The organism is uncultured Draconibacterium sp. (assembly GCF_913060805.1).
Taxonomy (GTDB): domain Bacteria; phylum Bacteroidota; class Bacteroidia; order Bacteroidales; family Prolixibacteraceae; genus Draconibacterium.
In genome coordinates, this window is the sequence record NZ_CAJXTC010000016.1 from 1 (window position 1) to 115,343 (window position 115,343).

Here is a 115,343-nt window from a genome sequence, read left to right on the forward strand (position 1 = left end):
TCGTTTGTGTACCTGCTTTTTTTGCCTGGTTATACCGGCTCAACCGTATCCAGAGAGACTACGGGCACCGGGGCTGGCATAAGAAGCGGATTGCCCGCCAGCTCCCTGAGTTTATCACCATCAAACAACGCATTTATCAGTAGTAACATGAGAGTAAAACCAATACAAATCAGTCTGCCTGTACTGGGATTTGACGGAGATATCCTGATCTCCAATAACCTGGATATGGGATTCGGACTGCGACTATTTTTACCGGAGTTGTTGTCTTGCAGCACGGAAAAATTATACATGCTTCACGATACCTTTCAGCGGGTAGTAAACATCCTACCGGAAAATACCCTGCTTCACAAGCAGGACTTCTTTTTCCCCGAAGATTTTTCCGCAAATCACGATACGGCATTAAAGAACCAACAAAGCTTAACGGGAAACTATCTTGATCATTTTCAGGGAAGAAGCTACCTGAAACATGAATGCTACCTCTATGTGAGTTTGTTGAATACCGGCCTCTTAAAAAACTACCTGGGCTCTTCGCTGATTTTTTCACGCAAAGCACGGCTGGAAGAAGCCCGGCTACAGGAAAAGATCCGGGAACTGCAGACCAACCTGGCCTCGATCTTCCGTCAGGCAGGAATAGAAAGTATACTGATAACCAGAGAACAAGCCATGGGGACAGAATCTGAAATTGGCCTGATTGAGCGCTATCTGACTTTGAATTTCATTGAAGGACAGCCTCTGTTGGGAGGAATTGATTTCCGGGACAGGTTACGGGTGATGGACCGCTTTGTGGAGATTCTCAGTTTGAGTGACCATTCGCACTTGCCATCAGAAGTACGCCCCACAAGCGGCCATCCCCGCACCGGGCTGCCCGTGTCGCTGGTGTATCCGCTGAGCTGGCACCTGCCGTATTCACATATTACCAACCAGTTTATCTATGTGCCGGGACAACAGGAAGTAAAAGCAGGACTGGAAGGCGATTACAAAAAGATCTACAGCCTGTCAAAATTTTCCTCGGAGAACAAGGTCAATGCCAGTTTAATTGAAAATTTTCTGGACACCGTGCAAACCTCGGGAGAGAAGATCGTTAAAACCCACTTTAATGTGACACTACTTGATACTTCGATCTCAAATTTGAAGAAAATCAAAAGTGAAGCGGCCACGGCTTTTTCCCTGATGAACTGTTTCCCTTACCAGCATACTTTTGATCTGCCGTTTTTGTTTTTTGCCGGATTGCCCTTCAGTACTCAGCTGCCCGAAACAGAACTGTTTTTGACCCAGGTGCCGCAAGCCTGCTGCCTGACCAATTTTGAAGGCGCGGTCAAGAACTCTGGTTCAACATTTACTATTCACCTGTCGGATCGGATGGAAGGCTGCCCGGTAAAAATTGACCTGTCGGACGAGCCCATGAAAAAGCACCTGATCCATAACCGCAACAAAATCATTATCGGCGGATCGGGATCCGGAAAATCCTTTTTTACCAATCACCTGCTGCGGCAGTATGCCGAAAGTAAAAACTGCCATGTTGTATTGCTGGATGTGGGGCGTAGCTATGAGATCCTGACCCGCTACCTTGATGAACGACTAAAGGAAAAAGGCGGGGCGAAAATGATTGAGTTCTCAGAGACGAATCCCATTTCCTTTAATCCTTTTGTGGTGGATGGAACCCCGGACCTGGAACGCCGGCAAACCATTCTGTCGGTTATTTACACTATCTACAAAGAACAGCTTACCGAAATGGAAAAGGATGTAATTGCTTTTTCGGTTAACCGCTATTTTGAGACAAAACGTAAAAAGAAACGTTCGTTTAACGATTACTACGAGTTTTGCAAGGACATCATTCCACGGCTTGCCAGGGAAGAATCCATAGAGTTTAACAGCAACGAATTTTTCTTTATCCTCAGTAAATACTACAAGGGAGGAGAATACGATTACCTGCTGAATAAGCCCATGCAAACCGATGAGTTTTTCTCGTGCCCATTTCTTGTTTTTGAACTGGATGCCATCAAAGACCATCCGGTAATTTTTCCGGTGGCCACGCTGATTATCATGGATATTTTCCTGCAGAAGATGCGAAAGCTGAAACGCACGCGAAAAGTGATCTGTCTGGAAGAAGCCTGGAAAGCCATTGCCACGCCACAAATGGCCGATTACCTGAAGTATTTTTTCAAAACCATCCGAAAATTTTTTGGTGAAGCCATGGTTGTAACACAGGAAGTGGATGATGTGATCTCATCACCCATAATCCGTGATGCTATTATCAACAATGCCGATACAAGGATTTTGCTGGACATGGGCAAGTTCAAAAACAAGTTCGATGAGATCAGCCGCTTCCTGGGATTAAATGCTTTTCAAAAAGAACAAATCCTGTCGATCAATAAAAATCTTCCATCCAACCGAAAATTTAAGGAGGTATTTATCTCGCTTGGAGAATATTCCCGTGTATTTGCCCTGGAAGTTAGCCGGGCTGAATACTATTGTTACACCACCGAACAAACCGAAAAGGAACAAGTGCTGGAACAACTGATTGCAGACCAATCTATTCTTGAGATCTTAAAACAAATGTAAAACCATAAAAACAAAAAGAACATGAAAAATCTAATCGTCTTCATTTTAATTGTCATTCTTGCAGTAGCTGCAAGTACAAGCAAAGCTCAGACTCCGGTAACGGATGTCGGAGCCGGAATACAACGCGAAGCCCTCTGGACACAGGAAGAAGGAATCCTTTCCAAAATCAACCTGTACAATGTGCTGATCAAAGCCCTGAACGGTGATATCAAAGGACTTACCGGAGAAATATTAGGCATCGATCAGAAAATGCTGGAAAGCCTGGAGAAAGTTTCCCTGCTGATCAAAGACTACAAACGTATAAAGGAGACCAAAGATATCCTGCAGCAGATCATCGCTATCTATACCGACAAAGTGCCTCTATTAGTACAGGACGGAAATTTTACCACCCAACAGGCGGCTGCCATTGTGCAGAGTTTTGACCTGATTCTGGATGATAGTAAAGCATTGGTCACATCGATTTTAAATATCATCGTTAAAGACAACCTGTTTATGATGGATGATAAACAGCGCTACGATGCCATTAACGGAATCTACCTGAGTGTAAAACAACACTACGGAACCATCTGCTACCTGCACAACAAATTGATGTATGCTTCCTACCTGAAAAGCTATGACAGCGGCGACCTGGAAGGTTTTGCCATGTATTACAGTCTGTATCACTAATCAACTTAGACACAATGAAACGAATAACAATACTGCTTATGATGGTTCTATTGCTTTTTGCGGCAGCAGAACAGTCAAAAGCACAGCTGATTGAGATTAAACCCTGGCACGGTTACTATCCTGAAATGGAAGGAACTTATCCGCTGACTTTTATTGCCTTTACCGGCTGGTTGATACCTATACCTCATGTTTTTGTACGTACCTGGCCAACGCATTATTATGTGGAAGTAGGAGCACTTCCGGTTACCGATGGAGGAGAAATTGCGGGAGAGCTCAAAACAGGTCTTTTACGAATTGTCGCCAAGGCCATCGAACGCAGCCAGATGAAAGGCAGGCAGGAAGAAACAGAAGGAATAAAAGTCAATACGGACTTTACCCAACAGATAAGTGATAAATTATTTGATGCCCGCTCGGACGAACTGAGTGATATCTACAAGCTGGCAGCACAGTTTCTCAAACTCTATCAAAAAGTGAATAAGCTGGGAAGCCTTAAGAACTCAGCAGAAATTCACTCAATCTATGAGGAGGAAGCTGATCAGCTATTAATGCAGTTTATAATGGTCAACCTGTTTCAGACCGAACATGGAAGCAAACTGGATGCTTTTACCAGCATCAGCAGGGAGATGTGGAACCTGCTGGGAGAGCTGGATTATACCCACGGCAAACTGCTCTTTTTTAACAGCTACAACAGCCAGCCGCTGAGCTATTCTTTTTTGAGCAAATAAATATTAACCGATTAACAAAAAAGTATGCTATTACAAGTACTGACAACCAATGATTTTTTTGCTTTTACCGATACACTGGTGGACTCCGGTGTTAACCATGCCCGTATACTGGTAGATATGGCACGAGCCATTGGCGGGATCGCAGCTTTCTTTTACATCTCTAAACGGATTTATGAGCAACTGATCGCAGATAATCCGGTATCTATTCTTCCATTGCTACGACCTTTTGCGCTGGTGCTGGTGATCACCTTTTGGGGACCTTTTGTGAATATGCTACTGGCACCCACAAAAGGATTGACCCATTTATCGGAAGCCGTTTATGCCGATAAAAAGCACATTGTAAAAGAGCGGCTGGAGGACAAACAGCAGGCTATTCTAAGCACTGATCTTCCCCTGTTTTATGAGAACGAAGAGAAGGAAGCCGATCTCTGGGACAAAGGGGTGAACCTGATCCTGACCACTTACAACATATTTAGCGGAAGGGCGATTCAAAACCAAATCAACTTTTATATCATGGATGCCACCCGGCAACTGCTGGAATCCTTTTTTGAAGTGCTGGTTTACCTGATTGCTTTTTTGCGAACGGTGTTTTGCGTGTTACTGGTGATCTTTGGACCGCTGGTATTTGCCCTGTCCATTTTTGATGGTTTTCAGGACAACTACCTGCAATGGATTGCCAGGTTTATCAATGTCAACCTTTATTTGCCCATTGCTTTGCTGATCCTTTCTATCGTGCAGGAGATCCTGATCTTTGTACTGGAAATGGAAATTGCCCAGATCAACGCCATGCTGATTTATGAGCCCAAACTGTTTTTTGTTTCCAACCTGATTGTTCCCGTTTGCGGAATCATCGGAATGGCCATGGTACCCAAGATCTCATCATGGATCATCCATGCTTCAGGAACCAATTCCGGTGGAGGCAGACTGGTGCGAACAGCAGCGGTGATGGCTATTACCAAAGGTGCCATGAAGTAGCAGGCAATGCCTGTGATATTTAATGAGGGACATTTGAGTTTCAATCACGGCAGGAAACAAACAGGAAAACATTAATCAATATTAAAAAATGCATAAACAATTTGATATACAACGTAAGTTCCGCTTTATCGTTTACGTGCTGGTTTTAATCAGCTTCTCGCTGATCGGTGTAAGCAGTTACATTTTTTATGAATCTGTACAACTGGTGGAGCTTTCCAAAGAAAAAATCTATGTGCTGGATAACGGTAAATCGCTATTGGTAGCCCTTCGCGAAGATATCAGTGAGAACCGTGATGCCGAAGCCCGGGATCATGTAAAACGATTCCATGAACTGTTTTTTACCCTGGAACCCGATAAAACCTACATCGAAAACAATGTTCGCGAAGCATTGTATCTGGCCGACCGGAGTGCGATGGAGCAATATCAGGCTTTTAAGGAGAACAACCTGTATAACCAGGTGATCGCTTCTGATATCAGCATGACCTTACAGACGGATTCCATTCGGCTGGATTTTTCAGCATATCCCTATCGCTTTACGTTTATCGGAAAACAAAAGATCGTTCGTAAATCCAACATCACCATTCGCAGCTTAAAGACCTCCGGTTACCTGAGAAACATCTCCCGTACGGACAATAATCCGCATGGCTTTCTGATGGAAAACTGGCGGATCGATGAAAACAAAGACCTGGAAAGCATACGCAGAAAATCTTTCTAAAAACTTCAACAATGAATAATCAAAACAACATTCCAAATCCGAAAGATCACAGCCGTTTTACCCGCTGGGTAAACGATCTGGACGATAAAGACAAAAACCTTGATCCTCTGAAACGAAAAAGCAAATGGATTTTGATTACTGCTTTTCTGTTCGCCCTGTTCGCCATCTCTTTTATCTGGTTCCCGACAGGAAAGGTAAAACCACAGAAAGTGGAAGCACCAATAGCCGGACCGTTAACCGATGCACCAACAAACGGTGGCCATTCTGCTTTTGAACTGCCCGTTGATTCATTTGAAAACCAATTAAAATCGTACATCAATGAAAAAAATTTTGATAAAGAATAAAGCGCTGTTTATCCTTCCTCTGGCATTATTGCCCTTTGTGATTTTGATCTTCTGGGTATTGGGTGGAGGAGGAGCTTCAGAGGAAAAAAAGAAGCTTGCACAGTCACCGAATAAAGGAATAAACTATGACCTGCCGGATGCCGATAATTCCATTGAAATCTATGATAAAATGGAAGCTTATCAGAAGGATGAATCACAATTGGCACAGGTGCCTGAAGTTGACGTAAATGATACAACGAAGCAGGACGAAGTCAGTAATCAGGATACAATGAAGCAGGACAACACCATGTTGGATGAAAATGCCAATCAGAATGAAATTCTTGCTCATATCCGAAATAAAGAAAAGCAGGTGCAACAGGAACTGCAAGGAAAACCGGAAGTTCGAAAGAGTGGGAAAAAACCATCTCCCCAATACCAGAATAAGCCTATTAAACCTGTAGTTAAGAAACAGGCTGAAACAACAAAATCAGTTACGTCGACAGAACCAACAACAGGCATTGAAGAACTGGATGAGATCATCGATGAAAACATCGTGCTTAACCGAAGAAATGATTCTCTAGAATATACGCTTCAACAAGCGCAGGGACGCTTGCAACGGATCGAGGCCATACAAAACCGGTCCTTTACCCTGGAGAAGAAAAGGTCATCCGGATTTAATCCAAAGGAGACGCCGAAGCAAGAGCTGATCAAAGCAGAGATTTATGAAACCGCAACGGTGTTGAATGGTAACCGGGTAAAACTTCGTCTGCTGGAAGACACCTGGATCAATGCTCAGAAAATACCACGTAACACATTTCTATACGGGATCTGCAAGATCAAAAACGAACGGCTTCTGATCGAAATCACCCAAATGCCTGTTCAGGAAATCTTTGTCCCGGTAAAACTCACGATCTGTGATCTGGATGGACTGGAAGGGGTGTATGTGCCGGATAATGCTGCCCGCAAAGTCTACCAGGAGGTGGGAGCTTCTACCAATACTTCTTCACTGATGGGAGTTACAAACAATCCGCTGACCTATACAGGAATCCGTGCAGCCGACCGGGCTGCCCAAACCATGCTCAAACGGGTACGCCTGAAAAAAGTAACCGTCAAGAAAAACACACTTGTTTATATCATCAATCAAAAATAATCGTCATGAAACAGTCACTATTAATTATCGTATATTTTTTCTTTTCACTGGCAATAAATGCCCAGAACCAAATAGAAATCTGCCAAAACAAAACAACACACCTGATTGCAAAGGAGAAGATCACCTATGTACAGGTTGGAGATCCTGATAAACTAATTGCGGAAGTCGTTCCCGAACAACCGAATATGGTCCGGGTAAAAGCTGTGGATGATTTTGAGGGAGAATCCTCGATAACGGTAGTGAGTGCCAATCGCTCGTATTCCTTGTTTGTAAAATATTCTGATGCGAATAAGATTTCTTATCAACTGGAAGATTTTATCGGACAGATTGCCGGAAATATAAATATAGGACCGGTACCGGAATATCTGCTAAAAGAATTGTGTGGCCAGATTCTCAATGATTGTACGCAAAAACCGATTCAGACAAAAAGCAAAAAAGACGGTATTATTTTTCGTTTGAGAAATCTTTATCTAAAACAAGACCTGCTATTCTTTGAGCTGGAAATCACCAACACCACTAATATCGTTCTGGATATGGAGGCCATTCACTGGTGGATCGATGACAGGAAGCAGGTAAAAGCCACTAATGCGCAGGAATACCAGGTGAAAGAATTGTACCGGCATTACAAATGGGAGCGCATCCCTGCTAAAACCACACTTCGGGAGGTTGTAGTATTACCCAAGTTTATTGTTCCCGATAAACGCATCTTAAAGATCGAACTTCTAGAAAAAGCATTGGGAAACACCGGACGCAAACTAACGTTGGAGGTGAAAAACAAAGCCATCCTAAAAGCCAACTCATTCTAATCAGGAAAAATGCAAAACGAATCCAGGGAATTACAACGTCTGCACGAGGGCTTCAGGTTCTTTTCTTACCTGCTGCTCTTTGTGGCACTTTATATCAGTCAGCTTCCTTTTTTTATTGAGAAAGGATTGTATATCCCTGAATTCTCTCCGATAACCGAAAAGCTATTACGCATCCGCTTTTTAGGAGACACAGTGCTGGCAAAGACGGTGTGCCTTGTTTTTCTGGTAACAACCTGTATTGGAACCAAAGCTAAAAAAGACCGCGATCTGAAAGTTTCCAGTATCGTGATTCAGATTTTGATCGGACTGGCAATGTATTGGGGAAGTTTACTGATTTTAAAAACACCACTTATGTATCTGTTACTTTCCTTCTTTGGCTTTGTACTGCTGAACATCGGTTTTGACAACATCTCCAAACTGATCAATGTGAATTTGATGAAAGACCGCTTTAACCTCGAAAATGAAAGTTTTCCGCAGGAGCAGGCCTATGAGGGCAATGAGTATTCTGTCAACCTGGAAACTCTTTATCAATACCAAAACAAACAATACGAAGGCTGGATTAATGTGGTCAATCCTTTTCGGGGAACCATTGTCATCGGTACGCCGGGATCCGGAAAATCCTATTCCGTAGTGATTCCTTTTATCAAACAACATTTGGAGAAAGGCTTTGCCATGTGCGTGTATGATTTTAAATATCCCGATCTGTCGCAGGTAACCTATAACTATTTTCTTAAAGCCAAAAAGGGAAAAGCCTTACCGGAATCTGCCGGATTTTATGTGATTAATTTTGAGAACATCCGCAAATCCTTTCGTTGCAATCCGCTGGCACCGGAGCTGATGGAAAGCCCTATTGATGCTTTTGAATCTTCACGAACCATACTCTATAACCTGAACCGCGAATGGATCCGCAAGCAGGGAGAGTTTTTTGCCGAATCAGCCATTTCTTTTTTTGCAGCGGTAATCTGGTTTCTGAAAAAGTATAAGAAAGGGGAATATTGTACCCTGCCTCATGCCATGGAGCTGCTTCAGTTGGATTACGACGATCTGTTTACCATTCTGGCCAGGGAAAAGGACGTGGAAAACATCGTCAATCCATTCGTGAACGCACATAAACGAGGAGCGATCAAGCAGCTGGAAGGTCAGTTGGGAAGCCTTAAAATAGCCATCTCCAAGATTATCAGTAAAGAAATTTACTGGATCTGTTCAGGCAATGATTTTTCACTCGACATCAATAATCTCAAACATCCCAAAGTCGTATGTCTGGCCAATAATCCCCTTCGCATTGAAATGTATGGAGCCGTACTGTCACTGTTTATCACACGGATGATGAAAGTAATCAATCAGAAAGGGCAGCATAAGTCATCCTTGATCTTTGATGAGCTTCCGACGATTTATTTTCGGGGACTGGACACTATGATAGCTACAGCGCGCAGCAACAGAATATCCACACTGGCAGGGCTACAAACTATTGACCAGTTGATCCGGGATTATGGAAAGGAGCAGGCCAACGCCATGCTCACCAATATCGGGAATGTTTTTGCGGGGCAATCCATTGGCGAAACAGCAAAATTTATACAAAACCGGATGGGGAAGATCCTGCAGGAACGTCAAACCATCAATATTAACCGGGAACTCCAAACTTCAACCTTTACAACCCAGATGGATTTTCTGGTACCGGAAGGAAAGATTGCCACACTACCGCAAGGATATATGGTGGGGCAGGTGGCCGATAACTTTGGTCAGCAGGTGAGCCAGCGCAATTTTAACTGCCTGATTGATGTGGATACCCAGGCCATCGAAAAGGAAGAGCAACAATTTAAAGATATCCCGGACATCTACAGTTTCGACAATATTGGCAAGGTGCTGGAAAACAACCGCAACAAGATCTGCAACGATATAATGGAAATACTCCGGGATGAAACCTGGTAACACCAGAGACAGCCAATTTATTAATCATTTAAAAATTTAATTATGGAACAAAGTACCCGTATTAAAAAAGAAGAAATCCCCTTTGACAAACTGGAAAAGGTAGGTGTAAACAAAGATTTTGTGAATCGCATGGATGAGAATGAGCTCAAGGATTTTCTGAACGGATTCCGTTCTCAAAAACTTTATACCATTAATGCCACCATTAATGATGAACAGAAGCGTATTCCAGCCAAACTTCGCTTAAAAAAAGAGGAGGACGGAACCATCAAAGTAAAAGTACATCCGATTCAGCGTTTGAGTATTCCCGAGAAATACATGGGACATAAATTTACCGATGAAGAACGGAACAAACTGGTGGCGGAGCGTAACCTGGGGAAAACCATCGAGCTCACCGGCAAGAATGGTAAAAAGGACAGTTATTACCTGGCACTCGATCCGAAAACCAATGAGCTGATTCCACTGCGTACAAAAAACATCAAGGTGCCGGACAAGATCAAAGGAGCAACACTGTCGGCCGAACAAAAGCAAAAACTGGCCAGGGGAGAAAAAGTTTATCTCGATAAAATGACCGGAAGAAACGGAAAGCAATTTGGAGCTGCGTTACAGGTGGATGCCGCGAACCGAACCATTAATTTTTCGGAATTCAAACAGGAAAAAGCCCAGGATAAGAAGCTGGCAAAAAGCAAAGGCGTACAACAGGAGATGGGGTAATTCCACGACCTGAAATGACCCCGGAATCCACTAATGAATAACTACGGGGGAGGGGAATGCAAGATGTGCATTTGTATATACAAATGCCTTGTCATCTTGCCCGGCAGGGGCCGGACGGTTTTTCCAAAACCGACAAGGATTCCCCTCCCCCTAAAACAATAATTGTAGCTACGAATGCCAACAAAATCGACTGAAAAAGACAAACGGGATCAGATGCTGCTCGTAAGGGTAAGCAGGGATGAAAAGCTTCGGATAAAGGCCTTGACCCGATCCGAAGGTTATCCCTGTATGAGCGATTATGTACGATCCCGGATCTTCAGACGATTGGACAAGAAGGTTATTTCGTTGAATGAAAATACCAGTCAGCAACTGCAGGAATTGGATTTTGAACTCAATAAAATCGGTGTCAACCTAAACCAGCTTTCCAAAAAAATGAATTCTTTTTCCGGCTATAATGTTGGCGATAACGACCGGCAATTGCTAAAACAAGCTTTTCAGATGATGATGAAATGCCTTGCTTTTCTGCAAGAGCAACTTAACTAATCCTTGCTATGGTTATCGTAATCCATCAGTCGTCCAGTACACAAAATGCTTTGTCCTACAATGAAAAGAAAGTGGAACAAAAGAAAGCTGTATTTTATAAAAGTGCCAATACGCCAACCATCAATCCTTTTGCCGGAACCAAACAGAACCGCTTGAATACCCTTAAAAAGATTGAGGATATGAATACCCGTGTAAAATGTAAAGGACTGCATATTTCTGTAAATCCGACGGTGACAGATCTGGTAAAACTGGGAGACACTGGCATCCGTACCGAAATCGGAAACCTGATGGAACACCTGGGCTATGGTAACCAACCTTACTTTGTATATAAACACACCGATTTGGACCGGACACACTTTCATATTGTTTCCACGCGTATTGACAAAACAACGTTCCGAAAGATCAGGGATGATTACGAGAAACAGAAGACGCAGCGGTTTATCAAATCGCTGGAACAAAAATACGATCTGACGAAAGAACAAAGCCAGGTTCAATCCAATCTGAAATTTTCTGCAGGAAGCAGAAACCTGAAACAAAACCTGGAGAGTTTGTTTTACCAGCTGAATCAGATTGATTCTATAAGTACTAAACAACTTTACAACAAATCTCTGGAGCTTTTTAATGTGGAAGTCCGGAAATCGGGAAGAGGACACGTTGTTTTTATTACCGATGAAAACGGAAGCCCGATTCGTTATCCCATTCGGCTTTCTGAATTTGAAGAAAGGCCACGATTTCATATTTCACAAAGTGCTGAACAGGAGCAGCAAATTGCTTCGCCCATGATTGACGAATTTCAGTTGGCGCAATGGGCAAGGGATGTGAACCGGCTGATAGAGCGGAGTAACCGGCGTAAAAAGGAACCAACTATGAAATATAAGGTGAAGAATAGGGATAAGGGTATGAGCCGGTGATGATTTATGTTGATGAGATTTTGAGTATTGAGTAAGCCTCTTAATTCTCATCTATTTAACTACTTAGATAGCCTAGTTTTAATTCAATTTGAGACTTCCTTTCCTGTGGAACTTTTAGCCAATACAGTGCTGGTTCTAATGCCGAAAAGACTTGGTACTTTGAAGAATGTTTATAGCTCCTAACATACTGTACGGCTTTGTTGAGCAATGATTCGGAAGTAAGAATGGCAAATTTATTCAATCCCGTATCATCAATATTATCAAATACAATATGGCTAAGATCTTCAATTTCTTTAAAATTTAACTCGGTACTTGCGTTTCGAATATCAATTAAGATAGAATATTCCTTCTGAAAAAATGGATTACTTTTTAAATTGTTAATTACTCTTTCAACACTTTGCTGATCGAGTAAATTGTTATGAGAAACAATTATTAATCCTAGACTTTCAACGATATGAAGATTCTCACTTGAAGACAACATTATTTCTTAATTGGTGATATCGGGGTTAAAGTAAGCGATTTTTTATAATTGAATCACTGTAAAAAGTAATAATAGGTGGAATATTGCCACTAAATCCTGTCAAAGTTATTTCACCGTCCGGGAAAGTCAATGGCGGCTGAGATACCTCATTTTTAGCCAGCCGCCCTTCGGGTGCGTTCAGTTTTTTGTTGCGTTAACTTCACAAAAAACAGACATGCACCATTGACAAGAATCCATCCGGCTCAATGGCATGCGCCAAAATTTAATGGCGTGCCAGAAGCTGAAATAAATCCGCAGGGCAGCGGTGGATTCAATGAGTAAATTTGATATTTATGAAACAGTAACTAATTTGATTGTAGAACGTCTTGAAGCAGGTGTAGTACCATGGCACATGCCTTGGAAAACTGCCAGTGCCATTCCTCGTAACCTGGTTTCCAAAAAGCCTTACCGGGGATTTAATTTCTGGTACCTGCTTAGCTTTGGTTTCGAGAGGCCTTATTTTCTTACTTTCAAACAGGTTCAGAATCTTGGTGGAAAGATCAAAAAAGGATCTTCATCATTTATGATTGTATTCTGGAAAATGGTGGAATACGAAAAAGATGATGAAACCAAAGAAATTCCTATGCTTCGTTATTACCGGGTATTCCATGTTGACGATGTGGAAGGCCTCGATCCTGACAAGATTCCTGAGAATACAGCTCACGATCACGAGTTTGATCCGATTGCTTCATGTGAGCAGTTGATTGAATTTTGGTACGATTCTCCGGTTATTAAAACTGGAATGCAAAAGGCCTGTTATATTCCAGCTTTGGACGAAGTTCACATGCCTGATCCTCGTACATTTTTCAAGGATGAAGAGTATTACAGTACGATTTTCCACGAACTATGCCATGCAACAGGAGCTCGCAAGCGTCTAAATCGCCACGAACGGTTCTCAAGTCTGAACTTCGCGGACTCTGGATATTCTCAAGAAGAGATGGTTGCCGAGATGGGAGCAGCTTACCTCTGCGGTATTTGTGGCATTGAAAATTTCACTATCGATAACAGTGCAGCTTATATTCAAGGCTGGTTGAAGAAGCTGAAAAGCGATAAGAAGTTTATCGTAATGGCTTCTGGATTAGCTCAAAAGGCTGTTGATTATATTCTGGATCATCAGGATTCGAATTCTAAACCGGTTCTTCCTAAGCCTAAAAAGAAGAAAAGTAAATCAGCTTCTCTTTCCATGAATTTCTGATTATAAGCTAATGTTACCCTCCAATTTTTAATTTCTTCTAAGCTTATATGTGTAAATAATAGAGTGTGTTAGATTGTCATCTTGCAGGTTTTACTAATATTAGCACAACAGAAAAAACTAATCATGGTACGTGTATTAAAAAAATCAAAATAGGATTTTAGAAAAAGAAATAATCGGAAGTTACCATATGGGGTAACTTTTTTTGTATCTTTGCAATAATGAGAATTATTAAAGAAAGAACTCTAACGGATTATTGCAAATCAAGTAAATACAAAAGTGCGGAAGAATCTTTGAAGGCATGGATTTACGAGGTTAAATTTTCTGTTTGGGATAATGCAAATGGGCTAAAGGCAAAATATCGGAACGCCAGCATTATAAGTTCTAAGCGGGTTGTGTTTAATATAAAAGGAAATGATTATAGGTTGATTGTGGATATTGAATATAAACTCAAGATTGTTTTTATTGTGTGGTTTGGCACACATAAAGAATATGATAAAATTGATGCAAAAACAGTAAGTTATGAAAACTAAAATATTAAAAACAGAGGAAGAATATAATAAAGCATGTGAAAGAATTTATTCACTTATTAATGCTTCAGAGGATGCAGTTGAACCAAACAGCCCGGAAGGTGAAGAAATGGAGTTGCTTTCATTGTTGGTTGAGAAATACGAGCTGGAAAATTATCAGATGGACGCTCCATCGCCAATAGAAGCTATTAAGTTCAGAATGGAGCAAATGAACTTGAAACAAATGGATGTGGCTCCACTTTTTGGAGGGAAAACAAGAGTTTCTGAAGTATTAAATGGAAAACGAAATCTAACCCTGAAGATGATAACCTTATTAAACAGATACCTGGGTATTCCATTGGAATCTTTAATGAGTGGGAATAGAGAAATAAAGTTGGATGATGATAAGAAAGAGAAGTTACTTCATATATCTTCCATTAGGGAGTATTTAAGCTCAGGAAGAGCGGCAGTAATTTAATTTTTAATATTTAAGTGAAATATAAAATGAGATAGTAACGAATATTCAGAGAGAGACCCATTGGAGACCTAAAGATTTATGTGTTTTTAAAATATTGGTAATCAGTTCAGTACGGAGGAGGTTCTGCCCCCAGCTGAGTCACACCACTAAAAAGCTTCGAAGAAATTCGGAGCTTTTTTTGTTTCCCAAAATTTTAAATTGAATTAAAACAAGCATCTCAACCAGTACTTGTTTAAAAAGAAACAGGAAATAAGAATGCAAATGCAAGCATCCGATTCATTATTTCCTGTATCCGATTTATTTAGTTTTTACCTGAATAATTGAGAACGGGCCATTGCCATCTTTTTAAAACAACTCCGAATAGTGTCTCAGAAACACTTCCATTTTTTAAGGTAACCTGGTATTCTCCTTCATTAGCTCTGAAGGTAGGCCAATATATTTTGCTGATTCCCGATTCTTGTGGTAAGCTTTTTTCGAAAACCACTTCCCCGGTTTTGTCTTTAATCTCAATTTTAGTTTCCCCTTTCAATGTTTCTCCAATCTGGTACCAAATTTCTAAACCATTGGGTTCGTTGGGGGAGTTTAGATGATTGCTTCCGGTCATTTGATAATTTCCCCAGGTTGCCTGCTGCGAGAAGTTCATTTGAGGTTTTGGTTCAATGTCGAATAAATGCAACTCTTTCTTTTCAACGTCGGAAGTAAGCTGTTGTAGCGGACTGATATCGGTGATCCACGCCGCCCGGCCGTAGGTGCCAACAATCAAGTCGTTTTCCCGCGGGTGAATCAACATGTCTTTTACAACCACATTGGGCATATTGGCGTTAAACGACGACCAGTTTTCGCCTTTATCTGTCGAGACATAAACGCCCAAATCATTTCCTGCAAAAAGAAGATTTGGATTTTTCGCATCTTCAATGATAACATTAACCGGAGCATCAGGCAGTCCATTCGTGATCTTCTTCCATGATTTTCCATAATCGTAGGTTACATAAATGTGTGCGTCAAAAATATCATCAGTAAAACCACATTTCGAAATGTAAGTTGTACCCGCGTCGTGGTTAGATGGAAACACTTTGCTGACCCACATTTTGGCAGGAGCTCCTGCTTTTTCAAGATTTGAAGTCAGATCTGTCCAGGTGTGTCCAAAATCAGTTGTCAACTGAACATGGCCATCGTCGGTGCCCACCCAGATTACGCCTGCTTTTAGGGGAGATTCATCCAGAGTGGTGATAGTGCAATATTGAATATGTCCTTTGCCGTGAATTTTTTCCGGATCATTGTCGGTCAAGTCCGGACTGATTTCTTCCCAGTTTTCGCCGCGATCCAGAGATCGTAATACTTTTTGTGCTCCGGTGTAAATTATTGCGCTGTTGTGCGGCGAAATCGCCAGTGGGGTGGTCCAGGTGTAACGATAGCGTTCGCCTTCTTCTGGCTGCGGAAGAATTGACTTTCTTTCGCCTTTTTCCTGGTTAATTCTAATATGAGAGCCAAACTGCGTTGTTGAATAGATCGTTTTATTGTTTTCCGGATCAACTTTCGAGTACATACCGTCCCACATGCCAGTGATAACCCAATCGGCCGGCGTAATTTGCCCCGACCAGCCATTCGATGGCGCTTTCCATGTTTCATGATCTTGCAGGCCAATATAAATGTTGTAAGGCGTTTCATTATCCGCTTCAACCGTATAAACTTCGCCGAGTGGCAGGTGGTAGTAGTGATTCATAGTTTTACCGCCATCGAAAGTGGAATAAATCCCACCGTCAGATCCGAGCATCATGTGACGCGGGTCTTTTGGATCGATCCAGAAAATGCGGTTGTCACCAAAGTTGGTTTGAAACAATTCCTGTTCGCGGTATTCAGGCCATGTTTTGCCGCCGTCGAGCGTGTAAAACATATTTACTCCGATTACATATATTTTGTCGGGATCAACAGGATCGATGGTGATTCTGTTAAAACTGTATGCTGCTTTTCCACTCACATCGTTTGTCTCCGGATCGTTAATCCGTTCCCAGCTATCACCGCCATTTTTTGTAATGTAAACTTCACCTCCAATCAAATTGTCGAACGAGTGGTCGGTGTATTCGTCAAATTCTGTTGCAGCATTTGGATCAATTCCTGGTTTTACATTCAGGTTTTGAATAACAGCGACAACTATATCTGGATTGGCGCGATGAATATCGAGTCCAATTCGTCCGAGCGGACCGTTTGGTAAGCCGCCTTCAAGGATTTTCCAGCTTGTACCACCGTCGATTGATTTATAAATTCTGCTTTTCTCACCACCGGGTTCGTAAGTCCATGCCGTACGTGTTTTCTCGTAGGTCGCAGCATATAAAATGTCAGGATTCGAAGGATTGATCACCAAATCTGTAACACCGGTTTCGTCGTCAACATACAAAACTTTATCCCAGCTTTTTCCGCCGTCGGTAGTTTTAAATACTCCTCTTTCTTCGTTTTTCGAAAACAGGTGTCCCATTGACGCCACCCAAACAATATCGGGATTTTTCGGATGGATTACCACTTTTGCAATGTGATGCGAATCGTGTAAACCCATATTTTTCCAGGTCTCGCCGGCGTCAGTCGATTTCCAAATTCCATTTCCGTAATAAGATGAGCGTGCATTAAAAGCTTCGCCGGTTCCTGCCCAAATAACTTCGGGATCGGAAGGGGCAACAGCAAAATCGCCAATGGAAGAGGTTTCAAACGAGTTGGAAACACATTCAAAGGTGGTTCCGTTGTTCACCGTTTTCCAGATTCCGCCACTTCGCGGGCCAACATACCACGTGTATTTGTGTTTCTCTCCCGGGTTTTCGGGAACAGCCAGCGAACCCACCCAGGCGCTTATTCTGAAGGCACCGAGATTTCGGTATTGGAATGCATCATATTTTTTCGAAGAAGAGTCCTGTCCTAAAACTTTTGTAATTGGAGAGGCAAGAAGAAAAAGGACAATTAGTAATTTGAAGAAATCCTTCATGATAAAATGCTATTTATGATATTGGATAATTATACTTTATGGTTCAGGTTCATATCTTCTGCGGCGTGTGAACTTTTCTTTTTCGTTGATTGGATTTGCATCCATAACAAAAACACCGCGGCCATGTGTGGCAATAATAAGCATGTTATCGCGTGGGTGAATTTGAAGGTCGTGCACATAGGCAAATGGCAGGTCGCCCAATACATTCCAGCTTTCACCTTTGTTTTTGCTGATGTAAACTGATGCGTCGGTGCCGAGGTACAAAACGTCAGGATTGAACGGATCTTCGCGAATAACATTTACCGGCCCCACAGGAATTTCTCCCGAGATGTCTTTCCATGTTTCTCCAAAGTCGGTCGATTTCCATACATAAACCTGAAAGTCGTCATCGCGTCTGCCGGTTTGTGTCATGTAAACCGTTCCCAACTCGTATTTCGATGCAATTATTCTGGATACCCAGCGATGAGGCACAGCTCCGCTTCTGATTTCATCCCAGTTTTTACCTCCGTCTTTGGTTCTCCAAATCCGGCCATCATCAGTTCCTGCGTAAAGCAGGCCAGCCAGTAGTGGCGATTCGTCCAAGGCCTGAATTGTCTGGTAGTTAATGTCGCCAAATTTATCAGGATCGTTAAAGGTTAAGTCGGGGCTGATTTTTTCCCAGGTACTTCCTTTGTCGATTGATTTCATAACGTATTGGGTCCCGAAATAAATAATGTCGTTGTTGTGTGCTGACATAACTATTGGCGAAACCCATTGTCCGCGTAAAGCCGGCTCATCGGGGTAATTCGGTGGAAGTACCTGTTTGGTGCTTGCAGGATAACTATTCACTTCGGCACGGGCCAGATTTCCGTAATAAACACTGGCGTAAACGGTGTTGTTATCGCGCGGATCAATTACGTGTGTACTTCCTTCGGCTCCCAATGTATGTTCAAATTCAACTTGCCGGGCTCTGTCTCTTCCGTATGAAAGATCTACTGTTCCGTAATAACTGTGATGATCCTGTATCGATCCTAAAACGCGAAATGGAGTGCTGTAATCGAAAGCTACATTATAAAATTGTGCCAGTGGCAGTGGTTCAATCGGGTGTTTCCACGTTTCGCCTGCGTCGTACGAAATGGAAATACCTCCGTCTTGTGCATCAATAATGTAATTCGGATTGTTCGGATCGATCCAAAGTCCGTGATGGTCGGCATGTGGATCGCGAATAGGAGTGAATGTTTTTCCTCCGTCAGTCGATTTATTTAGCCAGATTCCTAAAGTATAAATGGTATTCTCATCTTTCGGGTCAACCCTGATTTGTCCGAAAACCCAACCATAAGTTCCCGAGTGGTTTTCCATATATACTTTTGTTTCAGGAGTTAAACCGCTGGTTTGTTGCCATGTTTCGCCGGCGTCGGTCGATTTGTAAACGGTGGCACCTTTTATTACGTCTTGTTTCTGTCGGTTGTACGAATCCAGTTCTCCTTTTTTTGCCTGGTAGGCAATTTCGTAATTGTCGAGTAAAGCGTAAAGAACATTCGGATTGGTTGGTGAAACATCAATTCCAATGCGGCCACGATCTTTCGCTTCGGGCAAACCTGTGTTGATTTGTTTCCAGTTTTCTCCTCCGTCGGTTGATTTCCAAATGCCGCAATTTCTTGTTTTTTCGAATGTTCTTGGATCGTTCCATTTCAAACGCATTCTTTCCCAACTTGTAGCGTAAATCGTCTCCGGATCGGTAGGATCGAGCACAATATCGAAAACCCCGGTGTTTTCATCTATTTCAAGAATTTTATCCCATGTTGCTCCTCCGTCTGTGGTTTTGTATAAACCACGCTCTTCATTTGGTGTCCATTCGTGGCCGGTTGCTGCCACATAAACGATATCCGAATTTTCAGGATGAACTCTGATTCTTCCGATAGTGTGAGTATTCTCCAAACCCATCACTTTCCACGATTTTCCACCGTCGGTAGTTTTGAATACTCCGCATCCTGCATTTGAGCTTCTGAAAATGTTGGCTTCTCCGGTTCCTACCCAAACCACGTCCTTGTTTTGAGGATCGATGGCAATGTCGCCAATCGAAGCTGTTGGCATTTCGTCAAAAACGGGCTCAAAAGTCGTTCCCTCGTTTACCGATTTCCAAACGCCGCCTGTTGCCGATCCAACCCAAATGGTGTATTGGTTTCCTCTTGGTGAAATCGCTTCAACATCAGTGCATCTTCCGCTAATGTTTATAGGGCCAATGTATTGCCAGTGATTGTCTTTGTAAGGCGATGTTTCAGCTAATTCCTTTTGCTTGCTGAACATTTTAATACGCTCTTTTCCTGATAAAACGGGCTTCTTCTCCTGTGAATAGCCGGCAAAGGAGGCAAGGAGAAAAAGGATTGTAAGTCCTTTTGTAAAGTTGGTTTTTAGATTGTTTCTCATTGATGATATGCTTTTTATTTTGGAAATACGTCTATTGAAAACACATAAAGATAATATCTCGAACATGAATTCGTCATAGTTTTAGTTGATGTGAAAATGACAAGGTATACAATATTTATATAACATTTGGTCGGTGCATCAAGATATTGAGCATCATTATGACAAATGTTATAAAGATGATAACCTTTATTCTGCCGGAGGAGATAGTAAATAGTATTTCGAGTTGTTCTGAAGCCCTGCGTAGAATTGACTCGCAATGAAAGTCAAACCACTTTTAAATGGTTAGAGTAGCAGATGCAATAGGTGAAAATTAGGCATAAAAAATGCCCTCCCGGGCAAAAAGGAAGGGGAAAGCTCTATGGACGCTTTTTGAAGATGATTGATAATTTACAAACCCCTAAACACAAAACCAATCATAAATACAGAAGTCGCTTTCCCCTTTTAAGTTTTACTTATTGAAAATAAAACCAACCATTAAATCAATAGCAAATATAAGGAAATGATTAATTCATAAAAGCCTTATCGAACATAAAATCACTTTTGTGCATATAAAAAAGGTTGGTTTTCCCATATTGGGAAAATCTATTTTTATTTGGGAAATGACACTGTAAACAAAGATGATGCAGTAATGAATATTGAATTATATTTGCGCAAAATTAGATAGCTGTGGGAAGAAGAAAAAGAAATAAGCCGTTTTACGAGAATGTAAGAATTGAAGATATTGGTGCCGAAGGAAAAGCCCTTGCACGAGTTGGCGACGTAGTTGTTTTTACCAAACTAGCCATTCCCGGCGACGTTGTAGACTTACAGGTAACAAAGAAAAGAAAACGTTACCAGGAAGCCATTATTAAAGAATTTAAAGCATACAGCGAAGACCACGCTGAAGCTTTCTGCGAGCATTTTGGTGTTTGCGGAGGATGTAAATGGCAAATTCTTCCTTACGAAAAACAATTGTACTACAAACAAAAACAGGTTCAGGATCAGCTTTCAAGGATAGGGAAAGTGGAAATGCCTGAAATGATGCCTATTCTTGGTTCGGAGAAGAACACTTTCTACAGAAATAAAATGGAATTCACTTTCTCGAACAAACGTTGGTTGAGTTACGATGAAATTGAACGCGATGAAGAAATAAAAGATCCGAATGCGCTTGGTTTTCATGTACCCGGCTTGTTTGATAAGGTGGTGAATATTGATAAATGCTGGTTGCAGGACGATCCGTCGAACCAAATTCGCAACTTTATTTACGATTATGCTATCAAAGAAAAACTATCATTCTTTGACATTCGCGAACAAAAAGGATTTTTAAGAACGCTGATAATCAGAACTACATCAACAGGCGAGTTAATGGTAATTGTAAGTTTCTTTTACGAGGATGAGCCGGCCCGCGAACAGTTGTTAAAGGCGGTAAAAAATGAGTTTCCGGGAATTACTTCGCTGATGTATGTAATTAATACAAAAGGAAACGATACGATTACCGATCAGGATATAGAAGTGTTTTCGGGGCGCGATTATGTGCTGGAAGAAATGGAGGGCCTGAAATTTAAGATCGGCCCAAAAAGCTTTTATCAAACCAACTCTGAACAGGCTTACGAGTTGTATAAAGTTGCCCGCGACTTTGCCGAACTAACCGGAGATGAGACAGTTTACGACCTGTACACCGGAACCGGAACGATCGCCAATTTTGTGGCTAAAAAGGCGAAAAAGGTGGTTGGTATTGAATATGTTCCTGAGGCGATTGAGGATGCTAAAATAAACTCGGAACTGAATAACATCGAAAATACATCGTTTTTTGCCGGCGATATGAAAGATGTACTTAACGAAACATTTATTAATGAACACGGCACGCCGGAAGTGGTGATTACCGATCCGCCAAGGGCCGGAATGCACGCTGATGTTGTGGACACCATTTTAAAAATGGAGCCCAATAAAATTGTTTATGTTAGCTGTAATCCTGCTACGCAGGCACGCGACCTTGCAATGTTCGATTCGTTGTACCAAATTGAGAAAATTCAGCCCGTAGATATGTTTCCCCACACACATCACGTGGAAAATGTGGTAATGCTCAGAAAAAGACTTGATTAATTACGTAAAATAGCCTAACTTGTTGTGGCAAATTGCAATTAAAAGTTGCAAAAAATAAGGGTCGTATTAAGAAGCAGGATGCTTTCTTAATATTGTTATATGTATAATGTTAAACAAGTTTTCTGAAAATCCTAAATTCAAATAATTATGAAAAGAGTATTACTTTTTCTATTTGCATTTGTTCCAATGTTGGCATTTGCTCAACAAGAATGTGTCTATTTTAAAAAAATGGTCAAACTCGAGACTGAGAAGACCGACCTCAATACAACTCAAAGTGATTTTGGCCCCGGATTCGTGGGCGACGAGCTTTGGTACTCGGCATATACCGATGAGGAGATTGAAAAGTTAAATAGTGGTTCTGATAAGGATATTTATTATAATCTGTATGCTACTCCTACCGACTCAAAAGGAAACGTAAAGTCGGGCAAAAGTGTTAAGCTGGCTTCGGCAAGCGAAGGTTATCACGCAGGGCCGGTATCGTATTGCGAAGCCACCGGAGAGCTCTTTGTTACCTTAAGTAACTTCGAAAATCCGGAGGTGCGCAACAAGGTTTATCAGAAGGCTGATATCCGCCTGAAAATTATCATTGCCAAAAAGGTAAATGGCGAGTGGCAGAAAACCGGCGAATTACCATTTAATGATCCAACATATTCTGTTGGTCACCCAAGTGTTACTGTTACTGGCGATACCTTGTATTTTGTTTCAGATATTCCTGAAAAGGGATTAGGAGGAACTGATATATACATGTCGGTTCGTTCAAGTGGAACCTGGGGCGAAATGCAAAACCTGGGCGACGCTGTAAATACGGAGAAAAACGAAATGTTTCCGTTTATTCATAAAGGCAAATTCCTGATTTTCGCATCAAACGGAAGAGGGTCGGGTGATGATCTGGACCTTTATAATGTTGGGTTATTTGGTGATAACATTACCGGAGTTGCTGAACTAACTGAGTTAAATTCTGATGGTGATGATTTTGGTTTTGTAATTCACCCCGATGAGGAAGTGGGGTATTATTGCTCGAATAAATCAGGCGGAATGGGAAGCGACGACATTTATAAAGTGTTGCTCGAAAAACAAGGATCATATGATCTTGAGCTGGTTGTTATGAATAAGAAAACAATGGAGCCGGTAAATGATGCTAAAATTACTTTCGGCGGTGTTGTTGAGTTTATAGCTGGAATTCTGTTTAAGAAAGAATTGGAAAAAGATAAATCGTATTCTGTGGCTACCAATATTGATGGTTTCATGAACGATTCGAAAACTATTTCTACCGTTGGAAAACCTTTTGGCGTAATTCGCGACACTTTGTGGGTTGAGAAAGTAGAAGTAGGACAGAAGTTTGTTATGGAGAATATTTATTACGACTTTGACAAATGGGATATTTTACCGGCATCGGAAGTTGAACTGGATAAGTTGGTAAAAGTAATGAATGACAACCCTGACTGGAAAGTTGAATTGGGATCACACACCGACAGCCGTGGTAGCGATGCATACAACAAAATACTTAGTCAGAAACGTTCGGATTCAGCGGTTAGTTATATTGTGAGTAAAGGAATTGATGCCGACAGAATTACAGCCATGGGATACGGCGAATCGCAGTTGGTAAACCAATGCGACGACGGTGTTCCTTGTTCAAAAGAAGAACATCGTAAAAACCGTAGAACTGAATTTAAGATACTTGAAATGAATGGAAATTAGTATTAAGTAATTTATATACCAATCATCTGAAAGCTGTTCTTTTTAAAAGAGCAGCTTTTTTTTGCCCAGAAGTTTGGACTTGTAGTCTAATTTTTAATGGATAACGGGTTATTACAGCGAAATAAGCTGATTTTTAAACGCATAAATAACCAGGTTTACGGTGTTAAAAGTTTCGGTTTTTTGGAAGAGGTTGCTTTTGTGTTTTTCCACTGTTTTAGGGCTTAAATGAATGAGTTCGGCAATTTGCTCATTGTTTAGCCCTTTGCAAATCAGGTTAAGGATTTCTTTCTCGCGCGAAGTGAATTTATCGAGAATTTGTTCGCCCGATTTGCGTTCTTTGTCTTTATACAAATTGCGCGAAATTACTTTTATAATTTCCGAAGAGAAGTAACTGCCTCCGTCGGCTACTTTTTTAATGGCTTTTTCAAAGTCTTCAATGTCCGAGCGTTTTAGCATATAACCTTCCACACCGGCCGAAATCATTTGCTCAATATATTCATCGTCGGCAAACGATGTCAGTGCAATAACTTTTAGCTCAGGATATTTTTTGAGTGCTTGTTTTGTGGCTCCAATGCCGTTCATTTTCGGCATATTAATATCCATTAAAACGATGTCGGGTTGCACATCCTCAATAAGTTCCAGAAACGCTTCACCATTTGCTGCTTCGCCAGCAACCGTCACAAAATCGAAATTGTTTAACAGCATTATTAAACCATCTCTAAAAATTTTGTGGTCGTCAACGATTATAATGTTTGTGTTCTCCATGTTCGTGAATTATATCGTGAAACTTAGCTTAATTTCTACTCCTTTTCCTTCGCCGGTGTTAATTTCGTATATGCCACCAAACGACTCAATACGGTTGATAATATTTCGCAGTCCCATTTTCTCTTCGTCCGATGTGTGAATAAGCTCAGGATTAAATCCTTTACCATTATCACGATACAATATAACTACTGTCTTTTTAATTTGTTGAATGTCGATGAATAATTTCGATGCTTCGGCGTGTTTAAGCGTGTTGTTGATCAACTCGTTACAAATGCGGTAAACGTTTAGTTCCATGTTGGGGTCTAACTTTATTTCAGGATTTGTTGAGTTAACAACGCAGGTAACTTGTCCTGTGTCATTTATCCTGTCGCACAGAATTTCCAGCGATTTTAGTAATCCGTATTTGTTTAAAATTGATGGATTAAGGTTGTTTATCGTGGCTTCCAGATTTTCTAAAGCTATTCCCGATAGTTCTTTAACCTGAACCAGACTTTTGTTTTCTGAGTTATTCGAACAATCTTTTTCAATGAGTTTAATGAAAAGTGCAATGCTCGACAGAATGGAGCCCAGCCCGTCGTGCAGATCGGCTGCAATTCTTTTGCGTTCTTTATATTCAACTTCAAGCGCCCGGAGTGCCTGTTGTTTTTCAATGGTGTTATACGAATTGATGATTCGGTAAATTAAAAATATACAAACCAATAACAGAAAAAAGGTTAACAGCACGAGCGTAAATACCCGTTGTCTGAACCCTGTATTTTCGCGCAAAATATAATCATGAATCGTTTTGTCCAATTCCTGGTAAGCCAGTTGAAATTCACGATATTCATTTAAAATACCCACGTTAAAATCTTCGGCATTATTTTGAAGCGATGTCGCCACCTTGTTTTGCAACTGCTTAACCTGTCGGTCAACTTCTTCCAATGTATTTTGAAGGTATTCTTCGCGGCTTCCTTTATATTTCTCAGAAATAAGTGAATCGAGAGAATTGGTGTAGCTGTTGGTTTTTGTAAAACAATTTAAGATCGTTTCTTTTTTAAGGGAGTCGTTTAACAAAAAATAGTCGTCCAGAAAGATTCGGCTGTGTGAGATTTCGAGGTCGATGTTTTTCGAAAGTTCCAGTAATGAAAGGTGTTCACGATCGAGACGCAAACTTTTTATGGAGGTGTAAATAATTCCGGTACAGGTAATTGTAGTGAAGATAATAATGGCCAGTAAGACCCTTCCGCGAAATAGTATTTTTAAACTCATCTAGTAAATTCAACGATTTCTTTTGATAAAGATATTCAATTGTATTTACATATATAAAATAAAAATCCCCCGCCGAAAAACAGCGGGGGAATATTTTTTTGTCATGTTTTGCGTATTAAGCTCCCGGAATGCCTCCCATACCAAATACCATGGCAAGCAGTGCCACCGTTTCGATGATACCCATGGCTCCAATGTACATACCCGCTCCTTGTTTCGAATCAACAGCTAAATTGGCACAAGCAGCTGCGCCAACACGTCCCTGCATAATTGCCGAGGCTGCAATAGCGATACCGATGAAAAATGCCCAAATCATTTGGTTAGAGTAGCTGTCGGGACTAAGGTTTGCCCCGATCATTGAGTTCATAAAAATCATACCATAAATTACCTGGCTCAATGGCATACCTACCATTGCCAATGCCAGCGACGGAAGTTTCTTTTTGTCTCTGATTGATTGTTTCCAAAGCCCTAAAGCTCCCATGCCTGCAATACCGGTTCCAATTGCCGAACCTACACCTGCAATACCCAGAGCAATAGCGTGTCCGCCAAAGCCTGTAACTGTTGTTGCTAAAATTGTTGTTAAAGTCATTTTTATACTATTTTAAAAATTTTATTGTTTGTTGTCCTTCAAATTGAAGGGTTTATATTCATTTCCTGAAAACTCAACTTCGGCGTGGCCGGCGTACTCAAGCATATTCAATCGTACTCCGTGTACCAGCACAGCCATTGCCGCCAGAATCATATTTAGTCCGTGGCCGAGTATTAAAACCAGCACTGCTCCAATTCCGGAAGCCACAGTAGTTATACCGTCGCCAATGGCCATTTGATTAAAACTTGCCGCCATTAACACCGTTGCCAGACCAACTGCATACAATCGGATGTACGAAATAATGTCGGAAAAGCCATTGATTATACTGAGTGGTAAACTACCTATTGACGAAATCATACCTTTAAAAAAGCTCGTTCCCGGTTTTGAAAACAGGGCCACCAGCACAGCACCTCCAATAAATAGCCAAACCATAAATGCCGGAGCTTCAATCCCTAGTACCATCTGATTTACAATGAGGTACAATCCCCAGATAATTGCAATCCAACCAAACTGTGCAAAAGCTCTTACGCTGTTACTAAATTTCCATGCAACCTGCAGGTGTCCAACGGTAAGGTGAATTGCACCAACCAGAAACATGATTTTTTGTATAATAAGGCTGTCTCCACCAAAACTGGCCAGCGCGTCAATTTTTAAGCTGCGCAGTACCGGCCATTCGGCAATTGCTTCTGACCCGAAATAGGTTCCGGTTAATACACCCCAAAACATAATCGATACCGAAAGTGTATAGATCAAACCAAACTCAATTTGTTTGGCAAACTTTTTCTTTCGGTGTGCCAGAAATGTGATCAGCAAGAATACCAGTCCGTATCCGGCATCTCCTACCAAAATTCCGGTAAAAAAGGTAAAGAATACCATAAATACCCGTGAAACATCCATTTCCTTGTAGCCGGGGACCAGTCCCATAAAATCCATAACCGGCTGAATACGTTGTGCCCATTTTGGCGTTCGTACAAGGGTAGGGACCTCTTCCTCTTCTTCCGGTAAAGGATCTTCGATCACATATCCCCAATGACGTGCTTCAGCTGTTTCAATGAATTCATCGACATGTTCCAACGGAATAAAACCTTTCCAAAATCGAACATGTTTATCCACTGCAATACCACCAAATTGCACATTACGAACATCGTAACGACGCAAGCGTTCTTTCAATCCGTCCACCAATACGGCTTTCTGTTCGTGCAACTGAAGTAAAAACTCCTTGTTACTTTCCAGGTCGTTGTTGGTTGCAGCTAATAACTCTTTTGCATTTTCAAGCTCGTTTTGCGGAAATGGAAGTTCTTCCATATCCAGCAATCGTTCGTTGGCATCTTTGGTCAATAAAATTACCTGATTCAGATCTGAAAATTTGCCTACTACCTGAATATCGTCCCGGTCAGCGACTTGTTTTAACTCTTTGTCGCCAAGAAGGTAGGTTTTTATCCAAATCCCTTTTTCGTTGAGGTCTTTAATATCCTTTAGTGTAATATTTCCCCAATTCTCAAACCATCTTATGTCGCTGGTTAAGTTGAGCTTAATATTTTCCAGTTCCTGCCGATGGTGTGCTGCATCCAGCACCTTTTCCATAAGAAAAACTGCTCCTCGTTCAAGTTCAGAGTAATTCGGAATTTCATCATTTTTAGCACCGGAGTATTGCTCATCATCATACTGACTGAGAACCGAAATGGCTTGTTGCAGTTGTTTTATACGTGCATCAACCCGTTCAATCGATTCGTGTTTTGCCAGTTGCAGCGGAGCAATGTGTATTACTCCAAGCTCTCCCAAAGCCGTAAGTTCGGCATCAATATCATCGGCAGATTCGGGCATAAACAGCATTAATTTCTTCATTTCTGCTATCATAGGCTGCCCTCCTTTTGTTTGCTTGTTTTTACCACTTTTGCTGTTGCAATTGTCAGGCGCTCGTCGTCCTGCAATTTTTGCCCGATTTTACGAATGGCCAGTTTTGCATTCGGAATGCGGCGATTCTCAAACAGTTTTACACGTGCACGTACATCCAGTAACTCTTCTTCCAAAAGATCAATTTGTTCTTTCAAAACTTCGATTTCGGCCAGCAGTTGCAATTGTACCTGCATCAGTTCAATAGCATCGTCAACCCACAAAGGCGTTTCATCGTTTGTGGGCATTACGTTAAAGTCAACCTTAACGAACTGTTGAACACGAACACCGGCCACATCAACGGTTTTGGTAACTATTTTATTCACCGAAATAAATTCATCGATGTTCACCCACGAATCGCTCATTACGGCCGTCCAGGATTCTGCTGCCTTTCGGTTCTTTTCAATCTCTTCACGGATTTGCTCAATCCTTTCAGCGATGGTATTTATGGTTGCCATCAACGATTTTTCCATCGCTTCAAACAAGGGCAGCATCCTTTCCGAAACCTTCAGAATTTTCTTCTGCCGGGCCCGTTCCGTTTTTGTATATTTTATTTTTATACCTGCCATTATTTACCCTCCTTGTTTTTTCCCGGATTTACCACCGATGCTAATACTTCAGCACCTTTAATTTCGTCGAAGGAATACAATCTTTCTACCAGCTGAAGTTTTAGTTTGTACACCAAAACTTCGGTTAACGAGAATGTTTTTCCGGCCTCAATATCCTGCAATTCTTCCCACTGCCACTGCAAAATATTCATTTCGCGCTCCATTGGATTTCCCCGCAGCAATGAATTTGGCATTCGCTCCGGCTTCGCCTGACGGTTTTGCGCTTTGGCTGCTCTAACTTCTGAAAGATCTTCCTTAATACTGTTTAAAAGCGAGGAAATGCTTTTTACTCCAACTTCCGAATCCAATTTTTGAATATCAGCCGATTGAAGCGCCTTAAAATGCCGGGAAGACAACTGGCGTTTTGCGTCATCGTTAAATTCATCAATTGTAATCGGAGGAGCCTCCCTCAGGGACAACGATGGCAAACTGGTCATTAGATAAACCATGTTTGACATATTTAATCCTCCTGACTTTTAATGATTCTATCAACCAAATCCTTGTTGAGTAAAGAAAATAAACCGCTCTCAATTTCTTTTGAGCTGACCACGAAGCTAATTCCGTCTTTGTCGGTCGATTTCACTTTTATTTTGGCTTTACTCGCTGAAAGTGGTTTTAAAGTTACCTCTTCCTGAAGCGCTTCTTTCAGTAGAAAAGCTTCCATTTCTTTGTGCAGCTCCGGCGGTACTTTTATCGATTTTTTTCCTGAAATAGAATCGATCACAACTTTTAGCAACTCTTTCAGGTATTCTTCCTGGCGGAATAAGGTTTTGCATTCTTTACCAAACACCGTTTTCAGGTGGTTTAAAATGGTAATTTTTGTGGCTTCAACCATATCGCGCGAAGCCTGTGCAATTGCTTTTTCTGCATTTTTTTCGGTTTGCGAAGCTTTTGTTTCGGCCTCTTCAACAATTTTTTTGCTGGTAGCCTTTGCTTCGGCAATCAGCTTTTCTGCTTCCTGCTTTGCATTTTCTATTATCCGTTGTTTCTCAGCTTCGCCGGCATTAACTCCCTGCTCTTTTAGTTTGGAAACAATTCCTTCCAGGTTTTCTTTATTTTTTGTCATCTCTTTTTCTGATTAGTGGTTAGTTCCAATATTGCTCGATCAGTTTTTTACTCAACCCGGTTTCGGTTGGTTCAAAATGTCGTTTTAAAATATCCCAGCATTTGTCTAATGCGGCTTCCAGCTCAATAGGTTCTCCAAATGGTTCTTCCATATTTGCAATAAAATCTTCACGGTAACGCAGCAATTTTTGCGAGAATGCATCGTTTGCGGCACCAACTTCAGCAGCCTCGTATGCTTTTTCTGCATCGGCAAGTAACGACGCCATCACCGTCATAATAGGGCGGTGGTCGTTTCGGGTAGTGTCGTTTACCTGCTGCTTTAATCGCGAAAGCGAACGTGCCAGTTTCAGCTTACCATTGTCAAGGAAAAACTGTCCCTCGGTAATGTACCCTGTGTTATCGGGAACCGGATCTTCAAGCGATTCAAGCGTTGTTGCACCGATAATGGTTATCGAACCTGCACCTTCAATATCGGCAGCCACCTCGTAACGTTTTGCCAGCTCTGAATACAACGAACCGGGGTAACCTTGCAACGAAGGAATCTGATCCTGGTAGTTGGCTACGTTACGCAAAATATTCGACCAGTTGGTCATGTCGGTTAGCAGCACCAGCACATCTTTTCCCTGGTCGGCAAATTCGCGCGACACACTTAATGCCACATCAGGTAGCATTAAACCTTTAATCTGCGAATCGCCGGCAAGGTGGGTAAACATGATCGTTTTATCGATATTACCCGATTGCGACAGCTGCTCTTTGAAATAGTGGTACTCATCGAATTTCAAACCAATACCGGCAAAAATAATTACGTCGGCCTGTGCACCTTGCGCAATTTGCGAAAGCAAACGGTTGTACGGCTCGGTAGGACCGGCAAAAATTGGAATCTTCTGCGATTTTACCAGTGTATTAAATACATCGATCATCGGGATACCTGTCCACAGCGGTTGCTTCGGTACCAAACGAACCGTAGGATTTAAAGTATCTAATCGTGTTGAAATTTGTTTGTCGAAAATAATTTCGGGGCCACCGTCGGCCACATCGCCAATTCCATCGAAACTACGGCCAAGCATATTGTACGAGAAACCCGCCGTTAGCGGAACCTCGTGCATGCGTATTTTTGTTTGCGTGCTCAATCCCTGCGTTCCGTTAAACACCTGGAAACGCGTTGAGTCTTCAGTAATATTAATTGCTTTGGCAAACGAAAGACTTTGGTTGGTTCCGGCTTCCAGCAATTCTACCACGTGGTTGAGTGCCACACCCGGATTTCCTTCAACCGAAATCAGTGCCTTACCAACTTCGCTAATTCTATTTATTTCTTTTCGTATCATAGTGTGTACTCTCCTTGTAAAATAAATTGTTCAACTTTCTCCGGAAGAACGGCCATTTCATCAATCGTTTGAGCCGATGTATTCCAGTCTTTCCACCACTGGCGCAATTCATCGAATTTTGCTTTTATCGTCTCTTTTACTTCTTCATCCTCCTTGTCGTCCTGAGCAAAATCGATCGTTCTATCGATGAGTTTCTGAACGGCTTCGTTAATAACAATCAAACGTTCGGGGCGGGTACATGCATCAAGCTTGTGGAAAGCATTTTGCTGCATTACACAGAAATCGATGGTGAGTCCTTTTTGATAAAGCACATATTTCTCTACCGGAACCTTTTTCAAACCAATGGTACTGATGGTTTGGTCGATACCATTTGCCTCGTAAAGTGTTTGAAGCATTTTGTTGCGGTCGTCCCACGAAATAAAACTGTCGTAAACCGATGATGTATAAGAAAGTGGATCGATTGCCGGATATTTTTTAGCATCGGCGCGGTCTTGCGATAAGCCCCAAAAACCTCCGGTTGCATCCATTGTTGCCTGAGTTACCGGCTCCTGGAAGTTACCACCTGCAGGCGACACCGTTCCGATAAAAGTTAAGGAACCACCAGTTCCCTGATCGGCACCGGCACGTTGGTACATCCCTTTAATCTGATCCGGGATATCCATTGGGAACGCCTCCGGACCCGGAATATCTCCCTGGCGGCCACTACGCTCGCGAAGTGCCTGTGCCCAACGCGAAGTTGAGTCGGCCAAAAGTACCACACTGTAACCCTGATAGCGATAATATTCGCCCACGGTTAGAGCAATAAATACACTGGCCTCACGCGCTGCAACCGGCATCGAACTGGTGTTACCGAAAATACACATCCTATTCATCAGCGAGTCGCCGGTTGACGGATCTTCCAATTCTGCAAAATCTTTAAACACCTCAACAGCCTCACCGGCACGTTCGCCGCAGGCAGCCATAATAATAATATCGGCTAAAGCATATTTACACAGCGAGTGCTGCAACACGGTTTTTCCGGCACCAAAAGGACCGGGGTTTCCTACTGTTCCGCCATAACTAACTGGCGCCAGCAAATCGATAACACGCACCCCGGTTGAAATGGTTTTACTCGGAATGGCGCGCTCTTTAAACGGAATCGGAGATTTTACCGCCCAGCGAAATGCCAGTTTTAACTCGTGTTTTGTGTTTTGACTATCAGAAATAACAGCAACCGTTTCGGTAATATTTACCTCGCTTTTTTCGATAATGCTTTCCACTTTGCATTTTCCGAAATTAAAAGGCACTAAAATGCTGTGCGTCAATCGTCCTTCAGGAACGGTACCGATGGCATCGCCACCACTTACTTTGTCTCCAACAGCTACAGTAGGAGTGAAGTCCCACAACTTTTCTTCATCAAGCGCCGGAGCTTTCATTCCGGGCACGAGGTACGGATCTTGTTCACCCAATTTGTATAGCGGATTTTGAAGTCCGTCCCAAATACTGGTTAGCAGTCCCGGACCCAAAAGTACCGATAAGGACTTGCCGGTAAATTCAACCTGATCGCCAATTAAAGCACCTGTTAAATCCTCAAAAACCTGCATTTCAACAATCCCTGCATCCGCATTTTTCGGATCGGGATCGATTTGTAATACTTCGGCTTGTAACGACTTACCATCTACTATAACATTGGCAGTTTCACCCATGATCACATTTCCGTAAAATCGTGCTTTTACAAGCGAATCCTGAATGGATATGAGCTGACCTGTTCGCGTTTTATTATTATTCATATTGTTTTATGTAGAATGTCTAAAACTCTTAAATTATATTGTTTCTTAAATATCGGGTAATCTTTACTATTTAATCGCGTAATATTTTAATAAATCTTAACGTTTAAAAGGTTATTGTCAGTATGACACTTTGGTTTGTTCATAGCATTTTTATCTCAATAAAAACTAGTCATAATCAGTGTTTGAGCGCTTATTTCGTCATCATTTACTGAAATGGAAAAGTTCTTCAGTGTTAACGTTAAAGCTTTGCAATTGGTTGGCATAATTTTGACTTTTTATTCGTTTTTTACAGAAATAGCGAGTCGACAGGATTTGGCGTATAATTGACCGTAAAGACAGGCAACTTACTTCCATGAACTATTTCGGAGACAAATTTCCCGATGTTCGAATTCGAGAATATCGATTCCTGGTGCGTTCGGATAATTAGCAATTCCGGATTTTCTTCTTTTACATATTCAAGAATAACCTGGTGCGAATCTTGATTGTACACTTTTAGTATTTTAATATCACATTCAATGTCGTGCTCGTTTAGTAACTGTTGAATCTTTTGCGCATTTTTTAAGGCAAGGCTTTTTTCTACATCGATATTTGCTTTTAGGGCCGACAGAATCGTAATTTTTGCATCGTGCTTTTTAGCTAAAAATTGCGCCCATAAAAGTCTTTTCTTGGTCGATTGGGTAATGTCGATCGGGATAGCAATATTTTTTATCTGCGGAACACCAAAGTCTTTATTTACCGTTAATACCGGGCATTTCGACTGGCTAATTAATTCGTCGACTTGTTCTTTTGTTAAAGCTCCCGGATAATTGGTGTCGCTTTTATCAATCAGCAAAAACTCCAGGCTGTCGGTTTTCGACTTTTCCAGTAAAACTTCTACCGGATTGCCGGCCCGCACCGAAATAACAATATTGTCAGGTATTTCCTCTCCGAGTACTTTTTTAACAAAGCTGGTCAATTCTTCTTTGGCTTCTTTTATTGCTAATTCAGTTTCTTCGGGCTGAAAATTTCGCTCAAAAAAACCGCGCTCTTCAATCACGTTCAGTATTACAAGCTTTACCTCAAGGGTGCTTTGTAAATACAGTGCTTCCTTTAAAACTGTTTCTCCTTCTTTGTTTGGCGAAATAAGTGCCAAAATGCTGTATTCTTTCTGTTCCATCGCTATTGTTTTAGTCTGACTGCTTTACAAAACGGTCAATCGTTTTCAATTACAATTAAATCGCGGTTTGTATGATTCAGGTAATTATTAATTCCCTTACATTTTGTTTTATATTCTGTCGTATTCAACGTTGTATCAATCTCTTTAAAATATTCGTTGATGTACGTTTTTACATCCTCGTTTATCTTTTGATTTTGCGTTTTTAGTACGAAAAGTATTTCCAGGTTCGATTGGGTTCTGTTGCATATTTCAATAACCTGGTTGCACAATTGTTCCGATGGTTTTTGGTCGGGATTTACTACAAACAGTATATTTTTCGACGTTTCACCTTCAAAGGTTTCGGGTAAAATAAACAGTGGATGTTGAGCCGTATCGATAATTTTCTCCAGGCATCCGTTTTGTCTTTTGCACGAATCCTCGAAAGAATTGTGTGTAGACAAAACAAGATTGTGCTGGCCTTTAATAATTGGTTTAAAATTCAGAACTGAGTTCAATTCGCCTTCAATTGAAAGGGTATTAACCTTCTGTTTTTCGATACTAAAATGCTTTAGTAGTTTCTTCTTTAAGGCCCGTAATTCGTTCCTGGTTATTTTTTTTAGATGATGGCTAAGTTTGCGCATCATTAAGTGCCCCCAGCCCGGATTCTGATACGTTTGTAAAATGGTAACCGGCGATTTTTCTTTGTAAAGAAATTGCATGGCAAACGAAGTAGCGTGCCAGCTTCCGTCCGAAAAATCTGCCAGTATTAATATCGAAGGTTGGTTATTTCTAAATCTTACACTCATAGCCACGATCAATTTTGTTTCTTACAAAATTACCCCGGATACAGAGGAATTACTACAGGTGAAAACCTACATCGGGGGAGGATAATATCTAACAAAAGGTAGGGAAATCCCTACCATGAGTAGAAATGGAGTTGTGCGATGCTGTGGAAATTTGATAACGGTATTTTTAGAGGTCACCGGATAGGTCTCAATTTGGGTGGTTTTTTGTGGCTTGTTTTATAGTTGTGGTTTATTTGAGAATTGACAGGATTTATTAAAATGAATCCTGGATTGGGTGGGATGCTCAACCTAAAACCTTTCTCTCACTGCGTTCGAGGTGTTTTCTTTTTGTTAAGATGTCAGGATTTACTTGTAGTGAATCACAATGGGGGAGGGATGCTCAAAAGAAAAGCGAACTCACTACGTTCGTATTGGCTTTTTGTATTTAATACATTGCTAAAGGATTTATGCTTCGAATTAAAAACAAAAAGCCTCTTCAAAATTTTGAAGAAGCTTTTCTTTTGTCGGGATGACAGGATTTGAACCTGCGACCCCTGGTCCCCCAGACCAGTACGCTAACCGGACTGCGCCACATCCCGATGATTATTCTTTTTTTTACAGGCTTTCTGAAAGGTTTTTGGCTACTTTCAAACTGTAATATTTTTCTATGTTAATCCCGATTTTCTAAAATCTTTGATTTTTATAGAAAATCGAGGATCCTCGAACTTTGTTCGGGACCGGACTGCGCCAAATCTCCCGATGCTTTCGCATCGAGGATTCTCGGTGTAACCGGAACCGAAACTGGATTGCAAAAGTACGCTTAGAAATTATTTTTACAAAACTTTTTTCTTTCTTTAATCTACTATTTTGAGGGGAATATAGAATTCGGTTATATTGCTTCATTATTATCGATTAAATTTATGTCAATCGATAAAGTATGTTTTGTATTTTTGTGCAACTAAAAATTTAAATGATGTTTAAACCACTTGATATTAACGATAGCAACGAAAATAAAAACGTTGAACCAACCGACGTAGAAAAAGTAAAATGTTTGATTGTAGGATCGGGGCCTGCAGGTTATACCGCTGCAATTTATGCTGCTCGTGCTAACCTGAGTCCGGTAATGTACGAAGGACTTCAACCGGGAGGACAGTTAACAACAACTACCGAAGTTGAAAACTATCCGGGTTACCCGGAAGGTGTTACCGGCCCGGTAATGATGGAAGACCTGAAAAAACAGGCGGAGCGTTTTGGTACCGATGTGCGTTGGGGAATGGCTACTAAAGTTGATTTCTCGGGCGGTGTTCATAAAGTTTGGATCGACGACTCGAAACTCATCGAAGCTGAAACCGTGATTATTGCAACCGGTGCAACAGCCAAATATCTGGGACTTGAAGACGAAAAGAAATATGCCGGAGGTGGAGTTTCTGCCTGTGCAACCTGCGACGGATTTTTCTACAAAGGAAAAGATGTAGCTGTTGTTGGTGGTGGCGATACTGCTGCTGAAGAAGCCATGTATTTGGCCGGTTTGTGTAACAAAGTTTACTTGATCGTACGTCGTGATGTGCTTCGTGCATCGAGAGTGATGGCCGAGCGTGTAAAGAAAACACCAAACGTAGAAATACTGTGGAAACACCAAACTAAAGGATTGATTGGCGACAATGGTGTTGTTGAAGGCGCAACATTGGTTAAAAACCTTGGAGAAGAAGGAGAAGAGGAAGTTAAAATTAAAATTGACGGATTCTTTTTGGCCATAGGTCACAAGCCAAACTCTGAAATTTTTGCCGACTATGTGGATACAGATGATGTGGGTTATATTTTAACTACACCTGGAACTTCAAAAACAAAAACTCCGGGAGTTTTTGCCTGCGGCGATGTTCAGGATTCGCAATACCGTCAGGCGGTAACTGCTGCCGGATCGGGATGTATGGCTGCAATTGATGCAGAACGTTACCTTTCTGAAAAGCATTCGTAAAAAAAAAAGAAAATACGCAATAAATAAAAAAGCAGGATGATTTTTCATCCTGCTTTTTTTGTATCTGTAATTTGTGAATTTTTAATTTAAACTGTAAAGTACCGAGAAAAAATGCATAATACTTCCGGCCAAAACAAACAGGTGCCAAATTCCGTGACCGTATTTTAAACCTCGCCACGAGTAAAAAATAACACCGATTGAATAACAGGCTCCGCCAATAAATAAAAAGGCAATACTTGATGTTGGCAGGTTTCTAACAATTGGCCCGATGGCCAGTAAAAACATCCAGCCCATGGCCAGGTAAATACCAACCATTAACTTGCGGAAGCGGGTTAAATAAATCGAGCGGATTACCATGCCGGCAATCGCCAAACCCCAGATGACTCCAAAAAGAGTCCAGCCCAAAGCCCCGCGAATAGTGGTAAGTACAAAAGGCGTGTAGGTACCGGCAATTAATAAAAATATAGCTGCATGATCGAAGCGAACAAAAAGGTTCTTCAATTTTTCGCGGGTGAAACTGTGGTAAAGTGTCGATGATAAATAAAGCAATACCAAACTGCTTCCGAAAATACTGAAACTTACCACATGCCAGGCGTTACCTTTTATGGCCGCAAATACTACCAAAAGTACAAGCGCGGCAATGCTTAGCAAAGTCCCGATTCCATGCGTGATACTATTAAATATCTCCTCTCCAAGTGATAATGTGCGATATCCGGCTTCAACTTTTTTTCTCATAACAGTTGCGTTTCGAATAAAACTTAATTCTGTTCGAAATTACTCAAAAAAATCCTAGTTTGAACAGAATATGTTTAATCCAAATAACTAATAACAATAACGTTTTGTTAGCGAGATTGTTATTGAAGTGGTTTTAATAAAATTTAGAATTGCGACGAGACTATTTTGGCCCGATCAGCTCAATAAAAGTTCCATCCGGATCCTGAACCAAGAGGAAAAAACTATTTTCTCCGTTTTGCGATGGTTTGCCGCTTAACACTTTTACTCCATGTTTTTCCACGCGATCCAGAACTGGCTGCAGGTGTTTTACCATCAAAGTAATGTATTGCATTCCGGTGTCGTCGCTCATAAATTTCTGTTTTGGGTGTTTGGCTTTTGTTCCCAAACTCATCAGCTTCCATTCACTGGCTTCTTCAGTGTTTTCCAGTTTTAAAATGGTAACATCAAGTTGGTAACTGTCGGTTAATCCGAGCTCGGTACATTTTTCTTGTGAAACCGAGAATCCGCCGGTTTTCACCATTCCAATAACATTGGTGTAAAAATCGATCGATTTTTCGAGGTCCTCAACAACAACGCCAACGCCAATTGCGGATTTGCTGAAATTGCTTTGTGCAACGGAGAATAAAACAAAAAGAATTAAGGTAAATGATAAAAGAATTTTTTTCATCGTTTTAGATTTAATTGATTTTAGTGAAGGTAAATTTATAGAATTAAAGACAATAAATAAATTGGCGGGAAATAAAGTTGCCTATCTTTATAAAAAGAACAAAAATGAAACTACCTGTTGTAAATAATACCAACCTGGAGAATTTGATGGATAAAGCTGAAATTGTTCAGCAAACGGCCGAGCAGATCATGAAAGATTTTGGAATGTTTGGTGTTGAAATTACTTTTTCAGGAGACATCGATAATGCTTACCAGGAGCTGCATCAACAACTGATTGACCAGATTACGGGTTTGGTGGAAACGAATTACGACTTGTTGTTATCGGTACTTTACCAGGTTGATATTACGAACCGCGAAATCGTGCAGGCTGAGCACGATCTTCCGCATTATTCGCATATCGAAATTATTGCCCACCAGGTTATCGCCCGCGATTTGAAAAAGGTTTTGCTACGCCGATATTTCAAAATGAAAGACCAGGAAGGCGGCATTGAAAAAGGAATTGACAGGACATAAAAAAAGCGTCTCTCGACGCTTTTCTATTATTTAAATTACTGTTATTGTCCGAATACGTACCTGACGTTAAAGCCGAAACCCTTGGCATGAAAATCAGTGTCTTCAATAATACTTAATGCCGGACGCCAATCGATACCCAAAGCAATAGGAATACTGTTAAAATGGTATTCCAAACCAATTTCACCAATTGCTCCCAGCCAAAATGGGTCGTCAATTCTCATGTACGGTCCAACTCCAACATACCAGTTGAAAGCTTCTCCTGAAAGAGGTCGGTAAAGGAAATCCCATAACAGGTCAACTCCAACACCATCTCCGAATGATACATCAGCGTGAATACGGCTGAACTGTCCCGTGCTAAAAATACCATCGATAGCAACATTTCCTCCGGAAACATCACCAAAGCGAACACCAAGTTCCTGTGCATTTGATGAAACTACACCACCAATTACTATAGCCAAAACAGCTAAAATTTTTACCATTGTTTTTTTCATAATTTTCAATTTAATGTCATGTGTTTTTGAATTTAAAGAACATAAGTTACGGATAAAATATGTAATTTATTCAATCAACTTAACAAAAAAACACAAGAATGGTTCTTTCTCAGAGCTTATATTTTAGGGGCAGACCTTATTTTTAGGATGTTACAAAGGGCGGGCAATCATTATGCCTGTGGCTGATTTCCGGTTGCTCAGGTATTCATAAAGCGTTTCTTCCGATAGAATTACTTTTTCGGCTTTTGATGAAGCATGCATAAAATGAAGTTCGTTGCCTTTAAAAAAGGCAATGCCAACATGAGTAATGTCCAGACCGTCAACATTTGTTGTGATGCCAAAAATATCACCATCCTTTATTTGAGTTTTTAACGCTTCAAGTTTATCGGTGGGAATGTAGTACAACTTGCTTTTTGTTAATTCCTGTTCTTGTTTGTTAAGGGCTTCAATAAATACAGCATTGTTTTTTAGTGGTTTGTAACTGTCGGGGTGCAGGCTCATAAAGTTGATCGTTTTTTCAAACTCGATATTACTGATCGCTTGCGAAACCGATTCAACCGTTTGTTTTTTGTCGTTATCCAAAATCCAGTCGCTGAAATAGTGCAAGCGCGACGGGTAGTCGTTTATTTCTCCTTCACGATATCGGATGAGTAGCAGCTCGTTTTTAAAATGTTTAAACGATGGTTTTTTTGTTTTGGCAGTTCGTGCCAATGCCAGGCAATTTTCGGCATAGGTAGTACAATCCAGTTCGCGCAGATTAACGATTAATTGTTCGGGTTCAGTTTCTAAAGTATGAGCAACATAGGGTGTGTTCATCAATAATTTTCCTGCTTCAACAACAAGTTCTGCGGTTGGTTTTTCGCTGTGCTGCTGCAATTCAGAAAGAATATTTTTGCAAATTTCTTCATCATCTCCGGCACCATTCTGGGCAAAAAGCACAGTAAAACCAAAAAGCAGGGCGCTAACCAGCAGAAAAATTTTCTTGTTCATTCTTGATACAATTTTTGATGCTTAAAAAATAAAGGTATGATTTTTTTGTAAAAACGGTAATCCATTCGGTGGGCAGCAAAACTTTATAATAGCTCGATGAGGCGGAGTCCGAACCAAATGGTTAGAAAAAGCAATGCAAAAGCAAAAAACGAATACAAAATTATTCGCATTTTACGGTTGCCTTTGTTTTTTCGTTCACCCATATTGTTACTATAAGTTTTTAGCTGTTCAGTTGATATACGAAAAAAAGGGTTTGAGGTTCAGAATAATAAAAAAATATGCAGCGAAATTGAAAAAGGTAAAAAAAACTGGTATTTTTAGAAGCAACAATATTTAATCAACTTCATGAAAAAATTAATGCTTTTGTTCGTGTTTATTAGCTCCTTTGTAGGATTGAGCTTTGGGCAGATGTATCTGTCCGATGTTGAGTTCGACAAGGTGGGATGCGAGCAAGTTGAGCATTATGTGCAGGGGCAGATTAAAAACAATACCGAAACTTTTGAGGATGTAAAACCCTCGTTGGAACCGACGGCCAGCACTGCAGGTTTTCGTTTTCACGAACGCGAATATTTTATAAAAGACAGCTTGCCAAAAGTGTGGTCGTTTTACGTGCATACAAATCCGTCGATTGCCTGGAATGCATCACGTTTTTCATTTGCCATGTTGTTTTCGAAAACGAATAATGAGTTGGTTTACCCAAACGAGCATGTGGATGGAATCGATCCGGGGCAGATAATTTATTTAAACCTGAACGTGCTAAAAATTAAAAAGCTGGCCACCGCTTTTGAGATTACAACGGTTGATGACAACAAGAAAGTAATTGAATTTAGTTATGTGGAGGATAATATTACGCATGGCAAGCAGCAATTAACTTTTACACAAACGCGAAAAGGATATACCAAAATTATACATCGCACGTATTTTAAAAGCGAGTCGACTTTACGCGATCACTTTTTGTATCCGTATTTTCATACGCGTTTAACCAACACCTATCACCGTAATATGAAACATTTACTTAAAGCTTCAGAAAATTAAGCGCTGCTTTTCAATCTAAAAGTTTGTGGTAAATGTTGTAATTCTCTTCATCGAACACACAAAAAATTAATTCATCAAATTGGGGATTGTTAACCAGAAAATCTTTCACGGTTTGCGTGGCAATTTGTGCAGCCTCCTGTTTTGGGTAGCCATAAATACCCGTGCTGATATTCGGAAACGCAACGGATTTCACACCGTTTTGCAGCGCCACTTCTAAACTTCGGCGGTAACACGATGCCAGTTTTTCGGCTTCGTTGTATTTGCCTCCGTTATAAACCGGCCCAACCGTGTGGATCACATATTTTGCCGGAAGATTGTATCCTTTAGTAATTTTTGCATCGCCGGTTTCGCAGCCGTTAAGCTGGCGACATTCTTTTAAAAGTTCAGAGCCGGCTGCCCTGTGAATGGCTCCGTCAACACCTCCGCCACCCAGCAGCGATTTGTTGGCAGCATTAACAATAGCGTCAACTTTAAGTTGGGTAATGTCGCCCCGGTGTAATTGAATTTTACTCATAACTGTGGCTTTTTCTCTAAGATACAAAGTTTTCAATTACATCGGGGCAAACGGTGCTAGTCGTCAACCATATCTTCAATATTTTCGTCCGATTCGGGAACGGCCATTTCAGCGGATTTAGCCCGGACACCGTCGAAATTCAGCTTTTTACGGGCGGCTTTAACTACCATACCAATTACAAATTTTATGGCGACATGTTCAGCCACTTCCGGTAGGTAAGGAATATCAATTTTGTCGTTGGCGAGGCGTGTTAAACGTCGCACCAAACGCTTGGCTTCCTTTTTCGAAATGCCATGATCGGTACTTCGGATAAGGTCGTAAAATTCGTTGGGTAAATGATCGTATAAAAACGTGTCGATTTTTAGGATCACTTTAATGAGTATTTTTTCTTCGCCACTTTCTTTTATAAAAGGAACATCAATTCTTTCATTTAATCGAATGGCGAGATCTTTAATTTCTTCTTGCGACATTTTTTGTCGTTTTATAGGTTCTGCATAAAAATCATCCAGAAGTGCTACAAATTCATCCGGAGTAAGATCGGCTACTTTTGTTGTCATAATTTTTTGATTTAATGATGAGTAAAATGTGTAATGTTTAGTTATGCCTGAAACAATGATTCCAGGAGATCGCGGGTTTCGTTGTTATACACGCCGTTTATTTCCAATTCAGGCTTGCGTGTTTGCAATTCTTTAACGCCGTTTTCGGTTTTAGGGCCAAAATCACCGTCGGAAGTTCCCACGTTAATATTCAGAAGTTTCAACGCATCCTGCAAGGCAACCACAGCCGCGCCTTTACTGCCTTTTTCTAATAATGGATCGGGAATAATGAGTTGCTGCTGCGCCGCCAAACGTTGATAAGACAAAACGGTATTTATGCGATAAGCCGAAACCGAAACACGGTTGCCTTGGTTGCCGCCCAAACAGTAAACACGTTTTTTGTCGGTTGAAACACCAAGGAAAAAACCCACATGTCCTTTCCACGACTCCGGACTTTCGCGCCAGAAAACAACTACATCGCCCGGCTCGGGATTTATGGTCTTTACGCCAACATTTAGCCACGAGCGCGCATTGGCTTTTTTCGAGTACTCAAGACCGGCTTTCATGGCCACCCAGTTTACAAAATTGCTGCACCAAGGAATTTCGTCGGTGGTGATGCCCGAAATGCCCGATTCTTCAGCGTATTTTAAAACTTCCGGGTTGTGCTCCGAGCCAACAATCTCTTCGGTTCCCAACTCGGCAAAGGCTATTTTTAAAAGATCTTCCATTTCAATTTGATTTACGGGTTTATACTTAAGAATCGTTTGGGATTAGTGCTGGCAATGGTGTCGAAATCATCGCCAAATGCTGTTTTGAAATCAGAGAAATACTGTTCCATGCTCGGCCCAAAAAACTGGGTGAGGTAATAATCCGAGCCATAAAGAATTTTCGATTTTTCGTAGTCGGTAAGTTTGTCGAAAAAGCTGGTTTTAAAAGTGCTGAGTGTTTCACGGATGCTAAATACCAAATCCTGACTTGCTGGCGATTCAATGACTGTTCCTTCCGAAAAACAGGAGAGATCGGTATAAGCATTCGGATATTTTGGATTCTTTACAAGATCGAAAATGGCCTTTGCCCAGTTGTCGATAAAGCCGGTTCGGTAAAGTGCATTCCACACTTTGGCACGTTCGGCGATGGTGAGGTCGTCGCGCAGAATTCGTTTTTTACGTTTTAAGGTGTAGGCTTCCCGAATAATTTTCTTGTCTTTATTCGACAGCGACATAATCGCATCTTCAAATTCCTCTTCATCCACGCGTTTTTGCTCTTCGGGGAAATTGTAATTGATGTAATCCATTATCTGGCCGCTACCGCCAAAATGGGCGAAATTGATGGTCAGGTTTGGATACTTTTTTAGCACCAGTTCCCACAATTGGGGGTGATTTAGTTTTTTCGCCCTCTCGGCAATGGCTTTGTGCACTTTGCGGCTAAAAAAGCGGTAGTCGAAAACAAGCGGCTTCTTCGGTTTTATGGTGTTGCCGTTTAAAAGAACATCACCGCGCACCTTTAGCACCGACGACAAACAGGCAAATCCGCTGTTTGAATTGTGCACCGTAATCGGAATATTATGTTCCTGGCACAAAGCATAAATACCGGGAGTGTTGCGGGTGCCCATTAATACCGGATCGGTTGGCGAGAAACCCGCCGGAGCATACAATTTAACGCCGGCAAACCGACCATCATCGGCAACAATTTTCTCTTTTAGCTTGTCAACCAGGTTAACATTGCCTTTGTATTCGCGGCGCGGATCGACACTAAAGAACGGTTTTATGGTTTCATATTTACCCGCCAGGTATTCCAAATCAGCAATTTGCTGGGCGTAATTGGCATTGTCGAAAATTTCCACTTCTTCGTCCGATTTCCGATCAAAGCTGTCTTCAAATTGTTTTACGTTGTCTCTGATTTTGTCGAAAGCTGCGGCCAGCTCATCACTTTGAATTTTACGGTTAATTCGCCTTTTTATAAATGGTAGTGCCACCGACAGTAACCAGAAAATCCGTTTTATACGTTTCCGGTAACGTTTGTTCTGGTTCTCGTCATCGTCGTTGTCGTCGGCATAAGTCAGGTCAAACATCAGGGGAGTGGTAACCACATTTCCCTGGTAAACTTTGTCGAGGGCTTCAAAAACATCTTCGCTCGAAGGCTGCGTAACTTCTTCCAGCGTACGGTTAATCCCGTCAATTTTAAACTTCAGTTCGGCTGATGAAACACCTTTGTCCACCAGATCTTTAATGGCCAATAACGATTGTACCACATTTACCAGCTTGCGTATTATCACGTCTTTGTTAAAAATGTGGCAGTGAATGTCGTAGTAAGTTGTCATAATTATGGGTTTAATGATTGTTATGCTTTAGGTGATGGCAATGTCGAAGCCGGGTTTCCATAAGAAACCGAAACAAATTGACAAAAGCCTTGAAATGTTTTTCATGCGTCATTGGTTTGTGTTTGCAATCTCCGGGTCACAACTTAGGGACTTGTAAATTAATTGGATATACAAGTTATGAAATGAGCAGAAAAATAACAACTAAATAGTATTATTTAGAAGGATTTGGGTTGGGGCAAAAGGATTTATTCGCCGAAATAATGGTAATTATCCGGCAGCGTTTGGGGGAATTCGCGAGTGTATTTTTTCGAAAATGTTCGGGCGTCTATCAGCCCATAAACTTAACCGGTGCAAAAAACTCAGGACGGTGATAATCCGGATTTTCTGTGTTGATAGCATTCCAGGTTACAAAATGAGGATCAGAAGTTTCGTCGCCACATTTGTAGAAATTGGCTGTTGCTTCCAAGCTGTTTAAACTCTGCACTTTGTCAAATGCCAAACATTGCGTTGGAATGCAAATCATCATTTCCCACGAGAAATCGCCCGACTTTTCACTAAAAGGCTGGTTGCCAAGGCTCGATTCAATATCGATTTGTTTTACCACTTCCGGTAAAATTGGAGTGCGGTTTCCACGTCCCGGGCCATAACCTACGTGAGGTGTGCCAATACAGTTAAACTCAAAATTGTAATAATTCTTACCGTCAATCGAAATAAAAAACTCAACCGTACTGTCTTTGTAAACGTCGCCGTTTATTTCGGTTTCCTGTGCCAGAATATTTTTTTCCTGAACGTAAAATTTCAACCAGACTTCGTTTCCGGTGTGTGCAATCCTGAATTTAATGTCGGGTTTGTAAGGAAAAGCTTTTTCCCAATTCAGAATGTCAATGGCTTCAGTGTCAGTGTTTTTTTCTAAAAGCTGCGCTGCTTCCTGTATTGATAGCGAAGTTGTTGTATCGATTTTCTTAACGGTAAGATTTTTCATGCTGTATGTTTTATGCCCGTAAAGATGTTATTTTTCTTTGAACATTATTGCTGAATAAAGTCAGGTTCACAGCCAGCTTTTATATATTTGAGGTTCTTTTATTACAACCGGTACGCCGACCAAAACAGAAAATTGAAGTGCGTATCTTTTTTTTGAAGTATTTAATGGACCGATTTGAATTCATAATAGCCTTAACCGAGCACCGTTATTTGGGGCTGGTTTTTCAGCCTTTTTTAATTGAAAAGAAGGAGCGTTTTTATTCCGTGGTGCGATTGGTAAAACCGCACGATCTTAACGATCCGGAATATTCGTTTAAACCCTACGAAAAGGAGCTGGTTCAGCTGATTGAAAAGTACAGCGATGAAGGACTCACTAAAAAGTTTTCGCGTGCCGCAAGTGTGTCCGATTTTTATGCATCGTTGCGCCCCGGTTATTTCGAAAAGCAGGTAACGCCTTTTATCGAAAAATGTATGATGCAGGTGTGCTCCATTTTAATGCTCAGCCCGGTGCGTTTGTTTCGTAAAGAGGCCAAATATTCGAACCTGTACGACGAGGATGAATTGAAAGTGCCACCGTTTTTTGCCCGGCCCGAATTCGAGTTTGAGCGCACCGAAACACAAACCCGTTATCGGTTACGCATATTTCTCGAGGAAAAGGAAATGCTGCTGTCGGGGCGGTCGGTGGAAGTGGTAACCAACGACCCGTGTTTGTTGATTTATCGAAATCAGTTGGTGGCATTTGAGAAGCTGAATGCCAAAAAACTGATGCCCTTTTTCGAGAAAGAATACGTTACCGTGCCCAATACCATCGAAGACAAATATTATTCGGGATTTGTGCTGAATACCGTACGCGATTACGATGTAAAAGCAAAAGGTTTTGAAGTCGTTCATGCATCATCGGGTAAAAAAGCTGTAATGTCGCTCGAAAATAATTTGCAGTACCGACCGTGTTTGGTACTTAATTTCGAATATGGCGACGAAAAATTTCTACCCGATTCGACACGTGAAATGGCGGTTAGCGTAAAAAAGCAAAACGGCACTTTTGTGTACTATAAAACCACGCGCGATTTTGCCTGGGAAAAGAAGATCGTAAATGTGATTAAAAAGAGTGGTTTAAAGGATGATAACGGATCATACTCGTTACCAGGCGTATCCTTGCTTGAGCCGCAAAATGCACTGTACTTTTTTGTGAACTGGCTAAACGAGAAACGGCCACAGTTGGAAGAAAAAGGAATCGAAATAAAGCAGGAACAGCTGGAAAAAAAGTTTTATACAGGTAGCCAAAAACTGGAATTAAAAACCCAGACAAAAGGCGACTGGTTTGATGTTTATGCGGTGGTGAAATTTGGCGAATTCAGCATTCCTTTTATTCAGCTGAAGAAATACATTTTGAATGATATCCGCGAGTTTGAACTGCCAAACGGCGAAGTTGCCGTGTTGCCCGAAGAGTGGTTTGCCCGTTACAAAGGACTTTTGCCTTTTGGCAAACAACAGGGCGAGCACATCAAGTTCGAAAAACACCATTTTACTCTGCTGCAAAACTCCATTCAGGAAGTTGATAAGGAAGTAAAACAAAAATACGAGAAGTTGATGAACGCCGAAATGGAGAGTCCGGCGTTGCCCGCAGATTTAAAAGCCAAACTGCGAAATTACCAGGAAGAAGGTTTTAACTGGATGTACGGTTTGTACCGAAACGGCTTGGGTGGCTGCCTGGCCGACGATATGGGATTGGGGAAAACGCTGCAAACACTTACGTTGCTGTTAAAGCTAAAACGTTTGAAACAGGAAATTAAAATTCATGATCCTGTGGATGCAAGCGGGCAGCGCGATTTGTTTGCCGACGAAACAAAACCGGAGTCGGTGGTACAACCGGCAAGTTTAATTGTGGTACCTACATCGTTGGTGCATAACTGGAGCAACGAGATCCGGAAATTTACGCCGGCCCTAAAAGTTTATCAGCATGTGGGAACGCAGCGTAAAAAAGCGGAAGAATTGGGGAAAGTCGCATCATACTACGACATTATTATTACCACTTACGGAACGGTTCGTAACGATATCGACAAATTGCGGGGCACCGAATTCTTTTACCTGATTCTGGATGAAAGCCAGTCGATAAAGAATTCCAGCTCGAAGACCTATAAGGCCGTAATGGATATTAAAGCGCGCTACAAACTGGTTATTACCGGAACGCCGATTGAAAATTCGCTGTCGGATTTGTGGTCGCAAATGAATTTCCTGAATCCCGGCATGTTGGGGAACCTGGCTTTTTTCCGCCGGACATTTATTACGCCCATTGAAAAGCATGCCAACGAAGAGCAAATGGATAAACTGCAACTGATGATCCGTCCGTTTGTTTTGCGCCGTAAAAAAGTGGAGGTGGCCAAAGATCTTCCGCCGCTGATGGAGGAAGTAAGAATTTGCCCGATGGTGGGCGAGCAACAACGGTTATACGAGCAAGAAAAGTCGGTGATTCGAAATACCATTTTGTCGACCATTGAAAAGGAGGGACTCAAAAAATCGCAGTTTGTGGTTTTGCAAGGACTCACAAAGTTACGTCAGTTGGCGAATCATCCGTCGCTGGTTGATGATGAAGCATCAGAACGATCAGGTAAATTCGATGAGATCTATAGGATGTTAAGCAACCTTGTTGCAGAGAAACATAAAGTTCTGGTATTCTCTTCGTTTGTAACTCACCTTGAATTGCTGGAGAGCAAAATTGAAGAGGAAAAATGGAAGTACAGTAAACTAACGGGGCAAACCACCCATCGCGAGAAAGTGATCAAAGCTTTTCAGGAAGATGAGGATAACCGGATTTTCCTGATCTCGTTAAAAGCGGGTGGAGTAGGGTTGAATCTTACTGAGGCCGACTATGTTTTTATTATCGACCCGTGGTGGAACCCGGCAGCCGAAAACCAGGCGATTAATCGTGCACACAGAATCGGTCAGGATAAACACGTTTTTGTGTATCGTTTTATAACTGAAAACTCGATCGAGGAAAAGATTCAGAAACTAAAAGACCGGAAAAGCTCGCTGGCCGATAAATTTATTAATTCCAATAATCCGTTTGAGCAGGTTACACAGGAAGAGATTGTGGAGTTGTTTAATTAGGAAAAGGCAAAAGTAAAAAGTAGAAAGGCAAAAGTGAGTGAAAAGATTGATGTAGATTGAAAAGAGCTCGTAGTTCGAAACCTGTTTTTCAGATCAATCTATTTCAATCTTAAAATCAATCTAAATTTCAATCTGTTTTAATGCAGCTACCGTTTCTTATTCCGCACGTACATCAGTTTATATTTTCCCTGGCCTACGCGCTGATCGATTTCAAATTTTCCGGTGGAGTCGATCAGCGGCGTCAATTTCTCGAAACCGTAGTTTCGTGAGTCGAAATTAGGTTGTTTCTTTTGCAGTAAACTTCCCACATCGCCCAGGAAAGCCCAGCCATCTTCGTCGGCCAGATCTGATATGGTATTCGAAATCAATCGGATTACTTTGGGCGTTACTTTGTCAACGCCACCTTTTTTGCCCGATCTGCTGGTAGTAGTACTTTCGTTTTCTTTCGAGCGGCTTTTCAGAATCTCGATGTAAATAAAACGGTCGCACGAAACAATAAACGGATCGGGTGTTTTTTCTCGCCAATACCAATTACGTACATCCCGGCTTCGCGAAGGCGGGTTGCCAGCCGCGTAAAGTCGCTGTCGCTCGATACCAAACAAAATCCATTTACTTTTTCGCTGTATAGGATGTCCATGGCATCGATGATCATGGCCGAGTCGGTGGCATTTTTACCGATGGTGTAGCCGTACTGCTGAATGGGCGTAATTGCATTGTCGAGCAGCAGGGCTTTCCATTTCGATAAACCGGGGCGGGTCCAGTCGCCATAAATGCGTTTAATGGTAGGATTGCCATATTTTGCAATCTCTTCCATCATTTCTTTTACATATGCAGATGGAATATTATCGCCGTCGATAAGTACCGCTAACTTTAAGTCTTTTCCCATCTTGTAAACTGTTTTTGGCAGAAGTTACCGTTTGTTTTGTTGAACAGATTAACCCGAGATTTTCACATTCATTGCAGCCGGTCCTTTTGGGCCTTGTCCTTCTTCGTAGGTAACACGGTTTCCTTCTTTAATCGTGCCTTCTACTTCGTTAATATGGACAAAAATATTTTGGTTGTTCGCCAGGTTGCGAATAAATCCGTATCCTTTTTGTTCGTTGAAGAAAGTAACTACACCTTGTTTTTCTTTCGGCTCTGCTTCGCCGTAACCACCTTTTGGTACACTTACATCAATGTCTTCAATGTTTACTTCTTCTTTTTGTGTTTCATCGGGCGGAGTATCGGTAATGTTACCAAATTCATCAACATAGGCGATCATATCGTCCAAACTTGAATTTCCTCCATTCTCTTTACGAGCCTGTTTTCTTGCTTCTTTTTCTTTTCTCTTCTTTGCTTGTTTTTTTCGTACTTCCTTTTTACCAAATGTTTCTTTCGATCTTCCCATATGATTATTAATAGTGATTTTAGCTTACTGACCTCGAATTTAATAAATATCAGTAGCTATTTAAAAAGTTTTTCATGTTAAGAAATGAGATTTAAAGAAAAGTCAACTATCCTAAGGCGGGGGAGTAGGAGGTAAAATCAAAATTCTTAAACCTAAAATCTGGCACAAAGGTACATTAATTTTAAACACTACATAAATTCGGTATAACTGTTTGTTGGCATCGTGGGTTGATAACAGAAGTCATATTTATAAATAGTTACTTTTTTTGCACAAATGAGGATATACAGGTCTTAAGTTCATTATATTCTTCAATGTGTATTTTTCACACAAAAATTACTTCAAATCTAACCTTAATGTTAACTGCTTGATATTTATGTTGTAAAGCAGGTGGTCGGGAAACATTTTTTTTAACACTGTATAACCTATTCATAGTTAAATATTTGCATATGTAAAAAGAAATAATTCTTTATTGCAACTTTCAAAATGATAGTAAAACGTTAAAAATGCTTACAAAATGAAATTAAAATGATTCGCTATCTGATAATGAAATATATATTTGCAAGCTTTAAAAAATCAATTTAAACAAAAAACACAAAAATGAACGAAGCTTTAAAATTGATGCTAACGGGCATGAGCACCGTATTTTTTATCCTCATTATGGTGGTAGTTTTGGGGAACATAATTATTCGTATTACCAATCATTTTGCCGTTGCTGTTGTCGATCTTCCGGGGGCTGCAGCGCCGTCGCAACAAGAGATAAACCCATCGAAACTGGCTGCCATTGTTTCTGCTGTAGAAATTACTACCAAAGGAAAAGGCAGAGTAACATCGGTTGAGAAAATGAAATAGTAGTTAACGGATATCAACTTCTGAAACCTTTTCCGTGGAGGCGATTCGATGAACCAGAGAGAATAGAGCAAACGAAGGAAAAAAACGGCGACGAAGTAAAAGGTATCTTTTTATCCAATAAACCAAAAATAAACAGAAATGAAGAAGGAGATCAAATTTAGCTTGCTGTATAGAGATATGTGGCAGTCCTCAGGGAAATACGTTCCCAAAGTAGAACAACTGGAAAAAGTAGCACCCGCAATTATCGATATGGGATGTTTCGACAGGGTCGAGACCAACGGTGGTGGATTCGAGCAGATCAACCTTTTGTTTGGCGAAAACCCAAACATTGCCAACCGCAGATGGACACAGCCTTTTAACGATGCCGGTATTCAAACGCACATGTTAGAGCGTGCTTTGAATGGTATTCGCATGAGCCCGGTTCCGGCCGATGTTCGTAAGCTGATGTTTAAAGTTAAGAAATTACAAGGTACCGATATTGCCCGTTCTTTCTGCGGATTGAACGACCCGCGCAACCTTGAAAACTCGATTAAGTTTGCCAAAGAAGGCGGAATGATTTCGCAGGCAGCTTTGAGTTTAACCATTTCGGAAGTGCACACGGTAGAGTATTACACCAACCTTGCCAACACCTTAATTGAAATGGGTGCCGACGAGATTTGTGTAAAAGATATGGCTGGTATCGGTCGTCCTGCATTCATCGGAAAAATTATCAAGAATATAAAAACTGCACATCCTAAAACTACTGTTCAGTACCACGGTCACTCTGGTCCTGGTTTCTCAATGGCAAGTATTTTAGAGGCAGCACGCGCCGGAGTTGATTATGTTGACGTAGCTATGGAGCCACTGTCGTGGGGTACAGGCCACGCCGATGTTTTGGCCGTGCAGGGTATGTTAAAAGATGCCGGTTATGCAGTAAAAGAGGTGAACATGAAAGCTTACATGGAAGTTCGCGCGATGACTCAGGAGTTTATCGACGATTTCCTTGGCTACTATATCAACCCTAAAAACCGTCACATGAACTCGTTGTTGATCGGTTCAGGTCTTCCTGGCGGAATGATGGGTAGTTTGATGGCCGACCTGGGTAACAATCTCGAAAGCCTGAACAAGTGGCTGACAAAACGCAATAAACCTACCTTAACTCAGGACGATCTGCTGATTAAACTGTTTGAGGAAGTAGAATATATTTGGCCTAAATTAGGTTACCCACCGCTGGTAACTCCATTTAGCCAGTACGTTAAAAACCTGGCACTGATGAACGTGTTGCAGGTAATTAAAGGCCGCGAGCGCTGGAGTATGATTGCCGATAACATTTGGGATATGATCATCGGAAAATCAGGAAAACTTCCCGGAGAATTGGCTCCTGAAATTGTTGAGCTGGCCAAAGAAAAAGGAAAAGAATTCTTTACCGGCGTTCCTCAAGAGCAGTATCCTGATAACCTGGATGTGTTCAAAAAAGAAATGGACGACAATGGTTGGGATTATGGTCAGGACGACGAAGAGTTGTTCGAGCTGGCGATGCACCCAGAGCAATACCGCGCTTACAAATCGGGAAAAGCTAAAGCCGATTTCGAGGCCGACCTTGCTGAGAAGAAGGCTGCTGCCGAGCCAAAACCTGAGGTAGTTGAAGTTCCTGCCGCCGCATTCGAGCCAAAATCGATGATTGTTGATGTAAACGGCGAGAAATTTAAAGTGGGCGTTAGCTACGACGGTGCTGAAGCTGCCCCGGCTCCTGCAGCCGCTGCTCCTGCAAAAGAAGAAGCTGCCCCGGCAGTAAACGGTAGCGTTGCTTCGGAAGTTATTGCTCCGCTGGAAGGAAAATTCATGTTAACAAAAGATACATCGGAAACCGCGCTTAAAGTTGGCGATACAGTAAAAGAAGGCGATTTGGTTTGCTACATCGAATCGATGAAAACCTACAACGCTATTGTTGCCGAGAGCGATGGTACTGTTGCCGCTATTCTAAAATCAAACGGCGACAGCGTAGATGAAGACGATGTATTGATTCAACTGTCATAAAACAGATTTATGGATATTTTATCAGAACTGTTTAACATGACCGCGCTTGGCGAGATCACCTACCAGACTTTGATCATGTGGGCGATTTCGTTTGTGCTGCTTTATCTTGGGATAAAGAAAGGGTATGAGCCACTGTTGCTTATCCCGATAGCATTTGGTGTGTTGCTGGCCAACTTTCCGGGGGGACAAATGGGAGTTGTAAACCCCGAACTGATTGAGCTGGAAGGACACCGATATATGAACCTATTTGAAATTGCGCACGATTACGGGATTATGAATTACCTGTATTATTCGTTGATTAAAACCGGTTTGCTGCCTCCTGTAATTTTTATGGGTGTTGGTGTATTAACTGATTTTGGTCCGATGTTGCGTAACCTGAAACTGGCATTGTTTGGTGCCGCTGCACAGATCGGTATTTTTTCGATCTTGATTGGAGCCATCGCTGTTGGTTTTACGCCTAAAGAAGCTGCTTCGCTGGGTATTATTGGTGGTGCCGATGGCCCAACCGCTATTTATACTACCATTAAACTGGCTCCGCACTTGCTTGGCCCTATCGCTATTGCTGCGTATTCGTACATGGCACTGGTGCCTGTTATTATTCCGTTGGTTTCTAAGTTGTTTATCACGAAGAAAGAGTTTACCATCAACATGAAACAAATGGAAAAACAGTATCCGGCAAAATACGAGATCAAGAATATGAAAGCTGCCAAAATTATTTTCCCTATTGCTTTGGGAACACTGGCTGCTGTTCTGGTTCCGTCGTCGGTGCCGCTGTTGGGAATGTTGTTGTTTGGTAACCTGATTAAGGAGGTTGGTTCGTCGACAAGCCGTTTGGCCGATGCTGCACAAGGACCGATCATGAATACCGCAACTATTTTCCTGGGGCTTACTGTTGGAGCAACTATGACTGCTGAAGTTTTCCTTTCGGCAAAAACACTGGGTATTGTGGTAGGAGGTTTTGTAGCCTTCGCCATTTCGATTGCCGGTGGTATTTTTGCGGTGAAACTGGTAAACATGTTCAGCAAGAAAAAGATCAACCCGCTTATTGGTGCAACCGGACTGAGTGCCGTACCAATGGCGTCGCGTGTGGCTAACGAACTGGCATTGAAATACGACAAAAAGAACCACATTTTACAGTACTGTATGGCCAGTAACATCTCTGGTGTAATTGGCTCGGCAGTTGCTGCAGGTGTGCTTATTTCGTTCTTAATGTAGACTTTACCAATACATTAGTTATAATATAGAATTTGATATTGGGGGAGGCCGTAAGGTTTCCCCTTTTTTTGTGCACTATTCAAGGTGCAATTGAGCAGGTGACTTCAAGTCACCTGCTCAATCTGTTTAAAAAGAATCCGGCGGATTCAACTACTTAGAGCAAATCGATTTTATGAAAAGGATACGACTCCGGCCGGAGTCGTAAAATTTATCGGCCATTTTTGCTATAATTATGCGATGCTTCTGGCATCATATAAATCAGTGCAGCTGCCCCTCGTTTGTAACAAGGGGGGTAGCATTTGTATTGCTATTTCTGAGGTCGTTAAAAACGACAAGATTAGAAACCCCTCGTTGGGTAGGGCAAAGTCACCTGCTGAATTTGTTTAAAACATTTTTGTTGGTACTTGTTATAAAAGGTGTAACATCAAAAAACACCAATGAAGATTCTGTCGCTGGAATTACCAACAAATAATCTCAAACAAACCGAGCGCTATTACTCTGATGTTCTGGAATTGAAAATCCACGATTTGTCATCCAATTCGGTTTCATATTCAATCGGGCACTCTGTTTTGCATTTTACCGAAAAAGAGGAGGCGGGCGCTTATCATTTTGCGTTTACTATTCCTTGCAACAAAATTAATGAGGCTTTACAATGGCTTTCATCAAAGCTCGATTTGATGAAAAACAATGCTGGCGAGTACATCACGGATTTTACTAACTGGAATGCAGAATCCATTTACTTTTTCGATAACAATAATAATATCCTCGAATTTATTGCACGTCACGATCTGCAGAACTCATCGGATGAACCGTTCAGCGGTAATTCCATTTTATCGGTAAGCGAAGTTGGTATTGTTTCCGAAAAGCCAATCGTGCTAGCCGAACAGCTGATTAATGAACACGGTCTCTATTATTTTGTAAAAGGGACAAAACGAGACGACTTTGTGGTTCTGGGCGACGATAACGGACTGGTGGTTATTTCCGGCACCGACAGAAACTGGTATCCGACCAATCAGTTGGCAAAACGACAGGAGCTTAAAATGAAAGTTCAGGTTAATAATACTTTTCGGGAAATTACAGTTGACGGATAAAATCGCTGAAAAAGAATTACTCGGCTAGCAACTTACTGGTCGAATTCAAATGTTTATTAATAATCGCAAGCAACTGTTCACGCGTAAGCGGTTTTCCTACAAAATCGTCGCAGCCGGCTTCAAAAGCTTTTACTTTATCATCGTCGGAAACATAAGCCGTTTGTGCAATTATCTTAATTCCGGGAGCCGACGACTTTATTCTTCGGGTAGCTTCGTAGCCACTAATATCGGGCAGACCAATATCCATCAGTACCAGTGTCGGCAACTTCGAGCAGGCTATTTCAACAGCTTCTTTTCCGTATTCGGTGTGCAACAGTTTGAGGCCGGTATCAGCAAGCATTTTTTCAATCAGGCGCGTATTGGCAAAGTTATCTTCCACCAGTAAAACGGTTTCTTCGTTAAAATGGTATTCTTTTCCGTTAACGGTGGTGCTTGTGTCAACAGCTTTTGGCTCGGCTTTTTTATACGGAATGCTAAAATAAAAAGTAGTTCCGCCGCTTTGTCCTTTTTCCCGGTTCTCTTGTATCGACTCCAGGCGGATTGTTCCGCCCAGCAGCCCCAACAAACCTTTTACAATCGACAGTCCCAAACCGGTGCCACCGTATTGTTTCTTCTTATCGGTATGCAACTGCGTAAAGCGTTCGAAAATAGATTCTTGTTTGTGGGCCGGAATACCAATACCGGTGTCGCGCACATAAAACTCAATTTTCTCTTCGTCAACCACCGAGCAGCCGCCTTCAATTATTCCTTCGTCGGTAAATTTATAGGCATTGCTGATCAGGTTAATCAGTATCTGCCGCAGTTTGCCTTTGTCGGTAATAATGGTATCGATATGGCACGAACAGGTTTTTAAATCGAACTGCAGCTGCGGTTTGTTCAACTGGCGCTGGTATTCTTTAAAAAAGGTTTTCAGCTCGGTAAACAGTTCGTTTAAACTAAAGGCTTCTTTAAACAGCGGCAGTTGTCCCGATTCTATTTTGGCAATTTCAAGAATATCGTCGATAATACTCAGCAGGTTGTTCGAGCTTTGAGTAATTATATCGGAGTATTGTATCAGCTGTTCTTTGTTGTTGTACGAGTGCGGCAGTAACGACGAGAATCCCATAATGGCATTCATTGGGGTGCGAATCTCGTGGCTCATATTCTGCAAAAATGCGGTCTTCAAACGGTTGCTTTCTTCCGCCTGCTCTTTAGCAACGATTAATGCCCGGGCGGCCTTTTTTCGCTGTGTTATGTCGTGAATTACAGAGTGAAAAACGAATTTGTTGTCGATCTCAACCCGGCTGCTGAACACCTCCACATCGCGAATATCCCCATTTTTTAACCGGTGCCGGAACTCAAAACGGATAGTTCCCTTTTGTTCCAGATTGATAAATTCTTTTTTGATCTCTTCGGTTGAGAGGGTGTTAATTTCGTTAATCGTCATACTACGAAGTTCGTCCTGCTTCCATCCATAAAAACGGCTTGCGGATTTATTGGCATCGATAATGCGCGATGTTTCCGGATCGATCAACAATTTTATGGCCGAATGATCTTCGAATAACTTCCTGAATTTCTCTTCGCTTTTTTGTAAAGTCTTTTCAGCTTCCCGTCGTTTGTTTTCAACTTTTAAAACATTTCTGACTTTGGCCAGCGAATAAAAGTAGAATCCCAGGGCAACAAGTAAAAGAAAAAAGGCAATAAAAGAGTGGTTGCGGAAGCGGGTAAGTGCATTAAAAATGTCTGCTTCGCGCGACGAAATAAGAATCGTCCAGTAAGTATTTCCAAGCGGCGTGCGGTAAAAAGTAACGTACTGTTCTTCAATTACTGCTTCTCCGTAACTGGTGTCGGCACTGTGGTAGCTTTTAATAATTCCGCTGCTGTCGCGACTTATATTTGTCATCAGGTTTTCAGAAAGTTCCTGGTGTTGGTTGTTATCGATAAACGTTCTTCCGGTGTGTTCTTCAACCGAGCAGTAAATCTCGGTTCCGTTTTCGCTAAGCAGCCAGGTTTGCCCGGTGCCGCGGGTTTTTATATTGCCCAGGTACACTTTCCCCAGTTCATCCATTGGAATAAGAATGGCCAGGCTGCCCACAAAAGTAGATCCGTTAAACACCGGAACATGGTAGGCAATGCTGAGGTAGCCCTGCACCGACATAAACACATCGCTGATGACGGGCTGGTGTGTTTTCATTACCTGCTTTACGTGGTCCTGGTACGAAATATCGTTACCGATTACAGATGGGTTTTCCGGGTAGGTAGCCAGGATTTTGCCCGTGGAGTCGATTCGGGTGATAGCCGCTAAAACTTTGCCGTGGGCATCATAATAATTCTGAAGTATTTCTTTGCTGTCGTCGGTTACGTTAATAACATCCTCAAGGCTCGACAGGAACTGTAAATCGGCTTCTGAGTCAGAGAAAAACGAGCTGATTCCCATCGAGGCTGTTTGCGCCAGGATAAGTTGCTCGTTATTGAATTCGTTTATTGTGGTGAGTTTAATGTTGCGGTATACCAAAAAGAAAACGATGGAGAACAACGTTAGCAGAATCGGGATGAACAGGTAACGATGAAACGATTTTATTTTTGTGATTAGTGAATAATTCATGGTCTCTGTTTCTTTACCCACCGCCGGGCAGTTTTATGGGTAACGGGTTGTTCTTTAGCTTATAAAGCTATATAGAATTCTTGTGGTACACAACACCGTGTAGATAAAATTTGTTTAATACAGAGGTGTGGGCTAGAAATTTAAGGGCGGTATTTAATTATAAAGCCCGCTTTTTAAATTGCATTTTGCGATTTTGTGCGAACAGAACAGCTGCCGATCTAAATGACGCCCCGGTTATTTTGAAGAACCACTCATCGTGAAAACCAGCTCGCCACCATCCAGAATTTGTTGATGCGTAATATAGTTTTCCGAGAGTGTTTTCCCGTTTAACGAAACCGATTGTACATACACATTTTCCTTGCTGTTGTTTTCGGCTATTACAGTAAATGTTTTTCCGTTTGGCAGATTAATTACAGCTTCATCGAGCGACGGACTGCCCAAGTAGTAAATACCGTTTGCCGGGTTTACCGGGTAAAATCCCATTGTGGCAAAAACATACCATGCCGACATTTGTCCGCAGTCTTCGTTACCGCAATATCCATCGGGTTTGTTAGAATATTGTGTGTCGATAATTTCGCGTACATATTTTTGCCCTTTTTCCGGTTGGTCGGTAAAGTTGTACAGGAACGGAACATGATGACTGGGTTCGTTTCCGTGTGCGTATTGCCCGATCATTCCGGTACTGAAAATTGGCAATTGATCATCAGCGGTTGGGTAGTAGGTAAACATACTGTCGAGTAATTCGGTGAAACGTTCTTTACCCATCAAATCGCGGAATCCTGCAATATCGTGCTGAGCCGCAAACAGGTAATGCCATGCATTACTTTCGCAGTATACGTTTGTATATTCTTTTGAAACAAAAGGCTCAATAAAGTTCCCCTGCGTATCTTTCGCTCGGAAGAAATTGGTTTTTTCGTCGTACAGGTTTTTCCAATTGTTGGCTCGTTGCGAGAACAGTTTGTAATCCTGATCTTTTCCCAAAGCTTTTGCAAATTGTGCAATGCACCAGTCGTCGTAAGCATATTCCAGTGTTTTCGATACCGACCAGTTTTCGCCTTCTTCGTTAAACGGAACGTAGCCGTATTTTCGGTACAATTTCATTTCTTCCGAATCGTTCATCCCCGAGGCGAGGCAAGCTTCATAAGCTTTTTCTGCGTCCATTGGCAGGCCTTTAAAATACGCATCAACAATCACCGGAACGGCGTGGTAACCGATCATCATATTGGTTTCGTTTCCGGCCATCGACCAAACAGGTAGCAAACCGGTTTCGTCGTAATGCGCCAGCATCGATTGGATCATATTCTGCACTTCATCGGGGCAAACAATGGTATACAGCGGATGCGCTGCGCGGTAAGTATCCCACAACGAAAAAGTGTCGTAGCGTTTAAAGCCGTTGGCAACTTGTGGCTTTTGATCGGCTCCTTTATAGGCTCCGTCAACATCGCTCAACAGACTTGGTGTTAAAAACAGGTGATAGAAATTCGTATAAAAGACTTCTTTCTGGTATTCGCTTCCGGCAACTTTTATTATTGAAAGCTGCTCTTCCCATTTTTTATTGGCTTCGGCGCGCACCGCATCAAAATCCCAATGATTGAGTTCGGCCTGCATATTTTTGCGTGCTCCCTCAACCGATGAGGATGAAAGTGCAACTTTAACCAAAATCTGTTCGCTTTCGCTTGTACTGAAAGTCGTTTCGAAACGTGCATTTTTTCCGTTCACTTCCGACTCGTTTTGCAAATCGTTTTCAGGAGTTAGCGCAACATCTTCAAATGGTTTTGAGAATTCGGCAACAAAAAATACATGCTGAACATTGGCCCAGCCGGTTGATTTTCGCACTCCTGAAATTGTGTGGTCGTTTTCAATTTTTATTGTGGTTTCGGTTGGTGCATCCCAGTTTAGTGCGTAACCCAAATCAAGGATGATTTTGCTTTTGGCATCTTCAGGGAAAGTGTAGCGGTGCATTCCAACACGCTCGGTAGTGGTCAGTTCGGCTTCAATACCTGAACTTTCCAACAGTACTTTATAATAACCGGGCGAGGCTTCTTCGTTCTTGTGACTGAATTTGGAGTAGGGGCGATAGGCTTTTTGATCGGGCCACAGATCGTCGGTAAATCGCGAGTTGGTGGGGAACAACAACAGATCGTACATATCTCCGGCGCCGGTGCCGCTTAAATGTGTGTGGCTAAAGCCTGCAATGGTGGAGTCGGGCCAAAAATAACCTGCTATGCGATCCCAGCCGCCAATACCGTTGTCCGGACTAAGTTGAACCATCCCGAACGGAACAACAGCTCCGGGGTAAGTATTTCCCGGTCCGTCGGTGCCCACAAAAGTGTATACGTATTGTGTAAGTTTTTCAGTTTTTGGTGTTTCCTTTTTTGTGCAGGCAAACAAAGCGATTGCCAGAAATAGTATCGATAGTTGTTTCATTGTTCCTGTTTTTCTGTCATTTCGAGCCGTCAGCTGACGGAGAGAAATCTGTTCCTTGATGTTAGAGATTTCTCCTCCTGCGTCGTCGAAATGACAGGTGTTTGTTACTGCTTAATCTCCAAAACTCCACCTTTTACCAAATCTGCATGATTGATGAAGAACGATTTTTGCTTTTTACCGTTTAGTGAAATACTGCTTATTTTATCGCCTGAGCCGGATTTTTTGATCACAAGTGATTCTCCGGGATAAAAGTTTTGATCCAGCTGAATTGTTACTTCATCAAAAACAGGCGTGGCGATGGCATAATTCATATCGCCCGGTAAAACAGGGTAAATTCCCATCATGGAATAAACGATCCAGGTCGACATGGTTCCGGTATCGTCGTTACCCGGCAAACCGTCAGGCGCATTTTTAAAGTAGGTGCCCATTAAACGATTCAGTTCTTTTTGCGTGCGCCACTCTTCGCCTCGTATATAGTTAAAAAGCCAAGGGTAATGAATATCCGGCTCATTGGCCATATCAAAATGACCATCATCGAAAATGGCCTGCAGTTTTTTTACCAATTCCTTTTTGCCACCATTCAACGCTATCATCCCATCCATGTCGTGATGTGCACAGAATGTATATTGGTAAGCATTTCCTTCGTGGAAACCCGGACTTGGCTCAAAATTCTCTCCCTGACGTGGGTTAAAATCAGGCATAAATTCCCCATTCTCCAACTTCGGACGAATGATTCCAAACTCCTTATCGTAATAGTTTTTGTAGCCTCTCGATTGTCTCAGAAAACGTTCGTAATCGTCATCTTTCCCCAGTTCTTTAGCCATTTGTGCCAGGTTCCAGTCGGCAATGTAATATTCCAGTGCATGCGACACCGAATTATCATATTGCTCCTTTAAGGGCACATAACCGTGCGAAATATAATGGTCGATATCCGGGCGGATTTTGTTTTCAGCGCCGGGAGTTGTTGCCGATTTATACATGGCCTCGTAAGCTTTTTCAATATCAAAATCGCGGATGCCACGAAACCAGGTGTCAACAATTACCGGTAAAGCCGGGTCGCCTTCCATAACATGTGTTTCTGTGCTGTTTAATTCCCAACGTGGCAGCCAGCCACTTTCGTCGTACATTTCAATCATCGATTGTACAACATTTAACTGCTGTTGCGGGAATGCTAAACTCATAAAAGGGTGCAGATTTCGGTAAGTATCCCACAGCGAAAAAGTGGTGTAGCGCTCGCCGTTCGGATGAGTTTTTATCTCAAACGATTCCATTGCCGGATACTGTCCGTTTACATCGCTCAAAATATTTGGGTGGATTTGAATATGATACAAACCGGTATAGAAAACTGTTTTCTGATCATCGGTTCCACCTTTTACCGTAATAGTTGAGAGTGCTTCATTCCACTTTTCCACCGCTTGTTTGCGGGTAGCTTCAAAGTCAAATTTTTTCGATTCAAAGTTCAAATTCAGTCGTGCATTATCGATACTTACGTAAGAAATTCCTACTTCAACCAGAATTTCTTCGTTCGCTTGGGTATTAAAAGTAAACCAGCTGCCAATGCTGTCGCCGGCCATTTCTGCCTGGAAGTTTTTGTAGTATTTTATTTTGTCGCTGGTAGCCGACCATGCTGCTTCCGGCCCCATTTTTGGCATCTTTTTCCATACGCCAAACTCTTCAGCCGGTTTACTAAAACGCGCCACAAAATATACGGGGCGTTCGGTGCCGTCGTTGTAACAGAAAGTACCGGTCATTCGCCAGCCTTCTATTTCCTGGTTATTCACAATTTTTATTGATGCGCCACTTTCATTAGTCAATCCGTTACCAAGGTCGATCAGGATATTCGATTGTCCGGCCGGAAAAGTAAAGCGGCTGATTCCTGTACGTTCCGTCGCCGAAACTTCAGTATTAATGTCGTATTTATTCAGGAAGGTAGAATAATACCCCGGGTGAGCCACTTGTTCACTCATTTCTGAGCCGTATTCGCGGTGATCACCATTAACGTCGCCTGTTGTTGGCATCAAAAGAATTACACACAACTCGGGGCAGCCAACACCACTGAGGTTCACGTGTGAGTAGCCTGTAAAATATTTGTTGTCCCACGAATAGGGCGTCGACCACCAGCCATCGTCTTTGTCGCGAGCGTTTAATGGCGAGTTCCCGCTAACATTAAAAGGCACCACTGAAACCATTCCACGCGGAACTACAGCTCCCGGATTGGTTGTTCCATAGTTGGTTGTCCCGATAAACGGATTTACCCAATCGGCCGGAGTTTGAGCCGAAATGGTGTAAGCGCAAAACAAAAATGCGAACAATTGGAGGGCTATCTTTTTTAGATTATTCATTTTGGTGTCGTAGTTTTTAAATATTTTACAAAGTGCAAATATAAACATATCTTTATCCCAATATATCGAAAGCGTAAATTATCATGAATAAGTTAATTACATTTTTAATTGCCTGTATAATTTTTGTTTCCTGTGGTGTGCAAAATGGGGCGAAAGACGAGTCCGCAACAGCAGTAAACGTTATGGCGTACTATGTTCCGCGCGAGGGATACATGCCCGATGAGTTGCCGCTGGATCAGTTAACACATATCATTTTTAGCTTTAGCAAAGTTATTGATGGGAAGATGCAATTCAGGAATGAGAACGCCGATGCAATTATGAAACAGCTGGTGGCGCAAAAGGAAAAATACCCGCAGTTAAAAGTAATGATCGCTTGTGGCGGCTGGACGGCCGATGGTTTTTCAGATGCAGTTTTCACTGAAGAAAGCCGGACAAAATTTATTGCCAGCACCATCGATTTTGTTGAGAATTACCAGTTGGATGGCGTTGATATTGACTGGGAATACCCGGCCATTCCTGCAGGCGGAACAAAAGCGCGCCCTGAGGATAAGGAAAATTTTACTCTTTTGATGAAAGGTTTGCGTGAGGCCCTGGATCAACTCGATCGCCCGCAAACACTAACTTTTGCATCTGCAGGATGGAAACGTTACTATAAAAATGTGGAATTGCTGGAGGTAATGAAATACGTTGATTATATGAACGTAATGACTTACGATCAGGCGGGTGGAGCAACAACATTTGCTACACATCACACCGCATTGGGGCACCGTTCGCTGGATGATATTTCAGAAACTCCACTTGGCGTGGCTATGACACAACAAAATGCCGAATTACCCGAAGGTGAAGATTTGTGGGAACCGCAGTCGGCTGAAGAGATTATTCGCTTTTGTGTGGATAAAGGTGTCGACCCGAAACAAATCGTAATCGGTGCAGCATTTTACGGCCGCGGCTGGAAAGGTGTTCCGCCCGAAAACGATGGTTTGTACCAACCTAATACCGGCCCCATCAGCGGAGGTACTTCGTATTCCGTTCTGTTAACTGATTTTACTGAGAATGATGGCTACGAAAAACACTGGGATCCGGTAGCCAAAGCTCCGTTTTTGTATAATCCTAACGACAGCATATTTGTTACTTACGACGATACCGTTTCGGTAAAACTAAAAACACAATACGCCAAGGAGAATGATCTGGGTGGAATTATGTTTTGGCAACTCAGCAGCGACAGCAAAGACGATGCAAGTTTGTTGAAAGCCATCTTTGCCGAGGCATCAAAAAAGTAAGTTCAGGCATGGCACATCGGTTTTGATTGTTAAATTTGTGGCAGAAGCGATAGCCACATGGAGGACTTTTTTGTACTATATTCTTATTTCGAAAAAATTGGTAAACGCGAGCTGACTGATGCCGAAAAAGAGGAGATATCGTCGGTATTCAGAAAAGAAACGTTTAAAAAGAAACAGCGGATATTTAATGCCGGCGAGGAAAATACGCGTCATTATTATATCGAAGAAGGATTGCTTCGCATGTACATTATCGACCAGAGCGGCAAAGAGTTTAACCTGCTTTTTGGCAAAGAGCGGCAATGGCTTGGCGATTTGGGAACCCCGGCAACTACAGCATATTATTTAGAGACGGTGGAGAAAACCACTGCGTTTTCCATATCGGAGGAGTCTTTTTCTGCGATAATGAGTAAGTACACCGAACTGAGTTCCAATATCAGGCGCTCGTATATTTTTCTGCAAAAACGTTTTGTGGCTATCCTCTCGAAAACCGCCGAAGAGAATTACGAGGAGCTATTACAGAACGATCCCGACCTTGTTCAGCGTCTTCCGCAATACCACATTTCATCTTATCTGGGAGTAACTCCCGTGTTTTTAAGCAAGATTATTGCCAAAAAAGCAAGAAAAAGAGATTAAAAGGTGTTTTTCTTAAACTAGTTTATTTTTTTCGTTTCAAATCCCCTGTATGTTTGCATCAGAAATTATTAGTAAACATTAAACAAAAATGAAAATGAAAAAATTAGCTACTTTATTAGTATTTGCAATCGCAATCACAACAGCAAGTTTTGCATCGAACGGAAATGGCGATAAGACGACTTACAGCGTTGACACAAAAGCCAGCAAAGTATATTGGACAGGTAAAAAAGTTACAGGTGAACATACCGGTTACATTAATTTGGCCGGCGGAGAAGTTTTTGTAGATGGTACAGCCGTAACAGGCGCTAACCTGAATTTAGATGTAACTTCGATTGAAGTAACCGACCTTCAGGGCGAGTGGAAAGACAAATTGGTAGGCCACTTGAAATCAGACGATTTCTTTTCAGCAGAAAAGCACCCGGTTGCCAACTTTAAAATTACTTCGTACAAAAACGATAAAGTTACCGGAGACCTTACCATTAAAGGAATTACAAACGAAGTATCGTTTCCTGCAGAGGTGAAAGTTGACGGAGATGCTTTAACCGCATCGGGTACAGCTTCTATCGACCGTACAAAATGGGACATTAAATACCGTTCAGGAAAATTCTTCAGCGATCTTGGAGATAACATGATCCACGATGAATTCGAAATTAAATTTGAATTGAAAGCTACTGCTTCTGAAGGTGCAACTTCGAGCAAGTAAGAATAATACGCCATACGAAAACAAAAAAACAATAAGGTTCGGAAGAAGGGAGTTAGTGAGGATTTTGTGATGGAGAGAACCTTGGCCGGTGTCTGTATTTGCTGAAAAGCATAACCGGGCACCGGCTTTCTTTTTAAAGAAACTCAAAAGAAACTTCAATATTATACCCATCCACTTATCCTTCCCTGCCAGCAAGGAAGGACGATTGGCCAGATTATTTTTGCCAGTCCGATCATTTACTGAGCTATACGTAGATGTACTTGGCGGTTGATCGTCTCTCCATTTTTAAGGGAGAGACAGGAGAGAGGGTACAGCAGTATTTTAGAAAAACAACAAAGCAATGAAAACAATTATATACAAAGCAGATTCAAGAGGATATGCCAACCACGGTTGGTTAGAGGCAAGGCACAGTTTTAGTTTCGCAAATTATTTCGATCGCGAGCGAATGAATTTTGGTGTGCTTAGGGTGCTGAACGATGATGCGATTGCAGGCGGACAGGGTTTTGGAACGCATCCGCACGATAACATGGAAATTATTACCATTCCGCTGGAAGGCGATTTGGAACACAAAGATAATATGGGCAATCAGGCTGTAATTCACTCGGGCGATGTGCAGGTGATGAGTGCCGGAACAGGTGTTTACCACAGCGAGTTTAACCACCATCCGGATAAAACCTTACGACTTTTCCAGATTTGGTTGTTTCCCAACAAGCAGAATGTACAACCGCGTTACGACCAAATTTCAATTCGTGATGTAGAAGAAAAGAACAAACTGTACCAGGTGCTTTCGCCCAACCCTGACGATCAGGGCGTGTGGATCCACCAGGATGCCTGGTTTATGCTGGGTAAATACGATGCAGGAAAAACCGATTCGTACACCATAAAGAGACCGGGAAACGGTGTTTATGTGATGGTGATAGAAGGGGAGGTAAGCATTTCGGGAAATGATTTGTCGAAACGTGATGCCATTGGAATCTGGGATGTTGATTCGGTAGAGATTACCGCCACATCAGACGCCCGGATCCTGCTGATGGATCTGCCCATGCAGTTGAACTAGAGATAAAACCAGAGATATAGTAATATGGAAGTTATGACGAAGTATGAGATCCATCCTTTATTGGAGAAACGATGGAGTCCGCGGGCTTTTTCGCCCGAGCCCATTGCCGAGGACGATGTAAATGAAATTTTTACCGCTGCCTCGTGGGCGCCAAGTGCTATGAATGAGCAGCCGTGGCAGTATGTTTATGCCATGCGCGGCACGCCGGGTTTCGATGCGCTTTGGGATTGCCTGGCAACAGGAAACAAACCCTGGACACAACATGCGGCCGTGCTGTTTGTGGCCATAAAAGTTGATACGTTTTCTGACAACGGCAAACCCAATAAATGGGCAATGCACGATGTGGGGATGGCCAATGCGCAGTTATTACTTCAGGCAGCCAGCAAAGATATTTACGGTCATCTGATGGCCGGTTTTGGTGCCGAAATGGTGAAAGAGGTGTTACAGTTGGATGAGAATCTTACTCCGGTTTGTATGGGAGCGCTGGGTTATTTAGGCGATGCCGATTCGCTGGATGAACCTTATCGTTCGCGAGAAAAAGCACCACGGAAAAGAAAAGATTTAGAGGAATTCGTGAGGAGGTTCTAAAAAGGGAGAAGGTAGTTCTTTACGAAAAATCCCGGCTTGTTTTCAAGCCGGGATTTATTTTGGTCTAAATAAAGTGTGTCTTTTTTATAATTTCCGGATTTTAACGTTGCGGAACCAAACAGTATAACCATGATCCTGCAAACCGATAAAACCTTCTTTTGAAATTCCTTCCTGGAAACCTTCAAAGTCTTTGAATTTGCTGTTTTCCACCAATTGGTCCCACTCATCGCTCCAATGGCTGTACGAAACTACTTTAGTTCCGTTCATCGATACGGTAACTTGCCCGTCTTTAACTTTTATTACGCAGGTATTCCATTCGCCTGCCGGATTAACTGTTTCAGGATCGGCGGCAATCATGTCGTACAACGAACCGGCCAGGTGGCTGTCGATTTTATTGTCGGTAGCATCTTTATTGTCGAGCACCTGAATCTCGGGCGCCGCATAATAAATTGGTTTCCCTGGTAATTCTCGTACATAATAGAAAATTCCGGAGTTAGCCATTTTACCTGCTTTCCAGTCAATCGAGAATTCAAAATCCTTGTATTTCTCGTCCTGGAAAATAATATCGCCATTGGCTCCTTGTCCGGGCTCTTTACCTTCTCCGGTAAAAACTTTCATGGCTCCGTCTTCTATCTCCCAGTTGGCAGGCATGGCCGTTCCGCTGTATTGACGCCAGCCGTCGAAATTTTTGCCATTAAACAGCAAAACCCAGCCGTCTTTTTTCTCTTGCGACGACAGTTTGTTTACTTTTTTCGAAAACGCAGGATTAGCAATCAACAATGCTGCCATCACTGCGAAACTGTAAAAAATACTTTTTCTCATGATAAATTATTGAAATTACGGTTTAATTGATTGCCCTAAAGATAGGAAAAACAATTGCTGCCTGCGAAGAAGAAATGGCCTTTCTGTCGATAAATATTTTGATCACGAGTAATTTCAGGAGTTATCGAAAGTTAGCGAATCCTGAAATTACTGTTGTCTTTTTTGTACTATTATCATGATCTCGCTTACGCCGGCGGTAAACATTTGGTCTCTTTTAGCTTGCAAACCACGTGGTATTTGTTTTCGCTGCAAATGCACAGCAGCCCCGACTCTTTAATTTTTTCAATGGTAAGTTCGCGTGGCTGATGACCGTCTTCAATAACGATTATTCCGTGAAACATGACGATGCGAGCCAGTTCGCGGATCAGTTCCGTAGGTTGCTCGATCATATGAAACATATCGAGGGCATAAACCACATCGGCAATACGGTTGGGCAGAGCGCACGAATAACCATCGGCCTGAATCGCTTCCACGTTTGTGAGTTCGTGTTTCTCGATTTTGCGGTTTACGTTATCGATGGCCATGGGATGAATGTCAACGGCAAAAACCTTTCCCTTGGGACCAACCGTTTCGGAGGCATTTTGTATGTAGCGTGCCGGCCCGCAGCCGTAGTCAACCACAATTTGCCTCTCTTTTATGGGGAGGCGGCTAAAGTTTCGCTCCGATTGCCCGGCAAATACATCGCTGAGTTTCATAGCAAAACTCATCATTTTAAAAAACAGGTTGGGAATGTTCTCGCGGCCGTAGCCGGTAATTCTGTTAAGGTGTGTTGTGTGTGTAGTTTCCATTATTTCTATTGTTTTTTGTTTTTGGCTGAATCAAAGGTAGGAAAGTCGGCCCGGCCATGAATTATTTTTTGGTTGAACGGGGGAGATTTATCGGTGAATGAGTTGTGATGGGTGGTTTGCTTGTGATTAATTCAAGGAGTTGAGGTTGAGGGCTAAAGCCCGTTCATGATGGTATTGTTTGCCCCCAGGCTAAAGCCAGGGGTTAGTAAACCCCGGAGGGGTGAAATATCTGTAGCCTCCTTGTTTTTATGTGGACGGTTTTTTACCGGTTTATCGTCCCTAACGGGACTTTTTTCTGTGGTTCATTTAACCCCAGAGGGGTGGAATATCTGTAGCCCCGTCTTTTAAGGCGGGGTAATGAGCGCAGCGAATAAATCGGTGCAACTGGGAAGTTGTTCGGGTTTGTTGGTGGTTTGCACCGCAATTTTGGTGAGCTTGCTTCGGTCGTTCCTCGCTGAGATGGCAAATATTTACCACCCCACCGCTGTAAACGCGGTGCCCCCCTCCTGGGAGGAGGGGAAATTGGGCTTGTGGTCAATTAGTTTTGTAATTGAGATATGAAGGTGAGCACGAACATTTCTCCTCCTCCGAGGAGGAGTACGCCCCGACGAGTCGGGGTGGGAGGTGGTGTTGCTGCGCGTACCGAATCGGGAGAAGCAATCTCTTTTCAAAAAGTAGGACAAGCTGCCGCGCCCCTGAAACATCGGGGTCCGGAAGCAGGGGCATTATCTGGAATGGCTCAAAATTGAATTCAAAAAAAGAAATGTTTCCCAAATAGAGAACGCTGCCAATTTTGAATATTTTGTTAAGTTGTTAAAGGTCAGTACATATTCCAGAATGGCCCGTGATTTGAAAGAAGATGGTTAGGGGAAAGCGACTTCTGTATTTATGATTGGTTTTGTGTTTAGGGGTTTGTAAATTATCAATCATCTTCAAAAAGCGTCCATATTGCTTTCCCCTTCTTTTTTTCTTTCATCCGATTATTAAGCGTATAGTTATTTTGTGTATTGCGGCAGCGACAGAGATTGCTTCTCTCGTTCCTCGCTGAGATGGCAAATATTTACCACCCCACCGCTGTAAACGCGGTCCCCCCCTCCTGGCAGGAGGGGAAACAGGGTCTCTGGTTGATTGGTTTTGTCATTGAGATATGAATGAGAGCACGAACATTTCTCCTCCTCGGAGGAGGAGTACGCCCCGACGAGTCGGGGTGGGAGGTGGTGTCGGGCAGCGGACAATGAACTAATTCATTTCGGCACGATTCACTACTGTCCGCTGCCTTGTAGCAATAATAAATAGGTCATTGCGATACCGATGAGTGAAACGAATCGGGAGAAGCAATCTCTTTTCAAAAAGTAGGACGAACTACCGAAACTTCGGGGTCCGGAAGCAGGGGCATTATCTGGAATGGCTCAAAATTGAATTCAAAAAAAGAAATGTTTCCCAAATAGAGAACGCTGCCAATTTTGAATATTTTGTTAAGTTGTTAAAGGTCAGTACATATTCCAGAATGGCCCGTGATTTGAAAGAAGATGGTTAGGGGAAAGCGACTTCTGTATTTATGATTGGTTTTGTGTTTAGGGGTTTGTAAATTATCAATCATCTTCAAAAAGCGTCCATATTGCTTTCCCCTTCTTCTTTCTTTCATCCGATTATTAAGCGTATAGTTAATGTTTTACCGGGATAACGTCCCTACGGGACTGGTTCATTCAACCCCGGAGGGGTGGAATATCTGTAGCCCCGCCTTTTAAGGCGGGTAATGAGCGCAGCGAATAAAGCGGTGCAACCGGGAAGTTGTTCGGGCTTGTTGGTGGTTTGCACCGCAATCTGCAGTTTATGTTCTGGAATAGCTGGAAATAGACGTTCTCCCCAAGGGGACCATAGATATTTCCTAAGGGATTACCTTGATTACTTAGGGAATATCTATCATGCCCAAGGGGATCATCGTTTTCCCCTTGGTAATTGCTCTTCTACCCAAGGGAATCATAGAGATTTCCTAAAGGATTGCTCTGATTACTTAGGGAATATCTATTATCCCCAAGGGAATTATCCTTATTACCTCGGTAATAATTGTTCTACCCAAGGGGATTATTGCACCGACAAGGGCTGAATTCCTTTGTTGATGGGGATTGCGAGATTGCTTCTCTCGTTGCTCGTTCGCAGTTGCAATTTATACCACCCCACCGCTGTAAACGCGGTACCCCCCTCCTGACAGGAGGGGAAATTGGGTCTCCGGTCGATTGGTTTTGTACATGAGATTATATTTTTTGCACGAACATTTCTCCTCCTCCGAGGAGGAGTACGCCCCGACGAGTCGGGGTGGGAGGTGGTGTTGCTGCTGCGCTCGAGAAATCGGGACGGGCTTTTAAAAAAGGAGGACGAGCAAGCCACCTAATCCGCCGGATTTTGTTTGGTTTTGCTTTTTAAACATAAGATGTTTACATTTAAGCCACCAAATAGTTAAACCGTTGAATATGCATGCAGATAAAGAATTTAACGGGAAGTTGGTTTAAGCGCTCAAATCACTGGTGAAATGCAAGGTGCTAATAGTTTTAGATGTAGTAACGTATTTATACATATGTTTTTGACAAATAGAATTAACTCTTCATACTCCCATTAATGTTATCAATGAATAGAGAAGAACTGATAGAATATTTTAAAGTAAATGATGAGATCGATATTTATTATGAATATCTGTTAGGACAAAGTGTTTGGTATTTTGAAAAAAACAGTCAAGATTCAAGTAACGTCTATGATGATTTTAAACGTTTCATTTCAAGAAAATTAAATGTTCCGTTTAATAATATATCTATTGTTGGTAGTGCAAAAACAAAATATAGTTTTTCACCTAACAAAGATTTTTCTGAATTTCATGAAAGCTCAGACTTTGATTTAATTATTGTTTCCAGTAAAATCTTTCATTCTCTTTGGCAAGCATATCGAATTATAGCTTCTTCATCTCATTTAAATGGCTATGTTCATATAACTTCGAATATTTTTAACAATTTTATCAGTGTAAAAGAAGACGACCCGAATTATGGAAATAAAATAATTGAGGATTGGCAAAAAACATTATTAGAATTTAAAACAGAACTTCAACTAACATTTGAAATTACACACGAAATTAATTATAGAATATATTCTGACTGGGAATCTGTAGAGGATTACCATTTAAGAGGTCTTAGAAAACTTAAATCCTTGATATATGAAACTTATTGAACAGATAGATATACAGCCACAAAGCACGAAATGGTTATACGACCTAAATAAAAAAGGATTATTAGAGGTTGATAATTCATTTCAACGTAACTATGTATGGACCAGTAGGCATCAAGTTAAATTAATAGAGTCAATTTTATTGGGTTATCCAATTCCTGAGATTTATTTATGGAATATTGGGACAGATGAAGATACTGGTGATACAAAATATTCGATTATAGATGGTCAACAAAGATGTGGTGCAATTTTTCAATTTATTGCTAATACATATAAACTAAGAGAAGGCTATCTTGGTAGTAATGGTGCAGTTTGTACAAGAATAAAGAATCGCTTTTTTCGAGATCTGGAGCCAGATGACAAGAAGTCTATTTGGTCATATTTGTTTTCAATTAGATTAGTTCGAAATCTAGTTCACCGGTCTGATATAGTAGATATGTTTTTGAGATTAAATAGCAATAATATGACCTTAAATCCTCAAGAATTAAGAAATGCGGAATTTGAAGGAGAATTTATGACTCTTTCTTCTACTTTATCTGAACTTGAGTTTTGGACAGATATTTTTAGTATTTCAGATAGAAGGCGGATGAGAGATATATCTTTTATTAGCACTTTATTGGTTTTCATGAAAAAAGGAATTGAAGAAGAAATTAGTAATACTAACCTGAATCTCATATATGATCTTTATAATGATGAGTATCCAGATAAAGATGAAGACGAAAAACGATTTAAAGAAGTTATTGGTGAAATTGATAAAATAATCGCACATAACAGCGAGAGAATTAAAATTCTCAGAAGACAGGTTCATTTTTATTCATTATTTACAATAACTTACGAGTTTACCATAGGTGGAAAAAAACTGACGAATAAACAAATAGACAATTATCAGAAGTTTATAGACAATTTTGATAACGATGATGTATTAATGAAATACTTTCCTAATGCGATGGAAGCGATTAATAAGTATAAATCGTTGTCTAAAGAAGGGACAAGACAAAAAACAAATAGGTTTGAAAGACACAAGTGCCTAAAAAGTATCGCTAATTATGTCTGATTTTTTAGACAGTTGTAGGAAATGCTAAGTTTTAGGTTAGTAGTGCGCCCCCGTTCCCGCTGATTTGCAATCAGTGTGCAACTCGAAAGCAGCAAACAACACTTCATAAAAACAAAAAAAGCCGGCAAAACCGGCTTTTTCAATTATATCATTGCAACGTATTAGCAATTTTCTGTTCCTTTTCCTTCAGCTTGTTCTTTAAACCAGCTTAATGGGTGCGAAGTTGGGCGCTCGATAGGCATTCCGTAAATACGGTCGTTAACCAACGATGCCAGTACTCCCAGCGCACGCGATACACCAAACATTACGGTGTAGAAAGTGTATTCCTTAATTCCGTAGTGGTACAGCAACGATCCGCTGTAAGCATCAACGTTTGGCCATGGATTTTTGATCTTTCCAACAGAACCCAGAATTGGAGGAACTACGCGGTACAACTGGTTAGCCAGGTTAATCATTTTGTCGTCTTTGATATACTTGTTGGCAAATTCCTGTTGTGCGGTAAAACGTGGATCGGTTTTACGCAATACAGCGTGTCCGTAACCCGGAATTACACGGCCGCTCTCCAATGTATGTTTACAATACTCGGCCACCTGCTCGTCGGTAGGAGTGTCGGTATCCAGTTCCTCGATCATTTCGAAAATCCAGAAAATAACATCCTGGTTCGCCAGTCCGTGCAATGGTCCGGCCAAACCGGTCATTGCTGCAGCGTAACAGTAATATGGATTACTCAGTGCCGATCCTACCAGGTGCGCAGTGTGTGCCGATACGTTTCCACCCTCGTGGTCGGCGTGGATGATCATGTACAGGCGGAACAAACGTTTAATTTCTTCCGAGTCGTGCCCCATCATGTGCGCCAGGTTACCGGCCCAGTCTAAACGCGGGTTTGGCTCAATGTGGTCGCCGTTAAAGAACTGACGACGGTAAATGTAAGCTGCAATACGCGGTAAACGTGCAATCAGGTTCATTACGTCTTCGTATGTAGCATCCCAGAAATATTTTTTATTTACACCGGCGCGGTATGCTTTCTGGAAAGTCGATTCAGTAGCCATTGAAAGGATTGCAGCGCTGAACTGTGTCATCGGCTTCGATGTTTTTGGCATCGCATCAATTACGTCGAAAGTATGTTGTGGTACGTGTGCACGTGTTGCCAGGTCTCTCGACAGGTTCATAGCATCTTCCTGCGATGGGATCTCACCGATCAACATCAGGTAAAGCAGTCCTTCAGGAATTGGTTCGCCATCAGGATTTATTTTTGGAAGTTTTTCCTGCAATTCAGGAATGGTATATCCTTTAAAACGGATTCCCTCTTCCGGGTCGAGTTTTGAAGTGTCGGTAACCAAAAGCGGTATACCTTTCATCCCTGTTAATACTTGCCCGAGTTTTACTTCACCCAGTACCACATCGGCATGATCTTTTTTGAGTCTCTGGAACTCCTTAGCGCATTTATTCGCTTTCTGGTAAAATCTGTACTTAATGTATTCCATCTGTTATTGTTATTGATTTATTTAATTAATGCATATTTCGAATTATGGCATCGGCAAATTCAGAAGTGGTAAGCAATGTAGCTCCTTCCATTTGCGCGTGCAGATCGCTGGTTACTTTACGTTTTGCAAATACGTGTTCCATTGCATCGTAAACGTGCTCAGCTGCATCGTTCCATCCCATATATTCCAACATCATAACCGCCGACAGGATCAACGATCCCGGATTGGCTTTTCCGGTTCCGGCAATATTTGGCGCCGTTCCGTGTGTAGCCTCAAAAATGGCGTAACCACTTTGATAGTTAATATTCGCTCCCGGCGAAATTCCAATTCCACCCACCATTGCTGCCAGCTGATCCGACACGTAATCGCCGTTCAGGTTCATAGTAGCAATTACCGAGTGATCCCAGGGGTGCAACAACGATTCCTGTAAAAAGGCATCGGTGATACAATCTTTCACGATCACTTTTCCGGCTTTCCGGGCTTCGTCGAGTGCTTTCTTAGCATCCAGTTCGCCTTTTTCCTTTTTCAGGGCTTCGTACTGTCGCCAGGTAAACGTCTGTTCGCCAAATTCATTTTCTGCCAAATCGTAACTCCAGTTTTTAAAGGCCCCCTCGGTAAACTTCATAATGTTTCCTTTATGAACGATGGTAACCGATTGCAACTTCCTGTCGATGGCATATTCAATGGCGGCACGTGTTAAGCGCTCCGATCCGTCTTTCGAGATGGGTTTTACGCCAAACGACGACGACTCGGGAAAACGAACCTGGTCGACACCCATTTCGTTGATCAGAAAATCGCGGAATTTTTCCGTTTCTTTTTCGCCCATCATGTATTCGATACCGGCGTAAATGTCTTCGGTGTTTTCGCGGAAAATGTGCATGTCCACCATCGACGGGTAACGAATAGGCGAGGGTACCCCTTTAAACCATCGCACCGGGCGCACACAAACGTACAAATCGAGTGTTTGCCGCAAGGCCACGTTCAACGAACGTATTCCGCCACCAACAGGTGTTTGCAGCGGGCCTTTTATACCGATGAGGTATTCTTTAAAAGCTTCAATGGTTTCGTCGGGCAGGTAACTTCCGGTTTCGTGGTAGGCTTTTTCGCCGGCCAGCACTTCTTTCCATGTAATCTTTTTGCTCTCGCCGTAGGCTTTAGCCACAGCAGCGTCGATTACACGTTGCGAAGGCAGGCTGATATCCTTTCCGATTCCATCGCCCTCGATAAAAGGAATGACCGGATAATTTGGCACTACCAACTTCCCGTTAACTATTTTGGTTTTTTCTGTCATATTTTATTTATTTCTCACAGAGTAATTTTTTTTGTTTCACGCAGATTCCGCGGATTTTCGCAGATTTATAAGTTGTTAGCAACTCGTTGTATTGAGTTTGAAATGTTCTCGGTGTTGAAATTCACTAATATGCCTAATCTTTTGTTAGCCAATTTGAGATAAGAATTTGTCTGTTTAAAATACAGTTTCTTCATGGTTTCAACCGATTTAACTTCAATAATTACTTTGTTTTCAACTAATATATCAATGCGATATCCTTTTTCAAGTTTGTTCCCTTTATAGTTTATCGGGAGATCAACCTGCGTATTTACATCGTAACCCATTTCACGCAGTTCGTAAACTAATGCAGACTCATAAACCGATTCCAAAAGCCCCGGTCCAAGCGCATTATAAACCTCAAATATTGCACCTCTGATGTCATAAGATATTTGATTTTCACTAACCTCCATTCTTATATTTTCCAGATTCCGAAATATTTTCGGTTTTTATCTGCGTAAATCTGCGCAATCTGCGTGAACTATCTTCTTAATTCAGTTTTGCCTGTAAATTTTCGTCCAACGCTTCCAAAAACTGCTCAGTTGTTAAATAGTGCACTTCCTGTAGTTCTTTACCGTGAATGATCAAGGCCAGGTCTTTGGTCATCTTGCCCGATTCTACGGTTTCAATACAAACTTGTTCCAGCGCATGTGCAAAATCAATCAATTCCTGGTTTTCGTCCAGTTTACCGCGGAAAGCCAAACCTCGTGTCCATGCAAAAATCGATGCAATCGGATTCGTTGATGTTGGTTTTCCCTGCTGGTGCTGACGGAAGTGGCGTGTTACCGTTCCGTGAGCTGCTTCGGCTTCCATGGTTTTCCCGTCGGGAGTAACCAATGTTGATGTCATTAATCCCAGCGATCCGAAACCTTGTGCTACGGTGTCGCTCTGTACGTCGCCATCGTAGTTTTTACAAGCCCAAACAAATCCGCCTTCCCACTTCAGGGCTGCGGCTACCATATCGTCAATTAAACGGTGTTCGTACCAAATTCCTTTGGCTTCGAATTTCTCACGATATTCGTTTTCGTAAACCATCTGGAAAAGGTCTTTAAAGCGACCGTCGTAGGCTTTTAAGATAGTATTTTTAGTCGACATGTACAACGGCCATCCTTTGTCAAGCGCCTGATTCATACATGAGTGGGCAAACCCGATAATTGATTCGTCGGTGTTGTACATTGCCATTGCCAGTCCGTTTCCTTCGAAATCGAAAACTTCGTGCGAAACCGGTTCGCTACCGTCTTCAGGTGTAAATGTTATGGTCAATTTCCCTTTTCCTTTGGTAAGGAAATCGGTAGCACGATACTGATCGCCAAAAGCGTGACGACCGATGCAAATTGGCTGTTTCCAACCCGGTACCAAACGCGGAATGTTCGAAATCATGATCGGCTCGCGGAAAACGGTTCCTCCTAAAATATTACGGATAGTGCCGTTTGGCGACTTCCACATCTTTTTCAGGTCAAACTCTTCCACGCGGGCTTCGTCGGGAGTGATTGTGGCACATTTTACCCCAACACCATATTTTTGTATAGCGTGGGCTGCGTCTATTGTAATTTGGTCGTCGGTGGCATCGCGGCTTTCCATTCCCAAATCGTAATATTTCAATTCGATATCAAGATAAGGGAGAATTAATTTTTGTTTGATGAAATCCCAAATTACCCGGGTCATTTCATCACCGTCGAGCTCGACAACCGGATTTTGTACTTTGATCTTTTGCATGGTCCTAATTAATTAATTTACTGGTTATAATTATTTTATGTTATGTTCTGATCGTGTGGCGAATAGTTGGCCTGGCTTTTTGTTGCACTGCACCGGATTCGCCTTTTTATGTTTTGTAATCAGCCCCGGGCTGAAGCCCGGGGTTAGTTATCTTTCCTGGATGATCATTGAAATAGGGAAATTCAACGTTATCAAAAATTTAGTTGAAATAACGCCGAAGTTTTCATTTCAATGCTTATCACGCATTTTGTTGTTTGATAAGATTCAATGCTGATCCTGCTTTGAACCATTCAATCTGTTGCTCATTGTAAGTGTGGTTCACTTTAATGGTGTCTTTTGAACCATCGGCATGAACGACTTCAATAGTCAATGGTTTATCCGGTGCAAAATCTACCAGATCAACAAAGTTGAATACATCGTCTTCCTGAATCAGGTCGTAGTCGTTTTCGTTATCGAAAGTCAATCCCAACATTCCCTGTTTTTTCAGGTTGGTTTCGTGGATACGTGCAAACGATTTAACGATAACGGCTTTTACACCCAAATGACGAGGCTCCATGGCAGCATGCTCGCGCGACGAACCTTCACCGTAGTTATGATCGCCAACCACAACCGTTGGAATTCCTTCGGCTTTGTACTGGCGCTGTACGGCAGGAACTGCATCGTATTCGCCGGTAAGCTGGTTTTTCACTTTGTTGGTATCGTCGTTAAACGCGTTAATGGCACCAATCAGCATGTTATTCGAAATATTATCAAGGTGTCCACGGAAACGTAACCACGGTCCGGCCATCGAGATGTGGTCGGTAGTACATTTTCCCTGTGCTTTTATCAATAGTTTTGCGCCTGAAATATTTTTGCCGTCCCAGGCTTCAAACGGGTAGAGCAGTTGCAGACGTTTTGAGTCATCTGCCACATTTACTTCTACATTCGATCCGTCTTTGGCTGGTGCCTGGAATCCCGGATCTTTCACATCAAAACCTTTGCTTGGCAATTCCTCGCCTGTTGGCAGGTCGAGTTTTACCTCTTCGCCGTTTTTGTTGGTCAGGGTGTCGGTAGCCGGATTAAAATCCAAACGACCGGCAATGGCCAGCGCTGTTACCAGCTCGGGCGATGTTACAAAAGCGTGGGTATTCGGGTTGCCGTCGGCACGTTTCGAGAAGTTACGGTTGAACGAGTGTACAATCGTGTTTTTCTCGCCCTTTTCTGCTCCGGGGCGCGCCCACTGTCCGATACATGGTCCACAGGCATTGGCAAATACTTTTCCGCCAATTTTCTCGAAGGTATCGATAAATCCATCGCGTTCGATGGTGAAACGCACTTGCTCCGATCCCGGTGTAATGGTAAATTCCGATTTTGCGATCAAGCCTTTTTCTTCGGCTTGTTTGGCAATCGATGCAGCACGCGAAATATCTTCGTACGATGAGTTGGTACAACTACCGATCAATCCTACCGAAATATCCATTGGCCATCCGTTGGCTTCGGCTTCAGCTTTCATTTTCGAGATTGGAGTGGCACGGTCGGGAGTAAATGGCCCGTTTACGTGTGGCTCCAGTTCCGAAAGATTGATCTCGATCAGCTCGTCGTAATATTGTTCAGGATTTGCATAAACTTCAGCATCGGCATCGAGGTGTTCTTTTACACCGTTGGCAAGTTCTGCCACTTCTGCACGACCCGTAGCGCGTAAATAACGCTCCATGCTTTCGTCGTAAGCAAAAATACTGGTTGTAGCACCAACTTCGGCACCCATGTTACAAATGGTTCCTTTACCAGTTGCTGAAAGCGATTTTGCACCTTCACCAAAATATTCGATAATAGCTCCGGTTCCACCTTTTACGGTAAGAATTCCGGCCACTTTAAGAATAACATCTTTTGGAGCCGCCCAGCCACTTAATTTACCGGTAAGTTTTACACCGATCATTTTTGGCATTTTCAACTCCCAGGCCATTCCTGCCATTACATCAACAGCGTCGGCACCACCAACTCCAATAGCAACCATTCCCAGTCCACCCGCGTTAACGGTGTGCGAGTCGGTTCCGATCATCATTCCACCGGGGAATGCATAATTTTCCAAAACCACCTGGTGAATAATACCGGCTCCCGGTTTCCAGAAACCTATTCCGTATTTATTCGAAACGGATTCCAGGAAATCAAAAACTTCTTTATTGGCAGTTTTTGAAACGGTAAGGTCGGTTTTCCCTTCCACCTGCGCCTGAATCAAGTGATCGCAATGCACGGTTGACGGAACTGCTGTCCGCTTTTTTCCTGAGTTAATAAATTGAAGTAATGCCATCTGCGCAGTGGCGTCCTGCATGGCTACCCGGTCGGGAGCAAAATCAACATAATCTGCTCCACGTTTAAAGGCAGCTAATTCCTGCGCTGCAAACAGGTGAGAATAAAGAATTTTTTCTGCGTACGTCATCGGCTTATTCAGAATGCCTTTGGCTTGCTTCACCTTCTCGGGAAGTTCTGAATACACTTTTTTTACTAGGTCTAAATCAAACATAAGAAATTTAGTTTTTTTGAATATTGTCGGCGTATTATTTGTCGCTTTTACTAACAATAAATATCGTGAAAAGTTGACTTAATTCCTATAGAAATTTACTATCATAGTTCACTCATATCAATAAATGCCGTATATAAATAAACCATAATATAGCTTTTCTATTTGTAATCTTAATCACAGAACAGAGCTCCCGGATTTTGATATATATCAATTCCGGGAAAAGTAGCGATTTTAGGATTTTTATGTACTGATATTCAGGTTGTTGGTTGGGTGATTTGTTTCATCCCCCAATTCCACGTATTGTTATGTTATGAAACATGTTGCTGAATACGCTTAAAGGCTAGCTTAGAGCTGATTATAGCCATCGGTATTCCGGCTCCGGGAACGGTTGATGCACCAACGTAGAAAACGTTCTTGTATTTCTCGTCGACATTACGTGGTCGCATGATGCCAATTTGGTTCATATTGTGCGAAAGACCGAGTCCGGCACCACGGTGTAGATTAAAGCGGTTTTGCCAAACCTGCGGCGTGTAAATAGTCCGCGAAACAATTTCGTCTTTAATATCGGTTCCGATCCTTTCCGAGAAATCTTCAATGATGCTGTCAACGACCTGGTCTTTATCCGACCAGTCTTGTTTGAAATAGAGGTTGGGTACCGGGCACACAAAAAACAGGCTTTCGCAACCTTCGGGAGCACAATTGTTATTATGCTTTGATAATACATTTACATAATAATAGGGCTTTTGCAAGGTTCCCGGATTCTTCATCACATTCTCGGCATAGTCTTTATAATTCGTTCCCAGGTAGTAGTTGTGATGATTTACCTGTGGCAGTTTGCATTTCAGCCCGATGTAAAAGGTTAGGTAGCCCATTGTCCAGCTCATTTTGTCGAGCTTTTTGGGAGCGTAAGCGGGGCGCTTAAAAATATTTCCACGGAACCACGCCGCATCAGAATTGATCAGGTAACTGTCGGCCGACCACGATTTGCCGTTTTGGTCTGTCAACGATTGAAGTTTGCCATTGTCTTCGGTGAATCCTTTTATCTCGGTGTTGTAATGGATTTTTACGTTTTCCTTTTTGAGTATATCCACAAAACCTTCAACGATTTTATACATCCCGCCTTTTACGTTGTAGTAGCCGTCGTGTTTGAATTCGGTGTAGGAAAGCAGGCTGTAAATTCCCATGGTGTCAAAAGGAGTGCGCCCCAGGAAAAAGGCCACCAGCGAAATAATCTGTTGAGCCTGCGATGAGGAAAAATATGTGGTAACATGGTTCCAGAAACTTTTGAACAATACCGGAATATGCACCGGATTTACACGCATTAATGCCCATACATAACCTGCCAACGAGTCGAAGTTTTGTTTGATCACAATGTCAACGGTGTCGTGGAAAAGAGCACCGGCTTTGTCCATGTAGCGTTCAAACTTTTCTTTAAAATCAGGTTCGATATCGGCAAACTGTTCGGCCAGTTTATCAATGTTTTTGTTAAGGAAATAGGTTTTGTCGTCGCCTCTGAAATTTACTGTGTACAGCGGATCCAGTTCCACATATTCAAATGGAAGCTGAATGCCACACTCTTTCGCAAACTCCTCAAATTCGTACGACATGCTGAAAAAACTGGGACCGGTATCGAAAGTAAAACCATCCTTTTTAATCTGGTTTAGCCTTCCGCCGGCCTGTTCGTTCTTCTCCAGAATCTCAACTTCGTAACCGTTTTTTACCAGGCGGATTGCTGTGGCTAATCCACCGATGCCGGCACCTACTATCAAAACCTTTTTCTTCATTCTTCTGTCAGTTTTGTTTTTAAGTCAGGATAAAGTTCGTCTTTAATCCATTTAAAATCGGGTTCAAATTCTAACGCTTTTTCGTATATAAACTGCGCTTTGCCATATTCGTTCAATTCTACGTACGACTGCCCGGTTAAACTCAGTAAACTCAGGTAATTCCAGTCGTTTTTTATTTTTTCGGGCGAGGCCTCCATTTGTTCAATGGCAATCAAAAAATGTTCGATGGCCACTTCTTTCGATCCGCCAAAAACTGCCGGCATATAAAAATAGGCGTTGCCATATTGCACGTGGGCAAAGGGCAGTTTGTTGTTTTGTTCCAGCGACAGGTCGGCGTGTTTTATGCTGCGCCGTCCGTAAATTGGCGCTTTTATGGGCGACAGGCCAATTTTAAATCCCCAGAAAGCCGCTTTGTAAGCATTTATAAGGGCAGGGTTAAAATTGTTTTCCACCAGTGTCTCCAGGTTTTGTTCGGCCAGGTCAAGATAGTTTTTGGCTTCTTTTTCCTTGTCGGCTCCCAAACAATAACCAATGTAACCGTACTGGTAGTTGACCAGTTCGCTTATGAAGTCGGTACTTTCTGTTTTGTTTTGCTCCAGGCTGTCGATAATGGTTTTCCAATCATCCATGTGGTTGCCAATGTAGGCCTGATATATTTTTTCCTTGGTGGAAGCAAAAGCACCTGCCGAAAGGAAAAGGACCAAAAACAGTGTGATTATGATATTGTTCTTCCTTTCCATTGGTAGGCTTTTTTTGATTTGTTGAGAAATGCTTTTATAATGAAAATACCCAGCACCACTTGTTGAGGAATGGCCAGTAGCAAGGTTTTTAACGGATTTTGATAACTGACAATACTAATTAAAACGCGAATGGTTAACAGCATTAAAAAATAGGCTAGCACAACTGCTTTTGGTAAAGCGATAAGCACCGGAATAAATCCCAGCGTGGTGATCAGCCAAAAGAGTACAGCCAATATTCCTGAGTTTCCAAAAAACATAATTACGTTTTTGGAGAAACCATTAACGGCGTCGCTGAATGAACTGTACATTCGGCAGGAAATTGAAGGATTGCCCGCTAAACATGCAATTCGGATTTTATCCTTTTTAAAGGATTGCGCAATTGAAATGTCTTCCACTTTATTATCCCGAAAAGTTTGGTGCGGTTGTCTTTCTCGGTATGTTTTTGCATCGAAGAGCATAAATTGCCCGTTTGCAGCTGCCATCGATGAAAAGGGCAGGAGCCTGACAAAAACCAAAGGCAGCAAGCTTAGCAGAATGAAATTCATATTCGGAACCGTCAAATATTCGCCCCAGCTGCGCATCATTTGTTTGGGGAAAATGGAGAGCAAACCAAGTTGGTGTTGTTGCACTTTGGCAATTGTTCCGGCAATGATAGTTCCCGAAATTCGTACATCGGCATCCAGAAACAAAAAGTAAGTTCCTTTTGCTTTTTGGGCCAGTTGGTAACAACCATAGTTTTTTCCCAGCCAACCGTCAGGAAGTCCGTCGGAATTTAAAAGCTGAAAACGTTGATCGGTTTTTGAGAACAATTCCACAATCTCTGCGGTTTTATCGGTCGATTGATCGTTAAAAACCAAGACCTCAAAATTTTGCCACTCCTGTTGTTGGATATCCGTGAGTAAACGGCCAATGTTTTGTTCTTCGTTGCGCGCCGGAATAAGAATGGAGACCAGCGGGTTAAAATCGTTTGGGCATGGGGGAAGTGGTTGCCTGAAAATTGCATTCAGCAAAACAACTCCAAATTGTATTGCCGTAAAAATGAATATGATCCATGCCGCAATTATCATGTTAAATTTCTTTTTTGGCTTGTGCTTCCAGGCACTGTTTGTAAAAGGTGTTGTATGCGTTTTCTATTTCAGTACTATTCCATGCACCGCTGTAGTTATGCAGGTTGAAAAAAGCATTGGGTTTCGCATCGGCAAAATAATCGATGAGGTTGGCTTGAAAAATGATCTGGATATCATTTTTTGTGCGCTGCAATATCTTTTCAATTCCCTTCTCAAATACAAATTTGTTTTGGTAGATGCTTTTTATGTTACCCTGTGGAAACAGCAAAACCATGTTTCGTTCATCCGATAATAATTCCGCTGTGTAATTAAAGGTTTCAAAAACTGATTTCGATTGTTTTTTAATGGAAAAGCCGCCGGTATATTGGAAAAACCAGTTTTTTCGGAGCTCTTCTTCCAGCATCATAAAGTGGTATTTGCGTTTAAAAAGTTGCTGATTTACATATAACGTCCAAATGCCATCCCACCAACTTACGTGGTTGCAAATCAAAAGAATTGGCAAGCTTTTGTCCTGTACCACGCCATTAATGGTAAACGACTGAAAATGTCGTTTCATTTTCCACAGTACGTAGTACCTGAAAAACGGGTCGAGGACAAAATTATGTTTTGCTTTTATGATCAAAGTTCTAGTTTAAAGTTAAAAGTAAGGCAGCAAAAAATAAAGCCTGAATTCCAAAAACAACAGGCGCTATCCTGTTTTTTGTATTTATTTTCAGCAGCTTGATGACCACTGAAAAAAGCAAGGCTAAAAGAAACCAGGCCACGTAGTTTTGCACCGGAACTGCTGATTCGTTAAACTTCCACATGGAAAGGTTCGGCGCCACTTGTTCCAAAAGCACATCGTAAGCCAGTAATAAAAACGAAGCACCCAAAACTTTAAATATCGGGTTCCAGTTGGTTCTTTCCATTACCGAGTTAGACACATAAACGAGCAGCAGCCAGTTCAACCCGATAATAAGTGGCGTATTAAAAAGTTTTATGCCCAAACCGTGACCGTAATTGTAGCTGCCAAAAATAGCTCCGGTGTTTACTCCAATTAGTTCAACAATAAAGCTGGCAGCATAAATAAAAACGAAAACCAGTATTGTCTTAGCCGAAAATTTGCTGTGAAACAAGGCCACAATAAAAGAGCTTAGTAATAATGCAAAAGGTGTTAAATGCACAAAAAACGAGTGGGTAGCAGGAATAGAAAGACCGGCAAATCCTACTGCATAGAAAATGATTAGAAACAGAACAAAGTACCGGTAGTTTGCCTGGATTGAATTTGCTATGTTTTTTGTGCCAATCATTTTTTAGCGAATTTCTTTAACTGTTCAATTAGCAACATGTTGTATAAAATCATGCTGAACGCGTAAGCAAAATCTTCAACGGGAATAGTAAAAATCCGTAATCCCAGATTTTCGTCGTTGTTGTACCACACCACTTCTCCGTCGATATACGATCCGGTTAAAATTCCGTTTACGATAAGAAACGGAACAAGAATGACCAGGAAAGTGATAAAGAACGAACGTGGAATTCGGCTTCCTAAAAGCAAGGCCAGCAACAAAGCAACCGCCAGTTTTAGTGAAATGTAAAATGTGTAGCTTTTATCGGTATTAAAAACAGCGATCAGCACACTCAAAGCGATAAGAGCTGTTAGCAATCCTTTATTTAACGACTTTGGTAATTCTAACTTTGGAAAATATTCCCGGATGGATTCGTGCAGGAAAATGCTGGCGTAAGGGATAACCACGAAAAACAGGATTTCCTCCAACGGAAGAGAGAATAAATAAATGCCGGAGAGATATTCCGGGTTGAAGCCCCAAATTCCCCGGTTCGTAAAATTCACATCGAAAATGATATACACCAAAGCCACCAGTAGAATGGAAGGAAAAATAGTTTTCCACTGTTTGTAAAACTGCAGTCGTTTATCGAAACTGAGCAGCAAAGGCACTGCGCCGGAAGCCGTAAGTAGTATAAGGTACAATGACATTTATTTCTTTAAAAAACGAAATTGAAAGATTAGTAATCCATAGTTGTCAAAATCGCGAACGTTTTTTCCGCGATGGTGTGCCAGGTGTGCCTCGCGCACTGCCCTGAGGTATTTATTTTTTGTGTGGGTTAAAAATGGAATGTTCAGTCGCTGGTGTATCATTACATCGTGAATGGCAAAATAGGTGAGGCCGTATAAACTGATTCCAATGCCCAATGCAATTAGGGCTGAAATATGAAAGAATAAACCAACGAGGAGGACAGCGATTGCGGGAATGGCATAAACGAGAAAAAAATAGTCGTTTTTTTCAAAACCGGGTTTGTACAACTCGGTTTGCGATGCATTTTTTTTATGGTCGTTTACATGATGATCGCGGTGCCATTTCCATAAAAAGCCATGCATAACAAATTTGTGGTTCGACCAGGCTACGAACTCCATAAAACAAAAGGCTGCTATGGCAATTAGTATATTCACGTTTTTACTTTTAAATGTTCTTCAACGCGTTCGTAAATCTTTTTAAACCAAACGGTGTAGTTCTCCGGATTGTTCTTTACATCCTTTTTCAATTCACCGAAATCGATGTATTTCCAACTGGAAACTTCATTGGCATTTGGCTCCGGTTTGTCATCGCTAAAACCAATAAAAACACGGTCGAGTTCGTGTTCCGTCAATTGGTTATCCAACGCTTCTTTGTAGGTGAAAGCAAATATTTCCTGCAACGGCGCTTTCATGCCCATCTCTTCCATTAATCTGCGGTTTGCCGCATCAAAACTGGTTTCTTCAGGATAAGGGTGACTGCAACAGGTGTTGGTCCAAAGTCCGTTGGAATGGTATTTATTAAAAGCCCGCTGATGAATCAGCCATTCGCCTTTCGAATTGACGATAAAAACGGAAATGGCCCGGTGGAGCAATCCTTTAACATGCGCCTCCATTTTTTCCATTTCGCCTAAAACCCTGTCATTTTCGTCAACCAGAATTACTTTATCTATTTTATTGTTGTTCGTCATACCAATCTGAGATTATAAAGTGTTTTTGCTTTTACCATGATCAGCATTTTTTTGTAGTTCGGAATTCGCACCCTGTTTTGCATAATTACCGAAGCCGGTGTTTCCTTTAACTTATTTAGCAATAAACGGTAATAATAATACGCCAGCAGAACGGCCAGTTTCGATTTTCCGGGCAGCTTTCTAATACCTTCGTAAGCAGTTTCAAAATCGGCTTCAATATCTTTTATGATGCGCTTCTTTTCTTCGTCGCAAAATTCTTTGCTGCTTAATTCCGAGAAGTAATTTCGGCCCAGAGTTTCGGTGTCTTCACGCAGGTCGCGCAAAAAGTTTACTTTCTGAAAAGCAGAGCCCAGTTTCATGGCTGGTGTTACGAGCTCGTCGAACTTTTCCTGATCGCCATCACAAAATACTTTCAAACACATCAATCCAACCACATCGGCCGAACCGTAAATGTACTGGTTGGCCTCCAACTTTGTTTTATATTCTTTTTTCTCCAGGTCGTATCGCATGCTGGTGAGAAAAGCATCAACATGATCCAGCGAGATATTGTATTTTTTTACGGTATACTGAAACGCCTGAAGAACCGGATTAAGACTGATTCCACGTTTCATGGCATCTTTAAAATCTTCTTCGAATTTATTGAGCAGATAAGCTTTGTCGTTTTGATGAAAGGTATCCACTATTTCATCGGCCAACCTGACAAAACCGTAAATGCTGTAAATAGCATCCCGATGTTCTTTACTCAACAAACTGGTTGCATATGAAAAGGAGGTGCTGTAACTGGCTGTTACAACCTTCGAAATCTTTATTGAACAGGCGTTGTACAATCTCATATACATTCTGGTTTCATGTTCATTACTAGTGTAACCTACTAACAAAATCGCAATGCACTAAAATCTCAACAGTCTGATAATTCAGGTACTTCTAAAAATAAAGTATATGCGTATTATTCGTAACTTAACAACGCAGAATAATACTGTTTTGTTTACTTACAGATGAGTTAAAGTAATGGGGGATAGTAATAAAGGATAAATGCTAAATTCTCACAATGCAAGAATCGGGGAGCCATCCCTGGTTGCCGTCGGCCAGTTTAATTTCAGTCCAGCTGTCCAGCTGATCGGTAATTTCCAGTTTTAATCCTTCGTAGATCAGGAACAGGTCGGTGCCGGTTTCGCTGGGCGAACTTTTTACTGTTACACGCGGACAAAAAACGATTGCGGTGTTCCGGTTGTTGATCCTGGCTTTTTGTTGAGCTGCATGCGAAACTGCAAATACCGACAAGAGAACGGCGACAATACCAATCCAAAATGAGGCACGTTTTATGGCTACTGTTTTGCTGAAGAAAAATGCACCGAGTAGCAACAGAAACAATACAAACGACGCAATGCTGATGTATGCCCATGTATCGGCTGGGTATTTATTGATCACCGAATCTTTCCAGCGCAGGAAAAACGGTTTGGGTAATTCTTCAATTTGAGTTACCACATACTGGTTGGCCACTTGCAGGTTAAACGCGATGTCTTCGTCGTGCGGAGCCAGTACTTTGGCACGCTCGTAGTTTAAAATGGCGTTGTTAATGTCGCCGGTTTTAAAATAAGCGTTTCCCAGGTTGAAATATACTTTTGCGGACTCTTCTCCGGTGGATAAAATCTGCTCGTAAGCAGAAACGGCCTGCTGGTATTCTTCGGTGGTGTAATAAGCGTTTGCTTTCTCCCAAAGCTGCTCATTTGTTTCCTGTGCGAACACAAAAAACGGAGCTATAAGTAGTATGAATATTAGTATCTTCTTCATCGTTCTAGCGTTTAATTTGTTTTTCAAAACGGCTCATTGTGGTCTCAGCCTTCTTATACAAATCATGGCGTGCTTCCGATCCTCCCGAAGGAGCATAGCGCGCAAATTCGCACTGGTCAACAACTTCTTCAAAGTCTTTAATCACTTCTTCTGCAACATTTCTATCCTGCAGTTTTGCCACTGCGTTTTCGCGGTTCAGGTCGGCAACCGGAATTCCCAGTTTATCGCTCAAGTAGCCCCAGAAAGCTTTTAGAATCGCTTCGTGGAACGCTTCGTTGTTGTTCTGTTTCATATAACCGGCAGCCGCTTTTAAACGTTTTACGGCAACGCGGTTGGCCTTTTTATTACGTACCAGTGCAATGTTGGCGTTTTCGCGGGCCTTTTTACGGTACACAAAATACAACACTACAAACAGTACTGCGGTAATCAGGTAGATCAAATAAAAGATGGTACTTCCGTAGAACGTGTGCCCTTTAACCTGCAACATCGGTTTTCCTGATTTGATAAAGCGAATATCCTGTCCGATCAGCTGCAGATCTTCTTTGCGTCGAGAACTGATAACCGTGGTCGATTGCTCTTCCGTTCCTTTTTCAACATGCAACGTGTAAGCATCGGTTGATTTGGTTACATACTTTCCTGTTGAAGGATTAAAGTAGGCAAACCTGATCGGTGGAATTTCATAATCGCCCTCAAAACGTGGCTGGAACAGGTATTCAATGGTTTTATTTCCCGAAACGCCATTGTCGTTGGCTTGTACATTGTCGGTTGCACGCGGGTCGTAAACTTCAAAATCGCTTGGCAGGTCCAACTCAGGAGAACGTACCAAACGGATGTTTCCGTTACCCGATATTTTCATGGTAAGCGTAACCGCATCGTTAGTCGTAACATTGGTGCTGCTAATTTCCGACGAAACATTAAAGTTACCCACACCGCCCATAAAGTTGGCCGGCTCGGTTGGCAGGTCTTTAACATTCACTGAAACGGCATCGCTGGTAACACGTGCCCTTACTGTCCGGTAATTATCAAAGAAATCATCGAAGAAACTTCGTGCTTTTATCCGCTCACGAATTAACAGTGCCATGCTAAATGGCTCAATTGTCAATCGCCCGTTTTGCTGCGGGAAAAGGATGGTTTTTTTCAATGTTCCTACCTGGTAAATTTTATCGTTGTACACCTCGCGGGTGAAATTTATCTGCTGCGGAATATCAATGTCCTGGGTGTAAAAACCTTCGTAAGTAGGCAGGTTTACTTCATCAAAACCATGGATTGGTACATTCGGGTTGACATACAATTTTACGGTGGCAATAATCTGCTCTCCGCGGTAAACATTTCGTTTGCTTAAATCAACGCGCACAAAAAGGTTGTCTTTATCGAGCTCTACATTTTGCGATGTGCCTTGCTGTGGCTGCGTAGCACCTCCCTGCGACTGGTTGGGTTGCGCCTGTGCTTTCACCACCTGAATTGATAGCTTGTTAGATTCAAAAACTTTTCCATTCACCTCGATTGATCCCGGGCGGATTTCGAAAGTTCCTTCAGCTTTAGCCCGCAAAATATAGGTGTACGAAAACGTTACCTCCGAAGTCGTTTTTCCGTTAATGGTTTGGATGCTTGTTGATTGCCCGGTGCTTGGTCCCATCAAAATCTGGAAATTGTCGCTCAACCCCGGAGGAAGCTGCAAGTTTGTTCCCCTGTCGTTAAGTTGGAAGCTCAGCCTGAATTGTTGGCCCATTTCCACGGCGCTTGGTGCCGACATGGTAAAACGGGTTTGTTCGGCCCGGGCTGCAATTGCCGCGCAAAAAAGAAAAATATATATTACCAGTTTCTTCATCATTGTATCAAAGCCTACAAAATTATTGTTTTTGTTCAATTGCTTCTTTTTGTAACCGATTAATCCCAAATAATTAATCTTTCATCCCTAATCCTTAATCGTTAATCGTTCCAACTACCATTCTTTCTCCGATCGCGTACGTTTGGCTTTGGCAGCTTTCGCTTTTTTCACCTTATCCTGAATGTCGCGTTCGTCGTTCTGTAAGGCCTGCAACAGTTGCTCAGCATCTTGTTTCGAGATTTTATTTTGCTGAGGTTGTTGCTGTTGCTGCTGGTCTTTATTTTGGTCTTTGTTCTGATCCTGATTTTGCTGATTCTGATCTTTATTCTGGTCTTGCTGATCCTTATTCTGATCTTTGTTTTGATCCTGCTTATCCTTATTCTGATCGTTTTTATCCTGGTTTTGATCTTTGTTCTGGTCCTTATTTTGGTCTTTATTCTGATCCTTGTTCTGATCTTTATTTTGCTGCTGTTGCTGTTCTTTTTTCTTTTTCAGCATTTGCGCATAGGCCAGGTTGTATTTTGTTTCCAGATCATCCGGATTTTCACGAAGCGCTTTTTTGTACGACTCGATACTTTCATCCAGCTTTTCCTGCATCAGTTGCGTATTTCCCAGGTTGTGATTTACACGTGCACGCTCCACCGGTTCTTCCATTTTTTCTGCTAGCTCGCTGAATTTACCTTCAGCATCTTCGAATTTTTGCTGTTTGTACAAGGCATCTGCCAGGTTGTAATTCCACTTCAAATCATCAGGGCGTTTTTCCAACGCCTTACGGTATTCGGTTTCTGCGTTAATGTATTTTACGGTGTCAACTTTCATGGTGTCGCGCACGGCTTCCATAAACAGTTTGTTTCCGTTACGTACAAATTTTCGTTCGTTTTGCCCGAAAACAGTTACCGAAAAAACGATTAAGATTGATAATATGATTGTCTTCTTCATGTCTCCTCCTTCTATCCAAACAATTTTATCCGCTTCAAATACTTGTTTTTGCGTTCAAGAATTACAAATTCCAACAACAGCAAAAACAATCCCACTGCAAAGAAATACTGGAACTGGTCGTCGTACTCCGAATAAGTGCGCGTTTCCATTTCCTGTTTTTCCATTTTATTTATTTCGTCGAACAAAGCATTTAAACCCACTTGCGCATTATTTGCACGTACATAAATGCCTCCACCGGTAGCAGCAATTTGCTCCAGCATTTGTTCATTCAACTTTGTTACCACCACATTTCCGTCGCGGTCTTTCAGGTAATCCGTTTGTCCATTGCGAAACACCGGAATTGGCGATCCTGATGGTAATCCCATTCCAATGGTGTGCACAATTGCACCTTCATCCAACGCTGCTTTAGCTGATGCCAGTGCGTCGTCTTCATGGTTTTCACCATCGGTGATGATTACAATCGCTTTGTTTGCCTCGCCGTTTGGTGTAAACGATTTTCGTGCCAGATCGATGGCCGCTCCAATGGCGGTTCCCTGTTTCGGTACTATTTGCGTATTCACCGAATTCAAAAACAGTTTTGCTGAATTGTAATCGGTGGTAATCGGCAGCTGTGTGTAGGCATCGCCGGCAAAAACGATCAAACCGATCTTGTCGTCTTTTAAACGGTCTACCAGTCTTGAAATTGCTCTTTTTGCCCGTTCCAAACGGTTCGGCTGAATATCTTCGGCCATCATACTGTTCGACACGTCTAATGCGATCATCAACTCAACACCTTCGCGTTTTTCGGTTTTTAATTTCGATCCAAACTGCGGGCGGGCAATTCCAACAATAAAAAAGGCCAGCGCCAGCATCAGTATGATAAACTTAACAACAGGGCGGTTGCCTGAGCTGTAGGGCATCAGTTGGCCCAGAATTTCCTGCTGACCAAACTTTTTTAATGCCCGGCGACGCGAAATACGTGACCACACAAAAAACACTGTCAACAGCGGAATTATTAGCAATCCCCATAAATATTCGATATTTCCAAACCTAAACATTTCCATCCTTCTATCTTTTATGGGATACTTCTAAATATGGTTAAACGCAGGAATAAACTCAGAACCAAGAACAGTGCCCCAAGTAGGGCAAAAGGCATAAATTCTTCCGATTTACGGCTGAATTCGCGTACTTCGATTTTCGATTTTTCCAATGCGTCAATTTCTTTATAAATCTCTTCCAGCTTGGTATTACTGGTTGCTCTGAAATACTGTCCGTCGGTAAGCGACGATATTTCCTGCAACGTTTCTTCGTCAATTTTAACCGGCATGTCGCGCAACTGAACGCCAAACTGTGTTTGCACAGGGTAGGGCGCCGTTCCAATGCTTCCCACACCAACCGTGTAAACACGAATACCAAATGTTTTTGCAATTTCGGCTGCCGTTACCGGAGCAACTTCACCGCGGTTGTTTTCACCGTCGGTAAGTAGAATAACCACACGGCTGATGGCTTCACTGTCTTTCAGGCGGGCAACCGATGTTGCCAGTCCGTTTCCGATAGCAGTACCATCCTCGATCATGCCACTTTCAATATCTTTAAACAGGTTCAGCAACACGGCGCGGTCGGTGGTTAGCGGACACTGCGTAAAAGCTTCGCCGGCAAAAACCACGAGTCCCATGCGGTCGTACTCGCGCCCTGCAATAAATTCCATGGCCACATTTTTTGCAGCCTCCAATCGGTCGGGCGAGAAATCCTGCGCCAGCATCGAACTTGAAATATCAAGCGCAATAACAATGTCGATACCTTCAGTTTCGCTTTTCTCCCAGTTTCTCGATGATTGCGGGCGAGCCAAAACAACCACAAAAAAACTGATGGCGATTAGCAGGCAAACAAACACCAAATGGCGCAAATAATGCCTGATCGTTTTTGGGGCTTTTATTACCGAAGCGGTGGATGAAACCTGGATGCTTGCGGTATTTTTTTTCTGCCTGAACACATACCACACCACCATGGGAATGAGTACCCATAAAATGTGGAACAGCTCAGGGTTTTTAAATGTCAATCCTTCAAACATCTCTTTTTATTTTATCTCAACTTCTTCAACATTTTCATCATTATCGGCTTTCTCCTCAGCCTTTTTCTGCTCCTCTTTCTTCGTGTCGTTTACAAAGAAATAGGCATTTACCAGCGACAGGTTATCGTCGTCGGGCAGCGGCTGATACTTGGCAAATTTTACCAGGTCGGCCGTTTGCAGCAATTGGGTAAGATTGGCAAAGTTTTTATCGCTTACCAGTCCTTTTTGCCGGCGGAAACTTTCAACCGTTTCGTCGGTGGTTTGCTCCATTGCCCGAATGCCAAAACGATCTTCAATATATTCTCGTAGCGCGTCGGTAAGCTCGCTATAATATTGTTTGGTCTTTCCTTTCTGCCACACTTTTTCCGTTTTAATACGGTCCAGCTCGCGCAATGCAATAATGTGCGCCGGTTCTTTTGGCTTTTGCGGACGTGCAAAAATTGGCTTATTGTTTTTCTTCCGCTTAATGGAATATAAGAGGAAGAAAATAATCGCCCCAATAAGAATCACTCCCAGAATGTAAGGTGTAACTTCTTTTAGCGTTAGCGGAGCGCCGTATGGCATTTTAATATCTGTCGGGCCTTTTGTAGTGTCGATTTGCATGGTGTAAACATTCAGCGTAACACCGTTGCTGGGGATAGAATCAATTGTTCCGTCCACGTCGATTTTAAACCAGTAAGGCGGAATACGGTAACTTCCACTGTCGAAACTGGTAATGGTGTAGGCCTGAATTTGTTTCATCAACGTCTCGTCGTCCAGCTCAAAAGTATCTACACCCGAACGGCTGATCACTTCAATCAGGCTGTTGATGGTATCCGGAACCGCCGGAAACTGTACGTTTACATCTTTCGGATGATCGATTTCCAGGAAAAGTTTTACCTGGTCGCCAATCAGAATATTTGCAGAATCGAGGCTGGCAGTGGCTTTTATGCGCTGTGCTTTTGCCGAACCTGCAAGCAAAAACAGAGTAATAAATAACAGTAAAACTCCGGTGTTAATCACCCTTCGAATTCGCTCAGGATGACAGTCACAGTGAGCGGAGTCGAACTGTGCTTTCTTACTCGTTAAAATATCTTTTTTCAATTGCATGCTTCTCTATTTTAATGCCCGCTTTTTAAACAGAGTCATTAACGATTTTACATAGTCTTCGTTGGTGTTTATCGATACATAATCAACACCACTTTTTTTGAACATCACATCCAGCCTTCCCATGTGTTTAATCCACCAGTCGGCATAAAGTTTACGCGTTTTGCGCGAGCTGCTGTCAACCCAAACATAGTTGCCTTTCTCAGCGTCTTTCAGCTTTATCATTCCGATGGATGGCAGTTCCGTTTCGCGCTCGTCGTAAATATTCAGTGCCACCATGTCGTGCTTATTGTTGGCAATCGTTAAGGCCATATCCAACTCTTTGTTATCGTCCATAAAATCGGAAATAATAAAAGCCGTACAGCGCTTTTTAATGGCGTTGGTCATGTAACGAACAGCCTCGGTAATGTCGGTACCGTTGCTTTCCGGGTGAAAGTCGATCAGTTCCCGAATAATGCGTAAAATGTGGCTTTTCCCTTTTTTCGGCGGAATGAATTTCTCGATCTTATCCGAAAAGAAAATTACCCCGATTTTGTCGTTGTTTTGAATGGCCGAAAACGAAAGCACAGCAGACAGTTCTGTTATTACATTTTTCTTCAGCTTTTCAAACGAACCAAATTCGCGCGAGCCACTCACATCAATCAGCAGCATAACGGTAAGTTCGCGTTCCTCTTCAAAAATTTTCACGTAGGGATGACTGTAGCGGGCGGTAACGTTCCAGTCGATGTTACGAATGTCGTCGCCAAACTGGTACTCGCGCACCTCCGAGAAAGCCATACCGCGGCCTTTAAAAGCACTGTGGTATTCGCCGGCAAAAATATTCCGCGACAAACCACGTGTTTTAATTTCAATCTTCCGTACTTTCTTTAATAAATCAGTTGTCTCCATGAAATTTGTTTCATGTTCCACGTTTCAGGTTCAGCTATCTCGAACTTGAAACTTGCAACCTGTAACTTGTAACCGTTTAAGGTACTTCTACCTGGTTCAAAATGTCGGTAATAATTTCTTCCTGTGTAATGTTGTTGGCCTCGGCTTCGTAGCTCAATCCAATACGGTGACGCAACACATCAGGACAAACGGCGCGCACATCTTCAGGAATTACATAACCGCGGCGCTTGATAAATGCAAAAGCTTTTGCTGCCTGCGCCAAACTGATTCCTGCCCTTGGCGATGCTCCGTAAGCGATCATATCGGCATATTTTTCCAGTTTATATTCGTTGGGCTCGCGTGTTGCAAAAACAATGTCAACAATGTATTTCTGAATTTTTTCGTCCATGTAAACATCTTTCACCACGTTGCGTGCTTTAATTATGTCTTCGGGTTTCAGAATTGTTGATGTTTCAGGAAACTGTGCCAGCAGGTTTTGATTGATGATCTGGCGCTCTTCTTCTTTTTTCGGATAGTTGATCACCACTTTCAGCATAAAACGGTCGACCTGCGCTTCAGGCAGCGTGTAAGTACCTTCCTGCTCAATCGGGTTTTGTGTGGCCATTACCAGGAACGGTTCCTCCAGTTTGAACGTTTCGTCGCCAATAGTGATCTGGCGTTCCTGCATGGCTTCGAGCAAGGCCGATTGCACTTTTGCCGGAGCACGGTTAATCTCATCTGCCAATACGAAGTTGGCAAAGATTGGTCCTTTTTTAATGCTGAACTCTTCTCTCTTCTGGCTGTAGATCATTGTTCCCAAAACGTCAGCAGGCAGCAGGTCGGGCGTAAACTGAATACGCGAAAATTTAGCACTGATTGTTTGCGACAAGGATTTAATGGCAAGCGTTTTTGCCAATCCCGGAACACCTTCCAGTAAAATGTGCCCGTTAGAAAGTAAGCCGATAAGCAAACTTTCAACCAGGTGTTTTTGTCCAACAATCACCTTGTTCATTTCCATGGAAATCATATCCACAAACGAACTCTCTCTCTGAATTCTCTCGTTCAATTCTTTGATATCAACTGCTTGATCCATATCTCTTATAAATTTATTTGCTAATTTTTTTCGAAGGCACGAATTTAAGGCATTATGACATTTATTCGCCTATTCTTTTGTTAAAAAAATTTAAGTAAAAGCGAAACAAATTATGATGTTAACAAAGAATAACAGCTTATTAGGAATTCATTAAGAAATTATGCCCCGTTTCGGGAATTTATGTAAACAAGTTAAAGGGTAATCTGTTGTGGTCTACGAATTCGAATATGGACTGCTCCGTTTTGTTAGCGGGAATTTATAAGCTTTTAACCCAAGAATTAAAAAAGTTGTGCTGAGATCAATCGTTTTTACAACCGTTATTCTTCTTTTTGTCAATACCTGTTTTTCGCAAAGCAGTTTAAATGGCAATGAGTCGTATTTTGAAAAGGATCATATTCTGATCCAACATATAAACGACATTAATTTGCTTTTTTCAGGCAACTCAAACGATGTGGCATTTACTTCATCGTTTTTGGTAAAAGCTTTTATTAATCAGAAAGCAGAGAAAGAGCGTTTACTGTCTTTTGGAATTCGAACAGATCTTTATACAAAACGACAATATAGTCAGCGTTTCGATGAGAACGGCCGTTATTACAGAGGTGAATCGTTTACAGAAATTAGTAGTGCTGAATTTTCGTGGGTAAAGTTTCTGAAAAAAAATCTGGCAATTCAATTGTCGGGAGGGCCGGGTATTCTGAACAAGAAAAAACCGATTCCCGGATTGGCTTTATGGATTCAGGGAGGAAGTGATGGATCAGGCGGAATTCACAAAATCATTGACAGTTTCGGTAAACAACATGGGCAAATTATTGAGGGTAGAGACACCCTGTCTGCTTTTTTGAGTTTTAATCCTGCAATAAGCACTTATCTGAATATTTTTCCAAAATCGGGTTATACGCCGCATACTTTAGTTAGCGAATTAGGCGTAAATCTGAATACCGAACGTGCCGGTAACTGGATATTCTTGGAAAATGATCTGACTGTTCATCTTTTTCGGTTTCCGCTTTCAAACCGATTGTTCTCGGTTGATTTAACTGGAGCCGGAGATTTTCGTTTGCACCGGGCGGGCCTAAAAACAGACGCCCGTGTGGGGACGGAGATTTCGTGGGGAAGAGTTACTTTTGGATACGAACTTACCAAACAGTTTGGTAAGGAAAATATTGATTGGGTTGATTATTACGACGATGATGATATTTACCGGATTTACTTCAAGATTCGGTTGGAAAAGCAAAAGGGAGATTATTTCGGATCAGGAATGAGTAAAGCATAAAAAAGAGGAGATGTTCTAAATCTACAACCTGACGTTAAATGATCGTTGGTGCATTCAATGTTGTAAATTATTGTTAACTAACTGTTGTGTGTTTATAAAAGTTAAGCGCAAACGCACTTTCATTGGTCTTCTTTTGTAGCTTTATACCGACGCAAACCAACTTTTAATTACTATGGATGTAGAGAAATTTAAATATGAATACAAAGATTGTATCGTATTTAAGTCCTATTTCGGTTTAATAACCGTTGATGATGTAAAAAACTCCTGGCTGGAAGCTATTTCAAATCACTTGTTTCCGGACGAAACCATCGGATTTATTCTTGATTACCGGGGAGCTCATTTCGATATTGAACCGGGCCGGCATATTGAAATTCCGGCATTTTACCGGCAACACCCCGATATTTTCGAAAACAAAAGAATTGCAATTGTTACGGAAAATCCTGACGATATCGTGTATCCGATGTTAATTCGTCTTCAGGACAGGGGTTATGAATCGGAGCCATTTAGTACAATGGATGCAGCAAAAAATTGGGTTTTAAAAAAGGAGTAGGATTTTTTCTCTTACCGAACTATAAAAAAAATGTCGCCCAAAATTATTGAGCGACGTTTAAAATAATCACTAAGAAATTTTAATTTGCCTTTCCGGCTGCGGTTTTACTTCATCGCGTTTTGGCAGCACGATATGTAAAATACCGTTATCGTATTTTGCTGAAATCTTTTCGCCTTGAACGGCGTTTTCGGCAACGGTGAACGAACGTTGGAACGATTGATAACTGAACTCTTTGCGTGTGTAATTCTCTTTTGTTTCCTCTTTTTCGTTTTTCCTTTCCGAAGAAATGGTGAGCACGTTATTTTTAAAGTTCACGTTAAAATCGTTTTTGCTCATTCCCGGAGCGGCAACATCGATAACAAAATCGTCGTCGGTTTCTTTTACGTTAACTGCCGGTAACGAAGTGTTTGTGCTCGAAAAATTCGAGTGATCCCAATCCATCAATTCATTGTTGAAAAACCTGTCAAAGACTGATGGAAAATACGGTTCGTTTCTTCTTGCTAATTTCATGACTTTATCCTCCTTTAACTTTATGGTTAAACAATTCATTGAACTTTCGCTAACTAAAAATCAAAAGGTATACCAAGCCTTAATTTCTGAAAATATTTCAGTGTTAGCTGTCTGGTTGTCAGTTGGTTTGATGGTGGTTTTTGAATGATATTGAAAGTCAATATTTTGGAAAATGTCAAAAATTCAGTTTAGGTCTGTTATTGTTAAACAACATCTTTATTGCTCTTGTATTTAATGAATTAAAGCTTTAATTTTAATAAATTAAGTTGATCGCCCTGTTTGACGGGCCGCCAAATTAAAACAAACAATGAAAAAGTTTTAGCTCCATTAATTGAAAAGTAGATGTAATAAAAACGGATACTTGTTGGAGGATTAAAACTTGCATTTATAACAGCACAATTAGCATTAGAAACTCAAGGGATAGGATTGAAAAAGTTAATGAATACTTTCAAAAACTTTTAGGCTTCGTTCTGAAGTCGCGTGTTTGGGGTTAACTGGGGCCGCCTCTCTGAATAAGAGAGGCGGCTATTTTTTGCAGAAACTTATATTGATTTTTGGTCCCGACGCTATTGTCGGGATCTCGACCAGCAAAGCGGGTCTCAACTTCCAACTTTTTCTGTAATTTTACGCCCTGATAAACGAGAACAATGCCACAACGCTATTTTTTACAACTCAGTTACAAAGGAACTAACTACCACGGATGGCAAATTCAGCCGAATGCTATTTCTGTTCAGGAGGCAATGGAAGACGCATTATCAAAAATTCTGCGCGAGAAAATAGCCGTGGTTGGTGCCGGACGAACCGATACCGGCGTGCATGCTTCGTTTTTTATCCTGCATTTCGATTCTGAAAATGGTATTCCCGAAAATCTGGATATCGTTTATAAGCTCAACAGCTTTTTACCTTCGGATATTGCTGTGCAAAAAGTGTGGCCGGTTGATGAGGATGCACATGCGCGTTTTAGTGCAACCTCGCGCACGTATCATTATTTTATTTCCACCGAAAAAGCTCCGTTTGCCACTGAAACGAGTCATAAATACTTGAAGCCACTTGATGTGGAAAAAATGAACCAGGCAGCACAAACGCTTTTTAACTACACCGATTTTACCAGTTTTAGTCGATTGCATACCGATGTAAAAACCAACAACTGCAAAATTATGCAGGCCGAGTGGACGAAGTGTGGAGAGCGATTACAATTTACAATAAAAGCCGATCGGTTTTTGCGTAATATGGTACGCGCCATTGTGGGAACTTTGCTGGAAGTAGGGCAGGGCAAACTGAGCATCGAACAGTTTTGTGAAATTATTGAAAAACAGGATCGTGGTGCAGCAGGAGCATCAGCACCGGCGCAAGGTTTGTTTTTGGTCGATATAGATTATCCTGATTCGATTACACAGAACCGCCCTTAATCTTTTTGCGGTATTGTAATGGTGACACGCCGTTGATCCGTTTAAACTGACGATTAAAATACGAGATGCTGTTGTAACCGCATTCAATGGCAATATTTCCAAAACTCTCGTTACTTCCGGCTATTAATTTACCAGCATATTCAATCCGCATATCATTCAGGAATTCAGAATATGCTTTGCCGGTTCTTTGTTTAAAATAGCGGCAAAACGAGTTGGGGGTCATATTGGCAACATCGGCAAGTTGCCCCAGATTTACTTCGTTACGGAAGTTTTTAGACAGAAAGTTAAAGACCACATTAATGCGTTCGTTATCCGATTCGCGGGTTGGCGTGCGATAACTCACCGAAGAAAGTGTGCGCAAATCTTTAGAGTTTGCAAAGGTATTGAGAATACTCAATAGTAATTGAAAGCGTTTAAAACCATCGGCATCGGGACACTGTTTTATCCATTCAATCAAATCGTTTTTATCCGGCCCGTCGATTTTAATTCCCATCGATGCTTTGTCGAGAAGGTGTTTTATGTGCAGCATTTCCGGGATTTCGAAAAACTGGTTGCCAAATGTTTCGTCTTTAAAAAACAGCGAAATACTTAATACTTCCAGGTTGCTGTCGGGATGGTAATAGGTTTCGTCGCATTTGGTTACATGAGGCACATTTTTCCCAATAAAAAACACGTCGCCCGGCTGAAAACGTTCCACATGATTTCCTATAAAACTGGTGCCTTCACCTTTTTCTATATAAGTTATCTGGTGCTCGGGATGATAATGTATGGTATCATAAAACCACGCTCCATCATCAATTTGGAGCCGGAAAGAGTTTCCTCCTGTCTTTGGAATTACAAAACGTACTGCCTTCATTTTATATCGATCAATGTATATTTCTTATTACAACATCATTAATAATTCTATTTGACAGATTGCTCTTTCAAAAAATGATTTTTAGGATTTTACCCCGTCCCTGAAGGGAGAAATCCCAAAAATCAATCTGGTTCCCTTTAGGGTGTAGGGTAGAACAGATTGATTCTGCCAATCATTCATGAATCTGTCAAAGTAGAATTTGAAAATTGTTCTCAATTACCATAATAATATCCTGTAGAACCTTAAAAGGGTAAAATAGTTCAAAAAATGGTTAAAATAAGAAAATAAAAAGGTGTTTAACTCCTTTAAATTTGCTTTTATAAATAGTCATCAAATAAATAAGAAAATATGAGACCAACATGGACAGGGGTTTATCCCGCAGTAACAACAAAATTTAAGGAAAACGGAGAGCTGGATATTCCGGCATTTATCAAGAACATCGAATTCCAGATTGAATCAGGAGTTTCGGGAATTATTATCGGTGGTTCGCTGGGTGAATCAAGCACTATAAGCAACGAAGAGAAAGTTGAGTTAGTAAAATCACTTCAGCCGTATCGCGAACAGGTGCCGGTAATTATGAACATTGCCGAGTCGAGCACAGTAAATGCTGTTGAGGCAGCAAAACAGGCAGAAGCAAATGGCGCCGATGGTTTGATGTTGCTTCCACCGCTTTTATACAAAGCCGATGCCGATGAAACAGTGGAGTATTTTAAAACTGTAGCCGAAGCAACTTCATTACCAATTTTGTTGTACAACAACCCGGTTGATTACAAAATTGAGATTACAGTGCCGATGTTCGAGAAACTAAAAGATACACCGAATATCGAGGCAGTAAAAGAGTCTACCCGCGACCTTACGAACATTACACGATTAAAGAATGCTTTAGGCGATCGTTTTAAAATTCTTGGCGGTGTTGATACACTTTGCTTGGAGTCGCTGTTGTTGGGTGGCGACGGTTTGGTGGCTGGTTTGGTTTGCGCTTTCCCAAAAGAAACAGTGGTATTGTACGAGTTGGCCAAAGCCGGAAAAATTGATGAAGCACTGGAATTGTACCGTTGGTTTATGCCGCTTTTCGAAATGGATATCCACGCGAAACTGGTGCAGTACATCAAACTTTGCGAGGTCTACACCGGTATCGGAACTGAATATGTACGCGCTCCACGAAAAATGATCACCGGAGCAGAACGCGAATCGATCATTGCGACCATTGAACACGCTTTGGCAAACCGTCCAAAATTTTAGAGTATGGCAGAATTGAAAGACCAAATTAATGAGATAATGTTGGAGGCTTCAGAAGCCTTCAACGTGTATAAGAAAGTTTCTGCGGAAAAGCGATCTGCTTTTTTGCGGACTATCGGAGAGGAGATCATGAATATTGGCGACGAATTGGTGGAAACCGTAATGGCTGAATCCAATTTGCCGGAAGCCCGTGTTCGTGGAGAACGTGGTCGTACAGTTGGTCAGCTGAATAAGTTTGCCGACCTGATAGACGAAGGATCGTGGTGCGAAGCTACTATTGATGTTGGTGATCCGGGGCGCGAGCCACTGCCAAAACCTGATATTAGAAAGAAACTGGTGCCGCTCGGGCCGGTTGTGGTTTTTGGCGCCGGAAATTTCCCGCTGGCATTTTCTGTTGCCGGTGGTGATACTGCCTCAGCTTTGGCCGGAGGAAATCCGGTGGTTGTTAAAGGCCATCCTGCTCACCCAAAAACAGGAGCGTTGGTGGCAGCTGCTATTGAAAAGGCGGTAGAAAAATGCGAGTTGCCTTCCGGAACTTTTGGTTTTATCGATGATGCAAGTTACGAATCGGGACAGCTGCTGGTGAAACATCCGGTTACAAAAGCTGTCGGATTTACCGGCTCGTATCAAGGTGGAATGGCACTGGTAAAACTGGCTGCTGATCGTGAAGAACCAATCCCTGTCTTTGCCGAAATGGGAAGTATCAATCCGGTAGTTGTAATGGAAGAGGCGCTTGCTAACGATCATGCAACAATTGCCTCAAAACTGGTTGCCTCAGTAAATCTTGGAGCGGGTCAGTTTTGTACCAATCCCGGATTGTTGATCACAACAAAAACAGAAGGCTACGAAGCTTTTGTGGAAGAACTGGCAAAAGAAGTTGCAGCAACCAAAGGTTCTCAAATGTTTAGCACTTCGGTACTTCGAAATTACGAACTGAACAAGGATAAAATGTTCTCGCACTCGGAAGTGAAATTGCTTGGAACAGGAATCGGCGAAGAAGAAACGGGAAATGTTCCTCTCGCGCTTGCAACGGTTTCGGGAGCTGATTTTATAAAAAATCCGCATTTGCACGAAGAGGTTTTTGGCCCCTTTAGTTTGTTGGTGGTTTGCGAAAATAAGGCTGAACTCCTTGATGTGGTAACCGGCTTAAAAGGCCAGTTAACGGCTACAGTTCATGCCAAAGAAAGTGAGTTACCCGACAACCAGGAAATTGTTGATGCCTTGCTCGAAAAATGTGGACGACTGTTACTAAACGGAGTTCCAACGGGCGTTGAGGTTTGTGCAGCTATGCAGCACGGTGGGCCTTTCCCGGCAGCGAGCGATTCTCGTTTTACTTCGGTTGGTGTGAGTGCCATAAAACGTTTTGTTCGTCCGGTGGCTTTCCAGGATTTCCCTGACAGTTTATTGCCGGCCGAGCTGCAAAACAGCAACCCGCTAAAAATTTGGAGAGTAGTGAACGACACGTGGACTAACGCCGCGGTTAAATAGTATAGTTATGATTTTATAGAATCTGACAATGACAAGAAGATCATTTTTTTGTATCGATGGACATACCTGCGGCAATCCGGTGCGGGTAGTGGCCGGTGGTGTTCCCCGATTAAAGGGGAAAAGTATTTTTGAGAAACGCGAGCATTTCCTCGAGGAATACGATTGGATTCGCACAGGTTTAATGTTCGAACCCCGTGGGCACGAGCAAATGTCGGGGAGTTTTATTTTTCCACCAGAAAATCCGCATAACGACGCGGGAATTCTTTTCATCGAAACAAGTGGTTGTTTGCCCATGTGCGGGCACGGAACCATTGGTACAGTTACCATTGCCGTTGAGGAAGGTTTGATTGTGCCGCATACACCGGGAACAGTTCGTTTGGAGACGCCTGCCGGTTTGGTGTTGGCACATTATAAACAGAATGAAAAAGGCAAAGTAACATCGGTGAAAATCATCAATGTTCCGTCGTTTTTATATGCCAGAAATCTAACCGTAGAAAGTCCTCATTTGGGGGAGTTGACTGTTGATGTGTCTTACGGTGGTAATTTCTATGCCATTGTTGATGAGCAGCCTAATTTCTCGGGATTGCACAATTTTACTGCAGACGAGTTGATCACTTTCAGCGGTGCAGTTAGAAAAGGCCTGAATGAAAAATACAGTTTTGTACATCCGCAAAATGAAAAGATCAGTGGTTTGAGTCATGTACTCTGGACCGGAAATACCAAAAGCGAAGAAGCCGACGCGCGTAACGCCGTTTTTTATGGCGAAAAAGCGATCGATCGTTGCCCGTGCGGCACCGGAACTTCAGCACGGATGGCGCAGTGGTTCTCGAACGGAAAACTCCAGTTGGGCTCTACTTTCCTGCACGAAAGTGTAATTGGTAGCCAGTTTATTGGTACCGTTGAGCAGCAGCAAAAAGTTGGCGATTTCGATGCCATTGTTCCGGGAATTGAAGGCTGGGCAAAAGTTACAGGTTACAATCATATTATTATCGACGATGAGGACGATCCTTATGCACACGGATTTAGGGTGGTAGGAAAACTATAGCGAAAGATGAGCAAGAAAATTATTGTTATTGGAGCGGGAGTGATAGGTTTGCATTGTGCCTATTATTTGAACGAGGCCGGGTTTGAGGTGGAAGTTATTGAAGCCGGCAGCGAAAACAATGAAGATGGTTGTTCGTACGGAAACTGCGGACTGCTGGTGCCAAGTCATTTTGTGCCGCTGGCGTCGCCCGAAATGTTGCGCTCCGGATTGAAAATGATGCTCGACCGAACCAGTCCCGTTTATCTTCCGCCGGGTAAAAATATTTCCTCGCTCCCTTGGTTTTTTAAGTTTATTAAAGCTGCGAACAAAAAATCGGTTGCCCGCGCAATTCCAACTTTGTACAAACTGAATGATGAAAGTCGAAAGTTGTACGAAGAGTTAAGCGCTCAAAATAAGAACCAAAGTGGCTTCACGAACAAAGGACTGCTAATGGCTGCAACAACTGAAAAAGGTCTGGAAGAGGAAGTTGCTTTGGCCAAAATTGCCAAGGATCTTGGAATTAAAACGCAGCTGCTCGATCAACAACAACTGAAAACCATTGAACCGGAAATTGATTTGCAAGTAGCCGGAGCAGTACTATACAAAAGCGATGGGAATGTATCGCCGGAAGGACATTTACGTTGGCTGAAAAGTTACTTAAAAGCTGGTGGCATTGTATTTCGATACGATACCTCTGTTAATCGTTTTCAAGTTGAGAAAGGAAAAATCAAAGCAGTGGACACCAGTTTTGGAAAACTGAATGCAGATGAGTTTGTGTTGGCAACAGGATCCTATTCGGCAAAACTGGTCGCTTCTGTTGGTGTTAAAGTCCCGGTAATTTCCGGTAAGGGTTACAGCTTCGATTTGCAAAAAGACCGACTGAAATTACAAACACCTCTGATTTTAACAGAAGCCAAAGTGGCTCTGACTCCTTTTGAAAATACTGTGCGTTTGGGTAGCGGAATGGAGTTCAACGGAACCATCGGAGATATCTCATACAACCGGGTTCAGGCGATTATCAACCGTACACAAAAGGCATTGCCAAACATGGAAAAACTGGATGCCAAAAAACTGGACATCTGGGAAGGATTAAGGCCGGTTACACCAACCGGAGTTCCAATAATTGGCCGAACTAACAAGTACAATAACCTGCTTGTGGCAGCAGGTCATGCCATGATGGGCGTAAGTCTTGGCCCAATAACAGGAAAAATTATTAGTCAGTTGGTAGTGGGCGAAAAACCCGATTTCGACATGGATCTGATGAGCATATAATCTTGACATGTAATGTTTGGTTAAATTGGATTGTTTAGAAAACATTTTTATGTTGAGTGAACTTTTTAATGTAAGTAACTGCTGCCGTTTTGTACCCCTAAATCCCCTAAAGGGGACTTAAGCCTCCCTCTTTAGGGGAGGTTTGGAGGGGTGAAACAAAGAAAGGCTGTATATTTTAAGTGTTTTTTCTTCGTTATGCTTTTTGAATAACTTTTTCCAAGCGCACTTTCTTCTCCTCAAAAACACAAAAGAAATCAGAAAACTTTCCGGCAGAAAAGATTCTGCTTATATTTGTCGGCGAGTTTGGTTCGATGGTTTATAGCACTATAAACACGATGAAAAGGGAATCCGGTGTAAATCCGGAACTGTACCCGCAGCTGTAAATCCTGAAACTGATCATTACTCACGCCACTGTCGGTTCAGCCAATGACGGGAAGGCAATGATCAAAGGGGATGAGTCAGAAGACCTGCCAACAAAATGGATGAACGAACTTCGGGAACAAAGTTTCGGGAATCAATCTATTGATTTCTGCACCTGATTTCCTGTTAATTTAAAACGGATGAAAATTAAAATACTCGTTGTATTGATGCTTGCCGGTTTTTCGGTGCTTGCACAGGATGTTAAACGCGTAATTTCGCTGGCACCGTCGATTACCGAAAATATTTACCTGGTTGGCGGAAAAGATAAACTGGTAGGATGCACGAGCTATTGTGTGCAGGCTGTTAGCGATGGAATTGAAGAAATAGGCTCAACAGTAGATGTAAATGTGGAGAAAATTTTTGCGCTTCAACCCGATTTAGTGCTCACCATGAAGTTGACAAAAGCACAGGATATTGCAGCTCTTGAGAAATTGGGTATTCGTGTTGAAGTACTGGAAACACCGGTGTCGTTTGACGAAATTTGTGAACAAACACAGCAAATTGCAGAACTTATTGGTTGCGAAGATCAATCGACAGAAGTGGTTGCAAAAGCCCGAAAAACTGTTGCCGAAATTCAGGCGAAATCAAAACAATTACCTCCTTCAAAAATATTTTTTCAGATCGGTGCCAATCCGGTATTTTCGGTGTTGGACAATACTTACATGAACGATTTTATTCTGTTATGTAATGCAACGAATATTGCGTCCGGCTTAAAGCACGGTACCTTAACGCGTGAAAGTGTATTGCTTAAAAATCCCGACGTGATAATTATTGCTGAAATGGGTGGTTTTGGTAACGAGGAACAGAAAGTGTGGAACAGTTACGAAGGCATGGAAGCCGTGATAAACAACAAGGTTTTTCTGATCTCTTCCGAAACATCGTGTAGTCCAACGCCGGCAAATTTTGCAAGTGCACTGACAGATGTTTACCGTTTTATAAGCGAGTAAATCCAATATTAAGAGACGAATGAACAGCAAATATTTAAAATGGATACTTTTTTTAGCCGCACTTTTGGTGTTGTTGCTAGTATCTGTTTTGTTGTCGTTATCGGCCGGAGAAATTAAAGTGTCGCTGTCGCAATTGCCACAAATTTTGTCGGATAAAGGCAGTATTGAATACACCGTTTTAGCAAAGATCCGTATCCCCCGAATTTTAATGGCCATTGGTGTTGGTGGAGCGTTAAGTTTATCGGGAGTGGTGTTGCAGGGCATTTACCGCAATCCACTGGTTGAACCCTATACGCTGGGAATTTCCGGTGGTGCAGCGCTGGGAGTGGCTGTCGCCATTGTTTTCGGACTAAATACTTTGAGCTTCTTTTCGCTTCCTGCATTTGGTTTTCTGGGGGCGCTTGTTACACTTATCGTCGTTTATTTATTAAGTATAAAACGTGGCGGATTAAGTATTAACAGTATGTTACTGATTGGTGTGATGGTGAGTTTTGTGTCTTCATCGGCCATGATGTTTCTGATGTCGATTTCTACCACCGAAAACCTGCATAACATTGTTTTTTGGGTGATGGGGTCGCTGGATGAATCAAACAATTCGCTGATTGCAATTGCTTTTTATTCGTCGCTGGCCGGGTTGGTAATTTCATACTTTTTTGCACAAACACTAAATGCACTTCGCCTGGGTGAAGTAAAAGCAAGGCATCTTGGAATTAACACCGGAGTAGCGATAAAATTGCTGTTTTTTGTGGCTTCATTACTAACGGGAATTGCTGTGTCGGTGGCCGGAGTTATCGGTTTTGTTGGTTTGGTAATTCCACATTTAATCCGACTGATTATCGGCAACGATTACCGTGTCTTGTTGGCCGGATCGTTTATGGGAGGAGCTATCTTCTTGATTCTTTCCGATACAATTGCCCGAACCATTATTTCTCCAAATGAACTACCGATTGGTGTAATAACCGGTTTTGTTGGTGGATTGGTTTTTATTATTGTGTTGAGTCGCTCAAAATCACATTTCAAACTGAATTAGCATGGAACAGTTTTTTCAAATATCAAATTTTTCGTGCGGATACCCGGGGAAGTTTATTCTGGAGGATATCAATTTTTCAGTGGCAAAAGGTGATTTTGTGGGAATTATCGGACCGAATGGTTCAGGAAAAACTACTTTGTTCAGGGGAATATCAGGAGAACTTCCTTCGCTGAAAGGAAAAATGGAGTTGAACGGAACGGACACCAAAAAAATGGGTTTGAAACAGCGCGCCCAAAATATTGCCATTGTTACGCAGACCATTGAAATTGGCAGTATGACGGTGGAAGAATATGTGTTGATGGGGCGGATTCCATATCACAAACAGTTCCAGTTTTTCGAGACGAAAGAAGATTTTGCCATTGCCGAAAAATACATGAAGTTAACCGGTGTTGACAAGCTGAAAGGTAAGTATATGAACGCTTTGAGTGGCGGTGAGCAGCAGCTTGCAGGAATCGCCCGTGCTTTAACACAGGAACCGGATCTGCTTTTGCTTGACGAGCCAACTTCGCATTTAGATATCACACACCAGGTACAAACATTGAATCTCATTCGTAGGTTAAGTCGCGAACTGGGATTAACGGTTCTGATGATTATTCACGATCTTAACCTGGCCGGAGAATATTGTGACTCGCTAATTATGATGCAGGAAGGACATATTCGTAAAAAAGGTCTGCCGGTTGAGGTGCTTAATTATGCCGATATTGAAGCAGTTTACGAAACGGTTGTTGTGGTGCGTACCAATCCCATCTCAAATAAACCAGTGGTATTTTTGGTATCGGAGGAGGTTATCGAAAAAAGTTGATTGCCGAAAAATTATCGCACGCGCACCGGTTGATAAACCAACATGGTTTGCATGGTGTCAAATTCCAACGGCTCTTCGCGTTCAATTTCCCGGATAAAACGAGTCATTAAATTGTTACGTTTAATCGTATTTCTGAATTCTCTTCGATTTTTTCTGTTTCTTATTTTCATCTCTGTAGTTTTTCTGTTTCAGCAGCTGTAAACAACTTCTGTGCAATTATTTAGTGCATTTTGATTTTTTCAGGAATTTTAAAGTTTTTTAGAATATTCGGCGCAGTGCTAAATCTATCTTAATTCATAATTTACTATTGCGAGAGTCGTGTAAAAATCAGTTATACAGGTATTTGAGTAGATGTATTGAGTGCTGTTAATAAGTCAATACAATTTCCTGTGTATCTTTTTCAATAAAATTATTGTTGTTAAAAAATGTGACTATCTTTGTCGGTGAATTTAGGTTCTTAAAATTTCTGTATCAGAAATAAGATGAAAAGGGAATCCGGTGAAAAACCGGAGCTGTACCCGCAGCTGTAAGTCCTATCCGTCGGTTGACGGATCGTGTTATTGAACCATAAGCCACTTCCCGAGGGATCGGGGGGGAAGGCATCAATAACCGGGATGAGCCAGAAGACCTGCCATAAATTCAACAGTATAAATTAAGCTTCGGGATAAAAGCTTGAGAAATATCATCCGTATTTTTCACTGATTTATCCAAAGCTCCTTAAAAGTTGTGAATGAGGAGGTTTGTAGTATTTGGAATCGTATTGTGGGCGCTGGCTCAAAATGTAGCGGCGCAGCAGCCGTTTACCGTGTTCGACACCGTGCAGGTAGAAGAAGTGGTGAGTTATGGAAAGCTTCAGAAATACCAGTCGGGAGCAAAAATCGAACGCATTAATGCCCGGCAGTTTTCGCTGGCGCAGGATGGAAATCTGGAGCAATTGCTTTCACGTAGTTTGCCCATTGCCTTTAAAACCAATGCAGGCGGTTTGGCAACTATTCGTATCCGTGGTTCGGCACCCGATCATACCAGTTTTAATTTTGGCGGCATAAATATTAACTCGCTTACGCTGGGCCACTCCAATGTAAATAACGTTCCCATTTTTCTGTTCGATAATATTGGTGTGCAGTTTGGTAGCGCCAGTTCGGTAAATGGTTCGGGGAGTATTGGCGGAGCCATTCATTTAGGTTTGCAAAATAACTGGACCGACGGTTTTAAGGCCGAAGCACGAATTGCAAACGGCTCGTTTGGTGAGCAACTTTACGGCACAAAACTTTTCTGGGGAAACGGAAGGTTTGAAGCGGTAACACGTGCTTATTATTATGCGAAAACCAATGATTTCAAATTCATGAACCCCAATTACCGCGATTTTGAAAACGACATTTTTGAAATTGAAGATACGCAGCACAATGCAGATATCGAAAACATGGGACTTCTGCAGGAACTGAATTATAAGTTCAACAAAGACGAGTTCTTCGTTTTTAATGTTTGGCTGGAGAAAGACTGGCATCTGGTTCAGCAAAATATGCAAACCAACCTGAGTAATCCGGATTTGCGCGAAGAGTACAAGGACGATCATGTGCGCATTTGGACAGGTTATAAAAACCGTAAAAATCCTTTCAAATTCGAGATTAACGGCGGATATGTTTATGACAACGCCGTTAGCGACGAAAACACTTCCGACACCATTTCAACCCAACGCATAATTGGCGAGGCATTTATCGAACACGATTTTTCGCCCAATGCTAGCTACAAAGCCGGAGCAAAAGCTACCCGAATTTATCCCTCGGTTTATGCCTATTCCGAATCGTTGAAACACGAGGATCGGGTAGATTTATATGCTTCGTACTACCAACGTTTTTTTAGCCGTTTAACCGCAACTCTGAATTTGCGTTACGGTTATGTTACCGATTTCGATGTGCCCTTCACTCCGTCGTTTGGACTGAACTACCTGGCGCTTTCAAAAGAAAAGTATGTGCTTCGGTTTACCGGAAATGTTGCACGTAGTTATCGTGTTCCAACATTTAACGATCGCTTTTGGGTGCCCGGCGGAAATCCCGATCTGAATCCTGAAAAGGGAATGAGTTACGAATTTGGATCGAAGTGGAGCTACTGTGTTGGAGACGTTTCCGGAAATGTAAAACTGAATGCTTTCCTGATGAATGTTGACGACTGGATTTTGTGGAAAAACGGTGGTTCTTACTGGTACGCTGCAAATGTGGAGAATGTACAAAGTAAAGGACTGGAGTTTATGACCGATTGGAATTATACCATTTGGGGATTGAAAGCAAATTCGGGACTTAACTACACTTACACTTCTGCAGAGCGAAAAAAGTCGCAGAACAATACCAATGCGCTGAATCGTCAGTTGGAATATGTTCCGCTGCACGCCGGTAATTTTTTCACAACGGTAGCTTATAACAAATTCGATTTTACAATCGACGGAAGTTACACCGACGAGCAATTTACCGACGAGGAGCAGAAAAATATTCTCGACGCTTATTTTCTGATGAATGTGGCTGTTGGTTACAATTGGAAAATCGACAGCCAAAATCAAATTCGAATTAACGGAATGATCAACAATGTGCTGGATACCAATTACCAGTCGAGTTGGGGCTATGCTATGCCCGGCATCGCTTACCGATTAAGTATTACATATAAATTCAAATAAAAAACAAACTACAAAAAATGAAAAACCGATTTAAAATTTTAACGTTTTTGGCGGTGTTGGCACTTGCCTTTACTGCTTGCGATGACGATGATCCGGCAACTGTTGTAGCCGGTTTTACCTACGCTCCTGAGGAGAATATTCAGGCGGGAGATACCGTGTTCTTTACCAATACATCGGTAGATGCGGCGAGTTACGAGTGGAGATTTGGCGACAATGAAACTTCAACAGAGGCCGATCCTTTTCATATTTACACCGAACCGGGTATTTATGATGTTACACTTATTGCAGTGAACGGTGGGGTGAGCAATACAATCACTCTCCAGGTTAATGTTGACGCATCACTGGCATACATTGTTAATGCGGGTAGCTGGTCGGGAGATAAATCGACCATTACAGCCTACAATAAATATACTGATGAGGTTGTCAACAGTTACTACAACTCTGTAAATGGATTGGATATCACTTCAAACATTCAGTTTGCCTACAACTACAATGGTAAGATTTATATGACGGGGAATACTGCCGATCAGATTTTTTGGGTTGATGCAAAAACATTTGAGCAGACTGAAAATGGAATCACCGATCAAATTGTAGGACCTCGTAACTGTCAGGCGCTGGGCGACTACCTGTATGTTTCATGCTGGGGAGGTGCAGTGTATGCCGATCCTACTCTTTCGTACATAGCCAAAGTGGATTTAACTGCCGGAGAAGTTGTAAGCACAATTCCTGTGCATTATGGCCCTGAAGGTTTGGCTATTGTTGGAAACAAATTGTACGCTGCATTGAATTATACAAATCAGGTGGCGGTAGTTGATCTGGACACAGAGGAGGTTTCATACATCGATCTTCCTGAAGGCAACATTCCTTCGTATTTTGAAAAGGATGATCAGGATAACTTGTACATCAATCTGGGTGTTGCATATGGCGATGAGACCACACTAACCGGAATTGGTTATATCAATACTTCTACCGATGAATTTGAAGCCAAATACGATTTAGAAGGAGTAAGCAGTATGAACTACGTTGATGTTTTCGAGTTTAATGATGACTTCTCAAAATTATATATCGTAACCACCGGTGGTTACGGAATGCCTGGTGGAGTGTCTGTTTTCGATGTCGCATCAAAAAGTTTCGAAGTTGATAAATTCATCGATGGAGTGAATGGATTAAACGGTTTGGGATACTACGATAATAAACTGTTTTGTTTCTTCTCTGACAATGTAACTTCAAATGGTTCAGTGGTAACATACTCACCAGACGGAACAGAACTAAACGAGTTTGAAACAGGTATTGCGCCATTCATGCTTTTAGATGCTGAATAGGCGATGTATAAACTAAAAATATTTTGCCTAAATCTGCTGCTGGCCTGCTTTTTCGGATTATCGGCTTTTGCCGGCAACGGAGATAAGGTTACTGTTGAAATAGATTTTGGATCGTTGAATCATCCAAAACTGAAAATCGAGACAAATTGGAAAGAAGGGCTTTCTGCTTTGGAAGCCCTCCAGTTTGTTGCGGAAGTAAAAACGCACCCCATGGGGCAATATGTTTTTGTCGATGCAATTGATGGCGTTAAAGGCGAGCCGAACAAAAGTGTTTGGTATTACAAAATTAATGGCGAGCCGGCCAAAAAGATTGCCATCGACCAGCCCCTTGAAAGTGGTGATAAAATAACCTGGATCTATAAACAAGACGTTTGTAGTCCGAAGAAAGGTGAATAGCTATATGAACACTTATAGCAGTTTCTGCCGTAAGTGTGGCACTCAAAGCACATGATAATGATTCTTACCCCTGGTCGCGTACCGGGGGTTTGACTTTTTGTAAGTACTGAGACAATTTTAAAGAATGGCACAAATTACATTTATAACAGGCGGTCAGCGATCAGGAAAAAGCAGCTTTGCACAAAAACGTGCAGAAGAAAATTCGGATGCACCGGTGTATCTGGCGACTGCACACATTTGGGACGAAGATTTTCATCGACGGGTAAAACGCCATCAGTCCGATCGTGGCGACCAGTGGCAAACCATTGAGGAGGAGATTGAAATCAGTAAACACAACCTGAGCGGGAAAACAGTTATGCTTGATTGTATTACGCTTTGGCTGACCAATATTTTTTATCAGAACAAAAATGACGTAGACGCCAGTCTCGAAATTGCCAAACGAGAATGGGATAAATTTATTAATCAGGACATGCAGCTTTTTGTGGTAAGCAACGAATTGGGAATGGGCGTTCATCCTGAAAATGAAATTGCCCGCAAGTTTGCCGATCTGCAAGGCTGGATGAACCAGTACATTGCCAAATCGGCTAACGAAGTCTATCTGCTAGTTTCCGGAATACCGGTTCAAGTAAAAAGTAGAAAGTAAAAAGGCAAAAGTTAAAGTTTGTGTCTTTGAGACTTCGTGTTTAAAATTAGTATCTGCGCATATCCGCGTAATCTGCGAGAAAAAATAAAACTATGACATTAAAAGATCAACTACAACATAAAATCGATAACAAAAGCAAGCCACTCGGTTCGCTTGGATTACTCGAAAAACTGGCCCTGCAAATCGGGCTGGTACAAAATACACTGTCGCCCAAAATTGAAAAACCGGCGCACCTTGTTTTTGCAGCCGATCATGGTTTGGCCGACGAAGGCATCAGTCCATACCCAAAAGATGTTACCTGGCAAATGGTAATGAATTTCTGTGCCGGCGGTGCATCGATTAACGTTTTTTGCCGCCAGAGCGAAATGGAGTTAAAAGTTTACGATGTGGGCGTTGACTACAATTTTGCCGACGAATTTCCGGTGATAAATGCAAAAGTTGCAAACGGAAGTCGTAATATGCGAAAAGAACCGGCCATGACCATTGAAGAATGTAAAGCAGCCATGGAAGTTGGTGCTAAAGCTGTTCGCGAACAGGCTGCCAAGGGCTGCAATACCATTGGATGTGGCGAAATGGGAATTGGGAACACTTCGCCTTCGTCGTTGTTGATGCACAAATTTACTGGCTTTCCTATGGAAGATTGTACCGGACGCGGCTCGGGTTTAGGAGATCAGCAGGTAGATCGTAAAACAAGAATCCTAAAAGAAATTGCTGAGAAATACGATCCAAATACTCCTGAAGAGATTTTGGCAACATTCGGAGGACTTGAAATTGCTGCTATAACGGGAGCTTATTTGGAAGCAAAAAAGCAAAATATGCTGATTCTTATCGATGGTTTTATTGCTACTGCTGCAGTGCTTACTGCAATACAAATGGAGCCGGCTGTAAAAGATAATTGTATCTTTTGCCACAGTTCCGACGAAAAAGGACACAAACTGATGTTGGAGCATCTTGGCGCAAAACCGTTGTTGCAATTAGGAATGCGACTGGGCGAAGGAACCGGAGTTGCAGTTGCGATGCCTTTGATACGTTCGGCAGTTAATTTCCTAAATGAAATGAGCAGCATGGACGCCGCCGGGATTAGTAACAAAGATTAAATTTGAAGTTTGAAAGAGGAAATGGACTTTATCCCTTTGCTCTTTGCTCTCTGCTCGTGGCTATATGAAAAACGAATTTAAAATATTTCTCACGGCCCTGATGTTCTACACGCGAATCCCCGTTGGACGAATTGAAGGCTGGTCGGAGAAAATGCTAAATAAATCAACGCGCTACTTTCCTGTAGTTG

At 41.9% G+C, this 115,343-nt stretch carries 106 protein-coding genes, 1 tRNA gene and 2 riboswitches (1 of these 109 running past the window's edge); of the genes, 50 read left to right on the forward strand and 57 right to left on the reverse strand.

Annotated features, from left to right (window positions below):
• The 13 genes from QZ576_RS22555 to QZ576_RS11240 all read left to right on the forward strand — a co-directional run.
• On the forward strand, positions 1–143 hold a 143-nt coding region (locus QZ576_RS22555), incomplete at its 5' end, for a DUF4133 domain-containing protein (protein WP_367270487.1).
• 4 nt (positions 144–147) lie between these two features.
• On the forward strand, positions 148–2,562 hold the full coding sequence (locus QZ576_RS11185) for a TraG family conjugative transposon ATPase (RefSeq protein WP_297097120.1): 2,415 nt from the start codon (positions 148–150) through the stop codon (positions 2,560–2,562).
• Positions 2,563–2,583: 21 nt separating this feature from the next.
• Positions 2,584–3,228 carry a hypothetical protein gene (locus QZ576_RS11190; RefSeq protein WP_297097122.1) on the forward strand — a complete coding sequence of 215 codons (645 nt, stop codon included), beginning with the start codon at positions 2,584–2,586 and terminating at the stop codon, positions 3,226–3,228.
• A 14-nt stretch (positions 3,229–3,242) separates the two neighbouring features.
• Complete coding sequence (locus tag QZ576_RS11195) at positions 3,243–3,953, forward strand: hypothetical protein (protein ID WP_297097124.1); 711 nt, start codon at positions 3,243–3,245, stop codon at positions 3,951–3,953.
• Between the two features lie 24 nt (positions 3,954–3,977).
• Positions 3,978–4,928 (forward strand): hypothetical protein, encoded by a 951-nt coding sequence (locus QZ576_RS11200; RefSeq protein ID WP_297097126.1) that lies wholly within the window; start codon positions 3,978–3,980, stop codon positions 4,926–4,928.
• An 88-nt stretch (positions 4,929–5,016) separates the two neighbouring features.
• Positions 5,017–5,643: a conjugative transposon protein TraK gene (gene traK, locus QZ576_RS11205; RefSeq protein ID WP_297097128.1), complete on the forward strand. Its 627-nt coding sequence runs from the start codon at positions 5,017–5,019 to the stop codon at positions 5,641–5,643.
• An 11-nt stretch (positions 5,644–5,654) separates the two neighbouring features.
• Positions 5,655–5,987 (forward strand): hypothetical protein, encoded by a 333-nt coding sequence (locus QZ576_RS11210; RefSeq protein ID WP_297097130.1) that lies wholly within the window; start codon positions 5,655–5,657, stop codon positions 5,985–5,987.
• Complete coding sequence (gene traM, locus QZ576_RS11215; RefSeq protein WP_297097131.1) at positions 5,962–7,116, forward strand: conjugative transposon protein TraM; 1,155 nt, start codon at positions 5,962–5,964, stop codon at positions 7,114–7,116. The genes QZ576_RS11210 and traM overlap by 26 nt, the downstream gene beginning before the upstream one ends.
• 5 nt (positions 7,117–7,121) lie before the next feature.
• Complete coding sequence (locus tag QZ576_RS11220) at positions 7,122–7,922, forward strand: DUF4138 domain-containing protein (protein ID WP_297097133.1); 801 nt, start codon at positions 7,122–7,124, stop codon at positions 7,920–7,922.
• 9 nt (positions 7,923–7,931) lie between these two features.
• On the forward strand, positions 7,932–9,851 hold the full coding sequence (locus QZ576_RS11225) for a type IV secretory system conjugative DNA transfer family protein (RefSeq protein WP_297097135.1): 1,920 nt from the start codon (positions 7,932–7,934) through the stop codon (positions 9,849–9,851).
• 42 nt (positions 9,852–9,893) lie between these two features.
• Positions 9,894–10,562, forward strand: coding sequence for a DUF3945 domain-containing protein (locus QZ576_RS11230; RefSeq protein WP_297097137.1), 669 nt, complete (start codon positions 9,894–9,896; stop codon positions 10,560–10,562).
• Between the two features lie 174 nt (positions 10,563–10,736).
• A complete protein-coding gene (mobC, locus tag QZ576_RS11235) occupies positions 10,737–11,105 on the forward strand; it encodes a plasmid mobilization relaxosome protein MobC (protein ID WP_297097140.1) in 369 nt (122 codons plus the stop codon).
• 8 nt (positions 11,106–11,113) lie between these two features.
• Positions 11,114–12,016 (forward strand): relaxase/mobilization nuclease domain-containing protein, encoded by a 903-nt coding sequence (locus QZ576_RS11240; RefSeq protein WP_297097142.1) that lies wholly within the window; start codon positions 11,114–11,116, stop codon positions 12,014–12,016.
• A gap of 55 nt (positions 12,017–12,071) precedes the next feature.
• On the opposite strand, the gene QZ576_RS11245 is transcribed toward QZ576_RS11240, so the two are convergent.
• Positions 12,072–12,497 carry a hypothetical protein gene (locus QZ576_RS11245; RefSeq protein ID WP_297097143.1) on the reverse strand — a complete coding sequence of 142 codons (426 nt, stop codon included), beginning with the start codon at positions 12,495–12,497 and terminating at the stop codon, positions 12,072–12,074.
• A 313-nt stretch (positions 12,498–12,810) separates the two neighbouring features.
• Between QZ576_RS11245 and QZ576_RS11250 the strand changes: the two genes are divergently transcribed.
• The 3 genes from QZ576_RS11250 (at position 12,811) to QZ576_RS11260 (ending at position 14,715) form a co-directional block, all read left to right on the forward strand.
• Positions 12,811–13,731, forward strand: a complete 921-nt coding sequence (locus QZ576_RS11250) for a zincin-like metallopeptidase domain-containing protein (RefSeq protein WP_297097145.1) — start codon at positions 12,811–12,813, stop codon at positions 13,729–13,731.
• Between the two features lie 218 nt (positions 13,732–13,949).
• Complete coding sequence (locus QZ576_RS11255; RefSeq protein ID WP_297097147.1) at positions 13,950–14,261, forward strand: type II toxin-antitoxin system HigB family toxin; 312 nt, start codon at positions 13,950–13,952, stop codon at positions 14,259–14,261.
• Positions 14,251–14,715, forward strand: a complete 465-nt coding sequence (locus tag QZ576_RS11260) for a helix-turn-helix domain-containing protein (protein ID WP_297097149.1) — start codon at positions 14,251–14,253, stop codon at positions 14,713–14,715. The genes QZ576_RS11255 and QZ576_RS11260 overlap by 11 nt, the downstream gene beginning before the upstream one ends.
• 301 nt (positions 14,716–15,016) lie before the next feature.
• Here the strand turns inward: QZ576_RS11260 and QZ576_RS11265 are convergent, their stop codons facing one another.
• Positions 15,017–17,686 (reverse strand): hypothetical protein, encoded by a 2,670-nt coding sequence (locus QZ576_RS11265; RefSeq protein WP_297097151.1) that lies wholly within the window; start codon positions 17,684–17,686, stop codon positions 15,017–15,019.
• 36 nt (positions 17,687–17,722) lie between these two features.
• On the reverse strand, positions 17,723–20,092 hold the full coding sequence (locus QZ576_RS11270; protein ID WP_297097153.1) for a hypothetical protein: 2,370 nt from the start codon (positions 20,090–20,092) through the stop codon (positions 17,723–17,725).
• 666 nt (positions 20,093–20,758) lie between these two features.
• Between QZ576_RS11270 and rlmD the strand changes: the two genes are divergently transcribed.
• Both rlmD and QZ576_RS11280 read left to right on the forward strand, forming a co-directional pair.
• Positions 20,759–22,174: a 23S rRNA (uracil(1939)-C(5))-methyltransferase RlmD gene (gene rlmD, locus QZ576_RS11275; RefSeq protein WP_297097155.1), complete on the forward strand. Its 1,416-nt coding sequence runs from the start codon at positions 20,759–20,761 to the stop codon at positions 22,172–22,174.
• 228 nt (positions 22,175–22,402) lie between these two features.
• The gene (locus tag QZ576_RS11280; RefSeq protein ID WP_297097157.1) at positions 22,403–23,872 is read left to right on the forward strand and encodes an OmpA family protein; all 1,470 of its coding nucleotides are present in this window, start codon (positions 22,403–22,405) and stop codon (positions 23,870–23,872) included.
• 111 nt (positions 23,873–23,983) lie between these two features.
• Here QZ576_RS11280 and QZ576_RS11285 read toward each other — a convergent pair whose 3' ends face one another.
• The 12 genes from QZ576_RS11285 to QZ576_RS11340 form a co-directional block, all read right to left on the reverse strand.
• A complete protein-coding gene (locus QZ576_RS11285) occupies positions 23,984–24,637 on the reverse strand; it encodes a response regulator transcription factor (RefSeq protein ID WP_297097160.1) in 654 nt (217 codons plus the stop codon).
• A gap of 9 nt (positions 24,638–24,646) precedes the next feature.
• Positions 24,647–25,885 (reverse strand): histidine kinase, encoded by a 1,239-nt coding sequence (locus tag QZ576_RS11290; protein ID WP_297097161.1) that lies wholly within the window; start codon positions 25,883–25,885, stop codon positions 24,647–24,649.
• A 115-nt stretch (positions 25,886–26,000) separates the two neighbouring features.
• Positions 26,001–26,471 carry a hypothetical protein gene (locus tag QZ576_RS11295; RefSeq protein WP_297097163.1) on the reverse strand — a complete coding sequence of 157 codons (471 nt, stop codon included), beginning with the start codon at positions 26,469–26,471 and terminating at the stop codon, positions 26,001–26,003.
• Positions 26,472–26,492: 21 nt separating this feature from the next.
• A complete protein-coding gene (locus QZ576_RS11300) occupies positions 26,493–28,328 on the reverse strand; it encodes a V-type ATPase 116kDa subunit family protein (RefSeq protein WP_297097165.1) in 1,836 nt (611 codons plus the stop codon).
• A complete protein-coding gene (locus QZ576_RS11305) occupies positions 28,325–28,933 on the reverse strand; it encodes a V-type ATP synthase subunit D (RefSeq protein WP_297097167.1) in 609 nt (202 codons plus the stop codon). The genes QZ576_RS11300 and QZ576_RS11305 overlap by 4 nt, the downstream gene beginning before the upstream one ends.
• Positions 28,933–29,421 carry a DUF2764 family protein gene (locus QZ576_RS11310; protein ID WP_297097169.1) on the reverse strand — a complete coding sequence of 163 codons (489 nt, stop codon included), beginning with the start codon at positions 29,419–29,421 and terminating at the stop codon, positions 28,933–28,935. The genes QZ576_RS11305 and QZ576_RS11310 overlap by 1 nt, the downstream gene beginning before the upstream one ends.
• An 11-nt stretch (positions 29,422–29,432) precedes the next feature.
• On the reverse strand, positions 29,433–30,038 hold the full coding sequence (locus QZ576_RS11315) for a hypothetical protein (RefSeq protein ID WP_297097171.1): 606 nt from the start codon (positions 30,036–30,038) through the stop codon (positions 29,433–29,435).
• Positions 30,039–30,057: 19 nt separating this feature from the next.
• Entirely contained in the window at positions 30,058–31,362 is a 1,305-nt protein-coding gene (locus QZ576_RS11320; RefSeq protein WP_297097173.1) for a V-type ATP synthase subunit B, read from the reverse strand.
• Positions 31,359–33,131: a V-type ATP synthase subunit A gene (locus QZ576_RS11325; protein WP_297097175.1), complete on the reverse strand. Its 1,773-nt coding sequence runs from the start codon at positions 33,129–33,131 to the stop codon at positions 31,359–31,361. Before QZ576_RS11325 ends, QZ576_RS11320 begins: the two co-directional genes overlap by 4 nt.
• 286 nt (positions 33,132–33,417) lie before the next feature.
• Positions 33,418–34,287: a universal stress protein gene (locus QZ576_RS11330; protein WP_297097178.1), complete on the reverse strand. Its 870-nt coding sequence runs from the start codon at positions 34,285–34,287 to the stop codon at positions 33,418–33,420.
• A 35-nt stretch (positions 34,288–34,322) separates the two neighbouring features.
• On the reverse strand, positions 34,323–35,072 hold the full coding sequence (locus QZ576_RS11335) for a hypothetical protein (RefSeq protein WP_297097180.1): 750 nt from the start codon (positions 35,070–35,072) through the stop codon (positions 34,323–34,325).
• A 503-nt stretch (positions 35,073–35,575) separates the two neighbouring features.
• Positions 35,576–35,650, reverse strand: a tRNA-Pro gene (locus QZ576_RS11340).
• Between the two features lie 374 nt (positions 35,651–36,024).
• Here QZ576_RS11340 and trxB point away from each other — a divergent pair.
• Positions 36,025–37,026 carry a thioredoxin-disulfide reductase gene (gene trxB, locus QZ576_RS11345; RefSeq protein WP_297097182.1) on the forward strand — a complete coding sequence of 334 codons (1,002 nt, stop codon included), beginning with the start codon at positions 36,025–36,027 and terminating at the stop codon, positions 37,024–37,026.
• An 81-nt stretch (positions 37,027–37,107) separates the two neighbouring features.
• On the opposite strand, the gene QZ576_RS11350 is transcribed toward trxB, so the two are convergent.
• On the reverse strand, positions 37,108–37,761 hold the full coding sequence (locus QZ576_RS11350; RefSeq protein WP_297097184.1) for a hemolysin III family protein: 654 nt from the start codon (positions 37,759–37,761) through the stop codon (positions 37,108–37,110).
• Between the two features lie 160 nt (positions 37,762–37,921).
• Positions 37,922–38,428: a VOC family protein gene (locus QZ576_RS11355; RefSeq protein WP_297097185.1), complete on the reverse strand. Its 507-nt coding sequence runs from the start codon at positions 38,426–38,428 to the stop codon at positions 37,922–37,924.
• A gap of 104 nt (positions 38,429–38,532) precedes the next feature.
• Here QZ576_RS11355 and QZ576_RS11360 point away from each other — a divergent pair, with 104 nt between their 5' ends.
• Complete coding sequence (locus tag QZ576_RS11360; protein WP_297097188.1) at positions 38,533–38,940, forward strand: hypothetical protein; 408 nt, start codon at positions 38,533–38,535, stop codon at positions 38,938–38,940.
• Between the two features lie 41 nt (positions 38,941–38,981).
• Here the strand turns inward: QZ576_RS11360 and QZ576_RS11365 are convergent, their stop codons facing one another.
• Positions 38,982–39,431, reverse strand: coding sequence for a hypothetical protein (locus QZ576_RS11365; protein ID WP_297097189.1), 450 nt, complete (start codon positions 39,429–39,431; stop codon positions 38,982–38,984).
• 150 nt (positions 39,432–39,581) lie between these two features.
• Positions 39,582–40,421, reverse strand: coding sequence for an N-acetylmuramoyl-L-alanine amidase-like domain-containing protein (locus tag QZ576_RS11370; protein WP_297097191.1), 840 nt, complete (start codon positions 40,419–40,421; stop codon positions 39,582–39,584).
• 345 nt (positions 40,422–40,766) lie between these two features.
• On the opposite strand from QZ576_RS11370, the gene QZ576_RS11375 reads away from it, so the two are divergent.
• Positions 40,767–41,456 carry a hypothetical protein gene (locus QZ576_RS11375; RefSeq protein WP_297097193.1) on the forward strand — a complete coding sequence of 230 codons (690 nt, stop codon included), beginning with the start codon at positions 40,767–40,769 and terminating at the stop codon, positions 41,454–41,456.
• 10 nt (positions 41,457–41,466) lie between these two features.
• Here QZ576_RS11375 and QZ576_RS11380 read toward each other — a convergent pair whose 3' ends face one another.
• From QZ576_RS11380 to QZ576_RS11400, 5 genes are all read right to left on the reverse strand, one after another.
• Positions 41,467–41,970, reverse strand: a complete 504-nt coding sequence (locus QZ576_RS11380; RefSeq protein ID WP_297097195.1) for an O-acetyl-ADP-ribose deacetylase — start codon at positions 41,968–41,970, stop codon at positions 41,467–41,469.
• Positions 41,971–42,026: 56 nt separating this feature from the next.
• On the reverse strand, positions 42,027–42,527 hold the full coding sequence (locus tag QZ576_RS11385; protein ID WP_297097197.1) for a hypothetical protein: 501 nt from the start codon (positions 42,525–42,527) through the stop codon (positions 42,027–42,029).
• Positions 42,528–42,568: 41 nt separating this feature from the next.
• Positions 42,569–43,234, reverse strand: a complete 666-nt coding sequence (locus QZ576_RS11390) for a TIGR02594 family protein (RefSeq protein ID WP_297097199.1) — start codon at positions 43,232–43,234, stop codon at positions 42,569–42,571.
• Between the two features lie 11 nt (positions 43,235–43,245).
• Positions 43,246–44,826, reverse strand: a complete 1,581-nt coding sequence (locus QZ576_RS11395) for an amidohydrolase family protein (RefSeq protein WP_297097214.1) — start codon at positions 44,824–44,826, stop codon at positions 43,246–43,248.
• A 328-nt stretch (positions 44,827–45,154) separates the two neighbouring features.
• A complete protein-coding gene (locus QZ576_RS11400) occupies positions 45,155–45,808 on the reverse strand; it encodes a carbohydrate-binding family 9-like protein (RefSeq protein ID WP_297097216.1) in 654 nt (217 codons plus the stop codon).
• A 164-nt stretch (positions 45,809–45,972) separates the two neighbouring features.
• Here QZ576_RS11400 and QZ576_RS11405 point away from each other — a divergent pair, with 164 nt between their 5' ends.
• Positions 45,973–48,915 carry a DEAD/DEAH box helicase gene (locus QZ576_RS11405; protein WP_297097218.1) on the forward strand — a complete coding sequence of 981 codons (2,943 nt, stop codon included), beginning with the start codon at positions 45,973–45,975 and terminating at the stop codon, positions 48,913–48,915.
• 146 nt (positions 48,916–49,061) lie between these two features.
• Here QZ576_RS11405 and QZ576_RS11410 read toward each other — a convergent pair whose 3' ends face one another.
• The 3 genes from QZ576_RS11410 to QZ576_RS11420 form a co-directional block, all read right to left on the reverse strand.
• Positions 49,062–49,283 carry an OST-HTH/LOTUS domain-containing protein gene (locus QZ576_RS11410; protein ID WP_297097349.1) on the reverse strand — a complete coding sequence of 74 codons (222 nt, stop codon included), beginning with the start codon at positions 49,281–49,283 and terminating at the stop codon, positions 49,062–49,064.
• Between the two features lie 89 nt (positions 49,284–49,372).
• Positions 49,373–49,801 carry an NYN domain-containing protein gene (locus QZ576_RS11415; protein ID WP_297097220.1) on the reverse strand — a complete coding sequence of 143 codons (429 nt, stop codon included), beginning with the start codon at positions 49,799–49,801 and terminating at the stop codon, positions 49,373–49,375.
• Positions 49,802–49,849: 48 nt separating this feature from the next.
• Complete coding sequence (locus QZ576_RS11420; RefSeq protein WP_297097222.1) at positions 49,850–50,302, reverse strand: cold-shock protein; 453 nt, start codon at positions 50,300–50,302, stop codon at positions 49,850–49,852.
• Between the two features lie 597 nt (positions 50,303–50,899).
• On the opposite strand from QZ576_RS11420, the gene QZ576_RS11425 reads away from it, so the two are divergent.
• From QZ576_RS11425 to QZ576_RS11440, 4 genes are all read left to right on the forward strand, one after another.
• Complete coding sequence (locus QZ576_RS11425) at positions 50,900–51,151, forward strand: OadG family protein (protein WP_297097224.1); 252 nt, start codon at positions 50,900–50,902, stop codon at positions 51,149–51,151.
• A gap of 138 nt (positions 51,152–51,289) precedes the next feature.
• Entirely contained in the window at positions 51,290–53,167 is a 1,878-nt protein-coding gene (locus tag QZ576_RS11430; protein ID WP_297097226.1) for a biotin/lipoyl-containing protein, read from the forward strand.
• A gap of 9 nt (positions 53,168–53,176) precedes the next feature.
• Positions 53,177–54,382, forward strand: a complete 1,206-nt coding sequence (locus tag QZ576_RS11435) for a sodium ion-translocating decarboxylase subunit beta (RefSeq protein ID WP_297097228.1) — start codon at positions 53,177–53,179, stop codon at positions 54,380–54,382.
• A gap of 437 nt (positions 54,383–54,819) precedes the next feature.
• A complete protein-coding gene (locus QZ576_RS11440; RefSeq protein ID WP_297097230.1) occupies positions 54,820–55,473 on the forward strand; it encodes a hypothetical protein in 654 nt (217 codons plus the stop codon).
• 16 nt (positions 55,474–55,489) lie between these two features.
• Here the strand turns inward: QZ576_RS11440 and QZ576_RS11445 are convergent, their stop codons facing one another.
• From QZ576_RS11445 to QZ576_RS11455, 3 genes are all read right to left on the reverse strand, one after another.
• Positions 55,490–58,057, reverse strand: coding sequence for an ATP-binding protein (locus QZ576_RS11445; RefSeq protein WP_297097232.1), 2,568 nt, complete (start codon positions 58,055–58,057; stop codon positions 55,490–55,492).
• 234 nt (positions 58,058–58,291) lie between these two features.
• The gene (locus QZ576_RS11450; protein WP_297097234.1) at positions 58,292–60,484 is read right to left on the reverse strand and encodes a GH92 family glycosyl hydrolase; all 2,193 of its coding nucleotides are present in this window, start codon (positions 60,482–60,484) and stop codon (positions 58,292–58,294) included.
• 104 nt (positions 60,485–60,588) lie between these two features.
• The gene (locus QZ576_RS11455; RefSeq protein ID WP_297097236.1) at positions 60,589–62,826 is read right to left on the reverse strand and encodes a GH92 family glycosyl hydrolase; all 2,238 of its coding nucleotides are present in this window, start codon (positions 62,824–62,826) and stop codon (positions 60,589–60,591) included.
• 83 nt (positions 62,827–62,909) lie between these two features.
• On the opposite strand from QZ576_RS11455, the gene QZ576_RS11460 reads away from it, so the two are divergent.
• The 5 genes from QZ576_RS11460 to QZ576_RS11480 all read left to right on the forward strand — a co-directional run bounded on the left by QZ576_RS11460 (position 62,910) and on the right by QZ576_RS11480 (position 67,087).
• On the forward strand, positions 62,910–64,106 hold the full coding sequence (locus QZ576_RS11460; RefSeq protein ID WP_297097239.1) for a glycoside hydrolase family 18 protein: 1,197 nt from the start codon (positions 62,910–62,912) through the stop codon (positions 64,104–64,106).
• Positions 64,107–64,163: 57 nt separating this feature from the next.
• Entirely contained in the window at positions 64,164–64,739 is a 576-nt protein-coding gene (locus QZ576_RS11465; protein ID WP_297097240.1) for a Crp/Fnr family transcriptional regulator, read from the forward strand.
• 94 nt (positions 64,740–64,833) lie between these two features.
• On the forward strand, positions 64,834–65,442 hold the full coding sequence (locus QZ576_RS11470; RefSeq protein WP_297097242.1) for a YceI family protein: 609 nt from the start codon (positions 64,834–64,836) through the stop codon (positions 65,440–65,442).
• 340 nt (positions 65,443–65,782) lie between these two features.
• Complete coding sequence (locus QZ576_RS11475; protein WP_297097244.1) at positions 65,783–66,499, forward strand: pirin family protein; 717 nt, start codon at positions 65,783–65,785, stop codon at positions 66,497–66,499.
• Positions 66,500–66,532: 33 nt separating this feature from the next.
• Positions 66,533–67,087, forward strand: a complete 555-nt coding sequence (locus tag QZ576_RS11480) for a nitroreductase family protein (RefSeq protein WP_297097246.1) — start codon at positions 66,533–66,535, stop codon at positions 67,085–67,087.
• Positions 67,088–67,171: 84 nt separating this feature from the next.
• Here the strand turns inward: QZ576_RS11480 and QZ576_RS11485 are convergent, their stop codons facing one another.
• Both QZ576_RS11485 and QZ576_RS11490 read right to left on the reverse strand, forming a co-directional pair.
• On the reverse strand, positions 67,172–67,909 hold the full coding sequence (locus QZ576_RS11485; RefSeq protein ID WP_297097248.1) for a DUF1080 domain-containing protein: 738 nt from the start codon (positions 67,907–67,909) through the stop codon (positions 67,172–67,174).
• Between the two features lie 185 nt (positions 67,910–68,094).
• Positions 68,095–68,697 carry a class I SAM-dependent methyltransferase gene (locus QZ576_RS11490; protein ID WP_297097250.1) on the reverse strand — a complete coding sequence of 201 codons (603 nt, stop codon included), beginning with the start codon at positions 68,695–68,697 and terminating at the stop codon, positions 68,095–68,097.
• 357 nt (positions 68,698–69,054) lie between these two features.
• On the opposite strand from QZ576_RS11490, the gene QZ576_RS11495 reads away from it, so the two are divergent.
• From QZ576_RS11495 to QZ576_RS11505, 3 genes are all read left to right on the forward strand, one after another.
• Positions 69,055–69,258 (forward strand): hypothetical protein, encoded by a 204-nt coding sequence (locus tag QZ576_RS11495; protein WP_297097253.1) that lies wholly within the window; start codon positions 69,055–69,057, stop codon positions 69,256–69,258.
• A gap of 2,064 nt (positions 69,259–71,322) precedes the next feature.
• Positions 71,323–71,913 carry a hypothetical protein gene (locus tag QZ576_RS11500; RefSeq protein WP_297097255.1) on the forward strand — a complete coding sequence of 197 codons (591 nt, stop codon included), beginning with the start codon at positions 71,323–71,325 and terminating at the stop codon, positions 71,911–71,913.
• The gene (locus tag QZ576_RS11505; RefSeq protein WP_297097257.1) at positions 71,900–72,964 is read left to right on the forward strand and encodes a DUF262 domain-containing protein; all 1,065 of its coding nucleotides are present in this window, start codon (positions 71,900–71,902) and stop codon (positions 72,962–72,964) included. The genes QZ576_RS11500 and QZ576_RS11505 overlap by 14 nt, the downstream gene beginning before the upstream one ends.
• 161 nt (positions 72,965–73,125) lie before the next feature.
• Here the strand turns inward: QZ576_RS11505 and QZ576_RS11510 are convergent, their stop codons facing one another.
• From QZ576_RS11510 to QZ576_RS11615, 22 genes are all read right to left on the reverse strand, one after another.
• Positions 73,126–74,448, reverse strand: coding sequence for a citrate (Si)-synthase (locus tag QZ576_RS11510; protein ID WP_297097259.1), 1,323 nt, complete (start codon positions 74,446–74,448; stop codon positions 73,126–73,128).
• A 25-nt stretch (positions 74,449–74,473) separates the two neighbouring features.
• A complete protein-coding gene (gene icd / locus QZ576_RS11515) occupies positions 74,474–75,739 on the reverse strand; it encodes an NADP-dependent isocitrate dehydrogenase (RefSeq protein WP_297097261.1) in 1,266 nt (421 codons plus the stop codon).
• Positions 75,740–75,804: 65 nt separating this feature from the next.
• Positions 75,805–76,188, reverse strand: a complete 384-nt coding sequence (locus tag QZ576_RS11520) for a GxxExxY protein (protein ID WP_297097263.1) — start codon at positions 76,186–76,188, stop codon at positions 75,805–75,807.
• A 76-nt stretch (positions 76,189–76,264) separates the two neighbouring features.
• On the reverse strand, positions 76,265–77,491 hold the full coding sequence (locus QZ576_RS11525) for an isocitrate dehydrogenase (NADP(+)) (RefSeq protein ID WP_297097265.1): 1,227 nt from the start codon (positions 77,489–77,491) through the stop codon (positions 76,265–76,267).
• A 238-nt stretch (positions 77,492–77,729) separates the two neighbouring features.
• Positions 77,730–79,991 carry an aconitate hydratase gene (locus QZ576_RS11530; protein WP_297097267.1) on the reverse strand — a complete coding sequence of 754 codons (2,262 nt, stop codon included), beginning with the start codon at positions 79,989–79,991 and terminating at the stop codon, positions 77,730–77,732.
• A gap of 308 nt (positions 79,992–80,299) precedes the next feature.
• Positions 80,300–81,775 carry an NAD(P)/FAD-dependent oxidoreductase gene (locus tag QZ576_RS11535; protein ID WP_297097269.1) on the reverse strand — a complete coding sequence of 492 codons (1,476 nt, stop codon included), beginning with the start codon at positions 81,773–81,775 and terminating at the stop codon, positions 80,300–80,302.
• Positions 81,772–82,515 carry a hypothetical protein gene (locus QZ576_RS11540; protein ID WP_297097271.1) on the reverse strand — a complete coding sequence of 248 codons (744 nt, stop codon included), beginning with the start codon at positions 82,513–82,515 and terminating at the stop codon, positions 81,772–81,774. The genes QZ576_RS11535 and QZ576_RS11540 overlap by 4 nt, the downstream gene beginning before the upstream one ends.
• Positions 82,491–83,582, reverse strand: a complete 1,092-nt coding sequence (locus QZ576_RS11545) for a glycosyltransferase family 2 protein (RefSeq protein WP_297097273.1) — start codon at positions 83,580–83,582, stop codon at positions 82,491–82,493. The genes QZ576_RS11540 and QZ576_RS11545 overlap by 25 nt, the downstream gene beginning before the upstream one ends.
• A 1-nt stretch (position 83,583) precedes the next feature.
• A complete protein-coding gene (locus QZ576_RS11550) occupies positions 83,584–84,204 on the reverse strand; it encodes a 1-acyl-sn-glycerol-3-phosphate acyltransferase (protein ID WP_297097275.1) in 621 nt (206 codons plus the stop codon).
• Positions 84,205–84,208: 4 nt separating this feature from the next.
• A complete protein-coding gene (locus tag QZ576_RS11555; RefSeq protein WP_297097277.1) occupies positions 84,209–84,871 on the reverse strand; it encodes a carotenoid biosynthesis protein in 663 nt (220 codons plus the stop codon).
• Complete coding sequence (locus QZ576_RS11560; protein ID WP_297097279.1) at positions 84,868–85,554, reverse strand: lycopene cyclase domain-containing protein; 687 nt, start codon at positions 85,552–85,554, stop codon at positions 84,868–84,870. Before QZ576_RS11560 ends, QZ576_RS11555 begins: the two co-directional genes overlap by 4 nt.
• Complete coding sequence (locus QZ576_RS11565; RefSeq protein ID WP_297097281.1) at positions 85,555–86,028, reverse strand: sterol desaturase family protein; 474 nt, start codon at positions 86,026–86,028, stop codon at positions 85,555–85,557. It abuts the gene before it with no gap.
• Entirely contained in the window at positions 86,025–86,561 is a 537-nt protein-coding gene (gene idi / locus QZ576_RS11570) for an isopentenyl-diphosphate Delta-isomerase (protein ID WP_297097283.1), read from the reverse strand. The genes QZ576_RS11565 and idi overlap by 4 nt, the downstream gene beginning before the upstream one ends.
• Positions 86,558–87,394 carry a phytoene/squalene synthase family protein gene (locus QZ576_RS11575; protein ID WP_297097285.1) on the reverse strand — a complete coding sequence of 279 codons (837 nt, stop codon included), beginning with the start codon at positions 87,392–87,394 and terminating at the stop codon, positions 86,558–86,560. The genes idi and QZ576_RS11575 overlap by 4 nt, the downstream gene beginning before the upstream one ends.
• 202 nt (positions 87,395–87,596) lie before the next feature.
• Complete coding sequence (locus QZ576_RS11580; protein ID WP_297097287.1) at positions 87,597–88,352, reverse strand: tetratricopeptide repeat protein; 756 nt, start codon at positions 88,350–88,352, stop codon at positions 87,597–87,599.
• 4 nt (positions 88,353–88,356) lie between these two features.
• Entirely contained in the window at positions 88,357–90,219 is a 1,863-nt protein-coding gene (locus QZ576_RS11585; protein WP_297097289.1) for a BatD family protein, read from the reverse strand.
• Positions 90,220–90,294: 75 nt separating this feature from the next.
• Positions 90,295–91,119 (reverse strand): tetratricopeptide repeat protein, encoded by an 825-nt coding sequence (locus QZ576_RS11590; protein WP_297097291.1) that lies wholly within the window; start codon positions 91,117–91,119, stop codon positions 90,295–90,297.
• 11 nt (positions 91,120–91,130) lie between these two features.
• Entirely contained in the window at positions 91,131–92,162 is a 1,032-nt protein-coding gene (locus QZ576_RS11595) for a VWA domain-containing protein (protein ID WP_297097294.1), read from the reverse strand.
• 11 nt (positions 92,163–92,173) lie between these two features.
• On the reverse strand, positions 92,174–93,169 hold the full coding sequence (locus QZ576_RS11600) for a VWA domain-containing protein (protein WP_297097296.1): 996 nt from the start codon (positions 93,167–93,169) through the stop codon (positions 92,174–92,176).
• 6 nt (positions 93,170–93,175) lie between these two features.
• The gene (locus tag QZ576_RS11605; protein ID WP_297097298.1) at positions 93,176–94,258 is read right to left on the reverse strand and encodes a hypothetical protein; all 1,083 of its coding nucleotides are present in this window, start codon (positions 94,256–94,258) and stop codon (positions 93,176–93,178) included.
• Positions 94,259–94,264: 6 nt separating this feature from the next.
• Entirely contained in the window at positions 94,265–95,143 is an 879-nt protein-coding gene (locus QZ576_RS11610) for a DUF58 domain-containing protein (protein ID WP_297097300.1), read from the reverse strand.
• A 76-nt stretch (positions 95,144–95,219) separates the two neighbouring features.
• Positions 95,220–96,149 carry an AAA family ATPase gene (locus QZ576_RS11615; protein ID WP_367270488.1) on the reverse strand — a complete coding sequence of 310 codons (930 nt, stop codon included), beginning with the start codon at positions 96,147–96,149 and terminating at the stop codon, positions 95,220–95,222.
• A 355-nt stretch (positions 96,150–96,504) separates the two neighbouring features.
• On the opposite strand from QZ576_RS11615, the gene QZ576_RS11620 reads away from it, so the two are divergent.
• The gene (locus QZ576_RS11620; protein WP_297097304.1) at positions 96,505–97,485 is read left to right on the forward strand and encodes a hypothetical protein; all 981 of its coding nucleotides are present in this window, start codon (positions 96,505–96,507) and stop codon (positions 97,483–97,485) included.
• Between the two features lie 172 nt (positions 97,486–97,657).
• Positions 97,658–98,035, forward strand: coding sequence for a hypothetical protein (locus tag QZ576_RS11625; protein WP_297097306.1), 378 nt, complete (start codon positions 97,658–97,660; stop codon positions 98,033–98,035).
• 69 nt (positions 98,036–98,104) lie between these two features.
• On the opposite strand, the gene QZ576_RS11630 is transcribed toward QZ576_RS11625, so the two are convergent.
• On the reverse strand, positions 98,105–98,545 hold the full coding sequence (locus QZ576_RS11630) for an Hsp20/alpha crystallin family protein (RefSeq protein ID WP_297097308.1): 441 nt from the start codon (positions 98,543–98,545) through the stop codon (positions 98,105–98,107).
• Positions 98,546–99,192: 647 nt separating this feature from the next.
• On the opposite strand from QZ576_RS11630, the gene truA reads away from it, so the two are divergent.
• Complete coding sequence (gene truA / locus QZ576_RS11635) at positions 99,193–99,954, forward strand: tRNA pseudouridine(38-40) synthase TruA (RefSeq protein ID WP_297097311.1); 762 nt, start codon at positions 99,193–99,195, stop codon at positions 99,952–99,954.
• On the opposite strand, the gene QZ576_RS11640 is transcribed toward truA, so the two are convergent.
• Positions 99,935–100,810, reverse strand: a complete 876-nt coding sequence (locus tag QZ576_RS11640) for an AraC family transcriptional regulator (protein ID WP_297097313.1) — start codon at positions 100,808–100,810, stop codon at positions 99,935–99,937. The genes truA and QZ576_RS11640 overlap by 20 nt on opposite strands.
• Before the next feature lie 348 nt (positions 100,811–101,158).
• Here QZ576_RS11640 and QZ576_RS11645 point away from each other — a divergent pair, with 348 nt between their 5' ends.
• From QZ576_RS11645 to QZ576_RS11675, 7 genes are all read left to right on the forward strand, one after another.
• Entirely contained in the window at positions 101,159–102,052 is an 894-nt protein-coding gene (locus QZ576_RS11645) for a dihydrodipicolinate synthase family protein (protein ID WP_297097315.1), read from the forward strand.
• Between the two features lie 3 nt (positions 102,053–102,055).
• Positions 102,056–103,537: an aldehyde dehydrogenase (NADP(+)) gene (locus QZ576_RS11650; protein WP_297097317.1), complete on the forward strand. Its 1,482-nt coding sequence runs from the start codon at positions 102,056–102,058 to the stop codon at positions 103,535–103,537.
• Positions 103,538–103,565: 28 nt separating this feature from the next.
• A complete protein-coding gene (locus tag QZ576_RS11655; protein ID WP_297097318.1) occupies positions 103,566–104,582 on the forward strand; it encodes a 4-hydroxyproline epimerase in 1,017 nt (338 codons plus the stop codon).
• Between the two features lie 6 nt (positions 104,583–104,588).
• Positions 104,589–105,833, forward strand: coding sequence for an FAD-binding oxidoreductase (locus QZ576_RS11660; RefSeq protein ID WP_297097321.1), 1,245 nt, complete (start codon positions 104,589–104,591; stop codon positions 105,831–105,833).
• Positions 105,834–106,120: 287 nt separating this feature from the next.
• Positions 106,121–106,323, forward strand: a riboswitch (cobalamin riboswitch).
• Between the two features lie 70 nt (positions 106,324–106,393).
• Positions 106,394–107,200: an ABC transporter substrate-binding protein gene (locus QZ576_RS11665; RefSeq protein ID WP_297097323.1), complete on the forward strand. Its 807-nt coding sequence runs from the start codon at positions 106,394–106,396 to the stop codon at positions 107,198–107,200.
• A 19-nt stretch (positions 107,201–107,219) separates the two neighbouring features.
• The gene (locus QZ576_RS11670) at positions 107,220–108,230 is read left to right on the forward strand and encodes an iron ABC transporter permease (RefSeq protein WP_297097325.1); all 1,011 of its coding nucleotides are present in this window, start codon (positions 107,220–107,222) and stop codon (positions 108,228–108,230) included.
• 1 nt (position 108,231) lies between these two features.
• On the forward strand, positions 108,232–109,032 hold the full coding sequence (locus QZ576_RS11675) for an ABC transporter ATP-binding protein (RefSeq protein WP_297097327.1): 801 nt from the start codon (positions 108,232–108,234) through the stop codon (positions 109,030–109,032).
• An 11-nt stretch (positions 109,033–109,043) separates the two neighbouring features.
• On the opposite strand, the gene QZ576_RS11680 is transcribed toward QZ576_RS11675, so the two are convergent.
• Positions 109,044–109,202, reverse strand: coding sequence for a hypothetical protein (locus QZ576_RS11680; protein WP_297097328.1), 159 nt, complete (start codon positions 109,200–109,202; stop codon positions 109,044–109,046).
• A 264-nt stretch (positions 109,203–109,466) separates the two neighbouring features.
• A riboswitch (cobalamin riboswitch) is annotated at positions 109,467–109,683 on the forward strand.
• 79 nt (positions 109,684–109,762) lie between these two features.
• On the opposite strand from QZ576_RS11680, the gene QZ576_RS11685 reads away from it, so the two are divergent.
• The 6 genes from QZ576_RS11685 to QZ576_RS11710 all read left to right on the forward strand — a co-directional run.
• Positions 109,763–111,697 carry a TonB-dependent receptor gene (locus QZ576_RS11685; RefSeq protein WP_297097330.1) on the forward strand — a complete coding sequence of 645 codons (1,935 nt, stop codon included), beginning with the start codon at positions 109,763–109,765 and terminating at the stop codon, positions 111,695–111,697.
• Positions 111,698–111,714: 17 nt separating this feature from the next.
• Positions 111,715–113,019, forward strand: coding sequence for a PKD domain-containing protein (locus QZ576_RS11690; RefSeq protein WP_297097332.1), 1,305 nt, complete (start codon positions 111,715–111,717; stop codon positions 113,017–113,019).
• Positions 113,020–113,022: 3 nt separating this feature from the next.
• Complete coding sequence (locus QZ576_RS11695) at positions 113,023–113,415, forward strand: DUF4430 domain-containing protein (protein ID WP_297097334.1); 393 nt, start codon at positions 113,023–113,025, stop codon at positions 113,413–113,415.
• Between the two features lie 124 nt (positions 113,416–113,539).
• Positions 113,540–114,058 carry a bifunctional adenosylcobinamide kinase/adenosylcobinamide-phosphate guanylyltransferase gene (gene cobU, locus QZ576_RS11700; RefSeq protein WP_297097336.1) on the forward strand — a complete coding sequence of 173 codons (519 nt, stop codon included), beginning with the start codon at positions 113,540–113,542 and terminating at the stop codon, positions 114,056–114,058.
• A 92-nt stretch (positions 114,059–114,150) separates the two neighbouring features.
• Positions 114,151–115,155 carry a nicotinate-nucleotide--dimethylbenzimidazole phosphoribosyltransferase gene (gene cobT, locus QZ576_RS11705; RefSeq protein WP_297097338.1) on the forward strand — a complete coding sequence of 335 codons (1,005 nt, stop codon included), beginning with the start codon at positions 114,151–114,153 and terminating at the stop codon, positions 115,153–115,155.
• A 64-nt stretch (positions 115,156–115,219) separates the two neighbouring features.
• Positions 115,220–115,343 carry the 5' portion of an adenosylcobinamide-GDP ribazoletransferase gene (locus QZ576_RS11710; protein ID WP_297097341.1) on the forward strand. Its footprint extends 638 nt past the window's final position, so the window shows 124 of its 762 coding nt (coding positions 1–124); its start codon is at positions 115,220–115,222; its stop codon lies beyond the right edge, outside the window.

What these genes read in the sequence shown, in the direction of transcription:
- idi (WP_297097283.1), bottom strand. Translation starts at nt 86,561, where the DNA reads ATGACGAACAACAATAAAATAGATAAAGTAATTCTGGTTGACGAAAAT.
- QZ576_RS11590 (WP_297097291.1), bottom strand. Translation starts at nt 91,119, where the DNA reads ATGAAGAAGACAATCATATTATCAATCTTAATCGTTTTTTCGGTAACT.
- QZ576_RS11535 (WP_297097269.1), bottom strand. Translation starts at nt 81,775, where the DNA reads ATGAAGAAAAAGGTTTTGATAGTAGGTGCCGGCATCGGTGGATTAGCC.
- QZ576_RS11280 (WP_297097157.1), top strand. Translation starts at nt 22,403, where the DNA reads ATGGTCAAACTCGAGACTGAGAAGACCGACCTCAATACAACTCAAAGT.
- QZ576_RS11285 (WP_297097160.1), bottom strand. Translation starts at nt 24,637, where the DNA reads ATGGAGAACACAAACATTATAATCGTTGACGACCACAAAATTTTTAGA.
- QZ576_RS11380 (WP_297097195.1), bottom strand. Translation starts at nt 41,970, where the DNA reads ATGAGTAAAATTCAATTACACCGGGGCGACATTACCCAACTTAAAGTT.
- QZ576_RS11355 (WP_297097185.1), bottom strand. Translation starts at nt 38,428, where the DNA reads ATGAAAAAAATTCTTTTATCATTTACCTTAATTCTTTTTGTTTTATTC.
- QZ576_RS11305 (WP_297097167.1), bottom strand. Translation starts at nt 28,933, where the DNA reads ATGGCAGGTATAAAAATAAAATATACAAAAACGGAACGGGCCCGGCAG.
- QZ576_RS11390 (WP_297097199.1), bottom strand. Translation starts at nt 43,234, where the DNA reads ATGGAAGATCTTTTAAAAATAGCCTTTGCCGAGTTGGGAACCGAAGAG.
- QZ576_RS11490 (WP_297097250.1), bottom strand. Translation starts at nt 68,697, where the DNA reads ATGGAAACTACACACACAACACACCTTAACAGAATTACCGGCTACGGC.
- QZ576_RS11465 (WP_297097240.1), top strand. Translation starts at nt 64,164, where the DNA reads ATGGAGGACTTTTTTGTACTATATTCTTATTTCGAAAAAATTGGTAAA.
- QZ576_RS11680 (WP_297097328.1), bottom strand. Translation starts at nt 109,202, where the DNA reads ATGAAAATAAGAAACAGAAAAAATCGAAGAGAATTCAGAAATACGATT.
- QZ576_RS11605 (WP_297097298.1), bottom strand. Translation starts at nt 94,258, where the DNA reads ATGCAATTGAAAAAAGATATTTTAACGAGTAAGAAAGCACAGTTCGAC.
- QZ576_RS11210 (WP_297097130.1), top strand. Translation starts at nt 5,655, where the DNA reads ATGAATAATCAAAACAACATTCCAAATCCGAAAGATCACAGCCGTTTT.
- trxB (WP_297097182.1), top strand. Translation starts at nt 36,025, where the DNA reads ATGTTTAAACCACTTGATATTAACGATAGCAACGAAAATAAAAACGTT.
- QZ576_RS11545 (WP_297097273.1), bottom strand. Translation starts at nt 83,582, where the DNA reads ATGATAATTGCGGCATGGATCATATTCATTTTTACGGCAATACAATTT.
- QZ576_RS11505 (WP_297097257.1), top strand. Translation starts at nt 71,900, where the DNA reads ATGAAACTTATTGAACAGATAGATATACAGCCACAAAGCACGAAATGG.
- QZ576_RS11200 (WP_297097126.1), top strand. Translation starts at nt 3,978, where the DNA reads ATGCTATTACAAGTACTGACAACCAATGATTTTTTTGCTTTTACCGAT.
- QZ576_RS11685 (WP_297097330.1), top strand. Translation starts at nt 109,763, where the DNA reads ATGAGGAGGTTTGTAGTATTTGGAATCGTATTGTGGGCGCTGGCTCAA.
- QZ576_RS11595 (WP_297097294.1), bottom strand. Translation starts at nt 92,162, where the DNA reads ATGGAAATGTTTAGGTTTGGAAATATCGAATATTTATGGGGATTGCTA.
- QZ576_RS11610 (WP_297097300.1), bottom strand. Translation starts at nt 95,143, where the DNA reads ATGGAGACAACTGATTTATTAAAGAAAGTACGGAAGATTGAAATTAAA.
- cobU (WP_297097336.1), top strand. Translation starts at nt 113,540, where the DNA reads ATGGCACAAATTACATTTATAACAGGCGGTCAGCGATCAGGAAAAAGC.
- QZ576_RS11420 (WP_297097222.1), bottom strand. Translation starts at nt 50,302, where the DNA reads ATGGGAAGATCGAAAGAAACATTTGGTAAAAAGGAAGTACGAAAAAAA.
- QZ576_RS11645 (WP_297097315.1), top strand. Translation starts at nt 101,159, where the DNA reads ATGAGACCAACATGGACAGGGGTTTATCCCGCAGTAACAACAAAATTT.
- QZ576_RS11360 (WP_297097188.1), top strand. Translation starts at nt 38,533, where the DNA reads ATGAAACTACCTGTTGTAAATAATACCAACCTGGAGAATTTGATGGAT.
- QZ576_RS11560 (WP_297097279.1), bottom strand. Translation starts at nt 85,554, where the DNA reads ATGTCATTGTACCTTATACTACTTACGGCTTCCGGCGCAGTGCCTTTG.
- truA (WP_297097311.1), top strand. Translation starts at nt 99,193, where the DNA reads ATGCCACAACGCTATTTTTTACAACTCAGTTACAAAGGAACTAACTAC.
- QZ576_RS11665 (WP_297097323.1), top strand. Translation starts at nt 106,394, where the DNA reads ATGAAAATTAAAATACTCGTTGTATTGATGCTTGCCGGTTTTTCGGTG.
- QZ576_RS11350 (WP_297097184.1), bottom strand. Translation starts at nt 37,761, where the DNA reads ATGAGAAAAAAAGTTGAAGCCGGATATCGCACATTATCACTTGGAGAG.
- QZ576_RS11580 (WP_297097287.1), bottom strand. Translation starts at nt 88,352, where the DNA reads ATGAAGAAGATACTAATATTCATACTACTTATAGCTCCGTTTTTTGTG.
- QZ576_RS11525 (WP_297097265.1), bottom strand. Translation starts at nt 77,491, where the DNA reads ATGCAAAAGATCAAAGTACAAAATCCGGTTGTCGAGCTCGACGGTGAT.
- QZ576_RS11300 (WP_297097165.1), bottom strand. Translation starts at nt 28,328, where the DNA reads ATGATAGCAGAAATGAAGAAATTAATGCTGTTTATGCCCGAATCTGCC.
- QZ576_RS11190 (WP_297097122.1), top strand. Translation starts at nt 2,584, where the DNA reads ATGAAAAATCTAATCGTCTTCATTTTAATTGTCATTCTTGCAGTAGCT.
- mobC (WP_297097140.1), top strand. Translation starts at nt 10,737, where the DNA reads ATGCCAACAAAATCGACTGAAAAAGACAAACGGGATCAGATGCTGCTC.
- QZ576_RS11415 (WP_297097220.1), bottom strand. Translation starts at nt 49,801, where the DNA reads ATGGGAAAAGACTTAAAGTTAGCGGTACTTATCGACGGCGATAATATT.
- QZ576_RS11245 (WP_297097143.1), bottom strand. Translation starts at nt 12,497, where the DNA reads ATGTTGTCTTCAAGTGAGAATCTTCATATCGTTGAAAGTCTAGGATTA.
- QZ576_RS11250 (WP_297097145.1), top strand. Translation starts at nt 12,811, where the DNA reads ATGAGTAAATTTGATATTTATGAAACAGTAACTAATTTGATTGTAGAA.
- QZ576_RS11690 (WP_297097332.1), top strand. Translation starts at nt 111,715, where the DNA reads ATGAAAAACCGATTTAAAATTTTAACGTTTTTGGCGGTGTTGGCACTT.
- QZ576_RS11440 (WP_297097230.1), top strand. Translation starts at nt 54,820, where the DNA reads ATGAAGATTCTGTCGCTGGAATTACCAACAAATAATCTCAAACAAACC.
- QZ576_RS11520 (WP_297097263.1), bottom strand. Translation starts at nt 76,188, where the DNA reads ATGGAGGTTAGTGAAAATCAAATATCTTATGACATCAGAGGTGCAATA.
- QZ576_RS11480 (WP_297097246.1), top strand. Translation starts at nt 66,533, where the DNA reads ATGACGAAGTATGAGATCCATCCTTTATTGGAGAAACGATGGAGTCCG.
- QZ576_RS11510 (WP_297097259.1), bottom strand. Translation starts at nt 74,448, where the DNA reads ATGGAATACATTAAGTACAGATTTTACCAGAAAGCGAATAAATGCGCT.
- QZ576_RS11575 (WP_297097285.1), bottom strand. Translation starts at nt 87,394, where the DNA reads ATGAGATTGTACAACGCCTGTTCAATAAAGATTTCGAAGGTTGTAACA.
- QZ576_RS11225 (WP_297097135.1), top strand. Translation starts at nt 7,932, where the DNA reads ATGCAAAACGAATCCAGGGAATTACAACGTCTGCACGAGGGCTTCAGG.
- QZ576_RS11385 (WP_297097197.1), bottom strand. Translation starts at nt 42,527, where the DNA reads ATGACAACAAAAGTAGCCGATCTTACTCCGGATGAATTTGTAGCACTT.
- QZ576_RS11240 (WP_297097142.1), top strand. Translation starts at nt 11,114, where the DNA reads ATGGTTATCGTAATCCATCAGTCGTCCAGTACACAAAATGCTTTGTCC.
- QZ576_RS11485 (WP_297097248.1), bottom strand. Translation starts at nt 67,909, where the DNA reads ATGAGAAAAAGTATTTTTTACAGTTTCGCAGTGATGGCAGCATTGTTG.
- QZ576_RS11540 (WP_297097271.1), bottom strand. Translation starts at nt 82,515, where the DNA reads ATGGAAAGGAAGAACAATATCATAATCACACTGTTTTTGGTCCTTTTC.
- QZ576_RS11220 (WP_297097133.1), top strand. Translation starts at nt 7,122, where the DNA reads ATGAAACAGTCACTATTAATTATCGTATATTTTTTCTTTTCACTGGCA.
- QZ576_RS11695 (WP_297097334.1), top strand. Translation starts at nt 113,023, where the DNA reads ATGTATAAACTAAAAATATTTTGCCTAAATCTGCTGCTGGCCTGCTTT.
- QZ576_RS11370 (WP_297097191.1), bottom strand. Translation starts at nt 40,421, where the DNA reads ATGAACAAGAAAATTTTTCTGCTGGTTAGCGCCCTGCTTTTTGGTTTT.
- QZ576_RS11295 (WP_297097163.1), bottom strand. Translation starts at nt 26,471, where the DNA reads ATGACTTTAACAACAATTTTAGCAACAACAGTTACAGGCTTTGGCGGA.
- QZ576_RS11270 (WP_297097153.1), bottom strand. Translation starts at nt 20,092, where the DNA reads ATGAGAAACAATCTAAAAACCAACTTTACAAAAGGACTTACAATCCTT.
- QZ576_RS11320 (WP_297097173.1), bottom strand. Translation starts at nt 31,362, where the DNA reads ATGATACGAAAAGAAATAAATAGAATTAGCGAAGTTGGTAAGGCACTG.
- QZ576_RS11450 (WP_297097234.1), bottom strand. Translation starts at nt 60,484, where the DNA reads ATGAAACAACTATCGATACTATTTCTGGCAATCGCTTTGTTTGCCTGC.
- QZ576_RS11395 (WP_297097214.1), bottom strand. Translation starts at nt 44,826, where the DNA reads ATGACAACTTACTACGACATTCACTGCCACATTTTTAACAAAGACGTG.
- QZ576_RS11530 (WP_297097267.1), bottom strand. Translation starts at nt 79,991, where the DNA reads ATGTTTGATTTAGACCTAGTAAAAAAAGTGTATTCAGAACTTCCCGAG.
- QZ576_RS11335 (WP_297097180.1), bottom strand. Translation starts at nt 35,072, where the DNA reads ATGAGTGTAAGATTTAGAAATAACCAACCTTCGATATTAATACTGGCA.
- QZ576_RS11660 (WP_297097321.1), top strand. Translation starts at nt 104,589, where the DNA reads ATGAGCAAGAAAATTATTGTTATTGGAGCGGGAGTGATAGGTTTGCAT.
- QZ576_RS11310 (WP_297097169.1), bottom strand. Translation starts at nt 29,421, where the DNA reads ATGGTTTATCTAATGACCAGTTTGCCATCGTTGTCCCTGAGGGAGGCT.
- QZ576_RS11425 (WP_297097224.1), top strand. Translation starts at nt 50,900, where the DNA reads ATGAACGAAGCTTTAAAATTGATGCTAACGGGCATGAGCACCGTATTT.
- QZ576_RS11430 (WP_297097226.1), top strand. Translation starts at nt 51,290, where the DNA reads ATGAAGAAGGAGATCAAATTTAGCTTGCTGTATAGAGATATGTGGCAG.
- QZ576_RS11445 (WP_297097232.1), bottom strand. Translation starts at nt 58,057, where the DNA reads ATGAATTATTCACTAATCACAAAAATAAAATCGTTTCATCGTTACCTG.
- traM (WP_297097131.1), top strand. Translation starts at nt 5,962, where the DNA reads ATGAAAAAAATTTTGATAAAGAATAAAGCGCTGTTTATCCTTCCTCTG.
- QZ576_RS11630 (WP_297097308.1), bottom strand. Translation starts at nt 98,545, where the DNA reads ATGAAATTAGCAAGAAGAAACGAACCGTATTTTCCATCAGTCTTTGAC.
- QZ576_RS11625 (WP_297097306.1), top strand. Translation starts at nt 97,658, where the DNA reads ATGGATGTAGAGAAATTTAAATATGAATACAAAGATTGTATCGTATTT.
- QZ576_RS11400 (WP_297097216.1), bottom strand. Translation starts at nt 45,808, where the DNA reads ATGAAAAATCTTACCGTTAAGAAAATCGATACAACAACTTCGCTATCA.
- QZ576_RS11650 (WP_297097317.1), top strand. Translation starts at nt 102,056, where the DNA reads ATGGCAGAATTGAAAGACCAAATTAATGAGATAATGTTGGAGGCTTCA.
- QZ576_RS11265 (WP_297097151.1), bottom strand. Translation starts at nt 17,686, where the DNA reads ATGAAGGATTTCTTCAAATTACTAATTGTCCTTTTTCTTCTTGCCTCT.
- icd (WP_297097261.1), bottom strand. Translation starts at nt 75,739, where the DNA reads ATGACAGAAAAAACCAAAATAGTTAACGGGAAGTTGGTAGTGCCAAAT.
- QZ576_RS11315 (WP_297097171.1), bottom strand. Translation starts at nt 30,038, where the DNA reads ATGACAAAAAATAAAGAAAACCTGGAAGGAATTGTTTCCAAACTAAAA.
- traK (WP_297097128.1), top strand. Translation starts at nt 5,017, where the DNA reads ATGCATAAACAATTTGATATACAACGTAAGTTCCGCTTTATCGTTTAC.
- QZ576_RS11675 (WP_297097327.1), top strand. Translation starts at nt 108,232, where the DNA reads ATGGAACAGTTTTTTCAAATATCAAATTTTTCGTGCGGATACCCGGGG.
- QZ576_RS11365 (WP_297097189.1), bottom strand. Translation starts at nt 39,431, where the DNA reads ATGAAAAAAACAATGGTAAAAATTTTAGCTGTTTTGGCTATAGTAATT.
- QZ576_RS11330 (WP_297097178.1), bottom strand. Translation starts at nt 34,287, where the DNA reads ATGGAACAGAAAGAATACAGCATTTTGGCACTTATTTCGCCAAACAAA.
- QZ576_RS11255 (WP_297097147.1), top strand. Translation starts at nt 13,950, where the DNA reads ATGAGAATTATTAAAGAAAGAACTCTAACGGATTATTGCAAATCAAGT.
- QZ576_RS11185 (WP_297097120.1), top strand. Translation starts at nt 148, where the DNA reads ATGAGAGTAAAACCAATACAAATCAGTCTGCCTGTACTGGGATTTGAC.
- QZ576_RS11455 (WP_297097236.1), bottom strand. Translation starts at nt 62,826, where the DNA reads ATGAATAATCTAAAAAAGATAGCCCTCCAATTGTTCGCATTTTTGTTT.
- QZ576_RS11475 (WP_297097244.1), top strand. Translation starts at nt 65,783, where the DNA reads ATGAAAACAATTATATACAAAGCAGATTCAAGAGGATATGCCAACCAC.
- QZ576_RS11435 (WP_297097228.1), top strand. Translation starts at nt 53,177, where the DNA reads ATGGATATTTTATCAGAACTGTTTAACATGACCGCGCTTGGCGAGATC.
- QZ576_RS11290 (WP_297097161.1), bottom strand. Translation starts at nt 25,885, where the DNA reads ATGAGTTTAAAAATACTATTTCGCGGAAGGGTCTTACTGGCCATTATT.
- QZ576_RS11615 (WP_367270488.1), bottom strand. Translation starts at nt 96,149, where the DNA reads ATGATTTCCATGGAAATGAACAAGGTGATTGTTGGACAAAAACACCTG.
- QZ576_RS11325 (WP_297097175.1), bottom strand. Translation starts at nt 33,131, where the DNA reads ATGAATAATAATAAAACGCGAACAGGTCAGCTCATATCCATTCAGGAT.
- cobT (WP_297097338.1), top strand. Translation starts at nt 114,151, where the DNA reads ATGACATTAAAAGATCAACTACAACATAAAATCGATAACAAAAGCAAG.
- QZ576_RS11600 (WP_297097296.1), bottom strand. Translation starts at nt 93,169, where the DNA reads ATGTTTGAAGGATTGACATTTAAAAACCCTGAGCTGTTCCACATTTTA.
- QZ576_RS11470 (WP_297097242.1), top strand. Translation starts at nt 64,834, where the DNA reads ATGAAAAAATTAGCTACTTTATTAGTATTTGCAATCGCAATCACAACA.
- QZ576_RS11460 (WP_297097239.1), top strand. Translation starts at nt 62,910, where the DNA reads ATGAATAAGTTAATTACATTTTTAATTGCCTGTATAATTTTTGTTTCC.
- QZ576_RS11375 (WP_297097193.1), top strand. Translation starts at nt 40,767, where the DNA reads ATGAAAAAATTAATGCTTTTGTTCGTGTTTATTAGCTCCTTTGTAGGA.
- QZ576_RS11555 (WP_297097277.1), bottom strand. Translation starts at nt 84,871, where the DNA reads ATGATTGGCACAAAAAACATAGCAAATTCAATCCAGGCAAACTACCGG.
- QZ576_RS11230 (WP_297097137.1), top strand. Translation starts at nt 9,894, where the DNA reads ATGGAACAAAGTACCCGTATTAAAAAAGAAGAAATCCCCTTTGACAAA.
- QZ576_RS11670 (WP_297097325.1), top strand. Translation starts at nt 107,220, where the DNA reads ATGAACAGCAAATATTTAAAATGGATACTTTTTTTAGCCGCACTTTTG.
- QZ576_RS11500 (WP_297097255.1), top strand. Translation starts at nt 71,323, where the DNA reads ATGAATAGAGAAGAACTGATAGAATATTTTAAAGTAAATGATGAGATC.
- QZ576_RS11640 (WP_297097313.1), bottom strand. Translation starts at nt 100,810, where the DNA reads ATGAAGGCAGTACGTTTTGTAATTCCAAAGACAGGAGGAAACTCTTTC.
- QZ576_RS11655 (WP_297097318.1), top strand. Translation starts at nt 103,566, where the DNA reads ATGACAAGAAGATCATTTTTTTGTATCGATGGACATACCTGCGGCAAT.
- QZ576_RS11195 (WP_297097124.1), top strand. Translation starts at nt 3,243, where the DNA reads ATGAAACGAATAACAATACTGCTTATGATGGTTCTATTGCTTTTTGCG.
- QZ576_RS11495 (WP_297097253.1), top strand. Translation starts at nt 69,055, where the DNA reads ATGAGCGCAGCGAATAAATCGGTGCAACTGGGAAGTTGTTCGGGTTTG.
- QZ576_RS11260 (WP_297097149.1), top strand. Translation starts at nt 14,251, where the DNA reads ATGAAAACTAAAATATTAAAAACAGAGGAAGAATATAATAAAGCATGT.
- QZ576_RS11405 (WP_297097218.1), top strand. Translation starts at nt 45,973, where the DNA reads ATGGACCGATTTGAATTCATAATAGCCTTAACCGAGCACCGTTATTTG.